Raw genomic sequence first — 114674 nt, forward strand, 5'->3', positions numbered from 1 at the left:
CCCGACCTCGGCGAGCGCTACCTCGAAACCATCTACCAGACCAACTGGGTACAACACCTCTACGGCAACCACACCCCCACCACCACACCAGCCACCACAGCAGCGTGACGGCACACCGCCACCGCACCTGACCGGTGATGTGACCGGCAGGGTGCACCGGCTCGCGACGCCCTGCACCGTACGGACACCTCCGGTGCGCGCCACGGCACACCGGGGGCTCCACAGCGGGGGCGTGCCTTTCCCGGTCTCATGTCCCGCCGACCCGGTTCTGCTCCGGGAGCGGGAGGCGGCACGGCGTCCGGCGAACGTCACTGCGTCGGGAACGCGGAAGTCGGTGGAACACCGTGGCGGTCGCGAGTGATGATCCGCTCATGGAGAGAGACATCGATCTTGACCGAGCGGCCGCAGAGGTTGCCGAGCGGGCGTTGAGCTGGCTGTCGGCCGGCCTCGGCGTGGGTCAGGTGACCTGGCGGGACGAAGCCGCGCCCTGGCCCCAGCGGCTTGAGACCGACAGATCGGCGGTGCGTGATCCCGACTCGATCGGCGTGCTCATCTCGGGCCCTGCGGAGGCCGTGTTGTCCGTGGTGTTGTTCCGGGGCGGCTGGGCCGACGTGGACTTCATCGCGAACGTTGACGACGCGGGATCGCTCCCGGCATCCGGGATCGGTTCCGCAGCGGACTTCGGTACCAGGCTCGATCAGTGGGTACTGCGTGTCTTCGGGGGCCTCGGCGAGAAGTAGAACGGGAACGACGGGTCTTCCGACTCCCCGACGACCGGCAACTGCCATGCGGCGCGTGCGCTCCACAAAATGCGGCCGGCCCCGATACCGGGGCCCGAGCCCGTCGACGGAGCCACGTGCGGCGTTCCCTGCACGGGCGTTCCCCCAGCGCTCGTCCCCCACCACTGGTTTCCCGTCGGCCGGATCCGCACCTCTACGCCATGACCGGCGTGCGTCATACGCCGGTCCCACACGCCAATTGCTCGGGGAAACACAGGCATTGACCGTGGCGTGTCGATCTGTTGACCATGCGAGCAGGAACAGCCGGCAACCGGAGGGTCACGGGGACGCGGAGGTCCGTCAGGGCAGCGGGCGCTCGTAGACGAGGAATCCCTCGTGACGGGCCAGCCGATCGTAGAGCGCTCGCGCCGTGGCATTGTCTGCGTGCGTCTGCCAATAGAGTTTCTCCGCGCCGGCTTCCCGGGCTGCCGCGGCGGTCGCTTCGATGAGCGCCCCGCCCACTCCCCTGCCACGGGCGGCGGGCGCCGTGTACAGGTCCTCCAGGTAGCAGTAACTACCCGCAGCCCACGTCGAACGGTGCAGAACGTAGTGACAGATGCCGACCAGCGTGCCGTCGGCCCATGCCCCCAGCGCGCCGACCGGCTCCGCCGGGTCACCGAAGCGAGCCCACGTCAGATCGGTGACACCTGCCGGGAGGGCATGGTCGTAAAACTCCAGGTACGCCTGCCACAACGGGTCCCAGGCGGCCCTGTCACCGGATGCCAGGGGGCGGATGTCCAGGCCGGCGTTCGGGGACACTGATTCCTCACAGTTCGTCGACAGCGGCTGATCACAGGATGCCACGGTCCTCGTTCGCGTGCCGCGCCGGTCTTCGCCGTCCGGCACCGGTACCGGCCTCTCGCCGCGGCATACGCCTCCGCGTCGCGCCGGCCCGCCGATGGCCGGGGCGTACTGGCGGCGATCTCGCCTGCGGCCTTTCCGTGCCCGTACCCGGCGTGAGCACCGCCGGTCCGCGGCGTGGGCACGGCTCAACGGCTCTCGCCTAGTGCGCCGCCGTTGCGCGCAGCCCGCCACGCACTGCCACGCACTGCCGGGCACCGCCGCGAAGGTCCTCGAACGGTTGCCGGCACCGGATGGCACGCGGCGCCTCACCGATGGCAACGAGAGGGCCGGCAGTGTCGGGGGCCCCGTCCAACCGGCGCATCCCGGCTGCCCACGCATCAGTGATCAGGCATCAGTGATCAGGCAAAGCGGAACGGCGGCTCGTCGAGGACCCCGCCTGCCGCTCGCCCCCTCGGCATGGAGGCAGCCGCCGGACGGGCCGGCCGGTCGGCGGCGACGGAGCCGCGCCGTCACCGGTCGCCGATCGCCGGCGACAGAGGCCTCTAGACTCGACGGATGGCGAAGTATTTCGACGTACACCCCGTGAATCCTCAGCGACGCACCATCAGCACAGTGGCCGACAGCATCCGGTCCGGCGCGCTCGTCGCGTACCCGACGGACTCCTGCTACGCCTTGGGCTGTCAGCTGGGCAGCCGCGAAGGCATCGCCCGGATCCGGTCCATCCGGAACCTCGACGATCGTCACCACTTCACCCTCGTATGCCAGAACTTCGCCCAGCTGGGTCAGTTCGTGTACGTCGACAACGATGTGTTCCGCGCCGTCAAGGCAGCGACGCCGGGCAGTTACACCTTCATTCTCCCGGCGACCAAAGAGGTGCCTCGGCAGTTGCTGCACCCGAAGAAGAAGACCGTCGGAGTCAGGATCCCTGACCATGTCGTTGCGCAGGCCCTGCTCGCCGAACTCGGTGAGCCGCTTCTCTCCAGCACCCTGCTGCTGCCCGATGAGGACGAGCCGATGACACAGGGCTGGGAGATCAAGGAGCGACTCGATCACGTGGTGGACGCGGTGGTGGACTCGGGCGACTGCGGCACCGAGCCGACCACGGTCATCGATTTCTCGGGCGGCGAGCCCGAGATCGTGCGCCGAGGGGCGGGCGATGCCACCCGCTTCGAGTAATCTCCGGCATGACCGCGTGTCCTGCTGGGACCCGGCCATGGGTGTCGGCGATCGGCATGACGAGGCAACCGGCACGGGGTGGCGCAGGGGTGCCGAGCCGGAGCCGTCCACGCCCGACTGTTCGGCCTGCGGAGCGGAAGCCCGCGACCATGCCCGGCTGCGGTGGCGATGGTGCGGTGCCCGGTGTGCACCTGCCCTCCCTCGGACGAACAGCACTGCGCACGGGCGGAAGGCAGGTCCGGAATATGGAGGTGATCTTCAGGAACCCGGGCCCTTACTCTCCCGACATGAGATCACCCGCATATCCGCCCAAGCCCTCGCCCGGTGACCGCATCGCGGTCATCTCGCCCTCCTCCGGCCTGCCGGGGATCCTGCCGCTTCCGTACGAGCTCGGACTGAGGCGATTGCGCGACGAGTTCGGTCTGGAACCGGTGGAATACCCGGCCACGCGGAAAATGGGCTCCACTCCCAAGGAGCGAGCCGACGACATCCACGCGGCCTTCGCCGATCCGACCATCAAGGCGGTGGTGGCAAGCATAGGCGGCGACGACCAGATCACCGTACTTCCCTTGCTGGACCGGGAGTTGATCCGCAACAACCCCAAGCCGTTCTTCGGGACGAGCGACAACACCAACCTTCTGGTCTTCCTGCGCAACCTGGGCATCGTGGGATACCACGGCGCATGCGTGATGACCGAGATCGGACGCCCGCACACACTCCACCCGCTGACCGCCGAATCGATTCGTGCGGCCCTTTTCACCTCGGGACCTTACGAACTCCGCTCCGCCGAGCGCTACCGCGACACCGACCGGGACTGGGCCGACCCGGCCACCTTCGATGTGGAACCGGACTCGCAGCCCGCCGAAGGCTGGATCTGGCACCGACCGGAGCAGGTCGTCGAGGGCCGGGCCTGGGGCGGCAACCTGGAGATTCTCTCCTGGCTGCTGATGGCCGACCGCGAGATCGAGCACGACTCCGCCGCGTACGAGGGCGGCGTCCTGTTCCTGGAAACGTCCGAGGAGCTCCCGAGCAGCGAGGACGTCTTCCGGATCCTGCGGAACATGGGCGAGCGCGGCCTGCTGGCCCGCTTCCCCGCCCTGATGATGGGCCGCGCCAAGGCCTGGTCCTTCGAACGGCCGAACAACGCGGAAGGCAAGCGGCGTTACGTCACGGAGCAACGGGAGGCAGTGCTGCGCGTGCTTGCAGCGTATGCCCCTCGGACCATGGCGGTGTTCGACGTGGACTTCGGGCACACGGATCCCCAACTGGTGATCCCCTTCGGCGGCTTGGTGAGGGTGGACGGCCCTGCACGGCGGATCATCGTCACCTACTGAGCCCGGGTCATCACCACGGCGTCGGCCAGGCCCGCGTCGTATGCTCCGGCGTTTCCCGAGCAGCGCGCCTCCGAGGTGCTGTCGGGCCGTGTGTGGCCGCCCCCGCGCCAAGGCGAAAAGCCGTGTGCCAGCAGGCGGCACCCAGATGAGCCGACGACGTTGACAGCGCCGAGCCGGAGTCAGCCCGGTGACGGGAGCGGGCGGCGTGGAGGCACGGGCGGTGCTGAGGGTGGTTCCCCGCAGTCGTCCGAGGCGGGGGCGCCCACATACGGCCCATGGGCTCCGCCGGGACCACGCCTGGTGCGCTCGGCCGACGGCGCGGGACCGGCACTCGCCGGTGTGCCGCGACCGCAGGACACGTTCCCGATCAGCGGCCGCGCGGATCACGGGAAGATCCCGGGGCTGGGCGTAGGGTGGGGCTGTCAGCTGCTTGGGGCTCTCGTATTCGCCCACAGCACGGCTCGGGAACGGGTCCGACCCACGAACAGGGGTGTCCCGTATCCCCCGGTGATCGGCCCATCATCATGACGTCTCTCGCCCAGTCGGGCCGCATGCTGAGTGAACTCCTCCAGGCCAGCCATTCGGCGACGTTCGAGGAGTTGCCGGCCCTGTTGAGCGAACACGCCGGGCGGGCCGGGCTGAAGGACCCGCGCATGTTCGTGGCGGACCTGCAGCAGAAAGTACTCCGCGAGGTGACCGGCCAGGGGATCGATGCCGGTGGTGGCGGGCTGGAGCTTCGGGTGGATGCCACAGTGGCCGGACGCAGCTTCATGTACACACAGATGATGTCGTCACCGGTCACCGGCGGCCATCAGCACTGGCTGCCTCTGCTGGACGGAACTGAACGACTCGGACTCCTTCGCGTGGGTACCGAGGACAACAGCGACGAGGACGTATCGGCCGTGCGGGGCCTTGCATCACTCCTGGGCATCATGCTCGTCTCCAAGCGGACCAACAGCGACTCTTTCGCGCGCCTCACCAGGACCAGTCCCATGTCGGTGTCCGCAGAGATGCAGTGGACCCTGATGCCGCCTCGGTCCTTTTCCAACGACCGAGTCACGATCGCCTGTGCCATGGAGCCGGCGTACGCCACGGCCGGGGACGCCTTCGACTACGCGCTCGCGGGCGAGGTCGCCCATATGGCCATCTTCGACGCCATGGGACATGACACCGCTGCCGGACTGACTGCCAACCTCGCGGTCGCCACCTGCCGCAACCAACGCCGCCAGGGGGCGGGCCCGGCCGAAGCGTGCCGTGCGATCGAGGACGTGCTGCTCGAACAGTTCCATCGGGACTGCTATGTCACCGGCATCATGGCGGACCTCGATATGCGCACCGGCATCGTCACCTGGGTCAACAGCGGCCACATGGCTCCCATTCTCATCAGAGGCGGGCGCTGGGCCGCGACCCTCGAATGTCCCCCCACCCACCCGATGGGGACCGACCTGGGCCTCCCGGTGACGGTGTGCCGGCATCACCTGGAACCCGGCGACCGGCTGGTGATGTACACCGACGGAGTCACCGAGGCCCGCAATGCGGTCGGCGAGGAATTCGGCCGTCGGCACTTCGTGGATTTCATCATCCGCCACCAGTCCGACGGCCTCCCCGTTCCCGAGACTCTGCGGAGACTCATCCACGCCGTTCTGGAGTACCACCGAAGCAGCCTCAACGACGATGCGACCGTGCTGGTCTGCGAATGGCACGGCCCCGCTGCGGCACACTGATGCCGTCTCGGCGGCAGCGACCGTCCGGCGATCCGGCCGCTCACGAACTCACGACGCTGGAGGAGAGCGGGGAACGCCTCCCGCTACGGCCGGTCCGCGGGCCTTCCCCGCACCGACGGATCCTGCGTCCGCGACATGCCCGTGCCGGAACGGAACGGGCCTTCGGGTGACACGCCGCGTACGGCGCAAGATGACCGCACGGGCCGGGCGTTCACGTCAGGCTGTCCGCCGTGGACCGGGGACGTGAGTCGAGGCGGGGCAAGGGCGAGGGATCCCCTTCCGTGTCGCAGGACAGTCGGCACCGGGCTGCCCCGTACCCCGGCCTCCCGCACGCTCCGGCGGCCGGTCGGCGGAAACGCCGCCTGGCCGGGGTGGACTGGCGGCCGCAAGCACCGGCCGACTGGCCGGCGGGGGTCGCGGCCGGGATCGCACTCACCACTCCCCTGCTGGTCGGCACGGCGACCGGCCATCCGCAGTGGGGCGCGGCAGTGACCGTACCGGCACTGCTGGTGGTCATGCCCCTGCCTGCGCAGGCGGACATGGGCGAACGTGCACGTCAACTCGCGGCACGGACGGTCGCGATCACCCTGGCGGGCCTCTACACCTTTCTGGTGGATGCTCGGACCTGGGCCTTGGTACCCGCGATCGCCCTCGCTGCGGCAGCGGGAGCGCTGCTGCCCAGGGTCGGGAACACGGCCGGCCTGGCCGTGCTGCTCGTCGGCATCTCCGGCCCGACGGAGGCCTTCGGTGTCCCAGGCCTGCCCCAGCTCATCGGGAGTCTGTGGGGTGCCGCGCTCCTTCTGCCGCGGTGGAACCGCGGCGCAGAGGCCGGCACCCCGTACCGGGTCGCCCCGCGCACGCGACAGGACCGGCAGTACGCCGCAACGCTCGCGCTCCTGCTCGCAGCAGCTTCGGCAGCCATGGCCGGGATGCACCGGCTGGCGGGCGAGGGCCACTGGCTGGTCACCGGAATCCTGCTCTCCCTGCGCCCCACTCCCGAGGCGACCCGGACCAAGGCACGGCTGCGCATCGTGGGCAATGCCACCGGTGGCATCGCGGCGGCTGTCGTCCTCCTCGCCCGACCCGGGCCTTGGACGGTCACGGCCGCCGTCGCCGTCGTGAGTACTCTCTCCTACGCTCTCAGGCCCGCGAACTACCTCTACTGGTGTCTGGGCATCCCTCTCCTTCTGCTGCTGCTCACCGACTTCGACCGCCCCACACCCTGGTACGCAGCCGCGGTCCGTGCATGTCTGGTGCTGGCCGGAGCAGTCATCTCCGTACTCGCATCGCGCTTGCCGTGGCTCCAGGACCCGGCTCCCGCCTCTCACGACGGGCGATGAACCCGCAGGGGGAGCAGCCGAACCCGTCCGCATGCAGATGTGCGGGCCGTGCGTACGGGCGGGTCCCGACGGCGCGGGTCGTTGCATACGTACGGGTCGCAGGATGCGTGCGGGTCCAGGCGCACACCTCGCCCCGGCCGCGCCGCAGGCGGCCGGTCCCCCACCGGCCTCAGTACGCGTGGCGACGGCGCATCCGCATGGGTCTGCCGTCCGGATCGACGAGGAGGCGGTACAGCGGGGTGGCGAGCGCCTTCGCCGCAGGCGACAGATCGGGTGGACGATAGGTGCGCAGGCGCCCGGGCGGTCTCGGGCCGCGCCGCCCGGCATCGTGCCAGGAGTCCAGCGCGGCGGCCGTCGCAGCAAAGGCGTCGAAGGCGCGTATCGGATCGCAGAGGATGTCCGGCTCGTGCGGGGCGAGTTGTTCCCTGTCCAGGTGCTCGCGTGAGAGCTCCAGTCTCAGGTCCCTCGCACAACGACGCGCCCCGTCGCCCAGACCGCCGGGGTCGCTCGGCTCACGGAGGTCCGTGGTCCCGTCCAGGACGGCACAGTTCAGCTCGGAGTCATGGGTCCACGAGCGAAGGTTGATGTTGTCGGATCCGACCGAGACCCAGACGTCGTCGATCACACACACCTTGGCGTGCACGTACACCGGTGTCCCGGCCCGGTTCTCCAGACCGTAGACACCGACGCGACCGGCACCCGCGCGGCGCAGCGTGTCCAGGGCGGCGATCCGGCCGACGAGATTCATCGGCAGCGTCAGCCGACCGCTCTGCTCGGGGAGGGAGGGGATGACCGCGATCAGGCGCAGATCGGGGTTGGCGGCCAGTGCCTCGGCGAAGCATGCCACGACGTGCGCGGACCACAGGTACTGGTCCTCCAGGTAGATGAGTGCGCGGGCTCGTCGCACTGCCTTGAGGTAGGAGCGGGCGATGCTGCGTTCGCCGTCGGGGGCGAAGCCGTAACCGCGCAACAGGCGGTTGGGGTACGTGCGCAGTACCTGGACGGTCTGCGTGCCACAGGGCCGGGGGTCGGGTTGCTGGGGTGGCAAAGGGTCCGCGTAGGTGTCTTCCCGGTGTACGAGTTCTCGCAGACGGTTGAATGGGCTGCGGGTCAGTGGGGCAGGGTCCTCCCATCGTTCGCGGAAGGTCGCCTCGATGTCGCCGACAGCCGGCCCGCGTACGGCGAGCTGGATGTCGTGCCACGGGGGGTGCGGGCCGTACGGGGCGGCGATGGGTTGTGACTGCGAGTCCCCGTGATGGCCGGCGTTGTCATGGCGGTTGTGGCACAGGTCGGTGCCACCGATGAATGCGATGTCGCGCTCGGGGCGGTCGTGATGCCGCAGCACCACGAACTTCTGGTGGTGCGAGCCGCCGGGGCGCACTCTCATGTCCAGCAGGCACTCGCCGCCCGATTCTTCGATCTCCTCACCGAGGTGGCGGTTCTCCGATTCGCTGAACTGAAGACTGTCCAGGTGGGAGCGCCAGACGAGCCCTTTGACGATCACCCCTCGCCGGGCCGCCTCACACAGGACGGTGCCGACTTCGCTGCCTCGTCCTGCGAGCCGCTCGTCGGGATCTCCGCGCCAGTCCGTGAAAAGGAGCAGGTCTCCGGACGTCTGCGCGCGGATCGCGGCCAGGAGCTCCCGGAAGTAGGTCGCGCCGTGGACCAGGGGCCGTACGTCGTTCCCCTCCGACCAGGCCACTCGGCTCGGGTGGCGATGGTCCAGGCGGGTCGCGGTATTGCCACGTTCACCGGATGTCAGCAGCCAGTCACTGAGTTCCACGGCATGTCTCCTCCGCTTTCTTGTCTACCCGGATCGGGCCGGATCATCGGAGCGGAGTATGGCCGCCCGAGTCGGCATGGCCCCGGGCGGCCACTTCCTGTGTGCTGTCACAGGCCTGTGACGTGCACGGATGACCAGTGGGCGGTGAAGTGGGCCGGTGCCTGCGTCGATGGCCCCATTACGGACGGTGACCAACGGCCCGTGCGACGACGCTCCCGTAGGGGGTTCTACGCAGCACCGGTGCCTCCCTGCGGTGCTTCAGTTTCGTTCCTGGACAGGGGCAGGCCCACGGGCACGACGTGAAGGTGCTACCAGTGCCAGGTCAGGCGTTCGCCCTCCGCCACAGCCGCCCAGCGGGCGGCAGCCGCGTCGAGGGCGGGACCGGTGAGCGCGAGTTCGGGACCGGCGAGCGGGGCACGGCCGATACCGCGGCCTTCCGTCGGGAGCCCGGACCAGACCCGATAGGCCCAGTTGACCGCCAGTTCGGCCATCATCACCGCATCGCCCTTGCGGCGCAGTACCTTCAAGCCGGAGCGGCGATGCCTCCCCTCGGCAACCAGCTGAAAGCCCTGGAAAGTCGCGCCCTGCTCGATCGCACCCCAGAACCCGTCGGTCAGGCCGAGAGCTTGCTCCACAGCAGCGTGAACCAGGTCATGCGGCATCGTCGGACCGGTCGGTTGGGCAGGCAGCCGGACATCCGGGCCGCGCCTGTCATGTACCAGGATCTCGTGCCGGCTCTCAGGAAGCTTCCGAAAAACAATGTCCATCACATCGGAGGATAGGCCCCCGCAGCTCGCTCATCGACCCAATTCATCGGCGCCGGGCAGCCGGGGCGACGGCGGTGAACCAGTTCTGTGCGTGTGAGCGTGCAAGGGGTGTGGTCGATGGGTGGGCGGTGTGCTCGGATGCGCCGTGGTCGCAGGTCGCCGTGAGGCTACCTGCCGCCCGGCTCACGATCGGAGGGCGTCAGAGGATCCGCTGGTAGAACGAGGCCACGGCCGGCTGCCCCGTGTAATTGGGGCCGGCCTGGGGGTCCGCGCCGAGGTAGCGGAAGGGCAGCGCGAGGCTGCGACGGCTGCGGAGTGTCAAACGGTGGTGACGTGAGCCATAGGTGAACCCCTCCCTGCGCAGGGCGGCCAGCACGGCCGGTCCGGCCGGCGTGCCGTCGTCCCAGCGGATCGGGTGGGGGTCGACGTGGGCGATCAGCAGGCCATCGGGGGTCAGCCACGAGGCTGCCCGAGTCAGCAGGCCCAGGAGATCGCCGACGTAGTGCAGCCCGTGGACACAGGTGATCAGGTCATAGGCCTGCGGGGCTGTCCAGTCGGCGACCGACGAGGTGACGAGATCAACGCCGGGCGTGGCCGGCGCGGGGAACATCGGGCCCACCAGATCGACACCTGTCAGCCGTGCGGAGGCCGGCAGCCGACCGGCTGCCTCGCGCAGGGCACGACCTTCACCGCTGCACAGGTCGAGCCAGGAAGGCGAATCGGAGCAGCCCGACAGGTGCGTGACCGGATCGAAGCCGAGTTCTCGGGCATAGCTGTTGACTCCAGTCAGGCCACGTTCGCGATTCATCGCGTTGTTGGCCACCACGGAGGAGCACGCCAACTCCTCATCGGAAACCAGCTGTACGGCGGTCATCGGATTCGTCTCCTGGGTCGTGACGGCGAGCGTCCGACCATTGTTCGCCAAGGCCACGCCCCCTGAGAACCCCTGACGGAACGCACTGCGCGGTCTCGAGGCCCAGGCCGGGGGGGGTGAACGAATGCGTTTGCTGAGGGCTGTCCCGCTTCTGTTGCACCTCCGCGTTGGCGCCCGGAGCCAACCCCGTCAGTGGCAGTTGGCAGCCCCCGGGACCGTGGGACACGGTGCTGAGGGGCGAGTGCGTGACGGGGTGAGGTCAGGCGGGGCAGACCTCGACGCCGGGGGCGGGGTCGGCGCCGACGTTGCCGCCCCAGGCCCACACGAAGTAGTACGAATGCCCGGGGAACTGGACATTGACCTGGTACCAGACGTCCGTGGTGTAACCGCCAGCCGTGACGCGCTCACCACGCCCGTAGCATTTCACCACTCCGGGGGCTCCCTCCGGCCCGCTGGTGTTGAGGATCCTGTACGACGTACCGGGTCCGGTCCTGATGTTGCTGTTCGGCTGCAGGATCGGGGAGGACAGGACGGTGCTGGGAGCCGGCTGGGAGGTGCTGGGGGCTGCCTGGGAGGCACCGGCCCCGCCGAACAGGGTAATAAAGGCGGTACCGACCGCGAGACCGGCGGCGGTGAGACGGGCACTGCGCTTGGACATGGTGGACTCCTCGTCGGGTCAGAACCGGGCTCGTCGCTCGCGGGCCGGTGGCATCCGTTTCCGCCTCACACACGGAACTCGGCGCCTCGGCGTATGGCCGCCCCGGCAGCAAATGTCGCTTCGCCCCGTCCTCATACGGCGCGGCGTGCGCGCCCGTCCACCCGGTGGTGCGGGCAACGCACCTCATCGACCACGAGCCCGAGACGGGAACGCGTCCGAACGGTCCGAAGGGGACGACATGTTGAACAAGTCAGCAAGGCGAGGCGCCCGACTGGGCGGCGCGGCGGCAGTGCTGTGCGCGCTCGCCATGACGGTGGGCGCTGCGCCCGCCCAGGCGACTGCCGAACAGCGGCCCGCGGGCCCGGTGTTCACCACCTGGGCGACGGATGTGAACATCCGCAAGGACTCGGCCCCGGGCTTCCGCTGCCCCGAGTTCCCCTCGCCCGGCAACTGCCCGAGGGTGATCGGCAAGGCACAGCCGGGCGACCAGCTCGAAGTGACGTGCCAGACGCGGGGTGAGACGGTCGGCGGCAACCCGTACTGGGTCTTCGTGGAGAACCGGACCCGGGGCTTCGACGGGTGGATGGCGAGCTACTACATCTCGCACCCGGACAACTGGCTGCCCGGCGTCCCGCAGTGCTACGGGCCGTAACACGTCGGTACGACGCGGGCCGGCTCCGCCGCTCGTGCGATGCTGCCCGTGAACTCGTAGAGGCTGTCCCGTAAGTGATCTTCGGTGCACGGGGCGCCCAGCCCGTTCCTCAGTCACCCAGCCAGGACGAGGTTGTGAAGGCGGGCGACACCGAGCATGGCGTGGTGGACGCCGTCGCCCCTTCAGGCGGCAGTCGCGAAGGATCTTCCACTCTTCATCCGCGCGAAGACGTGCTCGAGCGGGCGCGGACTATTCGGTGCGAGGTGTTGTGTTCCTCGTTCCGGGCCGGCAATTCGGCCTGGCCCCGCTCGCGGCGGTACGGGATGACCAGGCCGGTGCCCCGGTAGCCGCCGTCTGCGATGACCGTCGTCATGCCGACGGCGACCTTCGTGCCGGACGGCTCCCACGCCTTGCAGTCGTTGCGGTTGCCAGGCACCGGTCGGGCGACCGCAACGACCAGCCGGGTGTCGGCATCGATGACAACCTGGTGGTTCGTGGAGTACCGGTAGTTCTCATAGGCCATCGGTGGGCCCGAGCGCGTGAGCGCAAGGGTTCATCTCCTTGGCCGGCGTCGCCCTCGGCGGTTCGTTGTCCTACCTCGTCCAGCACAGGACTCACTTTCGGCGGATGGCGCTGAAGCGTCTCACCGCGTTGTCGGAGTGCCCGAATACGCCCAGGGCACCCCTCCGCCTTGCGATGCTTCCCCTCGGCCCTGACGGGCCCGGGGAGACCCCACGCATCCGACACCGCGCGCTGCGCCACCGGGGCTTACGGGACGGCCCTCAGTCGGGACGGGCCGACTCGAGGAACTCGATGCAGCGGCCGAGCAGTGCGATCAGCGACTCGCGCTCCTCCGGGCTGAACTCCGCGGCGAGTCCCCGCTCGACACGTACCGCGCGGGCATCCGCATCGGCCATGACGCCCCGCCCCTTCTCGGTCAGCCGTGTCTCCAGGATGTTCTTGTGCCACTCGTGCGGGGTGCGCTCGATCAGGCCGCGTTCATGAAGATTCTTCAGCAGCGTGTTCATCGTGGGCGGGGTGACACCGCACGACCTGGACAGCGCGGCCGCCGACATACCGGGGTTCTCCGACAGGTGCAGCAGCGCCGCGTACTGCGGCACCGTCAGCCCCGCCGGCTTGAGCACGGCGTGCTTGGTCGCGTTGAGCGCTTGTTCCGCTCGCTTGATGTGAGAGCCCAGGCGCTCGGGAGCGGGCATCGACGTCATCTGCGCATGGTAACTGCCTCGAAGCTTCGAACCTTGACGGTCATTAGAGTACTTATTATGGTTCGTATTCGACTCATCGATACGGCCCTATCGATGCACAGGGCCGCCGACAGAAGAGGCACCATGCGCCGCGTTCATCACCACCGTTCGATCGCCCTGGCAGTGACGGCCCTCACCGCCGTCCTCCCCCTGGCCCCCTCGGCACCGGCAATCGCTCCCACCGCCGTCCAGGCCTTAGAGGTGAACTCCGAAGCGCACGTACGGATCTCCACGGCATTCGAACTGCCCGGCGACCGGGTCTACCCCGAAGGCATCGCCGCCGACCCCCGTACGGGAGACATGTACTCCGGTTCGTACACCGACGGCACGGTCTTCAGGACGACACCGGGCCGACGCGTCGCGGAGATCTTCCTGCCTGCGGGCGCGGACGGGCGCCATACCGCCAATGGGCTGAAGGTCGACCGGTCGGGACGACTGTGGGTGATCGACTCCACCGCCGGGGTCTCCGTGTACGACGTGCACAGCCGTCGTCTGCTCGCCCGCTTCGACGTTCCCGGTGAGAGCGCGTCGTTCGTCAACGATCTCGCCCTCACCCCGGACGGCAGCGCCTATCTCACCGACAGCCGACGGGCGGTGGTCTACCGCATCACGCGGCAGCAGCTGGCCCGAGCCGAAGCACACGGCAAGCCCGCGGTGCTCACGCCGCACTTCGATCTGAACCGCGTCATGGAGCCGCACGGCCCGGACGCATACACCCTCAACGGGATCGTCGCCGATCCGCGGGGCCGCTATCTGCTCACCGCGGACATGACCGGGGGCGTCCTCTACCGACTCGACCCGGGCACGGGCCGAATCCGCGAAGTGGCCCTGCACGGAGGCGACATGATGCACGCCGACGGGCTGGAACTCCAGAACGGCAGGCTCTGGGTGGTGCACAACGTCACCAACACCATCAGCCGCTGGCGGATCAGCGGCGACGGTTTCGCCGCGCGCGCGGAACGCCGGGTGACCGACGAGGCGCTCCAAGTGCCCACGACCCTGGTACGCCGTCACGGGGTGGTCTACGTGGTCCGCTCCCAGTTCGACAAGGGAGGTCCGATGGGCCCCGGCACCCCGCAGGTTCCGTTCTCCATCGCGTCGGTGAAGGGCATCTAGTGCCGTGACCGGATGGGTTCACCGGCTCGCGACGCCTGCACGGCACTCCCCTGGCTTCGCCGGGAGGCGCCCCCACGCTGCGTTGTCGAATCACCCGAGTACCTCCAGTACGAGGGCGATACTCCGCCAGCCTCCGGCCGGTGGGGGTACCCCCGGGCGGAGCCAGGGGGAGCACCCCCACCGGCCTTGCGATGCGTCCCCTCGGCCCCAAGGGGCCGGGGGAGACCCCATGCACCGGACGCCGCGAGCATCCCGGCAAACCCCATCCGGTCACAGCACTAGGCGTGTATCGCATCAGTTGTCGAGCGGTAGTTCCAACAGTTCTTCCGGTGGCGGGAAACCGGAGCGCCGATGGAGAGGGCTGCTGCGATCCGACGGCCGGACGATCAGAGTGTCCAATCCGGCGCTGCGTGAGTGCAGTTCGAACGCCTCGAGGAGCGCCGAACCAGTTCCCTTGTTCCGTTGGGGTGGCGTGACGCAGGAGTTCGTCACGCAGTCGATCGGTCCCGCCGGGAGGCTTCCGGTCGCCGAGGTCCCACCACAGGCACTCCTCCCCCGTCGACACCGATCAGCTCGATCTCGCGGTCGGCATGGCATCCCGGCTCAAGGCGCTGCCCGGGTCGTCCCCTGGCCTCGCGGATCGCCATGGGTCGCCCCACTGGGGCGAGCCTGCGCGGACTCCTGTGCCGCCCGGCAGTGCGGACACACGACTGCGATGGTATGGCCGACTTCGTGTGCCGCGTCCCAGGCACCGGCGTCGGCGGCCCCCTCGCGGTAGCGGCGCCTGCAACCGGCGCACCTGATTGCTGTAGACATGACACATCCTCGAGACGTCAGCCCTGCTTCCGCTGCGGAGCCAGGCCCCGGGCGGACAGAGGTCCATGGGTCTTGCGTTCTGCCCCGCTCGCGGGGCAGAACGCCTCTCCAGTAGGCCCGGGCAGACGCTTCGGGTCACGTCACGGGAAAAAGGGACTTGACGAGCGTGGAAGTGGCGCTGCAGGCAAGAAGGCGGCGCGGCGCCGGCGACACAGCCCGGGCCCCAGCCACCGGACGGCGCCAGGGGCGCGGCTCCGAACGCACACGGCAGCGCATTCTCATCCAGGCCAGCCGGAAACTGCTGAGGGTCAGCTGCTGGGGCGGGTGCCGGTGCTCGGTGCCGACGCGGGCGGCACGGGCGGCGCGGCGGGCCGGTCCGCTGCCGCGGCCGGTGCATCCGTGGTGCAGGTGACCTCGTCGCGAGGTGTGTAGTGGGTCTTGAAGCCTTCTCGCTTGACCTCGCTGCCCTTCTCCATGAAGACACGGCCGACGGCGACGTCGAACCCTTCGAGCGGGGTCTGGACCTCGCACTCGGAGCCGCTGCCCGTGCGCTTGCCAGGCGGCGTGATGTCGGTGCGCGGCCCCCGGGTAGCACGTATCTCGTCGTACCTCTTGGTGCCGAGGAAGGTGATGGTCACCGATGTGTCCGTCGACTCGGCCTGGATGTAGAGGGCGTGTCCGGAGTCATTGGTCCAGCGCAGATCGAGGGTGCCCCACGCGACCGTGGCCTCGCGGCCTTCCGGATAGCGCTCGATGTAGAAGGAGTGGGCGCCGTACTCGAGGGGCTTGACGCCCGCGAAGAACATGGCGTTGAACATGGTGGTGGCAACGGCGGAGACACCGCCACCGGGAGACTTCACGTACTGGCCGTCATTGATCATGATGCCGTCGACGAAGCCGTTCTCCTCGGTGCGCTCGCCCACCGTCCCGTTGAAGCTCCACTCCTTGCCGGGGAGGACGAGGGAGCCGTTGATCAGTTCAACAGCACGGGCGATGTTCGTGATGCGGTAGGGAGCGGCCGGGAAGTTGACGGTGAAGGACGAGACCTTCTCCGTGATGCCGAGTTCCCGTGCCGATGCACTGGTGAGCCGGGGCTGGACCGCTCGGGTCGCGATCTCGCCCGTACGCGCAGCCCCCGAACGGGTCAGCAGGGGCAGAACGGCATCCCCGAGCGCCTGCTCGGTGACCGGCCGCCCTGTGACACCCTCTCGCGCCACCACGACGCGGTTGTCGGCGCCGACACGGAACTCGGCGTCCCGGGGACTCTGCGCGACGCTCTTCAGCGGACGGGAGACGTCGGCGTCGGCGAGCAGTCCGCGCGAGTCGAGCGCCGGTGTGAGTCGGTTGCGGTCGTCAGGCCGCAGGGTCAGATGCCTGCCGAGCGTTGCGGGGGCCAGGGAGAAACGCTTGTCGGCCACGGTGAGCGTCACGGGACCTGACATGGCGGGCCGGGCGAATTCCCTCATGGCACGCTCGGTCTCGATGCTGCCGATCCGCGGCTTGGTCTCCTTGACCGGCATGACGACCGGTCCGCCGTCCGCCGTCCGGAGATAGGCTTCCCGTACGGCGCTCAGCGCCCGGTCCGTGACCAAGGTGGTACCGGTGACCGGGGCGACGGCTCGCGCCTCGCCGTTCTCGAACGTGATCGCTCCGTCACGGACCTGCTGCTCGGTGCGCTCGCCGATACGGTCGATCGCGGCGCGGGCCTTCCGTTCGTCCATGCGTATCACCGGCTCGACGTCCCGGCCGTGGGACGTGAAGAGCCTGCCGATCACGGTGGCGGGATCGGCCCCTTCGCCTGCGGCCCGCTCGACCGTTGCCGTGGTGTCGAGAGACAGTCCGAGCGTGCTGGGTTCAGCCGTCTCGACGCGGTCACCGATCTTCATCGCGACCGGCTCGGCGAAGGCGGGCCCGAGGGTGCGGTCCAGAAGTCGCTGTGCTTCCGCTCGGCTCGTCCCACCGATGTCGACGCCGCGCACCCGAGTGCCTTCGGCGATGTCGTCAGCCGCCAGCCCGGCGACGTACAGACCACCGAGCCCGAACACGACAGCCCCTCCTGCGACGGGCAGAGCGATCCGCCAGTTGCCCGTCCTGCGGGGTGCCTGTCCCATGTCTCTCCCTGTGGCGCCGACCGACCCGGAAGGGCCCTCTGGGGCCCTAGGAACGGCCCGGTGTACTCAAACTCAGGGATCTATAATTCACCAAATCGGACGAAAAGCATTCATAATGTGATTGCTTTCACGAGGCGGGCACGGGCATGGCGGCCCAGGTGGCCTCGGCGGCCGTTGAGCCGGCCCTCGTACTGCACACCAGGCTGACCTGCGAGGACGTCACAGAGATCGGCGTGACAACGATGTCATGAGCTTTCCGACCGTCGCGTCGGGTCCGGCGCTTCGTCCCGGGTCGGCCCGTCGAGCGCGGCGCCATGTGCCCGAGGCCCCTCGACGGCGCAGAGGGTCCCGACGCATGTCAGGGCAACGTCCAGATCACTCTCGTCACGACATAGAAGACCGCGGCCCACAACACCATGACGGCTGCGACGATGCCGAGTCCGACCACGTTGGTCCTCGCCGCCGGCTGGTCCGGCGACGCCCGCAGCCACCGCTTGAGCAGCGGGTTCACGTAGAAGGGCATGGTGAAGAAGCTCATGATCAAGCTCGAGAGCAGATTGCCCACCAGCAGCCCCAGCCAGAGCGGCATCTTCAGCGGTGACAGGGCGAGCGTCAGAAGCACGACGGTCGGGTAGAGACCGACCCAGACGGCGATGGAGGTCTTGGTTTCCGAGGGCGGCGGGGCTTCCCTCCCGTTCTCCTCGAAGGCGAACCAACTGCCGAACGAGTTGTCGATCGTGCGTAGTCCGAAGTCGTTGAACTTCCTGCCCTCGGCGAGGAGTTCCCGTCGCTCGTCCGACGTCAGCCAGGTATCGAGGTGCTCGGCCGTGTCGAACCGGTACAGGGTGGTCCATTCGTCCTGAAGGCCTTCGATCGGGCGGAAGAGCTCGGTTCCGCGAAATCCTTCGAACTTGCTCTCCTCCTGGCTCATTCGGTGCTGCCAGGCGAGGAAGTCGTCGACGTGGTCCGGGTGGACGCGGTGGGTCACCACCACGGTCACCAGCGGGTCCACCGCCTGTGTGCCGCCTCTGACGACCTGCTGGGTTCCGGGCCCGTCGAAGTACTTCCTGCCGGAGTCGAGAAGGCTCTGCCTCGTCGCGCTGTTGATCCACGCCTGCAAATGGGCTATCGAGTCGAACCGGTAGATGACGACCCAGTCCGGTTGCAGGGACGTCGGCGGGGAGACCTCCGCGCCGAGGTACCCGCTGTAGTCGGCGGCAGCGGCGTTGACGGCCTTCTGCCACGCCTCGTAATCGGCCTCCACTCCGGGCAGGACCTTCTGGCCGATGATGGCCGTCGCCGCGGCCTCGCGCTGTTCGGTGCTCATCGCCTCAGGCCCGTCGGCAGCGACCGGGCTTCGCCCAGCCTGCTGTAGATCCGTTCCGGTGTCAGGGGCAGTGCGCGGTAGCGGATGCCCGTGGCATCGTGGAGCGCGTTCGCCAGCGCCGGGGCCACGGGGTTGATGCAGCACTCCGCCATCCCCTTCGCCCGCATCGGCCCGGAGGAATCGGCCGAGTCCACCAGGAGCACCTCGGTACGGGGGACGTCGGCGTAGGCGGGGATACGGTAATTGCGGAGGTTCGGGTTGGCCATCACGCCGTTCTCGTCGACCTGGTACTGCTCGGTCAGCGCGAAGCCGATTCCCTGGGCGACACCGCCTTCCACCTGCCCCCTGACCTGCGCGGGGTTGATGACCACGCCTGCGTCCGCCGCCTGGACGCTGTGGAGGATCCGGATCTCGCCCGTCACCCGGTGCACCGCGATCCGGAACCCCTGGGTGTTGCAGGTGACACTGCGGGGTGAGCCGTAGGCCTTGCGGGCGGCGGTGAAGCGGATCCCGCGCGCACGGGCCAGTGCGACGAGCTCGGCCAGCGACACACGCCGGTCGCCGCAGACGACGCCCTCGTCGTCCAGCGAGCACATCACGACGTGGACACCCGTGTGAGCGGCTGCGAACTCCAGGATGCGGTCGCGTACCGCGTTGGCCACACGGAGCACCGCGTTGCCCGACACGAAGAGGCCCGCGCTCGCGAAGGCACCGGTGTCGAATCCCGTGCGGTCGGTGTCGGACTGGACCAGGCGGATCCGCGACGGCGTCGTGCCCAACTGGTTGGCGGCGACCTGGACATGGGCGGTCGAGGTGCCCTCGCCGAACTCGACCGTACCGACGGCCAGCTCGTACACGAGGTCGTTGCCGAGCGTGACCCAGGCCTCCGAGATGTGTTCGGTCGGGGGCGCGGTCTCGTGCAGCGAGCTCGCGACTCCGGTCCCGACGGCCCACCCGGGGCCGGGAGGTGGCTGATCGGCCGTCCGGGCCAGCGCGTGCTCCACGCGATCGATGCACTGCACCAGCCGGTCCTCCGTGAACATCACGTCGTCGGGGCCGTCGTCCAGGGCAACCAGCGGTTCACCCGGCCGCACGATGTTGCGTCGCCGCAGTTCGAACGGATCGATGTGCAGGGCGCGCGCCAGTTCGTCCATCGCCGACTCCACGGCGAACGCCGGCTGCGTCATCCCGTAACCGCGCAGCGCGCCGCTCGGGATGGTGTTCGTGTAGACGGAGTAGGCGTCGTACTTCTTGTTGGGGCAGCGGTAGATCATCACGGCCGCACCGCCGGCATACAGCGTTTCGCCGCCGTGATTGCCGTAGGCGCCCGTGTTCGACACGTTGCGGACCTGGAACGCAGTGAGGGTGCCGTCCGCCTTCGCGCCGAGCTTGACCGTCAGGGTCATGGGATGCCGTGGCGAGGCGGTGGTGAACTCCTCCTCGCGCGTGTACTCGAAGCAGACGGGTCGTCCGGTGTCCAGGGTGGCGAGCGCGACCAGGTCCTCCGAGATCAGCTCCTGCTTGCCGCCGAATCCGCCGCCCACGCGTTTGCAGAACACCCGCAGCTGATCCGGGCGCAGTGCGAACAGATGGGCGAGCTTGACCTTTGCGATCGACGGTGACTGCGAACTGGTGCGGACGTTCAGACGGCCGTCCTCCATCCAGGCCAGCGAGCCGTGGGTCTCCAGATGCGCATGCTGCACCCGCGGTGAGGAGTACGTGCCTTCGTGGATCACGTCGGCTGTGGCGAATCCCGCGTCGACATCGCCGACGTGCGCATGGATCTCGAGCAGGATGTTGCGGACGGGATCGAGGACGAACGGGTCGTCCGCGCCGTGCAGTTGCGGTGCCCCCTCGGCCATGGCCTCCTCGGGATCGAACACCGCCGGCAGTACCTCGTACTCGACGGCCACCCTCCGGCAGCCCTCTTCCGCCGCCGCGACCGTGTCGGCCAGGACGGCGACCACGCGTTGGCCGGCGAAACGGACCGTGTCGTCGAGAATGTAGGTGTCGTCCGGATCGACGAGATGGTCGGTGTGGATCGCCGTGGTGAAGCGCCTGCGCGGCACGTCCTCCCAGGTGTAGACCCGGTGCACACCGGGGACCGCGAGCGCGGCGGACTTGTCGATTGAGACGATCCGGGCGTGCGCGTGCGGGGAGTGCAGCACCTTGAGGTGCAGCATGCCCTCGATGTGGGTGTCCATCGTGAACTCGGCGCGACCGGTGACCACGTCCTCGGCCGCCGGCGCACCGACGCTGGTCCCGACGGCCTTTCCCGGCGCGGCGTTCTCCACGCCGGCGACGCCCTTCACGGCGTCCTCGATCGCCCGGTAGCCGGTGCAGCGGCAGAGGTTGCCCTTCAACGCCTGCGGCAGGTTCTCCTTCTGCGCCTCGGAGAACGTCGCCGATGTCATGATCATCCCTGCGGTGCAGAACCCGCACTGGAAGCCGGGGGCGTCGCGGAACCGCCGCTGCACCGGATGCAGACCGCCGGGTGACCCCATGCCCTCGATCGTCGTCACCTCACGGCCGTCGGCGCGGAACGCCGGGGTGATGCAACTGTGAATCGGTTCGCCGTCCAGCCACACCGTGCACGCGCCGCAGTCGCCCGCGTCGCATCCCTTCTTGACGCCGAAGTGGCCGAGCGCGCGGAGGAAGGTGCGCAGGCACTGGCCGGGCTCCGGTTCCTCGTCGAAGCGCCTGCCGTTCACGCTGTAGGTCATGCCGGGCCCCCTGCTCCGATTTCGTGACGGATCTCTTCGGCGAAGTGCTGTGTCAGGTGGCGGCGGTGGTCGGGGGCCCCGTTGGGATCGGCGAACCAGAGCTCGGCGGGGATCGAGGCGATGTCCTGCTGCAGATCCCGGGCATCCGGCACGACGTCGAAGGCGAAGCGCACGGGCCGGGTCGTGCCGGCGGTGACGGTGAGCAGCAGGTCCTTCGTCCCCGGCGTCCGGGTACCGATGAGGAATACCGTCGAACGGCCCAGGTGGGTCAGTGAGAAGCGGCGCAGTGAGGCGTGTTTCCTCAGGGCACGGGCGGGAATCTCCACGCGCCGCAGGACTTCCCCTGGAGCGAGGACGTTCCGGTTGTTCCCGGTCACGAAGTCAAGGGCGTCGACGACGCGTGTCGACCCGTCAGCCGCCCACAGTTCGTACGTCGCCTCGAGTGCGACCGTCAGCGTGATCATCGGGCCGGCGGGCAGGGACATGCAGATGTTGCCGCCGACCGTCGCCGAGTTCCACACCTTGAACGAGGACAGGAACGCCTCGCAGCTCTCGGCGAAGAGGGGGCCGGCGGCCCAGTCGTCCGGCGGCACGAAGGCGTGCAGATCGCGGATGGTGCAGGTGGCTCCGATCTCCAGGCCCTTGGCGCTGGGGACGAGCGGGTCCCAGCGCAACGCCGTCAAGTCGATCAGGCGGCGCAGGTTCGGCTGTTCAGCGGAGAACAGCCACGTCCCCCCTGCGAGCCAGGCGTCGCCTTCACGCCAGTCCGCGCCCGGCCGGTCTGGGGCCGGTCGCCGGACGACTTCGGTGATGGTGTTGAGGTCCATGGGAACCGATCTCCCTCACGCTCCCCCAGCGACGGCAATCGCGCGGCCACGGCGGGGCGCCGGACCGCCGAAGCCGCACGACCGCCTGTGCCGTGCGCCACCGACCAGGGCCTGGGCGCGCCACCGAATCCGTGGTGACAGGCCGGACTCAGTGGAACCCTTGTCGATTGCGGGCATTCGCCTGGTACACGCGTCTGCCGACGCCGTATGTCGACGGATCGCGATACGCACGGTGAGTTGTGCAAGCTCGGGGGCGAAATCCCACGCCGACCCCCGCGGTCGACCGCTCGATGAGGACATCTGCGGGCGCAGAACTGCTCCTCAAGAATATCGCGGAACGGGCCGGCCGGCTCAGCGAGCGGACGGTGCACAGGTCCTGGACGACCGGAAACCGGACATGAGCGGTCTCCGGACGATGCACACATTCGTACGCGGCGTCCGCCCCATAATCGCTGCGGCCGCCTTCAGGGTCTCGTTGTGCACGCCAGGGGCGGGGGCGTTCTCCGGTGGCCTTCTGCCGTGCCGCCCGGTCCTCCTCGCGCCGGCGCTTCTCCCGTTCCCACTGCTCCGGCCAGATCTGCCGTTTCATGGCCTGACCCGGGCAGGGCGGATACCGTCCGGGAAAACGGGTGGCCTCGCTCCGGCCGGTCCGGCCCAAGCCGACCCGGCCGTTGGCACAAAGAGGCACACGACGGTGATCGGCTTCGTCACGGCGCCGGCCGATTCAATCGACCCCAGGGCTCCCTGAACGCTGTACGGCCCATGGGCCGTACTCATGGGCGAGGCAGGGATGTCCAGCTGCCGCCGCCGGCCCGGGAGGTCTGTCCGAGGATGCCCACTCATCGCACCGCCGCGGCCGTGGCTGCGCTCATCGGCAGTGCTTCGCTGTCTCTCGTCGCGGTCTCGGCCGGACCCGCCCGGGCACATGGTGCTCCGACGGATCCGGTCAGCCGTGCGTTCGCGTGCGGCCCCCAGGGAGGTCACACCAAGTCGGCTGCCTGCGCCGCGGCCGTCCGGGCGGGTGGCCGCGCGGCTCTCCAGGCATGGGACAACCTCCGCGTGGCGAATGTCGCCGGGCAGGACCGTCGGCAGATCCCCGACGGAAAGCTGTGCAGTGCGGGCATCGATGCGTACAAGGGCCTGGACATCGCCCGCGACGACTGGCCCGCCACCACGTTCGAGGCCGGCGCGCCGTTCACGCTCACCTACGCCTCCACAATCCCTCACCGGGGCACTTTCAGTGTCTATGTGACGAAGGACGGCTACGACCCCAACAAAGCCCTGTCCTGGGACGACTTGGAGAGTGAGCCGATACTGACGGCCACCGATCCGGTGCTCCGCAACGGCGCCTACCGTGTCGGGGGCACCATGCCCGCCGGGCGATCGGGTCGCCAACTGCTCTATACGATCTGGCGGAACACGGACACGCCCGACACGTACTACTCCTGCTCCGACATCGTGCTCACAGGTAGTCGTGCCAGTGGCGGCACGGCGGACACGAGCCCGGCCGCTTCCGACAACGGCGGTCCGCCGGAAGCGGCGAACGAGCAGGCGAAACCGGGCACTGCCACTCCCTCCGCCAAGCCCACGGCATCCCCGCCGCCCCGAACGCCCGCCTCCTCCGACTCCTCCGCCCAACCGGAAGCAGCGGTGCAGCCCGCTTCCGCCACAACGGAGGCCGGCAGCTTCCCCCTCGCCGTGACCGCAGCCGCGGCGGCCCTGGCCGTCGTCGGCGCGGTGGCCGGTGGGTACCTCCGTCACAAGCGACGCTCCCGATGAATCGGATGCCACTGCAGGTGACGAACCCGGACCCTGGTGGGACCCGGCTCGAGCAGTCGCGCGTTCCCGGCATACGAACGGACACGCTCGCCACGGGACAGCCCTCAGTTCCTGGTGTCGAATGGGCGCCTGGTACGTCCCTGCATGACGACAGCGCCTACTTCGCCGGTACTTGCGCGCCGGGGCGATCGTGGCCGTCGTGCCGGAACAGAGCAGTCCACAAGAAGGACTCGCCGAAGCAACGGGACTCGGGCGGTTCGTCGTGCATGCGGCGCAATTCCACCTCGGTCAGATCGGAGAAGATCCAGCGCAGCGACTCCGGTGTGTAGGCGAGTCCGCCATGAAGACCCGGGCCGCGGTAGTAGTCCGTGTCGGGGAGCTCGGATCCCATGGCTCCAGCGGCGAAGCAGGTCAGGGCGAGATGGCCGCCGGGGACGAGGGCCCGGTCGAGCAGGGCGAGGTAGCTGATGCGCCGGTGGGGCGGCAGATGGTGGAAGCAGCCCGAGTCGTATATCAGGTCGTAGGGGCCGGAGAGTTCGGTCGCAGCAAGGCGGAACGCGTCGCCGCAGTGGAACCGGATGTCCGCCCCGGCCTCTTCGGCGCGTTCCGCGGCCCAATCGATGGCAGTCGGCGAGAGGTCCACCGCGTCCACCTGGAATCCCAGGGACGCCAGGTGGAGGGCGTTGCGGCCGGGACCGCATCCCAGATCGAGAACCCGGCCCGGGGTGATCAGGCCGCGGTCGAGGAATGAGGCCAGACTCTCGTCCGGCTTGGCCACGAAGAACGGCACGGCCTTGGAGCGATCGGTGTAGAAGTCGTCCCACCAGCCGGCCGCTTCGCCCGTCCAGCGATCGGCCTCCGGTGCGAACAGGTCGTCCAAGAGCTTCAGCACATCGTCGACGGTGCGTATGTTCCGGTCCATCCGGCTCCCTTCCGCGTCTTATGGCGACGGTACGGCCGTGGGGCCCGAAAGCCCAGCTCAGAGCACGTTGCACGCGGGCGTGGACGGGCACCTGCGGGCTCCGGGTGAGGGTGAGGGCGTCCTCCCCCGCACATGGTCGTGCACTGTCGTCCAGCCCCTCGCCGACGGCCGCCACATCGGCCTCCGCAGTGCTGTTCGCGCAGGTTTCTGAAGTATTCCGACGGACGCTGCCCCGCGCGCCCGCTCACCTTGGTCGTGGAGGGACGATCCCGTCCGCCTGCCCGGTCGGCGTCTGCGACCGAAACTGTGGCGCCTACCCCGAAGAGCGGGCACTGCCCGTGCATTCTCGTCGAGTTGCCGGGGACCGCGGCACCGGAGCCCGGCTGCGACCGGTGAAGGATTTACGGATGCAAGTGGCCCGGCGGGGCAACTTTCCGTCCTGCGAGGACGGTCGGGGGGCCAACGGGGAAGATCTCCGCCGTTGAACAGTGCACTTTCCATGGGCCATTGTCCTGATCGTGACCATGTGACCCCAGGACCCCTCTCTCGAAGCCTTCGCCGCTGCCAGCATGTGGCGGCACGGGACGGTCGCGTCCCGCCGTACGGAGAAACGATCCTGCCCAGGGTCACCTGTGCCCTGCGGCGGACCGACGAGAGGAGCAGACCGTGCAACGTCTCACCCGCCGCGACATGGTGCGAGGCACCACGCTGGCACTGGCCGGCGCCGCCCTGGCCGGACCGACCGCCATGGCCGCGGCGACCGCGGGGCGGTCCGGCGAATCCCGCACCCGTCGTACGCCGCGGGCCGGATCCCCGCACGCCGCCGGGACGACCGAGGCGCCGGACGTGCCGGAAGCGTTCGACGAGACATACCTCGGCCGCCATATCGAGGGATGGCCCGCCACCGAGGACCACAGCGGCCATCACGGTCGTCACCGTCAGGGCGCTGCTCCCAGCGGCCACACAAATCGCCCTGAGGACGACGGCCACGGACCCGTGGAGTTCGTCGTCCGGGTGGACGACGACGATCTGCATGTGATGCAGAACGCCGACGGCACCTGGATCAGCGTCGTCAACCACTACGAGACGCACGCCACACCACGTGCCGCGGCCCGGGCCGCCGTACGCGAACTGCACGGCGCGGCACTCGTGCCCGTCGGCGTCTGACATCGCGTTCGAGACCCCCACCGAAAAGGACCCTCGTCATGGCAGACCGGAAGAACCAGGCAGAGCTGACCGCCACCGAGAAGCGGGACTTCGTCGACGCCGTCCTCGAGCTCAAACGCCTCGGCCGCTACGACGAATTCATCACCACCCACAACGCGTTCATCATGAGTGACACCGACAACGGCGAGCGGACCGGACACCGTTCACCGTCGTTCCTCCCCTGGCACCGCCGATTCCTGTTGCAGTTCGAGCAGGCCCTGCAGAGCATCAACTCCTCAGTCGCTCTTCCCTACTGGGACTGGACGGCCGACCGCTCGACGCGCAGCTCCCTGTGGGCGGACAACTTCCTGGGCGGCGACGGCCGCAGCGGGGACGGCCGGGTCACCTCGGGACCGTTCGCTTTCGGGAGCGGCAACTGGCCCATGAACATACGTGTCGACGGAAGGACGTACCTCCGGCGCGCGCTGGGCGTAGGGGTACGAGAGCTGCCCACACGCGCCGATGTCGACGCCGTGCTGGCCATTCCCACCTACGACGCGTCTCCGTGGAACAGCGGCTCCAGCGGCTTCCGCAACAACGTCGAGGGCTGGCGGGGCCCGAACCTCCACAATCGGGTGCACGTCTGGATCGGCGGCCAGATGACCACCGGCGCCTCGCCGAACGACCCGGTGTTCTGGCTCCATCACTGCTTCATCGACAAACTGTGGGCCGACTGGCAGGCGTTGCACCCATCGTCCGGATATGCGCCGGCCACCGCACCGCGCAACGTCATCGGCCTGCGCGACACGATGAAACCGTGGAACGACGTCACACCGGAGGACATGCTGGACCACACTCGGTACTACACCTACCGCTGAAACCCCTTGCCGGCCAACTCTCGTGCCGCCGCGTCAGGGAACGCGGCGGCACGGGGAAACCGGGGCCGCGACGTCACAATCCCCGGCCTGTTTCCCGAATGCCCGTCCGCACAGGTGACGGTCGTCGAAACAGAACGGACCGAGGAACGCAGGGCGATGTCGGCGGAAGCCTGCAGTGCGATCGAAATCTCGTCCGGCTTGTGACGGCCGGACTTGCGTTCGACCATGGTGATCGTGATGGGATGAGACGATGCGATCCCCCACACGCATGTCCACGCAACGGCACAATCCCTATGACGAACTCGCTCGACTGGCAGACCCCGAACCGGATTACGGCGCGGAGCCGCCCGACGACGGCAGCTTCTCCGGCTTCGAACGGCTCGGGATACGCTCGCACGACGACGAGGCCGATGACTGGTCGCCGCCCCGGCACCGTGGCAAGAGCCGTCTCGCGGCCCTGCCCGTCGCGCTGAAGCTCACCGTCGCCGCGGTCGTCACCGCGACGTTCTTCGTGAGCGGCGACCGTCTGGCCGTGGCGTACGCGGAGGAGAAGGCGGAGGACAAGATCCAGCAGTCGCTGGATCTGGCCGCCCGACCCCAGGTCGACATCCAGGGCTTCCCCTTTGTGACACAGGTGCTGAACCAGCGCATCGACAGGGCGGATGTCACCGTCCCGGACGTGGCCGCCGACAAGGTCTCCCTGGCCGAGGTACACGCCTCCGCAACCGATGTGCGGATCGTCGGCGATCTGCCCACCGCGATCCAGGGTGCGGTGATCAACCGCGTGGACGGTGACGTACTGCTCTCCTTCGACGACCTCGGTCGTGAACTGGGCGCCTCCCGAGTCGAGTTCACCAATGCCGGACGCGGCAGTATCCGGATCGCCGGATCGCTTCCCGTCGCCGGGCACACCGTGACCCTGCGAGCTCAGGCCCATCTTCGCCGCGAGGGCGACCGTGCGGTTTCCACGACCGTCGAGAACATGCGTCTGGACGTACCGGGCCTGCTCACCTATCGCCCGGGCAAGGACCCGGCCAACTCGGGCCTGCGGCTGCATCCGCAGGCCGCCCGCCGGATCAGCCAGGAAGCCGCCCACGCCAAGGCCCTCCTCGGTCTCCCCTCTCTGGTGCAACGGCTCGGAATACCCCGCTCCCAGATCGACCGCGCTCTGAGCAGCGAGAAACGTCTCAGTCGGCTCACCGGCTCGCCGCGCTTCATCGAACGGCTCATGAAGGTCAACCTGATCGACCTCGTCATCGACCACCCCTGGCTGCTGGAGAAGGCAGGAATTGACCCGAACGTGATCAGCGCCCTGCTCGGGCTGCGGCCACCGGAGCTCTCCGATCGCCTGTCCCTGTCGTTCGAGCTGCCGAAGACCAACGGAAACGTGCGGTTGCAGGACGTCAGGGTGGAGAGTTCCGGCATCCGTGCGGACCTCACCGGCACCGACCTGAGCTTCGGCGACGCGGCCGGGAAGTGAACTGATCCGTGCGCGTCCCGTCGGATGCATGCATGCGCCGGCGAGCAGTCGGTGCGGTGCCGGGGCATCCTGCCCGGTTCCGCACCGACTGCCCGTCCTCGGCCGACCGGGGCTCGGGACGAACGGCCCTGGGTCCTGTTCGGGCGATCCTTGAGGATCGGCCCGCGGCGTCGGATGCATGGCGTCTCCCCAGGGCCGAGGGGCAGCATCACAAGGCGATGGAACCGCTCCCCTTGGCTACGCCGGGGGTGCCCCCACCGGCCGGCCGGTGGGGGCACCCCTCCTACTGGGCTCGGGCGACTCCGTGAACGCCGTGTGGGGGTGCCTCCCAGCGGTGGCCGGTGGAGTGCCGTAGCCGTCGTCGCAGGCCCGAGAAGAACGCCGCGACAGAACCTAGTCCCAGGAGGGTTCGCCGGAGACGAGCTCCGGGCGCCGCCGTGAGGGCGTACTCGGCGAGGACGACGCGCCCGGGTTCGTGTTGACGGTAAACATCAAATGCCTCCAGTTCAGGAAAGGTCGGGGCGGGGCCGAAGCCCCGGAGGGCTCATGGGAGTCCTCGATGGCGGTGCGGCCGTGGCGAACACGACCAGCGGGGATGTGCGAGGCAGCTTGCGAAGGACAGTCAGGGGCTCGCAGTGCATGTGAGGTCAGGCCTTGAAGCCGACTCCTGCGTACTTGGAGTCCTCTACGTCCGTGATGTCGAACGAGTCCATCCTGCGGATGGAACCGTCGTCGAGTCTCGGAACGAAGACATCGGGTCTCCACCGGTGGCAGGACACCAGTCCGGGGGCGACGATTTCCAGACCGGCGAAGAATCGCTCGATCTCGGCGTGGGTGCGGAGTCTGAGCGGCCCGGTGCCGGCCGCTGTGTTGTAGGCGGCGACGACGTCGGTCATGTCCCGGAAGTCACCCGTGAGATGAGAGATCGTCACATAACTGCCCGGAGCCAGGGCATCGACCAGCTGGGCGACCGCGGCGTGCGGCCGCTGGGTGTCGTCGATGAAGCACAGTACGTTGTTGAGGCACAGACCGATCGGCCTGCGCAGATCGAGTGCCGTCCTGACTCCCGTTGCGTCAAGGATCGACGCGGGGTCGGTGAGGTCGGCGCGGACGAACACGGTGCGACCTCCGGGGTCTTTCAGCAGCGCCTCGGCATGTCGTTCCACGATCGGGTCGTTGTCGACGCAGACGACACGCGCACCGGACACCGCATGACGGACGATCTGCTGAAGATGCGGCTCGATCGGAACGCCGCAGCCGACATCCAGATACTGGTCGATACCTCTCTGAGCGAGGAAGTAGGCGCTGCGCTCCATGAAGTGCCGGGCGGCCCAGGCGGAACGGCGGGCGTTGGGATGGTGCCGCATGATCTCGGTGGCCGCCTCCTCGTCCACGAGGTAGTGGTCCTTGCCGCCGAGCAAGGCGTTGTACACCCGGCCCGGATGGGGCCTACCTGCGTCCACACGCCGAGGCCCGGCGTGAATCCCGCTCAACTCACCCTCCGTTCCTCTGGTCTCGTTGGTCCGCTTCACGGGCGAGCAGCCACGTCGGTGGTGACGGAGGAAGCGGCATGCGCACCCTTGGTAAGGCCATCGAGCCCGCTACAACGTGGGGAGAACGGGTCCGGCTCCCCGGCCCTCGGCACCGGAGGGACCCCCGGAACCGGCGCCTCGCAGAGTGGCGCAGCGATTCCCCGGGGCGAGTCCGATCCCGCATGCCGGCAACGAAGTTGGGGAACAGGCCTGTTCGAAGACCCGTTGTGATGCCACACTCATCCCTGCCTCCAGTAGGGGACAACAACCGGCTGTGGAGCGCAGGCAATGGAGCCTGTGCGGCTGAGCCGGCGCCTCGCACCGACAAGAGGGGACGCCGGGCGAGGCATGACAAGCCGAGTTCAGCAGTCGGTGGTTCATCCACCACCGAGGCTGCCGGATTGAAGTTATCTTCATCTGGACGCCTGATCAAGTGACTAGAGTGTATTCGCCAACCCACCCGCCCTGCGTAGAAGGTCTCCATGCCTGACCGCTTCTTCAATCGCGTACGCTTCCGCGAGGTGCGCAGAGCTCGAGATCTCACCCAGGACGAGGTCGCGCACGCCGTGGGCGTAGCCGGATCGTCGGTCTCCAACTGGGAGGCGGGGCGCTCCACTCCGGCCCCCGAGAAGCTCCCCGTGCTGGCAGCTCTCCTGGGGCAACGCCTCGAAGAACTCTTCCCCAGGGACCGCTTCCTCCCGGACCTTGCGGACCTCCGCGCCGACGCAGGCCTGTCCCAGCAGGAAACCGCCGCGATCACGCGTACGCGCTCCCCCAAGCCGGTGGCGAACGCCGAGGGGGGCAGGACACCTCTGGCCGAGAAGTACCTGCAGCCCCTCGCCCTGGCCTACGGGGTCAGCGTGGACGATCTCCTGGCGGCACAGCGGCGGTCCTTCGGTGACGAGGGCGACGCGACGGCTCCTGCCGCAACACCGCCGCAGGGCACCGTGGCATCACCTTCGGAGCTTCCGCGCACGATTGTCGACAAGATCGAGTATCTGCTGAGCCAGACCGACTCCCAGGGACTGCGCCGCCCCGATGACGCGGAGATAGCAAGCCGTGGCAACGCCGCGGCGGGTCGGCCGGTGCTGAGCGAGTCCCTGGTGCGTGAACTGCGCACCGGAGTCCGCACGTCCACCACTCAGGAGGTCCTCCGCGGACTGGCGGCCGCCCTGGACATCCCGCCGCTCTTCTTCGAGAGCGACGACCACGAAGTGCACCGGATCGTCAGCGGCGCGCGGCTGGTGAGCAAGGGACTGATCGGGATCGCCGCTCGCGGCGATGGCGGCGAAGTACCGGCCGAGCTGCTGGACTTCTTGGTCGGAGTCCTGGACGAGGTGCGCGGAACCAAGAACCAGTAGCGAGCCGCCGAGCACGTGCCGCGATCGGCGCAGCATTCGACGGGGCGGCAGGAGCTGCCTCCGGTCCGCGGTGCAGTGAGCGGGACGCACCGTGTACAGCACGTCCCGCTCGGCGACCGGTCAGTCCCAGTTCGGATCCGGCACCCGCGCCCCGTCCCCCTGGTCCGCGAAACCGGCATGCGCAGCGCTGGAGGCCGAGTCGGCCAGATCCCAGTTGGGGTCGCCGTGGACCCAGAAGCCCTGTGCCGACTGGCACACGGCCAGCGCCACGGCCGCTGCGGTCAGTGCCAATGCCACGGTCCTCCTACGCACTACCCTCATCCGATACCTACCTTCGTCGCGGATCCGGTGGCACGATCCCTCGGCCCCTGTCGCACGAAGGCCACCGCCGATGCATCGTGCGAATGGGCCGGGTGAAGTCTGCGGGATCTTGTCTGTATGCTCCACGTTCACGCCCAGTGAGATCAAGCTTCCACGGCTTCGTGCGTGCGAGCTTCCGATATACGCAGGTGTGTCAAATGACCCCGAAGCAGGAAGAGTTGAACGGCCAGAGCCACGGCATGTCGCTGGAACTGGCCGACGAGGCCTTGAAGTTGTACCACCACATGGCCCGGGGCAGCCTCACCTGGCCCGTCGGTACACCCGGTCTGGCGGAGCTCGTCGAAAAGGGCCTGGCGGTGCGCAATCCGTATGAGCCCGACCTCTACCTGTTGGCCGATCAGTACCACGTCTACCAGACCCATGTGAGCCGTGACGTGGCAGCCATCGCCGCCGCGGCCGCCCGTCTGCTGCGCATGCCCGACGCGATGAGCCAGCTCCCTCAGGTGCTCGCCCACGCGGACGGAGGCTGCGAGTACCTGGCCGACAAGGCCGCAGCGAACGCCGAGATCATCAAGGCACTGGCCGGCATGACATCGCACGTGTGGACCGCCCACCCCCTGGACCGTCCTGAGGGAACAATTCTGCAGTCCCTGCCCCGCGACATCGACAACCTCAGAAGAGGTCTCGGGCTGCGCACCATCTACGCGAACAGCGCCCGGAACCGCTCCCACATGTGCCACTGGGCCGAGAAGGTCACCGAACACGGCGCCGAGGTGCGTACCCTGCCCGGTGGTTTCATGCGGATGATCGTCGTGGACGATGTGTTCGTGCTGTTGTCCGACTATCGCCCGGGCTCGGACCTCAAGGGACCTGCGTGGAAGATCACCCACCCCGGGCTGGTCGCGGCGTGGATCGAGGTCTACCGGCAGCAGTGGCACCGCGCCGAGCCGTGGATGGGCGGCCATGTGCGTCCGATGGAGAAAACGCTGACGACGACCACCCAGCGGCGCGTGCTCCGCCTGATGAGTGCGGGCCACAAACAGCCGCAGATAGCTTCGGAGCTCGGTGTCACGTCGCGTACGGTCAGTGCCTACATGGCCCCTCTCTACGAAAAGCTCGGCATCGCGCCCGGCGATCAGTTCAGGCTCGGCGAGTTCTGGCGCGAGACGCAGGAGCGGTTCCTGGACTGAAGCCCAGATCCGGTTCCCCCGTCACAGAGCGCCCTGTGCCTCGGCCGCTACCCCACGGTGTCTCCTGACGATCGGGGAATGACGCATGGCCCGGGAGATGTCCTCGAACTCGCTGGTGACGACTCCCGGATCCGTCGGCACCCGCTCGCTCACGAGGCCCTGGCCGGCCAGAAACCTGATCCGTACAGCCGAAGCGACCATCGCGGCGTCACCTATGGCGCGGGCCTCGTCGTCACCGGCGCCGGCAGCCCCGGCTTCGGCAGCCGCCGCAGACTGCGTTGCCGAGTCCAGAGAGCCACGCAGGTTCAGCAGCCCATCGTGGATGTCGGAAACGCACTCGGTGAGCCGCATGTCCAGCGGAACCCACCAGAGCCACGCCGGTCCCCCGCCCGGCGAGGCGACCTCACGCATCTCCTGCCAGAGCGGCCGGAGATGACGCAGTTGCGTCCAGATACGCAGTCGGGAGGAGAGAAGCTCGCCGATCAGCGGGGTGAGGAAGCCGATACAGCACAGAAAGGCTCCGAGCGACGCACACTGCGGGGCGATGTCCGAACTGAGGGTGTCCCAGTCGCGACCGCACCAACGGGCTGCCACGGCCGTGAGCTTGGTGAGGGAGAAGGTGCCGTTGACGACATAGCCGAAGACTATTCCGATCAGGCCCGCGCGAAGCCAGCCACCGACCTTGCGCGACCACCGCCAGCACATGGTCATCATCGTGGCGGTCGTCACGGTGTGGGTCAGCAGATAGAGCAGGATCATCTCGCGTATGAACGGGGTCCCGGCATAGTGGGTGTCGAGGTCCCGGAGTCGTTCCACCGGCGCATCGCCCAGCGCGAACAGGATCGGAAGTGCACCGGCGATGGACACATAGGCGACGGCCCAACGTCGGCTGAGCTTGCGTACGTATGCCTCGGGACCACCCCGCCAGCTGATGACGAGCAGCATGCTGGCAAGACCGAAAAGGGTGACGAGGCTGTAGACGAGCGGAGCCGAGAAGTTGGGGACCCCGGTGACTCGGTTGACGGCCGCAATCGTCGGTGGTGCCGCACAGACGAAGGTCACACAGCCCAGAGCGAGCAGCACCCCCACCGATCTGACGAGTGGGTCGCGCCAGGAACGGAGCAGTGCGGGAAGGCGGAACCCGAGCGCGAGCGCCAGTGCGGCAGCCGGCAGGTAGTAGTCAGTACCTGCCACCGTCGGCCTTCGCAGTACCCAGGGACACCCTGATGCGGCCGGCTAACGGGTCGTCGGGATCACACGTCCGGTCACCGGGACCGACGAGGAACTTTCCGAAACCGGTGGCGAGCAGCAGACCGAAGAGCTCGGCGGCCTCTTCCGTCTTCGGGTCGTGCCCCCGGGCGTCGTCGTCACCGGCGTGCCGTGCCGCGACGGCGAGCAGAGATTCGACGGCCGAGTCGATGTCGCCGCTCCCGGCCAGCGCCCGCGCCGCGACCTGGTGCCCCAGCACATCGAGATGGCCGTCTCCCATGTGCGCATGCCATAGTTCGTGGCCTATCACGCGGATCTTCAGCAACGGTGCCGCGCGCTCCTCGACCAGGAGAATGTCACGGTCCTCCATACGGAAGCAGAACCCGCTGTACGCCGAGGGAAGGACCCGGGTGCGGTAGTGGCACGGCCGGCCCCTGCGTCGGCCGAAGACTTCACAGATCGCGGAACACAGTTCGTCGACTTCCGCAGGGACGGCCGTCCGGCCCACCTCTGCGAGCAGAGCGCTGCACAGTCGGCGCATCTGGAATCGCTCGAGCACCATTTCCCCCGTGTACGGCTTCAAGTCAACCGCGAGCCGAGAAAGCGGCGGTGCGCCCGCACCCTGGCGGCCGGGCAGCCCGCATGTCCATCCAACCCGTCACTCTCAGTACATTCCAACGTTACAGCCGTATGCGCAAGCAGAATGGTCTTCGCATAGCGGAAGTTCGGAGCCACGCAACCGTCATACGCTGAAATAACTGCCTGTACCGGACGCTCCCTGGTTGCGCAGTCCCTCTCGCCTGGGACGGGTCATCGGTCGTCCGCATGCCCGCAGCGGAATGTGCGCTGTCCTCGGCCGGCAGGCTGCTCTGCGCCCAGGAGTGGGCAACAACCGGACCCTTCCCGCGCGGCGTTGGCGGCAGGCGGATGCAAGGCTGTACGGTCAGGCGGTCGCTGGACGGGAGACGACATGAGCATGCTCGACAATGCGCGCGTGGCCACGAGGCTTCCTGCCCAGGACCTGGAGCGGGCACGGCGCTTCTACGACGAAAAGCTCGGCCTCGAGCCTGTCGACGAGCGGCCGGGCGGACTCCTCTATCGCTGTGGCGGATCGGACTTCGCCCTGTTCCTGTCCGCCGGGTCGTCGCCCGGCACCTTCACCCAGATGGCCTGGGAAGTGGACGACATCGCTGCCGTCACCGACGAACTCAAGCGACGTGGAGTGGTGTTCGAAGAGGTTGATCTGCCCGGGCTCACGACCGCGGGCGGCATCGCCGAGATCGAGGGGAACTATCCGAGCAAGGGCGCCTCGGGCGAGCGCGGTGCTTGGTTCCGCGACAGCGAGGACAATCTGCTGGGTATCGGACAACCCGTCCGCTGAGCCGGCCCCTGAAGGACCGAGCGGCTGGATGCCGTGGGACCGAAATGGTCATCCGCCGGGAGCGCCCATGAACGGTGGCGAGGGCGCCGCCCGCCCGCCGCTTGGTGGTCCGGGCCTGGAGCAGGCACCGGCACGGCGACCGGACGGCCCATCGTGCTCGCGGCACCCCCCGCACGGCGTTCCTCCCACAACCGCCGGGGAGTTGCCCCGACGCTGCGTTGCCGGAGTCACAAGGGTGCTTCCGCCCGGGAGGACCTCATCCGTACGAGGGCGCTGCGAACTTCCCGGCGCAACGTCCGGTCACCGCACGGGGCTCAGTCGCCGTAAAGGCTCGTCGGCAGCGCCGTCGGTCTGTTCGCCCTCACGGGAACGAGGGGCGCGGCGATGTTGTTGTGGCCCCCTGCGTCCGGGGTACGCCCGGCCTGGGGCCGTGCATCAACCACGAGGCCGCCGATGGAAGTCACCCGCCGATAACCGGCGAGCACGACCGCCTTCATCGCCCGCTTTCCTGGACCAGGGCGAACGCCTCCACCTCCAGCAGAAATTCGGGGCGGAAAAGTGCAGCCACCTGGACGGCACTGCTGGCCGGAGGCCGCTTGGTGTCTACGTGTTCATCGCGTATGTCCCGCACAACCGGAAGGTGGCTCACATCCGTGAGGTAGTAGGTGAGTTTGATGACGTCGTCGAATGTCGCACCCGCCGCTGCCAGGCAGCGGCGCAGGTTTTCGAATACCTGCCGCGCTTGCGCGGCGGGATCGTCAGCTCCAACGACCTCCCCGTTCGCGTCCAGCGCGACCTGGCCGGAGATCGCAACCAACCGTCCTGATCCCATGACGACGTTGGTGTACCCGGCGCCGGGGGCGACGCCGTCCGGAGCGGCGATGTGAGTGAGCTTCGTTTCGTTCATGCCAGCATCATCATCGCCGACCGAGCCATCGCACCAGCGCATATGACTCATGGCAGGCATGCGCATGACGCATGGCTTGGCTAAGCTGCCCGGCTGTGGAGACAACCGCACTGCAATCGCTCAGGGAGGTGTACCGCCAGGGGTCGATCAGCGCTGCCGCGCAAGCTCTCGGCTACACCCAGTCCGCGGTCTCCCGGCAGATCGCCGCGTTGGAGAAGCGCTTTGGCACCCCGTTGCTCGAACGTCATGCCCGTGGGGTCCGACTCACGTCAGCCGGTGAGGTTCTGCTCGACCATGCCTCCGTGATCCTCCGGCGCATCGAGCACGCGGAGCGGGACGTCAAGGCCTCGCGGGACCAGCCCGTCCCTCGCCTGCGGGTCGGTGCGGTTCCGAGCGCTGCGGCCGTGCTCATGCCGGAGGCGTTGAGCCTCTCCAGGGCCAAGTCGCCGCATGTTCGTGTCACATTCGCGGAGGACGTCACCCCCCATCTCCTGCCCCGGATCCTCGACAGGGAGCTGGACGTCGCCGTCGTCACCGACTACCCGCCGGGCATCCCTGCCCGGCCCGACCTCGTGATGACGCACCTGCTCGACGACCCCCTCGTATGTGTGTTGCCGACGACGCATCCACGGGCCCGGCAGGATTGCATCGATCTGGCCGATCTTTCCCAGGAGACCTGGGTGGAGGACTACGACGGCGCCGCCTCCGTACTCTCCCTGGCCTGCGCGCAGGCGGGGTTCACCCCTCGCATCGACATCGAGTGCGGCAGCTGGCTCGGCAAGCAGGCCTTCGTCGCGGGCGGCCACGGCGTCATGCTGGCACCCCGGTTGCTGGTACCGGCCCTCCGCAGGGACTTGGCCATTTCCACTCTCACGCGTCCGCCTCACCGCCGCGTGTACGCCGTGGTGCGCCACCAACCGAGTTCGTCATCAGCGGTCGCCGACGCTTTCGTGCAGGACCTGGCCCAGGCTGCGACAGCGTGGTGCGAAGAGTCGGGGCGTCAGGCCCTTCCTGGATGCACCGGATCTGACGCCGCGAGATGATCTCAGAGATCGCCCGGACACGACCCACGCCCTCAGAAGGAAGCAACGTGAGCACCCCCGATCCGAACAACCCCTACAGCGGGCAGCCCCAGCAGAGTTACCCCGCATACGGCCATGGCCACGGCCACCCCCAGCACTATCCACAGGTGCCGCCCCAGTACGGCCATCCGCAGGGTGGACCGCTTCCGTACGGCTATCCGCAGCAGTTCCCTCCCTACGGCGCCTACCCGCCGGTCGGCGTACCGGGGGGCCCTCGGCCGGCCCATTGGGGCCGCCGTGTCGCCGCCCACCTTCTCGACCTGCTGATCATCGCCGGGCCGGCAGTCATTCTGGTGTTCGTCGATCTCTCGATCAGTGAGGACCCGTCCAGCCCCGGGGCTCTGGGCAACACAGGCGCCCTGTACGCGATGTGCATGGGGCTCTTCCAGCTCTACCGGGAAGGCAGGACCGGCCAGACGTTCGGCAAGCAGGGCCTGGGGATCAGTCTCCACAGGGAGCGGGACGGCAGCACCCTCGGCTTCGGCATGTCCTTCGTCCGCAAGCTCGCACACGTCCTTGACGGAATGCCGTGCTACCTCGGCTGGCTGTGGCCGCTGTGGGACCCCAAGGGCCAGACGTTTGCCGACAAGGTGTGCGGCACCGTCGTCATCAGAGTGGAACGGCAGTCAACTTGACCTGGCGTACTGGTCGTGTCCCAACAGCGTTGCACGCAGCCGGTGATGGCGTGCCGGCCGGGATGCGACGGCGACAACGTCCGGCCGTACGAGTGGCATTGCGATGCCGCGCCTCATTCTGCTTCCCTCGTCGGGCGTCCCACAGGGCCAGGCTTGGGCCATAATTTGCCGGTGGGAGATGAGCAGGTGGTGCGCCTGGCCGCGAGGCATGCACGGGGTCCGCAGACGCCAGATCAGTCGGCGGACCTGCCGCGCTGGCCGCAGTGGCGCGCCGACTACCCCGCCACCGCGCCCGACGGACATCCCTATCTGCTCGTCACGCTGCGTATGACCGCCCCGAGCGGCCGCCACTGGCAGCAGCACCGCCTGGTCGAGAACCATCGACTGCGTGAACGACTCGCCACCGTTCTGGGCGCGTTGCCCATGAGCCATTCGCTTCTGCAGGAACCGCACGGCGGCCAGCACTGCCGCTTCAGCGACGGCACCCTCCAGCTCTGGCAGGAGACCGACCCCGACCGCTGGCCGAACACTCTGTACCGACGCCTCGCCGAGGAGGACGGACCACGCCGGGGTCTGGGCGAGGTGACCGTGACCGTGCGCCTGGAAACCAGGGAAGGGCACATCGGCGAGGCCTCACGGACCGTCAACGAGTGCAACATCCGGGCCGACGGCCGACTGCTGATCGCTCAGCTCCCCCAGGACCGGCTGCCCTCCGGACCATGAGCGGGCTGTGTCGCCTCCCATCCACCGCTTCCCTCACTCGTGGCCGGTGCCCCGAGGACGCCGGGCCGGTGAATTCCTCACCGGCCCCGCCCCCGTCGTCCGGACCGAACGCTCTGCGACCTACTGGGAACCCGCCGCGGAGGAGCCGTCGGGCGTCATCCCCGTCGTGTAGTCGGCCCAGATCCTGGCCGGGAAGAGGCTTCCCCGTGACGAGTCGTCGCCGCCCGTGCCGTCCATCGGGAGCAGCGGTTTGCCGGGCGTGGACCGGAACATCGTCACGGCTGTCGACAGTTCCTCCGTGTATCCCGCGAACCAGGCGGCCCGCTGGGTGTCGTTCTCACCGGTGGCGGCGCCCGCGAAGCGGCCCAGTGCCGCGGTCGCCGATGCGGCCGGGGTGTTGTCCGCCGTGTCCTTCAGAACCGAGGTGACATCGCGGGCCACCGCCGTGTCCATGACGCGCCGCGCCGGGGGCCGCTCGAGCCCGCCGACCGGCTCGTTGCCCCGGAGCACCCTGGACACCGAGTACGGCTCGTGCCGCTTTCCGCCGCTTGCGAAGGTGGCGTAAGAGCCGGCCACCCGTATCGCGCTCGGCGACGAGGTGCCGAGGGGGAACTCCCCGTCGCGGGGCGCCATGCTGCTCTTGAGCATGCCGGCTCCCACGGCCATGTGCTCGACCCGCTCCAGGCCGGTGTCCGAACCGAGTTTCCGGAACGGGGTGCCGGCGGAGACCATCATCGCCTCGCGCAGGGTCGGGGGGCGTGCGAAGATCGCCAGCGGGGAGACGGCCCCGCCCACTCCGGCCACCGGCAGCAGTGCCGTGGACAGCTTCCCGGTCTCGTCGTAGAAGCTCTCGGTGGACACGGGACGCACGGAACCGTCCTCGGCCACCACACCGTTCTGGAGCGCGGCGGCGAGTACGAACGGCTTGAACACGGATCCCGCCGGCACACCCGAGGTGTCCGCGTTGTTGGTGAAGTGCTTGGTGGCGTCGACGCCACCGTAGACCGCGACGATCGCCCCGTCGTCCGGCCTCACGGATGCCGCGCCGACCTCGACGTGCCGGTCCTGCTGCCGGGCCCCGGGGTCGATGTGCCGATCGAGGACGCCGGTGACGGAACGCTCGAGCTTCTGCACCGCGTCCTTGTCGAACGTGGTGTGGATCTGATAGCCGCCCCGGTCGAGGTCGGCGTCGGTGAGATCCGTCCGCTTCTTCACGTACCTCTTGGCGATGTCCACGAGGTATCCCGTCTGGCCGCTCAGACTGGTGGACATGGACTGCTCCCGGGGCTCCGGAAACGTCGTGTACTCACCGCGCTCGCGTGCGCTCATCATGCCCAGGGCCACCTCACGGTCCAGGATCCACGACCATCGTTCGACCACTCGCCTCCGGTTGTCGTCGCCGAGTGCAGGGTCGTACTCGCCGGCGCCCTTCAGCAGTGCGGCGAGAAAGGCTCCCTGACTGGGGTTCAGCTCATTCACGTCGCGGCCGTAGTAGACATTGGCGGCAGCCTGGACTCCGTAGGCGCCGCGGCCGAACCAGCTGGTGTTGAGGTAGCCCTGGAGGATCTCGTCCTTGGTTTTCCGGCTGTCCATCTTCAGGGCGATGCAGAACTCCTGCACCTTGCGGGAGATCGTCTGCTCCTGTGACAGATAGGTGTTCTTCACGTACTGCTGGGTGATGGTGGAGCCACCCTGGGTCTCCTGACCGAGGGCCATGTTGGCGACCGCGCGGGCCACCCCGCTCAACGAGACACCGGCATCGGTGTAGAAGCCGGCGTTCTCGGCCGCCAGGGCCGCGTTGCGCAGCGAGACGGGCACCGCGGACAGTTGCACGTTCTGCCGGTTCACGGCGCCCACACTGGCCATCCGCGAGCCGTCGGCCCAGTAGTAGACATTGGCCTGCTGACGCGCTGCGGCTTTCTCGCTCGGAATGTCGACATAGGCATAGACGATGCCGAACAGCCCGATCAGACCGCCGAGCAGGCCCAGGGTGGTGCCGAGCAGCAGCCGCCAGGAAGGGAGCCAGCGGCGGAGTCCGCCTCTCCCCCGCCGGGGATAGTCGATCCAACGCGCGCGATCGACGCCTCGCCTGCGGCGTGAGCGGGATGGACGTGTGTCTTCGCTCATGGTGCAGCTGCTCCTCGCTCGGGCCCCGCGCGCACCCGGGCCCGCGCGGATCTCTCCGAGCAATACGGCCGATCCCCCGACAACGTTGACCGTGTTCCGTGTGAAGGACAGCACGTCGCCCGCCGGAACCCGGTGACGGTTTTTCACCTCTCTCTTCACTGGGCGAGTTCGGTCTGCCGAGCCCTGGTACCGGCACGGGCGGCCGGGACGGGGCGCTGCCGGTGCCTGTGGCAGTCACAGCCTCTTCGGTTCACGGGCGAGCAGTAACGCCTGAGGCTCCGCTCGGTCTCGTCGGGCTCGCGCACCGGCCCGGCGAGCAGTACGCCGCCCCGGGCCCGGGGCGGCGGACGTTCGCTCGGCCCTGAGCGGCGGACCGCCCGTTCCGGGAGCCGAGCCGCAGTGCACCGCGACGCGCCGAGCCGGATCCACATGGGCCGGCGGCTGCCCGGAACACATGTCCGGCAGCTTTCCGTTGCCGGCCCGTCGCGTGTCGGCGCGGCTCTCAGTCGGTGCCGGCGAGCGCTTCGCGCGCCGCGCTGCGTGCCGTTTCACGATCGTGCGGCACCAGACCGATGCGGGTGCGGCGGTCGAGTACGTCGGATTCGTCGAGTGCGCCTTCATGGCGTACGGACCACAGGAGTTCGGCTGCGGTGACGGGATGTCCGGGGACGACGGGCCGGGCGAGGGCAGGGTCGGCCAGGCCGAGCGCGTGGACGGCGGGGGCTTCGGTGCCGTAGCGGCGGACGAGGCGCGGTGGTGCGTCAAGGGCGGCGAGCGTGCCCGGGCCGGCGGCACCGACGAGCGGCAGTGTCGCCGTGCCGCACGGGCCGGCGGCCAGGCCCCGCACGGCGACGGCCGCGTCGACGGCGTCCTGCGCCATCCGTCGGTAGGTGGTGAGCTTGCCACCGACCACCGTCACGATCCCCTCGGACGTGGTCAGCACCGCGTGCTTGCGGGAGATGTCGGCGGTGCGGCCGCTCTTGTCCGGCCCGGACGTGTCCAGAAGGGGGCGCAGTCCGGCGAAGGCTCCCACCACGTCGTCGCGCGTGATCGTGACGTCGAGTGCGGAGCCGAGGATGTCGAGGAGAAAGCCGATGTCGGTTTCGGGTACCTCGGGGACGTCCGGGATCCCCCCTTCGACCGGCTCGTCCGTGAGGCCCACGTACACCCTTCCGTCCCCCTGGGGCAGGACGAGGACGAACCGGTTCGACTCCCCGGGGATCGGGATGTGCATACCGGCCGAGAGATTTCCGAGATCTTCGGAGCGCAGGACTAGGTGGGTTCCGCGGGAGGGCCGCAGACGGATCTCGTCGACCAGGCCGCCTGCCCACACGCCGGTGGCGTTGATGACCGTACGGGCCTGGATGTCGAATTCCTGGCCGGTGAGCTCGTCACGCACCCGGGCGCCGGAGCCGCTCAGGGAGAGGGCGCGGACCCGGGTCAGGATCCGGGCGCCCTGCGCGGCCGCGGTACGGGCGATCGCGGTCACCAGGCGTGCGTCGTCGGTGAGCTGGCCGTCCCAGGACAGCAGTCCTCCGCGGAGCCCGGTCGGCCGGAGTGAGGGAGCCATGTGCCGGGTCTCCACCGCGCTGAGGGTTCGCGGCGCGGGCAGGGTGGCCCGGGAGGTGCGTGCCGAGGCGCGCAGCAGGTCGCCCGCGCGGAAGCCGGCCCAGGCCAGAGCGGCCTGGCTCCGGGAGACCAGTGGGGTCAGCGGCAGGACGAAGGGCTGGGGACGCACCAGATGGGGGGCAGTGCGCTCCATGAGGATGCCGCGTTCGACGGCGCTCTCGTGGGCGACGTCGAGCTGGCCCGTGGCGAGGTAGCGAAGTCCGCCGTGGATGAGCTTGGAGCTCCAACGGGAGGTGCCGAAGGCCAGGTCGTGTGCGTCGATGGCGGCGACGGTGAGGCCCCGGGTAGCGGCGTCGAGAGCTGCTCCCGCCCCGGTCGCGCCGAGGCCGATGACGAGGGTGTCGACCCGGATACCGTCGGCGAGCTCGGTGACCTCCCGGGCTCGGCGGGCCGCGTTGAGTGAGGAGTCGGGAGCGGTGCTGCTCGTGCGGCTGCTGCTCATGGCGTAAGGGTCCTCTCCAGAAGGGTCCGAAGCTCTTCGATGAAGGCGGCGTCGGTGAGGTGGGGGTCGGCCTCGTCGGTCATGGTGCGCAGCGAGAGCGTGAAGGACTGGACGACGAGGAGCAGCGTGCGGGCCTGGAGGACGAGGTTGGCCCGGCGCACGGATCCGTCGGCGTGCCCTTCGGCCAGGGCACCGGTGATGAGGCCGAGAAGGGCGTCCTGGCTGGCTCCGCGGCGGTCGAGGACGTAGGGCAGAAGCAGTTCGGGATCGACGTCGAGGATCTTGTGGAAGAGCGGGTGGGCCCGGAAGGCGGCGACTCCGGCGGCAAGCCCGTCGACGAGACGGGTACGGGTGGGGATGCCGGGATCGGACGCGGGCATGGCGGAAACCGCCAGGGCGATCCATTCCCTGGTCATCAGGTCACCCACGAGGGTGCGCACGTCCGGCCAGCGGCGGTAGAGCGTCATGCGGGACACGCCGGCCCGGCGGGCCACGTCGGTGAGGGTGGTGCGGCGCACACCGACGGCCAGGACGCAGTCGCGGGCTGCGTCGAGGACGGCATCTTGGTCCGACTGGTTGTGACGAATGGGCGTCATCTGTCACAGTGTAATGCCAGTGCGGGCCGCGTGGACGACGCCCGGCCAAACCGACGGTGAGGAACAGCCAAAGTGGACATGTTGTGGAGCGGCTGGGGAGACCCGGCCAAGGCGGCACCGCTGCCCGACTCGGTGACGGGACTCCTGCGCGACCTGCTCGGCGTCACGCCGCGTGAGGCCGGCCCGGCCACGCTCGACGCCATCGCCGTCCCCGAGTCCGCGCTGAGCGCCGATGCCCATCAGGCCCTCGCGGAGTGCGTCGGCGGCGGGACGCATGTGCGTACCGACGCCGAGAGCCGAATCCGCCACACCCGGGGCAAGTCCACCCCCGACCTGCTGCGCATCCGGGCCGGAGAGGTCGACGACGTCCCGGCGGCCGTCGTACTGCCGGGCAGCCATGACGAGGTGGTGGCCGTTCTGGCCGCCTGCGCCGCGCACGGCCTGGCCGCAGTGCCGTTCGGTGGCGGAACCTCCGTCGTCGGCGGTCTGGCACCGGAGGGCAAGCGCGACTTCATCGCGCTAGACCTGCGCCGACTGGACTCGCTGCTGGCGCTCGACGAGGTTTCCCGCACGGCCACACTGCAGGTGGGGCTGCGGGCGCCCGCAGCCGAGGCGCTGCTCAATGAGCAGGGCTTCACCCTGGGGCACTTCCCGCAGTCGTACGAGTGGGCGACGATCGGCGGTTTCGCCGCAGCCCGTTCCAGCGGCCAGGCGTCCGCGGGCTACGGCCGCTTCGACGAGATGGTGATGGGCCTGGTGGTCGCCACTCCCGAAGGCACGCTGGACACGGGGCGCGCGCCCCGCTCGGCCGCCGGTCCGGATCTGCGCCAGCTGGTGCTCGGCTCCGAGGGCGCACTCGGCGTCATCACCTCCGTGACCGTACGCATCCGACCGCTGCCCGAAACCCGTGTCTACGAGGGCTGGCGCTTCGCGTCCTTCGAGGCGGGGGCCGCGGCGCTGCGCAAGCTGGCCCAGGACGGCCCCCGGCCGACCGTGTTGCGGCTGTCGGACGAGACGGAGACGTTCATCGGGCTGGCCCAGCCCGACGAGATCGGCAGCGCAGAGGCTCCTCAGCAGGCCGGATGCATGGCGATCGCCGGGTACGAGGGCACGGCCGAGGAGACCGCCGAGCGGCGCGCCCGCGCCCGTGAGGTGCTCCTCGCCTGCGGCGGCGAGCTCGTCGGCGAGGAGCCGGGCGAGCGCTGGGCCCACGGCCGCTACAACGCCCCGTACCTGCGGGACGCGCTCCTGGACGCCGGCGCGTTCGCGGAGACCCTGGAGACCGCCGCGTTCTGGTCCGCCGTCCCGGCCCTCTACGACGCCGTACGCCAGGCGCTCACCCACACGCTGACCGACGCGGGAACGCCGCCGCTGGTGATGTGCCACATCTCGCATGTGTACGAGAACGGCGCATCCCTGTACTTCACCGTGGTCTCGGCACAGGGCGAGGACCCGGTCGCCCACTGGGCACCGGCCAAGAGCGCCGCGTGCGACGCGATCCTGGCGGCCGGCGGCACCATCAGCCATCATCACGGCGTGGGGACCGACCACCGTGACTGGTTCACCAAGGAGATCGGGCCGGTCGGCGTCCGCGTCCTGCAGGCTGTCAAGGCCGAAGTCGATCCGGCCGGGATCCTCAACCCCGGCGTGCTCATCCCCGTCCGCTGACCGGCTTTCCCGTTCCGCCCGGCCCGTCCCGCCCTGCCTCCGGAGGCGCACTCATGCGACAGTTCACCGCGGTCGTCAACCCCACCGCAGGGGGGTCCAGTGGCACCGCGTCCCTGCTGCTGCTGGCCCGTCTCCTCCGGGAGGCAGGGGCGCAGCTCGACACCCAGTACAGCCGCAGCCTGGAGCACGCCCGCGAGGTGGCGCGGGCGGCCGGCGAGCAGGGACGCGTCGTGCTCGCCGTCGGCGGTGACGGGATAGTGGGGTGTGTCGGCGGCGCGCTCAGCGGCACGGAGTCCGTCTTCGGCATCGTCCCGGCCGGGCGGGGCAATGACTTCGCCCGGGCTCTGGGGCTTCCCACCGACCCGACCGCCCTGGCCGAGCTGCTGCTGACCGGCTCGCCGCGGGCGGTCGACACCATCGAGGTCGAATCCGCCGTTCACCCCGGCGTGACGGTGCTGGGCAGTGTGTACGCCGGGGTCGACGCAGTCGCCAACCGGTACGCCAACACGTCCCGGCTGCTGCGTGGCGCTGCCTCGTACTACGCCGGGGGGTTGCGGGCCGTGGCCACCTGGCGGCCCGCCGAGTACCACATCACCGTGGACGGGGTGCCTCACGAGAGGCGTGGCTACACAGTGGTGGCGGCCAACTCGGGCTTCTACGGCTTCGGCCGCAACGTCGCCCCGGGCGCGCGGCTCGACGACGGTCTGCTGGATGTCGTGGTGATCAAGCACGCGCCGAAGCGCCTGTTCTTCACCATGATGAACGAGCTCAAGACGGGCGCGCACCTGGCCCGCCCCGAGGTCGAGATCCTGCGGGGCAAGGAGATCCGCATCGCTGCCGACCGGGCCATTCCTTACGGCGCGGACGGCGAGGTCGAGGCCACACTGCCCGTCACGGTGAGGGTCCGGCCCGGCGCACTCGACATCATCTGCTGACAGGTCCGGTGTACGCCCGGGACGGGTCCGGCGACCCGCCCGGGCGTACGCATGAGTAGGGTTGATCCATGCCAGAACTCCAGCGCCTTCGCGCTGACCACGCGAACGCCCTGCTTGCGTTCGAACGGGAGAACCGGGCCTACTTCGCGGCTTCGGTCCCGGACCGTGGCGATGACTACTTCACCGGGTTCGACGCGCGGCACAGCGCCCTGCTGGCCGAACAGGCCACCGGAGCGTGCATCTTCCATGTGCTCGTGGGTGACGCCGACGAGATCCTGGGAAGGGTCAATCTGATCGACCTGTCCGACGGGTGGGCCGAACTCGGCTACCGCATGGCGCAGAAGGCCGCGGGTCAGGGCCTGGCCACCACGGCCGTCCGGAAGGTGTGCGCCCTGGCAGCCGAGGAGTACGCCCTCACCGGGCTGCGGGCCGCCACGACGCTCGACAACACGGGTTCGCGAACCGTGCTGGTTCGGACGGGATTTGTGCCCACCGGCGACATCACGCTCGACGGCCGCCCGGCGACGAGTTACGCACTCGATCTGAGGGCCATGTCCTGGCCCAGGGAGCCGCAGCACCACAACTCGTCGAAAAGCTAGAAGACTTGCTCTCAGACGACGGGGACACGCAGCATCGGGGCATGAGGATCCACGACGACGAGCGGCTGGCGGGCGCGTACCACGGCGGCAACGAGATGCCCGAGCGCTCGCTGGCGGACTGGACTCACCTGATCGGTTCCTTCAACAGCCGTCCGGCACCGGCGATCGTGGAGATCGGAGCGGGCACCGGCATGTTCTGCTCGGCGATGGCACGCCGGCTGAACGCGTCGACGGTCCTGGGGGTCGACGCCTCCGTGCCGATGCTCACCCAGGCCCGCCGGTTCAGTCGCCATCCGTCCGTCCACTACGTCGCGGGCACTGCGGAGGCCGTGCCCTGCAGAAGCCGACTGTTCGACCTGGCCCTCCTGTCCCGCGTGATCTACCACCTGCCCGATCGGACCGCGGTGGCACACGAACTGGCCCGGATCCTGCGCCCCGGCGGCGTCGCCGTGATCCGGACGACGTTCCGGGAGCAGCTGGACGCCCTCGTCTACGACTACTGGCCGCGTCTGCGCGAACTGGATGAACGTCGCTTCCCGTCCCGGGACCAGATCCTCACCGACTTCGCCTCTGCCGGCTTCACCGTACGGACGGTCACCTCCTTCGCCAGGCCGGTGAGCGCCGGTGTGCGGGAGTACCACACGCGCATGACGACACGGCCGCAGTCCAAATTCACCCAGCTCACCGCCGAGGAATTCCGGGCCGGACTCGCCCGCCTGGAGGCCGATGCACGGGCCGAGCCGGTCGCACATCCGGTCGCCGTTGTCGAGCGCTACGACCTCGTCGTGCTGTCCGCGCCCTGACCGGGCCGGGGTCGCCGCGGATGTCGTCACCCTGCCGGCACGTCCCACCCGCCCGCACCAGCGTCATAGTGGTGTCCGACGGCAACGAACGCCTGCGGCCGTCTCGGCTCCGACCGCACGGAGTCCGGACAGTGGGCCGACCGGACAGTGGGCCGTCCGGACGGGATGCGCGGCCGCAGTGGTCCCTCAGCGCGCGACATCACCGTCCTGTGGCGGGTCGGCACCCACCCCGCGCCCCCTCGCCATCGGTCCGGACCTCGACGGGGAAAGCGGGGCGGGTTGCCGCCCTTGGGACCCGAAGTGATCATCGACGATCCATCAGATCCAAGTCAATCCTAGGATTTTGTTGGCCCGACCCGAGGTGTTGCTTGGGGTTAGCTTGGGTCCGTGACCCTTGATGATCTACGTGTCTTTGTTGCGGTGTGCCGGACGGGAAGCCTCAGCGCCGTCGCCCGGGAGCTCTCCTGCACACAGTCGGCGGTGAGCCAGCATGTGAGGCGTCTGGAACGGGAAACAGGAGTACGGCTCCTGGACCGGCAGCCGCGCGGCGTCGTCCCCACGCAGGCCGGACGCCTCCTGCAAGCCGCCGCGGCCGACGGCATCGCCGGCCTGGACCTCGCCTTGCGCCGGCTCGACGAACTCGCACGTGGTGAGGCGGGCTCCGTGCGGGTGGCGACGGGTGCGACGACCGTGCGGCACTTCATGGCGGACGCCGTCGTCGACTTCCGCAGCCGCCATCCCCGGGCGAGCCTGGAGTTCCAGACGGAAAGCTCCAGCCGGAACTGCTTCGCCGCACTCGCCTCCGACGACGTGGACCTGGCCTGGGTCACCATCGGGCCTCCGGTCCGCGGCATCGAACAACGCCCCGTCGTCGAGCTTTCCTGGGTGCTGGCCGTCCGGGCCGACGACCCGCTCGCCGGCCTCCCTCATGTCAAGGCCGCCGAACTCGTGGACGTCCCGCACATCCGACTGCCGGAGACCTCCACCTCGAGAGCTCATCTCGACACGGCCTTCGCAGAGCTGGGGATCCATGTGAACGCCGAACCCAGCGTCGCCGACTGGGACACCGCGATCCTGTTGACCGAACTCGGCCTGGGACACGCCGTCGTACCCGCCCTGCCCGTCCCCCGCCCTGACAGCGACGCCGGTCCGGTGCGCTTCCTGCCCATTCCCGACCTGCCGCAACTACCGGTGGGGTGGGCCGTACGCCGCTGGGAGAACCTCACGGCTCTCGCACACGCCTTCGCCGACACGGTCAGTCTCAGCTGTGCACAGAGGTTCCGAATGGCCCCCCGGACCTCGCACTGACCGCGAGGAGTCGTCGCCGCTCCGGACGTCACGGTCGGGCCCGGCAGTCCAGGACCGGGCCCGACCGGCACGCCCATGCCGCCCGGCCCGGCACCGGTGATCCTTCCCCGGCTTCCAGAGGGACATCCATTCAGATAAAAGAGGCAAATCGGGCACGACCTATTTGATGCACTTGTGGTGGCAATCACAAAAAAGACACTTGCCGCAGAAGCGCCCCACTCGGATCCTGGGAAACCCCGGCGGAAATTCCCATTCCCTGATGAACCGCCTTGCATGGGATCACCATCAGAAAATTCACATGAAAGGGCGACTCATGCGAGTTTCCATCCTCCCGAAGCAGGCGAAGTCGAAGATCTTCAGGCGGCTCGCCGGCGGCACCGCCACCGCGGCCGTCCTGCTCGGAGTGACGACGGCGGTCCTCCCCACCCCGGCCGCGGCGGCTCCGGCCAGCCCGCAGCGACTCGATGTCTGGATCAAGCATGCACTGCTGGTGATGAAGGCCGAGGGAATCCCCGGAAGCTACGACGGCATCCACCGGAACCTCATGCGCGAGTCGAGCGGTGATGTGTTCGCCATCAACCTGTGGGACTCGAACGCGAAGGCAGGCATTCCGTCGAAGGGCCTCATGCAGGTCATTGACCCCACATTTCGGACATACCACGTGGATGGCACTTCATGGGACATCTATGACCCAATTGCCAACATCACCGCAGCCTGCAATTACGCAGCCAAGCGCTACGGGTCCATTGACAACGTCAACGGGCCGTACTGAGAAAAAGCATTCATCGCCGATGAAATCCGACATATAAGGCGGATCGGCGAAGGTTCGGCCAACAGGGGTGCGACCATCCGCAGCAGCTCGTGCGCATGGACGGGCGCGCGGCAGCACGCTCCGGAACCGCGACATGTCAGGGTGGGAACCATGCCCTTCGCGTCTCCGCCCGCTACCGCCGCCTGGCGGCACCACACTGCCCGGTCGGGGTTCGAGGTCGCGTTCTTCCAGCCCCTGGGGGAGGGCTGGCTCATCGAGGGATACACGACCGCGGTCGAGAACGACGACGTCTCCGCCGTCGAGTACGCGATCCGCCTCGACGACGCCTGGGTGACCAGGAGCGCCCGGGTGCGGGGCCGGTCGCCCGGGGGAGCACACTCCGTCACGCTGGAGAGCAACGGACCGGGCCGCTGGCTGGTCGACGGCACCGTCGCGCCCCACCTCGACGGCTGCCGGGACGTGGACCTGGAGGCCTCGGTCGTGACCAATGCGCTGCCCGTGCGCCGGATGGAGCCCGCGGCCGGCGCCCGGACCCCGGCTCCGGCAGCGTACGTACGCACCTCCGGTCTCGCCGTCGAGCGGCTCGAACAGTTCTACACCCGCACGAGCGATGATGCCGGGCACCGGCGGTACGACTACAGCGCCCCGGTCTTCGACTTCGCGTGCCGCCTCGTCCACGACCGGTCGGGACTCCCGCTGGACTACCCGGGAATCGCCGTGCGGGTCCGCTGACGGCAGGCGGTCAGGCCCGGGCCGAGCCATGTCGCGAAGATCGAGAACCTGGCCCAAAGGTGGTCCGGACGGACGGGTAGTGGGACGCTGGGGGGTGGGGGTGCGGCCGAGGAGACTCGGGAGGGCAGATGGGACGGGATGTCCCGGCGCTGGTGTTCACTCGCGACGACCGCCGCCGATACCGGAACAAGATGCAGCTGTGCCTGGACGCCTTTGCGCAGATGCTGCGCGAGGAGCGGTTCGAGGCCGAGCGCCCCCAGGTGGGCCTCGAGATCGAGCTGAACCTGGTGGACGGAGCCGCCGAACCCACCATGCGGAACACCGACGTGCTCGAGGCGATAGCGGATCCGGCCTGGTCGAGCGAGCTGGGGCGGTTCAATCTCGAGATCAACATACCTCCGCGGCAGCTGATCGCCGGGGGGCCCGATGCCTGGGAGAAGGAGATCAGGGACGCCCTGAACCATGCCGAGGAACGGGCCGCGGCCGTGGGGGCCCATCTGGTCATGGTCGGGATTCTGCCGACGCTGCGCCAGCATGACGTGGGCGAGACGGCCCTGTCCGAGAATCCGCGCTACCGGCTCCTCAACGAGCAGGTGTTCGCCGCCCGGGGCGAGGATCTGAGGATCTCGGTGGACGGAGTGGAACGGCTGCGCACGTACGCGGACACCATCACGCCCGAAGCCGCGTGCACCAGCACACAGTTCCATCTGCAGGTGGCACCGGAGGAGTTCGCCGGCTACTGGAACGCAGCGCAGGCGATCGCGGGCGTACAGGTGGCGCTGGCGGCGAACTCGCCGTTCCTGTTCGGCAAGGAGCTGTGGTGCGAAACGCGTATCCCCCTGTTCGAGCAGGCCACCGACACCCGGCCCGAAGAGATCAAGGTGCAGGGGGTGCGGCCGAGAGTGTGGTTCGGTGAGCGGTGGATCAACAGCGTCTTCGACCTCTTCGAGGAGAACGTGCGCTACTTCCCCGCGCTCCTGCCACTGTGCGACGAGGAGGATCCGCTCGGGACCCTCGACGGTGGCGGCATCCCCGAGCTGGGCGAACTGACTCTTCACAACGGCACCATCTACCGGTGGAACCGCCCGGTGTACGCCGTCGCCAACAACCGTCCGCACCTGCGGGTGGAGAACCGCGTGCTGCCCGCCGGGCCGACGGTGGCGGATGTACTGGCCAACGGCGCCTTCTACTACGGGCTGACGCGCGCCCTGGTGGAGGAGGAGCGGCCCGTGTGGTCACGGATGTCGTTCTCGGTCGCGGAGGACAATCTGCACGCAGCGGCGCGGCACGGCATTGACGCGCGACTGTACTGGCCCGGGATGGGAGAGGTGCCCGTGGCCGAACTCGTACTGCGACGGCTGCTGCCGCTGGCGCACCGCGGCCTCGAGCTGTCCGGAATGGACGCGGCGTGGCGCGAACCCTTGCTGGGCATCATCGAGCAGCGGTGCGTGACCACCCGGAACGGCGCCGTGTGGCAGGCGGAGATGTTCCATCACATCGCCGACACCAGTCATGTCGACCAGCACGAGGCACTGCGGCTGATGACACAGCAGTACATCGACTACATGCATCTCAATGCTCCGGCCCACACCTGGCCGGTCGACTGAGCGGATCGACCGAACCGGCCGACCGACCGACCGGCCGACCCGGTCACCGAGCGCGTCCGAGGCAGGACCCGGGCGGGGGTGCGCAGACCCGGGCGGGGGGTGCGGCAGTCGAGGCAAGCAGCCGGGCCCTGGCACGGGGACGGCTACTCGCCGAACTCCCTGTCGTGCACACGCGCATCCGGCAGCCGGAGATCGAGGGACTCGCGGTATCGGACGCAGCCGCGTAGGAATTTCGGCCACGGCGGCACCGCCACATCGGGCTCGATGCGCTCCGGCAGCAGCCCCCAGAGCTGCGGATGGTGCCAGCACAGCTCGTGCCCGGAGCTGTCCCGGTGGGCGCGGATGCCCGCGCGCAGCCGCCTCACCTCTGCGATCAGCCCGTCCCTGTCCAGCCCGTCGAGATCACCATCCAGGTCCATGGGCTCACGATAGGCAGCTCCGGACGCTCCGGCCGGGCCGGCTCGATGCGTGCCGACGACGGTCACCCGGACGCCATCCGGGCAGGCCACGCGCGGTACGGCGTACCGGCGCCCCCGCTGCCCGGACCTCGCGGTCCATCGCGGTGGGCGCAGACAGCGGGTACCGGACACCCGACGGGTTGCCCCCGGGATCAGCCGGGGAACAGGGACATGCCGGCCCACACCACCGCGAGCCAGCCACCACCGATGACCAGGGCTGCGAGGAGTACGGCGACGAGGGCTCCGGGCGGCAGTGACTCGGGTGCCGCAGGGGCCGGGGGCTCCACCGGGCAGCACTTGGAGCAATGTGGGTCACTCATGCGCCAGAGAATCCCGGGACGCAGGGGGTGCCGGGAACGCAGGAACCGGACAACCTGGGTAGAGCCGCGACGTCGCGCGTCCGGTGTCCTACGATCATGGGTCGGCGGTCTGCCAACGCACCGCCGCCCAGCGTCCTTGGAGGTCGATCATGTCCAGGTCTGCCGGCGGCCATCGTGCCCAGCGTGTCCGTGCCCTTGCATCGGCCGGCGCAGCCGCGGCCGGGTTGCTGCTCGCCACAGGCTGTTCGTCCGGTGACGGGGGGCCGGGGGAGGCCGCGGGCGGTGTGCCCGTGGTGGAGAAGGGGAAGCTGACCACCTGCACCCATCTTCCTTATCCGCCTTTCCAGTTCGAGCGGGACGGCAAGGTGGTCGGGTTCGATGTCGCGCTCGTCGATCTGGTCGCGAAGGACCTCAAGGTCGAGCAGAAGATCCTGGACACACCGTTCGAGAACTTCAAGACCGGAGCCTTTCTGAACTCCGGCGAGTGCGATCTCGCCGCGGCGGGTATGACGATCACCGACGAACGCAAGAAGAACGTGGACTTCTCGGTCCCGTACTTCGACGCCACACAGGCATTGCTGGCGACCAGGGAGAGCGGCGTGAAGTCGCTCGCCGACGTCAGGGCCGAGAAGGCGAAGCTCGGCGCGCAGGCGGAGACGACGGGCGAGAGCTACGCCAAGTCGCAGGGCTTCGATCCGGTGGCGTTCGAGAGTTCGGATGCCGTGCTGAACGGACTGCGCACCGGTCAGGTCGAGGCCGTGGTGATCGACTACCCCGTCGTCCAGGGCTGGCTGAAGGACAAGGCCAACGCCGACGCGTTCGTCCTCGGCCAGAGCATCGAGACTGGGGAGCAGTACGGCTTCTCCGTCAAGAAGGGGAACTCGAAGCTGCTGGCAGCGATCAACAAGGCTATCGCGGACGCCAAGTCGGACGGTACGTACAACAAGCTGTACGAGCAGTGGATCGGGCCGCTGCCCCAGGGGCAGTCGTGACCTCTCGGCTGACCAGACGGCAGCGACGTCGCGTCTCGCAGGGCATTCAGTACGCCGTCTTCGTCGCCGCGGTGGTCACGGTGGCCGTGCTGGCGGACTGGGGGCGGCTGCAGAACCAGTTCGCGCAGAAGGATCTCGCGAGCGAGCTGTTCCCGGACATCATCACCATCGCCCTGCGCAACACCGTGGTCTACACGCTGTCAGGGTTCCTCTTCGGGCTGGTGCTCGGGCTGGTCGTCGCGCTGATGAGGCTGTCCTCGGTGGCACCGTACCGATGGGTGGCAAGTGTCTACATCGAGCTCTTCCGCGGTCTTCCCGCCCTGCTGATCTTCATTTTCGTCGGTGTGGCGGTGCCGCTGGCTTTTCCCGGGACCGAGATTCCCGGCGGGGTGTACGGCAAGGTCGCACTGGGACTCGGGCTGGTCGCCGCCGCGTACATGGCGGAGACCATCAGGGCGGGGATCCAGGCCGTACCGAAGGGACAGATGGAGGCAGCGCGCTCACTGGGCTTCTCACATGCGCGCGCCATGGTGTCGGTGATCATCCCGCAGGCGTTCCGGATCGTCATCCCCCCGCTCACGAACGAGCTGGTGCTGCTCTTCAAGGACTCCTCGCTGGTGCTGTTCCTGGGCGTGACACTGAACGAGCGGGAACTGACGAAGTTCGGCCGCGACCTGGCCAGTCAGACCGCGAACTCCACACCGATCCTGGTCGCGGGACTGTGCTATCTGCTGGTGACGATTCCTTTGAGCTTTGTCGTACGCCGGCTGGAAGCCCGCACGGAGAAGGCGAGATGACGACGGGATGAGTGAGAAGACGGCGACGACGGGAGACCGGGGCGGCGCGGGTGGGCCGGAGGTCGAGGTCCGGGGGCTGCACAAGTCGTTCGGTGACAACCACGTGCTGCGGGGCATCGATCTGGACGTCGACCGCGGCGAGGTGGTGTGTGTCATCGGGCCGTCGGGCTCGGGCAAATCGACGCTGCTGCGGTGTGTGAACCTGCTGGAGGAGCCCTCCCGGGGGAAGGTCTTCGTGGGCGGCACGGAGGTCACCGACCCCGATGTCGACATCGATGCCGTACGCCGACGGATCGGCATGGTCTTCCAGCAGTTCAATCTCTTCCCCCATGTGACGGTGACCGAGAACCTCACGCTGCCGCAGCGACGGGTCCTGAAACGGGACAAGGCGCGGGCGGCTGCCGTGGCGCGGGAGAATCTGGAACGGGTGGGGCTGGCCGACAAGGCCGATGCGTTCCCTGCACAGTTGTCGGGTGGACAGCAGCAGCGCGTCGCCATCGCACGGGCGCTGGTGATGGGGCCGGAGGTGATGCTCTTCGACGAGCCGACCTCGGCACTCGACCCGGAGCTGGTGGGCGACGTGCTCGCCGTGATGCGGGTGTTGGCCGCCGAGGGCATGACGATGATGGTCGTCACCCATGAGATGAGCTTCGCCCGGGAGGTGGCCGACCGGGTGGTGTTCATGGACGGCGGTGTGATCGTCGAGCAGGGCCCCGCGGAGCAGGTGGTGGGGAATCCCCGGCACGAGCGCACCCGCAACTTCCTGATGCGGATTCTCGACCCGGCGGCCGCGGAAGAACCCGGCGACGCTGCTCGTGGGGACGCGGGCGAGGACTCCGGAAGGTCCTGACTCCGCACCGACGCTGCGCCACCGGGCCTCTCACTCGCGCTCCGCACCGACGCTGCGCCACCGGGCCTCTCGCTCGTGCTCCGCACCGGTGGATGCAGTCCAGGGCGCGCGGTTCGGCCCGCACCGCCGTCGCGGAATCCGTCCTCCTTGCGGCGCCTTCCTCACAGGGGCTGTTCGCGGAGCCCACCCCGCAGCCGAAACCGTGACGCCTGCGACGTCCGGCGCCGCGACGGCCCGCCCGGCGGGAAGCGGATGTCGTACGTGCGCACATGGCGCCGCAGGCCGGGAAATCCGACTATTTTGCCCGGGCGCGGCAACCGTACGGATATCTCCGGTGTCTTCCCAGGTGACACCACTGTCCCCATATCAGAAGGAATGGGGGGACGCCACGCCATGTACTACCGTCCACGCCTCGCGGCTGTCGCCGCGGGCGTACTTCTCACCGCCGGGATCGGTGCGACGATTCCGGCCTCGGCGGCTGCGCCTCGGTCGCACGTCCCGCAGTCCACTCCCCCGCCGATCGCGCTCGTCACGAACGCCCGGTGGGGTGGGCACGGGTGCTACGACCGGATCGTCATCGATGTGCGCGGCAAGCTGCCGCCGGTCACCGTGAAGCCGGTGAAGGTGCTGCGGTACGACGGCTCGGGGAAGAAGGTCCCGCTGTCCGGGAAATACTTCCTGGAGATCAAACTCTCCCCCGCCGCCGCCCACAACGACGCCGGAAAGTCCGTCTACAAGGGGCCCCGGCTGCTCAAGGTCTGGCTGCCCACCCTCAAGGGGCTCGCTCTGACGGGCGACTTCGAGGGAGTGGTCACCTTCGGGGCCGCGTTCGACGCCAAGCCCGCATACAAGGCACTCAAGCTGCACTCGCCGGAGCGGTTCGTGCTCGATGTCCGGCGTGCGTCGACGGTGTGCCGAGCCTGACGTCCTGCCCACGAAGCCCGGGCGACGGTACTCGGTGACGACCGGCGCCCATCGCATCCCCTGGCCGATCGATGCCCCGCACGGCGATGGCCCCCCGTGCGGGGCGGGGTCGTCCTCCGACGGCCGCCGCCCCGCATCGCGGTCACTGGGCGAACAGCTCGCCGAGCCGGGAACGCCAGGCATTCCCGGTCTTCGCGGCGTCGGCGCCGGGGGCAAAGTCGTGGACGCCGACGCCGACCGGGGCCCCGAAGTGGTTGCGCCCGAAGAAGCGGTACATCGCGTCGGCCGTGCGCAGCCCGATGAAGTACCGGTTGCGGTAGTCGACGACCGCATCCACCGGTCCGGTGCCGGGCAGTTCGATCCGCACCGTCGCGCCCTCCGCAGTGTCGTCCGCCAGGCCGAGACCGCGGCTCAGCGCGTCCATGGCACCGGGCGTGATGGAGGTCGCGGGCGCGTCGGCCGACGCGTACACAGCGGCGCGACCGGTGAAATGGGTCAGATACTGGCGCAGGGTGTGCAGATAGAAGTCGGTGTGCCTGCTTGCGCCGTCGTACTGGTTGTCCCAGTCGTCGACGAAGATTCCGCTGTGAACGTAGCGGACCCGGCAGCCGCCGCCCTCAAGGGGTTCGATCACATGATCGACCTGATTGAACCTGACCTCGGGGCAGTCGGCCGGACTCTCCGCACGCCCGGTGAGGCGGTGCGGTGGGTCCCAGGCCGCGACGGTGCCGCCGAAGGGAGCCGCGCCCCCCTCCTTCGGCTCGTACTCCATGGGCCACAGCCAGCCGGCGGTACCGGTCGTGATCGCGTCCCAGACCTGTTCGGGGCTTGCGTCGACCTCGAACTCGCGGATGATCTCGAATTCCTTGGACATGGCGGCTCCTCATACGTTCTCGGGCGCGCTGTCGGCAGGCCCGGGGGTGGCAGGGGTTTCGGGGACGGTCCGAGTCTGCGGGCCGGGTCTGACCGCGGGGTGCAGCGCGACCACGATGCGGTGCTCGCGTCCGCCGTCGGAGTCCTCGTCGTGGTACTTGGCCACGAGCGCACCGACTCCGCGCGTCAGTTCCTCCACGAACGCGGCGCGGTCTGCGGCGGAGGCGAACCGCACCTCGGCGTCGAGGGCATACGTCGCCAGGCGCTTGCGGGCCTTCGCCGCGCCGGTGAGCAGCGTCCCGACGTCACGGACCAGGCGGGCGGCGACGGCCAGCAGCCAACGCGCCGACAGCTGGTCTCGGAATCGCGCCGGGTCCGGCTGCAGAGCGGCGAGGGCGAGTGGCGAGATGACGTACGACGCGGCGGTGGCCCGCATGAGCCGCTCGGTGACGTTGCCCTTGCGGCGCTCACCCGCCAGCTCGACCAGTCCGTGCCGCTCCAGGGCCTTCAGGTGGTAGTTCACCTTCTGGCGGGGCAGCCCGACACGGCCGGCCAGCATCGTCGCCGACGCGGGTCCGGCTGCCAGCTCGGCAAGCAGCCTGGCACGCATCGGGTCCAGGGACACCGCTGCCGCCGACGCGTCCTCGATCACGGTCACATCCAGCATGTCCCCACCCTCCCACCGACAACTTTTTTTGTCCAGACTCATTTCACTGTCGGCTGGACGGGGTGGGAGTGCGTGCGACGAAGTCGTGTCGTGTGGTGCACAGGTCATGCAGAGTGGTCGTGTACATGCCGTGGGTAGGGCGACAGGCCGCCGGCAGACCGGTGGCCCACACTTCGGGGAGGCATGGGATGAGCGCAGGAGCCACTGTTCCGGGACGGGACGCGGCGGGGCGGGGAAGCGGCACCGTCGTCCCAGGGCCGCGACGGCTGCCGGGGCTCGGCAACCTGCCCGCGTTCGCACGCGATCCACTCGGGTTCTTGGTGAGGCTGCGGGGATGCGGGGACCTGGTGGAGTGGCGGCTCGGACCGCAGCGCGCGCTGTTCGTCTCACGTCCCGAGCACATCGGCGAACTGCTGACCGGTATCGAGACCGAGTTCCGCCATCCCGAGCTGGGGTGGGCGTTCAAGCTGGTACTGGGTGACGGAGTGGTGACGTCGGAAGGCCCGGCGTGGCGGCGGAAACGGGCGCTCGTCCAGCCGGCCGTGCGGCCCCGGCAGGTGAGATCGTACGCGCGGACCATGGCCGAGTGCGCAGCCGAGGTGGCAGATGCCTGGCAGCCGGGGCAGGTCATCGATGTACGGCGGGAAATGCTGGCGCTGACTCAGCGGATCGCCGTACGGACCTTGTTCGGAACCGACACGGCCGGCCGGGAGGAGGCGATCGGCTCGGCCATGGATGTGGCGCAGCGGGCGATCGGCAACGAGTTCCGCGGAATCACGCTGTTTCTGCCACCGTGGGTGCCCACGCCCGGCCGGCGCAGGCTGCGCAGGGCCGTCGAGGTGATCGACGCAGAGGTGGGGCGGGTGACCGCACAGCGGCGGCACGGTGGCGGGGAGCGGGACGATCTGCTGAGCCGGCTGCTGGGTGCCCGAGACGAGGAGGGACTGCCGTTGTCCGAGAAGGAGGTCCGGGACGAGGCGGTGACCCTCTACATCGGCGGGCACGAGACCACGGGCACGACGCTCACCTGGGCCTGGTACCTGCTGTCCCGCAACCCCGGCGTCCGTGCACGGCTCGGAGAGGAACTGGAGTCCGTCCTCGGCGGCCGCGCACCGGAGTTCGACGATCTGCGGCGCCTTCACTACACCGAGCACGTGGTGAAGGAGACGCTGCGCATGTTCCCCCCGGTGTGGCTGATGACGGGGATCGCGAAGGAGGGGTCGGCCCTCGGCGGTCTGCAGGTTCCGGAAGGCACGGTGGTGTGGTCCAGCCAGTGGAGCGCGCACCGGGATGCACGGTGGTTCCCGGAGCCGGAGGAATTCCGGCCGGAACGCTGGGCCGTGGATGCCGAGCCGGCCGCTCCTGACCATGCCTGGTTCCCCTTCGGCGGCGGCGCGCGGGCCTGCCTCGGGGCGCGGTTCGCGATGGTGGAGGCCGTCCTGGTGCTGGCCACGCTCGGACAGCGCTTCCATGTCGACGCGGCCCGGGGCGAGGTTCGGCCGAGGCCGGGCCTGACCCTGCAGCCGGGCAGCCCGGTGCGCGCGGTGCTACGACCCGCCGCTGCACAGGGAGTTACGGTGACACCATGACCGAACACGATGCGGAACACGCTGCCGGCGCGGGCCCGGATGCGGTGGACGTCAGTCCCACGGGGTGGGTCGCCAAGCAGGCTCAACTGTACGAGGAGTCGGGCGGCACCAGGGGAACGACCATACAGGGCGCTCCTTGTCTGCTCCTCGACTACAGAGGACGGCGGTCGGGCATCTGGCGGCGCACCGTCCTGATCTACGGCCGTGACGGCGACGACCATCTGATCGTGGCCTCCAACGGCGGTTCTCCCCGGCACCCGCTGTGGTACCTGAATCTCCAGGATGAGCCGGACGTGTGGCTGCGTGTCGGCGAGGACCGGTTCGCGGCACGCGCGGAGACGCTGTCACCGGGGGAAAAGGCACGGGTGTGGTCGCATCTGGTCGAGGTGTTCGCACCGTACGCCGGCTATCAGCAGGGCACCGACCGGGACATTCCGGTGGTACGGCTCAGGCGAACCGGGATGTGAGGCATACCAGCCCGGACTTGACCGGACGGCCCGGCCGGTTCCCTTCCGAGCGACCGTCCGGGGGCCTCTTCGAGCGGGGCTACTCTGGTGACGAGTGACGACCGGACACCGGTGGCCCCCGCCCTTCGGCGTGCCGCCGGTCCGGGTCGTCCACTAGGAGCCTTTGGCATATGTCAGAAGCACCACCGTATCGAGTGTTGCCAAATCCCTTACGCGTCCTTGCTCGCTGTGCAACAGTCGTAACCGGTCCTTATCTCAGACCTGGCCGTGACGCGCCTGTATCGGAGTACGACATGCCGTCCCATCTGTTCGCGGACCGTCCCGCCCCGCAGCCGCCCAGGCGCGGCACGGTGGACGAGTTGATTTCGCAGACCCGCAGACTGCGCGGTGATGTGGACGCGGTCAGGCGCGACGCGGTGATCGACGACGACGATCCGCACAGGCGTTGGCAGCGGGCGCTGTGCGATCTGGCGGTCCATCATCTCGACGACCTCGGCTCCCATTTGGGTCAGCTCAAGGAAGGCCCGCCCGATTTCTCGGACACGCATCCGGCGTCCTGTCCGGACGTGTACGAGGAACCGGGCGCCTTAGAGCCACAGACCTTCGGGGACGAAGCGATCGCTCCGCACGACGCGTCATCGGGTGCCGGTTCCCTGCTCAGCCGCGTCGGCAGTGCCGAGTGGAATCTGCTGACGGACGAGGTCAGTTGGTCGGACGAGCTCTTCCAGATCTTCGGCCGGCCGGCGGACAGCGGCCCGATGTCGCTGGACGAGCTGCCCGCCATGGTGTTCGCCGAGGACCAGAGCCTGCTCACTGCGATGGTGACGGACTGCCTCATCGACGGGAAGCCCATCGACGGCGAGTTCCGGATCGTACGGACCGATGGTTGTGTCCGTACGATCCATATGATGGGTGAGCCGGTGCTGGACTCCGACGGCTGCACCGCCTCGATGTGGGCGGTCTTACGGGACGTCAGCGAACTGCGCAGGACACAGCGCGCCGTACGGGAATCACGTGACACGTTGGCCCGTCGGCAGCACACCGACCAGGCGGAGCGCAGGATGGCGCAGGAACTCCAGGAGTCGGTCCTGCCGCCATGGCGTGGCTCGCACACGCTCCCCCAGGACGGGCCCGCGGCTCTGGATCTGGCCGGTCGCCGCCTTCCCTCCGCGATCGGCACACTGATCGGAGGGAATTGGTTCGACGCCCATGAACTTTCTCTCAACGGCGTGCTGTTGAGCGCGGGAGATCTCACGGGCCATGGAGTGAGCGCCACTTCGACAATGGCGATGGTGCTGGGCGCGCTGCGCGGGATGGCCGTGGCGGGTATCCGGCCCGGCCCACTGATGGGGCACCTCAACCAGCTTCTGGAGACCGCGGCACAACCCGCGCTGGGCAGCGCGATGTGCTGCCACTACGACACATCGACACGGACGCTCACCTGGGCGCAGGCGGGGCACCCCGCCCCGGTGCTGTTCCGCGATGGGACGGGGCGCCCGCTGACGCCGCCGGCAGGAGTGCTTCTCGGCTCGACCCCGGGCGCCGTGTACGAGCAGGCCGAAGAACGGCTCCTGCCAGGGGACTTGCTGGTGCTGCACACCGACGGGCTGGTCCGGGGCGACGACGTCCGTGGCGGGTCCGGTGTGGACCGCCTGCTGGCTCTCGCCCCCCGCCTCACCGTGTCGCGTTCCGCGCATGAGTGTGCGCGGGCGATCGTCGAGGAGTTCGGCGAGTACGAGCGTGAGGACGACGCCTGTGTGATGGTCGCCAGGATCGGCTAGCGCATCACATCCGGCCCTTCGGCCCGGCACCGTCCGCCGGGCAGGGCACCGGCGTACGTTCGGTCGGATCGCTCACCGGGTGACAGTCCGGCGGTGCACCGGTTTCGTGTCCGGCGATGACGGGATGTGCCGGGTACGGCATCGGATGATCGGGATGTACGGGGTGCAGGGTCGGTCGACGGACATGGCCGGTCCCGGCCGGCATCGCAGCGGAGTCACCGGTCCGCTGCGTTCAGATCTCCGCGCTCCTGTGCCGCTTGGACGGACTGTTGGGCAGGGCCAGTTGGATCTCCGCACGAAGATCCTCGATCTTTGCGTATCCGGCGTAGTGTCCGGTGAGCCGGTACATCTCGCGCAGCCGGTCCCAGGTGCGGTGGGAAGAGGTCTCCCCCATGGACACCAGCGCCAACCGCGCGTAGCGGTCGGCCTGCTCCGGGTCGTCGGCGATGAAGCAGGCAGAGGCTAGCGAGATGTAGTCGAAGATCTTGGATCGTTGGCGGCCGCCCTCCCGCAGTTCCAGCGCATGCTTGGCATGGCGCTGTGCGGTGTTCGCGGCGGCGGGCTCATGCTCGGCGAGCGTCCGGTAGGCCAGGGCCTGCATGCCGTGCAGGTCCGCCTCGTCGAACATCTGCATCCAACTGGGCGGCGGCACATCGCCCTTGTCCGACACGAACAGTTCTTCGGCCTCCCCGAGAGTCCGGCGCATGGCCTGGCCCCGGCCCATGGAAGCGTGTGCCCAGGCCTCGATGGTGCGCAACATCGCATGCGTCCGCGGGAGGGTCTCCTCGCCCGATCCGGACTTGGCGAGCTTCATCAGGTCGAGGGCGTCGTCCGGGCGGCCGAGATGCACCATCTGACGGGCGGCCCTCGAGAGCGCTTCGCCGGCACGGGGGCGGTCGCCGCCCTCCCTGGCCGCATGTGCGGCGATGACGAAGTACTTCTGAGCGGTGGGTTCGAGGCCGATGTCATGGGACATCCAGCCGGCGAGTACGGCGAGATTGGCGGCGACGCCCCACAGGCGCCGCTGGAGATGGTCGGGGTGCCGGTAGGCGAGCATGCCGCCCACTTCGTTGAGCTGGCCCACAACGGCCTTGCGCTGGAGCCCGCCGCCACGCGCCGCGTCCCAGGCGCGGAACACCTCGACGGAGCGTTCCAGTGCCTCGATCTCCTGCGACCCGATGGGGGCGGCCTCATAACGGTCGAACCCAGCGGGGTCGGCGTGCAGGGGATCATTGAAGACGGGAGCGCCCGAGCGGGAGCCGCTTCCGGCGATTGCGGGGTCGGCGTGCAGCCAGTCGTACATGGCGTTGCTGAGTGCGGAGCCTGCGGCGAGCGCGGCACCCGCGCCCACCAAGCCGCGTCGGTTGAGCATGAGGTCCATTCCCGTGAATTCGGTGAGGACCGCCGCCGTACGTTCGGGCGCCCATGGCAGGCCGTCAGGGTTCTGCGTGTCTCTGACGTCCCGCCGTTTTCCCGCGCGCCTTTGCCGTACGAAACCGAGGTCCTCGATGGTCACGACACGGCCGAGTCGCTCGGTGAACAGAGCTGCCAGCACTTTGGGCACCGGATCGCGAGGGATCTCCCCCATGTCGATCCAACGCCGTACCCGCGAGGTGTCGGTCGCCAGCTGCGGATGGCCCATGGCCGCCGCCTGCCGGTTCACGAGCCGCGCAAGTTCGCCCTTGGACCAGCCGGCGAGGCCGAACAGGTCGGAAAGGCGGGTGTTGGGTTCTCCGGTCACGTCAAGCCCCCAGATTCTCGGCTGAGTTGACAGTAACCCCGTGTCAGATGCGTGGCGACTATTCGCCAGGGTTCGCCAGGGTGCGCCAGATGGTGTGCCACCCGCGGCCGGGTGTCAGGTAGGAACGCGCCACCCCGCCCCGGCAGCCTGACCGCATTCCCCAGGTGTCGAAGGCTTCCGGGGCAGGGCCGCGCACGCGACTTGTCGGCACACGAAGGGATCTGTCTCGCCCATGTACACAGCATCGTCCTCCGTGTCCGCCCCGCCCCGGCCCCAGCGATCCGTACCTGTCGGCGGCAGGCCGTTTCTCGACCCCGCCAATGCCGGACGGGCCCGCCGGTGGCCGACGACCACCGGCCAACCGCTCAGCGGGAGAATCGACTTGTCCGGCCCTCAGGGCGCCCAGCTGCGCATGGCGATCGCGTCGGTGCACCGGATCTGCCCGGAGTTCAATCCGGTGCAGGTCCTGCGGAGGAGCGGGCGCTCGGTCCTCCTCGTCGGCAGCACAGGGCGCGCGACCGCGGTCGCCAAGTGTTTACTGGACCAGTCCCCGGTGTGGGCGGAACGGTTCCGGCACGAGATAACTGCTTATCGTGCGTTCGTCCGGCACCGGCCACCGGTGCGGGTGCCGCGGCTCATCGCCGCGGATCCGGACAACTGCACACTGGTGATCGAGCGCATGGCCGGCCGCCCCGCCGCGCTCGTACGGCATCCGACCGAAGCACCGCCACGAGCGGATGTGCGGGCGGTGCTCGGGGCGATCGCCCGGCTCAACTCTTGGCGGCCGCCGGCCGGAATGTTCGACGCTCCACTGGACTACGCCTCGCGGATCTCCCGCTATCACGAGCTGGGGCTGTTCACCGACCGCGATCTGGGCGATCTGCAGAAACTGCTGCACGGTCTGGCGCATGCCAGCGGGCGGCACGGCGTCGGACAGTTCTGTCACGGCGACGCGCTGCTGTCGAACATACTGCTCGCGCCGACCGGTCCGGTGCTGGTCGACTGGGAGCACGCAGGCTGGTATCTGCCGGGCTACGACCTCGCCACGCTCTGGGCCGTCATGGGTGACGCACCCCTTGCACGGCGGCAGATCAGCCAACTCGCCCAGCAGTCGGGGCCCGCCGCACGGGACGCGTTCCTGGTGAACCTGATGCTGGTGCTGACCCGGGAGATCCGGACCTACGAGACGGCGGTGCAGCGAACGATGCGGGAGGCTGCTCCGGCAGGAACCGCAGTGCTGCCCCCTGGTGGAATGTCGTCCGGGGAGGAGCAGCGACTGCTGTTGCGGCGCCTGCACGACGACTGCGCGCTCGCACGGCGAGCCGTGCGCGCTGCGGTCGGCACTCGCTGACCGTCGACGAGGGGGAGGAGCGCTGCGTGCCCAGTGCCGACACACTGGACGCGCAGCGCTCTGCTGTCTGCCGACTGACGGACCGGGGGCCGGCTTCAGGCACCGGCCGGGGTCCTACAGCTGAATGAGGATGTCCACGACGGGTCCGTCCCCTCCGGCCGACAGACCGTGGGCCTCTGCCGACGGCACGTCCAGGTTCTCCAGGACATGCAGCATCGGCGTGTTCTCGGCGGCCACCGATGCGGTCAGCATGTGGTGTCCGTCCCGGCGCGCCACATCGGCCGCGTGAGCCGCGAGCGCCGTGCCCAGACCCTTGAACTGCCATGCGTCCTCGATCAGCACGGCGAGTTCCCCCACACCGTGCTCATCCGTGCGCATGACGTTGGTCATCGCGATGATGCGGTCCGTGCGCTGGGCGGTGGTGGTGACCAGGGTGGTGCCGCGCGCCGGATCGGACAGCAGCCGCCATCCGGCAGGGGACAGCTGGGGCTTGCCCGCGTGGTAACGCAGCGCCCGGCTTCCCGGTGAACATCGGTGGTGCAGTGCCTGGATCGGTCCCAGGTCGGCGGGTGTCGCCTTCCGGGTCCGGGTGGTGGTGCCGTCGGTCAGTGTGATCGGGTGCTCGGCGCCCCGATGACCGGCATCGGGCATGCGACGGTCTCCTCACATCTTTGCGAATGTGGATGATGTGCCGCGGGGTCCCGGTACGGGCGCCGCCCCGCCTTGGCACAGGAGCAGTCTTTTGCCACTTCGCGGCCGGCTCAAGGCCGGATCACGCCAAATCGATTACGCTTCGCGCACTGAGCGTCACTCATTGAAACCGGCAACTGTTCGATCCGGACGCTGACGCCTCCTCATGGTCGGCGGCGAGAAGGGACATTGGTTCATTCCGGTGACACGTCACAGGCCATCGCGCCACCGGTGCCGACCCGTTGACGTGCCCTTCGGTAGCCGCTACCCCTGTAGCGAGTCCGGCACCGCACGTTCCTTTGCACATCACCCGTCTCCGGAGGCTGCATTGCGAGGACGAGGATCCGCTTCCCCGCCGCCCAGAGGTCCAAGCACCCGCGGCGTGGCGGCTGTCGCCCTGCTGCTGTCCCTGATCCCGGCCGGCCCGCCCGCCGCCGCACAGCAATCCGCCGGAGGTCTGCAGCGGGACTTCGCAACTGCGGCGGCCGAGTCCGGCGTACCCGAGCCGGTGCTGCTCGCCGTCTCCTACCTTCAGTCCCGTTGGGACGGGCACGGGGGCGCGCCGAGCGTGACCGGCGGATACGGGCCCATGCATCTGACGGACGCCCCAACGGCCCTGGCCGAAGCGCCGCACCATGCGGACGTCCGGGAGGACGCACGGGGTGACATCTCCCGTCCGCGGCGGACCAGCAGGGTCAGGGCCATGGCTCCGGAACCTTCGGCTCTGCCACCCCGGTTGCGGACGCTCGAGCGGGCCTCGGAGCTCACCGGAATCCCCTCGGCACGGCTGCGCACCAGTCCGGCCGCGAACATCCGTGGCGGGGCGGCTCTCCTCGCCGAGGCACAGCGACAGCTCGGCCAGGAGCCGAGCAGGGATCCGGCGGACTGGTACGGGGCGGTGGCGCGCTTCTCCGGCGCGGATGACACGGCGACCGCGACGACGTACGCCGACGAGGTGTTCGCTGTCCTGCAGTCCGGTCAGCACCACACCACCGACAGCGGCGAGCGGGTCGTCCTGCCCGGCGATCCCACCCTGCGTCCGGACAGGGCGACGGCCCGGGAGCTCGGACTGCGCACGGTCGACCAGGACCTGACGGAGTGTCCGCGCACGGTGGCCTGCGAGTGGATCCCGGCGCCGTACCAGGATCTCGGCGAAGGCGACTACGGCAATCACGACAAGGCGAACCGGCCGGTGTCCCAGTCGGTCGACTACATCGTCATCCATGACACCGAGGCGAGCTGGGACACCACACTGAGGCTCGTTCAGGACCCCGCCTATGTGTCCTGGCAGTACTCTCTGCGCTCGTCGGACGGGCACATCGCCCAGCATCTGCGGCTCAAGGACGTCGGCTGGCATGCCGGGAACTGGTTCGTCAACGCCAAGTCGGTCGGCCTCGAGCACGAGGGCTTCCTGGTCAGCCCTGACGCCTGGTACACGGAGGCGATGTACCGCACATCGGCGCGCCTGGTGCGGTACCTCGCCCAGCAGTACGGCATCCCACTGGACCGTCAGCACATCATCGGCCACGACAATGTGCCGGGCACGGTGCCTTCGACCATTCCGGGCATGCACACGGACCCGGGCCCCTACTGGGACTGGGCCCACTACTTCGCCCTGCTCGGGCGGCCGTTCATGCCGTCCGCCGGTCCGGGAGCGGCCGTGGTGACGATCCGTCCGGACTATGCGGCGCACCGGCCTCCCTACACCGGCTGTGCGAAGCCCGGTGATTCCTGTGCCGCGCACGGATCCGGTGCGGTGCGGCTCCACACGGCACCGGACGCCTTCGCCCCTCTGGTGAGCGACATCGGTCTGCGCCCGGGGGGTGAGGCCTCGACGACCGGTGTGAACGACACGGGGGCCCGGGCGTCGACGGGACAGCAGTTCGCGGTCGCCGGGCGACGCGGGGACTGGACGGCGATCTGGTACCTGGGGCAGATGGCCTGGTTCCACAATCCGCCCACCCGGCCGACCGCGGTGGGTGCGCGTGCCACCGTGCTCACTCCGCGGGAGGGTCTCGCGGAAGTGCCGGTGTACGGGAGGGCCTATCCGGAGCCGTCCGCGTACCCGGCGGGAGTTCCGGTGCAGGCCGTGACACCGCTTCCGTACAGACTGCTCGCGGGCCAGCAGTACGTGTCCGGTGGACGGACTCGGGGCGAGTACTACTACGCGCCGGCGTACGACACGACGGGGCACACGCTCGTGCGCGGCCAGGAGACGTACTACGAGATCCAGTTCGGGCACCGGGTCGCATTCGTGAAGGCCGCGGACGTGCGCGTTTCGAAGCGCCGGGGGCCGGAGCTGCGGGTTCATCCGGACGGGTGATCACCGCGGTCGCGTGGGCGGACAGGGCGACGGGTAGGGCTGGCCCGTACGCGACCGGTCCGCGCGGCTCGCGCGCGGACGCTCACCGAAAGGCCGGGCACGCATGGCACAGCCCTTCGCACTGCCGGATTTCTACGTACCGTATCCGGCACGCCTCAACCCCCATGTCGATGTGGCGCGTCAGCACACCAGGGAGTGGGCACGCCGCATGGGCATGCTGGAGGGGTCGGGGATCTGGGAGCAGGAGGATCTGGACGCCCACGACTACGCCCTGCTCTGTGCATATACGCACCCGGACTGCTCGGCCGAGGCGCTTTCGCTGGTCACGGACTGGTACGTGTGGGTGTTCTTCTTCGACGACCACTTCCTGGAGGTCTTCAAGCGCACCGGGGACCGGGAGGCGGGCAAGGCGTATCTGGACCGGCTGCCGGCGTTCATGCCGTTGGACCCCGGTCAGGGCACTCCCGATCCCGTGAACCAGGTCGAGGCGGGTCTCGCCGATCTGTGGGCGCGGACCGTCCCGGCCATGTCGCCGGACTGGCGGACCCGTTTCGCGACGGCGACCGAGCATCTGCTGAACGAGTCGATGTGGGAGCTCGACAACATCAACGCGGGACGGGTCTCCAACCCGGTGGAGTACATCGAGATGCGTCGCAGGGTCGGCGGCGCACCCTGGTCGGCGGGACTCATCGAGTACGCGGCGGGCGCCGAGGTGCCCGCGCAGGTGGCCGGCTCGCGTCCGCTGCGTGTGCTCACGGAGACCTTCGCCGACGCCGTGCATCTGCGGAACGACCTGTTCTCCTACCAGCGTGAGGTGGAGGACGAGGGCGAACTCAGCAACGGTGTCCTCGTCCTGGAGACCTTTCTGGACTGTACGACACAGGAGGCGGCCGAAGCCGTCAACGATCTGCTGACCTCGCGACTGCAGCAGTTCGAGAACACCGCCCTGACCGAAGTACCGGCGCTCTGTGCGGAGAAGGGCCTGAACCCGGCGGAGTGCGTCGCGATCGCGGCCTATGTGAAGGGACTCCAGGACTGGCAGTCCGGCGGTCATGAATGGCACATGCGCTCGAGCCGCTATATGAACCAGGACGTGGAGCGCGGTCCCTCGCTGTCAGGCGGAGTGCTCGGCACCTCTGCCCTGGACATCCGGACGCTCTTCGGGCGGCCGGCCACGGCGCGTCTTCGGAGCCTCACCCATGTGCCGCACAGGCGCACCGGTCCGTCCTTGCTGCCCGACTTCGACGTCCCGTTCCCTCTGACGCTCAGTCCGCATCTGGACGACGCGCGGAACAGATCCGTCGCCTGGGCGGGCCGCATGGGCCTACTGGACGACATCTGGGACGAACCGATGCTCGCCGGCTTCGACTTCGCGTTGTGCTCGGCCGGGCTCGATCCGGACGCCACCCCGGAGGAACTGGAGCTCAGCGCCGAGTGGCTGACGTGGGGGACGTACGGGGACGACTACTACCCGCTGGTGTTCGGGAGAGCGCGCAGGCTCCTCGAGGCGAAGGTCTGCAACGACAGGCTGATGGCCTGCATGCCCCTGGACGATCCGGACGCGGGCGTGGCGCTGGCGGCGAGTCCGATGGAGCGGGGGCTGGCGGACCTCTGGGCGCGGACCGCGGGACCGATGGGTGCGGAGGCACGGGCGGCACTGCGCCGGGCGGTCGATGTGATGCTGGAAAGCTGGCTGTGGGAGCTGCACAACCAGGCCCAGCACCGGGTCCCCGACCCCGTCGACTACATCGAGATGCGGCGCCTGACGTTCGGCTCCGAACTCACGATGCTGCTGTGCCGGCTGCGGCACGAGGGGGAACTGCCTCCGGAGGTCTACCGCAGCGGAACGGTGCGCGGCCTGGAGAGCTCCGCATCGGACTACGCCATGCTCATCAACGATCTGTTCTCGTACCAGAAGGAGATCGAGGTAGAGGGTGAGGTGCACAACTGCGTCCTGGTGGTGCAGTCGTTCTTCGGCTGCGACTACCGGGCGGCCGTGAACATCGTGGACGACCTGATGAGATCCCGGCTACGCCAGTTCCTGCATCTGAAGGAGTACGAACTCCCGCTGCTGTGTGAGGAGTTCGGGCTGGATGACCGGGGCAGGGACGCACTCGGCGCCTATGTGCGCGAGCTGGAGGACTGGCTCGCCGGAATCCTGAACTGGCACCGGTGCGCACGACGGTACGAGGAAAAGAATCTGCCGCACGGCGCAGGTTCACCGCTGCGCACCGGCGGACCCACCGCGCTCGGCATGTCGGCCGCCAGGATCACCACGCTGCTGCGGCAGACACCGTCCGGTGGGCCTGACGCCTCGGCGGGAGTGGTCCGGGTCTGAGGCCTGTCCCGGCGAGGTCCAACGGCTCGCGATGTCCGGCGCTCGGGGTCTGCCCGGACCCGCCGGGGCCGAGGGGAAGGATCACACGGCTGTGGCGGACCCCGGCGAGTCGGGGGGAGTGCCCCCACTCGGCCCGAGGGCGGGGGAGCTCGCCCTGCCGGTGACCCTTCCGTCACGGCAACCGGCCCGCACCGTCCCTGTGGCCTTCGGGGCGCGAACGGGGCCCCGGCCGCCGCCCCGGGGTGCGCGACGGTGGCCCGTCATGACCTGGTCATGACGGGCCACCCTGCGGCCACGGAGGTCAGCCCTGCTGGAAGAGTTCCGCAGGCAGCGGCTTGAGCAGCGCGTACAGATCGTCGGTGATCGGCCGGTCCCAGCTGGCGATGGTGACGAGGACATGGTCACTGCGGTCGAACTGGACGCAGGAGATACGGCTCTCGGAGAGCTTGATCCGGCGCACGATCAGCAGGTTGTCGCCCTGCATCACCGGGACGTCCTCGGTACCGGTGACCGTGACCTCCTCGTCGTTCTCCAGCGCCGCGAGGAGCTGGGCGACCTCGAAGGGGATCTGCCCGTCGGCAAGCTCCCGGGCGGGCGAGCCCTCGGGCAGATTGCCGATGATCATCGCCGGTCCGCGGCCGCCGAACAAGTCGTAGCGGAGGAACACGCCCTGGCAGCTGCCGTCGGGCGCGGGCAGCAGCCCTGCGCCGAGATTGCCGGGCCAGTCCCCCGGGTCCATGGCCAGGACGTCGAAGTCCGGGCCGGCGGGATTGGCGGCGCTGCGGCGGCGGAGGAAGGACATGCCGCCATGGTACGTGCCCGGGGGCTTCCCACGCCGACCTGGGTGCGCCCGGCGCCGGGCCTGTGCGACCGGTGACGGGCAGGTCCTCCGGACGGGTCAGCCGACGATCGCGTCGAGCTCCACCTCGACCAGCCAGGTGGGGTCGATGAAGCGGGAGACCTCGACGAACGTGCACGCGGGGCGCACGGCGGACAACCGCTCGCCGTGCGCCCGCGCGGCTTCCTTCCAGCGCTCGATGTCGGTGAGCATGATGCGGGTCCTCACGACGTCCTCGATCGAGGCGCCCGCCTCGGTCAGTGCACGTTCGGCGATGTCCAGGCAGCGGAGCGTCTGGGCATGGACGTCACCGGGTCCCACAGTGGTGCCGTCGTCGCCGATGGGAGCGGTGCCCGCGACAAGAACATGAGCCCCCTTGCGTACCGCCCGTGAGAAGCCGATCTCCGGCTCCAGCGGCGACCCCGAGCTCACGTTGCGCCGTGACCGGTGCGGTTCGGGTTCCATGCCGTCAGGATCGCAGGTCCGGTCGTCGCCGGCTGACGGCAGGGCGTCCCTGAGTGCATCGATGTGCTGTCAGGAGCCTCTCCATGCCGGAAGTGGGGGCGCCATGCGCCGGCAGGGAGGCTTCAGGTGAGGTCGAACTCCCCTCCGCGAGCGTTCAGGACGAAGGCACGCCATTCGGCCGGAGTGAAGATCAGCGAGGGGCCCTCGGGCCTGCCTCCGTTGCGCATCGCGATGAAGCCCTCGACGAAGGCGATCTGGACGTCCCCCGTGCCCTGACTGCCCGACTGCCATTCGGCCTGGCTGAGGTCGAGGTCCGGCTTGTCCCAGCCCGCAAGGGGCTGCTGCGTGGTGATGCTGTCGGCCACGTCCCTACTCCTCCCGGTTCGTCGTCCGGGCTCAGACTAGCGATCGTCGTCGGTCACGGACAGGCCGCCGGAGGAGGCGGAACGTCATGCCCCGCCCGTTCCCACAGCCTTCTCCCCAAGTCGTTCCGCACGTCAGTTCGCCGGGGGTTCGGCCCCGACCAGCCACATGGAGAAGAACTGCGACCCGCCGCCATAGGCGTGGCCGAGCGCCTTGCGGGCGCCCTCGACCTGGTGTTCCCCTGCCTGGCCGCGGACCTGGAGCGCGGCTTCCGCGAACCGGATCATTCCCGACGCGCCGATGGGATTGGTGGAGAGCACACCGCCCGACGGGTTCACGGGGAGATCACCGTCCAGCTCGGTCACCCCCGACTCGGTGAGCTTCCAGCCCTCCCCCTCCGCGGCGAAGCCCAGGTTCTCCAGCCACATGGGTTCGTACCAGGAGAACGGCACGTACATCTCGACGGCGTCGATCTCCCGGCGCGGATCGGCAATCCCGGCCTGCCGGTAGACATCTGCCGCGCAGTCCTTGCCCGCCTGCGGGGACACGAAGTCCTTGCCGGCGAAGAGAGTGGGCTCGCTGCGCATCGCACCACCGTGCACCCAGGCCGGCGGGTGCGGTGAACGGGCCGCACCCCTGCGGTCGGTGAGGATCATGGCGCAGGCGCCGTCGGACGACGGGCAGGTCTCCGAGTAGCGGATCGGGTCCCACAGCATCGGTGAGGACTGGACCTTCTCGAGGGTGATGCCGTGCTCGTGCAGATGGGCGTACGGGTTCTTGAGCGCGTTGCGCCGGTCCTTGAACGCGACAAGGGAGCCGACGGTGTCGGGCGCGCCGCTGCGGCGCATATAGGCCCTGACATGCGGGGCGAAGAAGCCGCCTGCGCCCGCGAGCAGCGGCTGCTGGAACGGGATGGGCAGCGAAAGGCCCCACATGGCGTTCGACTCGGACTGCTTCTCGAACGCGAGGGTGAGGACGGTGCGGTGGACCCGGGCCGCGACGAGGTTCGATGCGACAAGGGCGGTGGAGCCGCCGACCGAGCCCGCGGTGTGGACGCGGAGCATCGGTTTGCCGACGGCCCCGAGGGCGTCGGCGAGATACAGCTCCGGCATCATCACGCCCTCGAAGAAGTCGGGGGCCTTGCCGATGACGACTGTGTCGATGTCCGCCCAGCTCAGCTGCGCGTCGTCCAGCGCGCGGCGGGCGGCCTCGCGGACGAGTCCGGCGATGGAGACGTCGTGGCGCGCAGCGACGTGTTTGGTCTGACCGATACCGACGACGGCCACGGGCTCCTTAGCGGACATCTGCCTCTCCTTCGAGGACGGCGACCAGGTTCTGCTGCAGGCAGGGGCCGGAGGTGGCGTGGGCAAGGGCCCGGTCGGACGCTCCGCGGTGGATCGCGGCGGCGGCCTCGCCGATCCGGATGAGGCCGGCGGCCATGACCGGATTCGCGGCGAGAGCTCCGCCGGACGGGTTGACCCTCACCCTGTCGTCGAGGTCGAGGGCCTTGCGGAGCACGACCTCCTGGGCGGTGAAGGGGGCATGCAGTTCGGCGGTGTCGACGGGCCTTTCGAACGCTCCGGCCCGTTCGGCCGCGAGGCGGGTGGACGGCGAGTCGGTGAGGTCGCGTACGCCGAGGCTGTGCGCTTCGATGCGGTGGTCCATGCCGCGGATCCAGGCAGGGCGCTCGCACAGCTCGCGAGCTCTGTCGCCGGCCGCGAGGATCACGGCCGCCGCTCCGTCTCCGATGGGCGGGCAGTCTCCGGTGCGCAGCGGCTGGACGAGGTATTCGCCCTGCGCGCGCGGGCCGCGGAGCTGGGCGTGCGGGTTGGATGCGCCGGCGGTGCGGCTGCGGGCGGCGACAGCGGCGAGCTCCGGTTCATTCGTATCGCCCCGGTCGATGAGCGCCTGGGCCTGGAGCGCGGCGAGTGCCACGGAGTCCGGCCAGAGCGGGGCGACGTAGTAGGGGTCGAGCTGCCGGGTGAGCACATCGCGGACCGAGCCGGGTGAGGACTTTCCGTAGGAGTAGACCAGCGCGGTGTCGGCCTCTCCGGTGAGGAGCTTCACCCATGCCTCGTACAGGGCCCAGGCTCCGTCCATCTCCACATGGGATTCGGAGATCGGCGGCCAGGCACCGACCCCGTCGAGTGCCATGGTGAACGAGAAGGCCCGTCCGGCGAGGTAGTCGGACGAGCCTGAGCAGGTGAAGTCGATGTCGCCGGCGCGCAGGCCGGTCTTCTCGAGAACGTCGTGCAGTACCGGCATCAGCATCTCGACCTCGGAGAGCTCCTCGCTGCTGCGCCGGTGGTCGGTCTGTGAGAAAGCGACGATCGCGACGTCTCGCATGGCTACAGCAGCTCCTTGTAGGTGTCGTAGTCCGCGTCGGGTTCGCCGGTGGGCCGGTAGTGGTCGGGGTGGCGGCCTCCTTCGGTCCACACCGGTTCGACACGCAGGCCCATGCGCACCTGGTCGTAGGCGATGCCGCCGATGCGGCCGTGCAGGGCGAGATCGGCGCCGTCGAGGGCGATGTGTGCGTAGACGTACGGCACCTCGATGTCCACGCTCGCCGGATGACGGGACTTGATGTTGACGATGCAGAACGTGGTGACTGTGCCCCGCGGGCCGACCTCGACCTGCTCCGTCGTGGCCACGCCGCATGTGGGGCACGCGCCCCGGGGCGGGACGTACACCTTGCGGCAGGAGGGGCAGCGTTCACCGGTGGTCAGCCGGTCCGCGAGGGCGTTGATGTGGCGGGACTGGGCGCGGCCGGGGCTGTAGGTGTAGTCGAGCCGGGCCGGGGCGACGATGCCGAGGACGGGGTTCTCGAACTCTCCGCTGTGGTCCTGCGCCCCGGCGGGCTCCCCGCCGCCCTCGTACGGCTCGAAGCAGGCGATGTCGGTGATGGCTCCGGACCGTTCGGCGGACCAGCGGACACGGACGCGCATTCCGGTGCTCACCCGGTCCGGGCCTGGGGCGTCGAGGGCATGGAGGAGCGCGGTGTCGGCGCCGTCGAGCTTCACCAGTACCCAGGCGAACGGCGTGCCGAGGGGCTGGCCACGGCGCGGCCGTGGGTTCCAGGCCCAGGTGGTGACCGTGCCCGTGGCGCCGACCTCGACGAGGTCGCGAAGCTCCGCCGCGGTGTCCGGGTCGTACTCGACGGGCGGGACGAGGATCCGGCCGGCGGATGTCTTCACGCCCAGGACGGTGCGCTCGCGCAGGCCGGTGAGGAAGGCGGACTGGACGGGGCCGAGGGACCGGGTGAACGGGAACTCGACGACCAGGGGTGCACGCAGCACGTCGGGGGCGGGGGCAGCTGGCATGGGCGGGGCTCCGTTTCTGGACAGCCGGCGGGAGGACGGTGGTCAGGCACGGCGGAAGAGCGGCGGACGCTTCTCGGCGAAGGCCCTCGATCCCTCCTTGGCGTCGGCGGTGTCGAAGACCGGCCAGCCCCGCTTCAGTTCGGCGGCCAGGCCCTCGGTCTCCGCCATCCCGGCGGTCTCGTAGACGGACGCCTTCACGGCTTCGACGGCGAGCGGACCGCATTCATTGATCTGCCCGGCGATGGCGAGGGCCCTCTCGAGTGCGGTTCCGTCCGGGACGACATGGCCGATGAGCCCGATGCGTCCGGCTTCCTCGGCGGTGTACGGGCGGCCCGTCAGCAACATCTCGAGGGCGTGTGTGCGCGGGATCTGGTGCTGAAGGCGGACCGTGGAGCCGCCGATCGGGAAGAGGCCCCGCCTGACCTCGAACAGTCCGAAGGTGGCGCTCTCGCCCGCGACCCTGATGTCGGTGCCCTGGAGAATCTCGGTGCCGCCGGCCACACAGTGGCCCTCGACGGCCGCGATGACGGGCTTGCGGGGGCGGTGGTGGCGCAGCATCGCCTTCCAGTGGAGGTCGGGGTCGGCCTTCAGCCGGTCCCGGTACTGCTGTCCTTCCATCCCCTTTCCGGCGAGGGCCTTGAGGTCCATCCCCGCACAGAAGGAACCGCCTGCACCGGTGAGGACGATGGAACGGACGTCGTCGTCCTCGTCGGCCTCGATCCAGCCGTCGTGGAGGCCGACGAGCATCGAGAGCGACAGTGCGTTCTTCGCCTCGGGCCTGTTGAGCATGAGCACCAGCGTGGCGCCTTCGCGCTGCACGGTGAGGTGTTCCGTACCAGCCATGACCGTCTCCCGTCTCAGGACCTAGAACAGGTTGCAGGAGCCCGTGGCCCAGTTCAATAGTTTTCTGACAGACAGTCAGATTTCTTGTGCGCCAGACCTTCCCAGTTGTCCGCGACGGCGCTCTAATGATCGCTCCGAGACAGTTGCGCGCCCGGGCACAGGAGGAATGGTGGAGTACAACCTTGCCGACCTGTTCGAATCGGTCGTGGACGTGGTCCCGGACCGTGAGGCGCTTGTGTACCTCGACCATCCCGGGACGGGCGAGGAGCGACGGTTCACCTATGCGCAACTCGACGCCGCGGCGAACCGGATCGCCCACCACCTCGCCGACGCGGGCCTGAAGCCCGGCGAACACCTGGGGCTCCACCTGTACAACGGCGTCGAGTATCTGCAGACCCTCCTCGCCTGCCTCAAGGCCCGCATCGTTCCCGTCAACGTCAACTACCGCTACGTGGAGGAAGAGCTGGTCTACCTCTACCGCGACGCCGATCTCGCCGCACTCGTCTTCGACGCCGAGTTCACGGAGCGGGTGGCGTCGGCCGTGCCGCGGACGGACAGGCTGCGGCATCTGGTGCGGGTGGGGACCCCGTCCACGGACGCGCCCGCGCTCCGCTGCACGGCTTTCACGGACGCCGAAGCGGGCGGTTCGCCGGAGCGCGGCTTCGGGCCGCGCTCGGCCGACGACCAGTTCATCATCTACACCGGTGGCACCACGGGGATGCCCAAGGGCGTGATGTGGCGACAGGAGGACCTCTTCTTCGCCGGACTCGGCGGCGGTGCACCGACCGGGGAGCCGGTGAACCGGCCGGAGGAGCTCGCCGAACGGGTGGCCGCGGCGGGTGACGGCATCACGTTCTTCCCCACTCCCCCGCTGATGCACGGCACGTCGACACTCACCGCCTTCATCGCGTTCGACTTCGGGCAGCGGGTCGTGCTGCACCGCAAGTACGTGCCCGAGGAGGTGCTGCGCACGATCGAACAGGAACGAGTCACGAGTGTCTCCCTGGTCGGCGACGCGATGCTGCGGCCGCTGATCGACGCGCTGAACGGACCACTGAAGGGGACGGACCTGTCCGCACTGTTCAGCGTCTCGTCCTCCGGCGCGATCATGTCCGAGACGGTGAGTGAGCAGTTCCGGGCGCTCGCGCCGAACGTCCTCCTGCTGAACAACTTCGGCTCGTCCGAGTCGGGGTTCAATGGCACGGCCACGGAGGACTCGGGTTACGACAAGGGGTTCCGGCTGCGTGTCAACGCCCGTACGCAGGTGGTCGACCCGGTCACCCATGAGCCGGTCGGCATAGGGGAGCCCGGCCGGATCGCGCAGCGCGGCCATGTACCCCTCGGCTACTACAACGACCCGGCGAAGACCGCGGAGACGTTCTTCCACCTGGGTGACGAGCGGTGGGTACTCCTCGGCGACATGGCGACCGTCGACGGCGAGGGCGTCGTGACCGTCCTCGGGCGCGGCTCGCAGTGCATCAACACGGGCGGCGAGAAGGTCTATCCGGAGGAGGTCGAGCAGGCGCTCAAGGCTCATCCCGATGTGTACGACGCTCTGGTGGCGGGGGTGCCCGACGAGAAGTGGGGCAACCATGTGGCGGCGGTGGTGCAGCTGCGCGAAGGTGCCGCCCCACTCGACCTCGACTCCGTTCAGGAGCACTGCCGCAGCAGGCTGGCGGGCTACAAGATCCCCCGCCAGCTGGTGATCACCCCGGCGATTCAGCGGTCACCGAGCGGCAAGGCGGACTACCGATGGGCACGGGCCGTGGCCACGGCGGACGGCGAGGGGTAGGCGCCGGTACCGGCCCGGCGACGCGGGTGGCGCCGCCGGGCCGGGGCAGAGCTGTGGTCAGCCGCAGCGGCGGCCGGTGTTGATGCAGGTCACGGCTTGCCTCATCAATGAGGTCGGCATGGCGTTGATGAAATCGCCGTGGTCGGTGACGGGCTTGTGGAGCGACTCCGGGAAGCTGTCGATGGCGAAGGCGGTGGTCCCGGCGAGTCCGTCGTAGGTGACGCGCTGGACGAGTTGCGGGATCGCCCGGAATCCGGAGGGGCACGTGCCCCGGGCGTCGGCGAAGGCCACATGGGCGCGGTGATTGGCGCTGTCGGTGTTGCTGCCGTCCCAGCAACTCTGGAACTTGGCCACACGGACCAGCCTGCTGCCCTGCGGGCAGATCGGGTACTTGTCCTTCAACTCGACACGGTTCTCGAAACCCGTGCAGGTGAAGCGGGCATTGGCGTTGGCTCCGCCGTTGGCATTGGCCTTGGCGTCTCCGGTGATGATGCGCAGAAACCGCGGCATGGCCGTCACCTTGGACTGCGGGTTGCCGATGAACTGCAACGAGACGGACGCGGGTGTGAGGATCTTCCCGACGTTGCCCTCCGCTCCCCCGCCCTGCTTGTCCGCGTCCGACTCCTGGACGCCGTTGCGGTCGCGCAGCACGGGCCAGTAGTAGGTCGACCGGTCACCGTTGGTGCAGGTCGTTCTGCTTGCGGCCAGCGACTGGTCACTGGTGAAGCCGTTCACGCCGATCGCGCCCACGTAGTCGTGGGTGTGGTGGGCGCCATTGACGACTCCGGGGGCCACGATGACGTTGTCGGAGTTGAACTGCCCCTGCGCGTTGACGCCGCATCGCGACCGGAAGATCCCCGTGGACGCTCCACGGCCGTTGCGCGCCTTCTGCACATTCGGCCGTACCTTGGTGATGTCGACGAAGTCCTCGGGCGACGGGCCGCTCTCGGGCGCCTGCTGCCCGGCCCCCGAGCCGGCTGCGGCCTTGGCCTCGACCGCTCCCGGGGCGCCGGTGGCGCAGGTCGCCAGGCTCTGCAGGTTCCACGGCCGTTCGGCCCCGGCGCGTTCGACCGCGATCTCGATCCGCTCCAGAGCGGCCGACCGTTTGGACCACAAGGGGTCGAGCACGGTGCGGGGCGACACGCCCTTCTCCGCGGACAGCCGTGTACCGGCCCCCTTGACGTCCTGCTCCATCAGGCCGAGCTCCCTGCGTACCTCGGCACGGGCCCTCCGGGGAATGTCCGGAAGCCGCTTCTCGACCGACGGGCAGACGACGGTGCCGGCGCGCTGTTCCCCGGAACCACTGGCGCTGGCAACGGCGTTGACCGCCACCAGTCCACCGCCGCCCAGTACCAGCCCGGCCACTGCGAGCAGTGCCTTTCGCCGGGTGCGGTTCATCTTGTGCCGCTGATTCATGAAGTGCACTCGCTTTCTCCTGGGTTCGACCGGCGCCTTGGCGGACTCCCGGACGACGGACCCCCGTTGGCGGCCCACTCTGACGATCGGTGTCCACATCCGCCCCATGAGTCCCAGCGGCGTCACAGACTCGTAAGCTCTGCCCCGGTTGAGCAAGGTCGCGCAGACGTACGTACTCCCCGGCAGGCAGCCACCCCCGGAGGACCCCCATGGCCGAAGCCGGCAGCAATGTGACCGAGCTCTTCCGCGTATCCACCGCACACAGTCCCTCGTACTTCACGCTGAGCAGGGCGGGGGCCGCGGGGCCGGGTGGCGCGGCGGGCGCCGGAATGCCGATCGTCGACTTCTGCATCCCGTGCAATCCGTACTTTCCGACGCCCGAGATGTTCGATGCCCTGGGCGACCGGCTTCGGGAGATCCTCACGTACTACCCGAGCAGTGCGGACACCATCACCGCAGAGCTCTGCTCGGTGCTCGGCCTCAATCCGCAGACCGTCGCCATGGGCAACGGCTCCACCGAGTTGATCACCTGGATCGACCATCTGCTGGTGCGTGACTCACTCGCGGTGCCCGTCCCGACCTTCGGGCGGTGGACGGACCAGCCGATGGAGACCGGCAAGCGGGTCGACATGTTCCCGCTGCCGGAGGCCAATGGATTTGCCCTCGATCCGGCTTCGTTCGTGGAATTCGTGCGCGCCCGCGGGTCTCGTACGGCGGTCATCTGCAACCCGAACAACCCCGATGGCGGTCTGCTGCCCCGCCATGGTGTCCTCGCCCTGCTCGACCAGCTTCAGGATCTGGATCTGGTCGTCGTCGACGAGTCGTTCCTGGAGTTCGCCGACGCCGAGTCGGACTCGAGCGTCGTATCGGATGCCGTGCTGCGCCCCAACACGATCGTGCTGCGCAGCCTCGGGAAGAACTTCGGTCTGCACGGCGTGCGCTTCGGCTATCTCGTGGCCAATCCGGGGCTGGCGGGGCGCGTGCGGGCGGCGCTGCCCAAATGGAACCTGAACTCCTTCGCGGAGACAGTGGTGTTCATGCTCAAGGAGCACCGGATGGAGTACTCCCAGAGCCTGCGCCTGGTCCAGCGGGACCGCCAGGAGATGATCTGGCATCTGAGTCGGCTGCCCGGCCTGACCGTGTACCCCTCGCAGGGAAACTTCGTCTACGTGCGGCTGCCGGAGGGCTTCGACGGGGCGGCGCTGCGCGACCGGCTGCTGGAGGAGCACGGAGTCCTGATCCGGGAATGCGGCAACAAGATCGGCAGTTCCAGCCGCTATCTGCGGCTCGTGGTGCGGCCGCAGGCGGATGTGCAGCGGCTGGTGGCGGGACTGGAACGGACGATGTACGCGATGCAGCAGGTGCCGATGCAGGCGCCGGCACAGTTCCAGGGACCCGTTGCGGTGCCGATGCCCGGACAGGGGCCCGTACCCGTGCCGGCGGCCGGTCCGGGGCCCGGGCCGATGCCCGCGCTCGCGCTGCCCTACGGATCCGGTACCGCGGCTGTGGACAGAGTGGTGAGGGGGGCCTGACCCCTGGCGGGACGGCGGCCGACGTCGAAATTCCGTTGCCGCGCACGGCGGCCGCTGCTGAAGTGACCGGATGGATCACGATGCGGTGTCGGCGCTGTACGACCACCAGATGCGGGAGCACGCCCCGGCCGACGGGCCGGGGGTCCGGATCGAGCGCACGGCACACGTCGTGCGGCAGACCGGCGGGGAGCACGACTGGAACGGGGTCCTGTGGTCGGATCTGGACCCGGCCTCGGCCGACGGGGCCATCGATGATCAGATACGGCACTTCTCCTCTCTCGGGCTCGAGTTCGAGTGGAAGCTGTACGGACACGACCGTCCGGCCGACCTCGCGGATCGGCTGATGGCCGCCGGGTTCGTGCCGGAGCCCGAGGAGACCGTGCTGGTCGCCGGGACGGGTCGCCCGCCTGCCGTTGCCCCGCTGCCGGAGGGGGTCGAGCTGCGGGAGGTCACCGGAGCGGCGGGCGCCGATCTCGTGGCACGGGTCCATGAGCAGGCGTTCGGCAGCGACGCCACCCGACTGCGGGAGCGGCTGCTCGCCCAGTTGTCCGCCCCGGCGCCCACGGTGGTCGCGGTCGTCGCCATGGCCGGTGACATACCGGTCGGCTCGTCCCGGCTGGAGATGCCGCCGCACAGCGACTTCGCGGGCCTGTGGGGCGGCGGGACCGTGCCCGGGTGGCGCGGCCGCGGGATCTACCGGGCCTCCGTCGCCTTCCGTACCCGCCTCGCGGCCGCCCGTGGCTACCGCTTCGTCCAGGTGGACGCGATGCCCACGAGCCGGCCGGTGCTGCAGCGCCTGGGCTTCACCGAACTGACCACGACGACGCCGTATGTGTACCGGCCGCGGCCGGTCGCCTGACGCGTGACGCCCGATGCCTGACACCGGACTGGACGAGTGGCCCTGCGGGCACCGGATCCGGGGAGTGCGTGTCGGGCTTCGGCAGGGCATCGGTACGGCGTCTCCGTCAGCCGCCGTTGACGGGAAGCCGCCCGGGGAAGGGCCGGTGTCAGCCGGTGGAGAGTCCAGCCGCCGAGCGCACCAGGGCGTCCAGCACCGGGCTGAGGAGCGGATGGCTCTCGGCGCCGCGACGGACCGCCGCGAAGACACGGCGAGTGGCGGCCGGGCCGGCGACGGGGAGGACGACAGTGTCCTTCAGTTCCATGCCGCGCAGCGCCGAGCGCGGGACGAGGGCTACCCCGGCGCCTGCGCCCGCCAGGGCAACGACGGCGCGGAAGTCGTCCGACGAGTGCACGAGCCGTGGCTCGAACCCTGCGAGCTCGCAGGCGAGGAGCATCACGTCATGGCAAGGGTTGCCGGGGTACGGACCGATCCATTCGCTGTCGCCCAGCTGGGCGAGTTCCACCCTGTCCCCTCCCGCCAGCGGGTGGCCTGAGTGCAGGACCGCGTCGAAGGGCTCGGCGTAGAGCGGAACACGGGCCAGTCGGCGGTCGTCCTCGCGGGGCGCCCCGCGGTATTCCACCGCGAGGGCCAGATCGGCCTCCCCGTCGAGAACCATGGGCAGGCTCTCGTCGCCCTCGGCGTCCCTGACCCGGACCCGGATACCGGGCTGCTCGTCGGCCAGCCGTCCTACCGCGGGGGCGAGGACCTCGGCGATACCGGTCGCGAAGGCCGCGACGGTGACCTCTCCGGCCGCGCCGCCCGCGTAGGCGGCCAGCTCGGCCTCGGCGCGCTCCAGCTGCGAGAGCACCGCGTGGGCGTGGGTGAGCAGGATCTCGCCCGCCGCGGTCAGACGCACGCCGCGCCCACTGCGGATCAGCAGCGTGTGGCCGGTCTCCTGTTCCAGGGCGGCAAGCTGCTGGGAGACGGCCGAGGGGGTCAGATACAGCGCTGCGGCCGCGGCGGTCACCGTACGGTGGTCCGCCACGGCACGCAGTATGCGAAGCCTGCGCGGGTCGATCACCCAGCCATTGTCGCCCGCGCGTCGACGAATGCCGCCACCGCCCGCTCCACATCCTCGGTGGAGTGGGCCGCGGAGAGCTGGACGCGGATACGGGCCTGCCCCATCGGGACCACGGGGTACGAGAAACCGATCACATACACCCCGCGCTCGAGGAGCAGCTCGGCCATGCGGCCCGCCTCGGCGGCGTCGCCGATCATCACCGGGGCGATGGCGTGGTCGCCGGGCAGGATCTCGAAGCCGGCCTCCGTCATCCTCGTGCGGAAGAGCGCGGTGTTCGCCGCGAGCTTGTCGCGCAGGTCACCGGCGGACTCGAGCAGGTCGAGGACCTTGAGGGAGGCCGCCGCGATGACCGGGGCGAGGGAGTTCGAGAACAGATACGGGCGGGAGCGCTGGCGCAGCAGCTCCACGATCTCCGCCCGGGCCGCGACATAGCCGCCGGACGCGCCGCCCAGGGCCTTGCCGAGGGTGCCGGTGATGATGTCGACACGGTCCATGACTCCGTGCAGCTCCGGGGTGCCGCGGCCGCCGGGGCCCACGAAGCCGACGGCGTGCGAGTCGTCGACCATGACCATGGCGTCGTAGCGGTCGGCGAGGTCGCAGATCTCGCGCAGCGGGGCCACGTAGCCGTCCATGGAGAAGACACCGTCGGTGACGATCAGGCGGCGGCGGGCGCCGCCCTCGACGGCCTCCTTCAGCTGCTGCTCGAGATCGGCGAGGTCGCGGTTTGCGTAGCGGTAGCGGCGGGCCTTGGAGAGGCGGATGCCGTCGATGATGCTCGCGTGGTTGAGGGCGTCGGAGATGACGGCGTCCTCGGGGCCGAGGAGGGTCTCGAAGACGCCTCCGTTGGCGTCGAAGCAGGAGGAATAGAGGATCGTGTCCTCCTGGCCCAGGAAGGCGGAGAGTCGGCTCTCCAGCTCCTTGTGGACCTCCTGGGTGCCGCAGATGAAGCGGACGGAGGCCATGCCGTAGCCCCAGCGGTCCAGGGCCTCCTTGCCGGCGGCGACGACCTCGGGGTGGTCGGCGAGACCGAGGTAGTTGTTGGCGCAGAAGTTCAGCACATCGCCGGGGGCGCCGCCCGCGGTGACGGCGACCGAGGCGGACTGGGGGGTGCCGATGACGCGCTCGGGCTTGTGGAGACCGGCGGCGCGGATCTCGTCGAGGGTGGCACGGAGGTCGTCGCGTACGGACGCGTACATGAAGGGTTCTCCCTTGAGGGGTGGCTGCGAGCCGAGGCGGAGGGTCAGACGGTCCAGTCGAGGATGATCTTGCCGCTGCGGGCGGTGGCGGCCTCGTCGAAGGCTGCGGCGAAGTCCTGGTAGCCGTAGCTGCCGGTGATGACGGGGCTGAGGTCGAGCCCGCCCTCCAGCAGCACCGTCATCGCGTACCAGGTCTCGAACATCTCGCGGCCGTAGATGCCCTTGATGGTGATCATCGACGTGACGATCTTCGACCAGTCCACGGCGAATTCCTGCGCGGGCAGACCGAGCATCGCGATCCTGCCGCCGTGCGTCATGTTGTCGATCATGTCGCGGACCGCTTCGGGACGGCCGGACATCTCCAGGCCGATGTCGAAGCCCTCCTTGAGGCCGAGTGTGCGCTGTGCATCGGCGATGCCGGTCTCGGCGACATTGACGGCGAGGGTGGCACCGACCTTGCGGGCGAGCTCGAGGCGCGGTTCGCTCACATCGGTGATCACGACGTTGCGGGCACCTGCGTGCCGGGCGACCGCGGCGGCCATGACACCGATCGGGCCCGCGCCGGTGATCAGCACGTCCTCGCCGACCAGCGGGAACGACAGCGCGGTGTGCACCGCGTTGCCGAACGGGTCGAAGATCGCGGCCACGTCCAGATCGACATGAGTGCGGTGCACCCACACATTGGACGCGGGCAGGGCGACGTACTCGGCGAACGCGCCGTCGCGCCCGACGCCGAGACCGATCGTGCTGCGGCACAGATGGCGGCGGCCCGCCAGACAGTTGCGGCACTTTCCGCAGACGAGGTGTCCTTCGCCGCTGACCAGGTCACCGACGGCGATGTCCTGGACGTCCGCGCCGATCGCCGCGACCTCGCCGACGAACTCGTGGCCGATGACGAGGGGGGTGTCGATCGTCTGCTGCGCCCAGCCGTCCCAGGAGCGGATGTGGAGGTCGGTACCGCAGATGCCGGTGCGGAGCACCTTGATCAGCACATCCCCGGGGCCGTATTCCGGCTCGGGTACGTCCATGAGCCACAGCCCGGGCTCGGCGTGCTGCTTGACAAGTGCCTTCATCGTGCGGCTCCAGGCATTGCGGGGTGGTGCTGACCAGGTGCGAAGCTTGATCAGTGGACGCGCACCAATCTGCCGAGATCGGGCCGTTCAGTCCATCGAGGATTTCTTAAGCGGGCCGACAGCAGAGCTTCACGCCCCCTGCCGCGCTGCCGTACCACCGCCGGGCTCCCCGCTCAGATGCCGAACTCCCCGACGGCCGCGAGGAACTCGTCGGGCCGTGTCTCGTGGATGAGATGGCCGGCGTCGACGGTGACGAGCCGGGCATCGGGAATCCGTTCGGCGAGCCGGATCAGATGCTCCTGGTTGACGTGGCTGCGCTCCCCACCCGCGATGACGAGGACCGGTGCGGTGATGGCCTCGAGACGGTCGAGCCAGGCCGGATCCGGGGCGTTCAGCTCGGCATCCGTCGCGGTGACGACGGGCCAGTCGAAGGCGAGCGTTCCTTCGGGCCGTTCCGCCACGGGCCGCGGCGGGTCGAGCGGGATGAACGGCGGGCAGTCCTCGAGCACGAGCCGGCCGATGAGCGAGGGCTCGTCCTCGGCCAGCAGACAGGCCGCCATACCGCCCATCGAGTGGCCGATGACCGAGGTGCCCTGCAACCCCAGCGTGGTGATGAAGGCACGGAGGTCGTCGCGGAAAAGGGTGAAGGAGTAGCGGCCGGGCCAGTCGCTGAGACCGTGGCCGCGCAGGTCGAGCGCGTACACCCGGTGAGTGGCGGCGAGCTGTTCCGCGATGCCCGTCCATTCGCGGGTGCTGCCGCCCCGGCCGTGGACCAGGACGACGGGCGGGGCGTCCGGCTCGCCCCAGGTCCGGTGGGCGAGGCGCACCCCGTCGGGCGTCGTGATGCTGCCGACGCCGGGTTCGAGGAACGCGGCGACGGTACGGCGGAAGGCGCCGGGGTCGTCCAGCCACGGATAGTGCGCGGCGCCCGCCTGCACCGCCACCTCCGCGTCGGGGAACAGGGCGGCGAACTCGGCCGCCCGCGCGGGGGTGGGGCCGCCGTCGTACTCGCCGGCGAGCACCAGGACCGGGGCGTCCAGGGCGGCGAGGGCCTTCACGGTGGCCGGCGGGTCGAACGCGCCCTCCCCGTGGTAGAGACCCCTGGCCTGGTGGTTGGACTGGTGGGCGTCGTCCGCGGCGTGCGTCCTCGCGGCGGCGTCCCAGCGGCCGTACATGAACGGGACCATGTCGGACCAGAGGTCGTCGAGTTCACCGCCGGCCAGGAACGACTCCCAGGCGGCCCGGCCCGCCTCGAACCACGGCTCGCCCTCGCGCAGGGCGACGGCGTCCCGCCAGTCCTGTTCGCTCGCGACCATGCCGACGGCGCGGGTGCCGGGGGTGACGAGGGTGAGCGAGCGCACGCGCGCGGGGTGCACGGCTGCGTACAGGACGGCGAGATTCCCGGAGGCCGAGTGCGCCAGGATGTCGGCGCGGTCGAGTCCGAGATGGTCACGGAGGGCCTCGACATCGCCGACGAGCCAGTCACAGCGGTACGTCGCCGGGTCGTCGGGCATGGCGGAGTCACCGGTACCGCGCAGGTCGAGCCGTACGAGCCTGCGATGGGCGGTGAGCCCTCCGAGGTCACCGAAGTAGGCGGAGGCACGCATCGGGCCGCCGGGCAGACAGATCAGCGGCTCCCCTTCTCCCTCGACGTGATAGGCGAGTGACGTCCCGTCGTGTGCGCTGAAGGTCGGCATACCGTGATCCTCTCCGGGCGTCCGTGATCACGCCAACGGATTCGTCACGAGGCGGCCCGGTTACGCCGAAAGCGCAGACCGGGACCGTGGGACGGGGGTCTTGACGCCCGGCGCGGCGGCTGGATTACTGATCCCGAACGGCTCGACCGAATGATCGGTCGCCCGACTCGGGAGCTGAACACGGGAGACCTCCGTATGACGGATCCGAAGGAACCGACGGACCTGGCCGGCCTGCTGGACGCCGGCGAGAGACTGAGCCGCGAGGACCTCCGCGCGCTTCAGCTCGAGCGACTGCGCGCGACCCTCGCTCATGCGTACGAGAACGTCGGCTTCTACCGTGAGTCGTTCGACAAGGCCGGACTGCGTCCGGAGGACTGCCGCTCGCTCGACGATCTGGCGCGCTTCCCGTTCACCGCGAAGACCGATCTCCGCGACAACTATCCGTTCGGGATGTTCGCCGTGGAGCAGTCACGGGTCCGGCGCATCCACGCCTCCAGCGGAACGACGGGGCGACCCACGGTCGTCGGCTACACCGACCGTGATCTCGACACCTGGGCGGACGTCGTGGCCAGGTCGATCCGGGCGGCGGGCGGGCGGCCCGGGCACAAGGTCCATGTGGCGTACGGATACGGCCTGTTCACGGGCGGCCTCGGCGCCCACTACGGGGCCGAGCGGCTTGGCTGCACGGTCATCCCCGCCTCGGGCGGGATGACGGCCCGGCAGGTGCAGCTGATCCAGGACTTCCGGCCCGAGATCATCATGGTGACGCCGTCCTACATGCTGACGCTGCTGGACGAGTTCGAGCGCCAGGGCGTCGACCCCCGGTCGACCTCGCTCGAGGTCGGGATCTTCGGGGCGGAGCCATGGACCGAGGAGATGCGGCGGGAGATCGAGGAGCGCTTCGCGATCGACGCCGTCGACATCTACGGGCTGTCCGAGGTGATCGGCCCGGGTGTGGCTCAGGAGTGTGTGGAGACCAAGGACGGGCTGCACATCTGGGAGGACCACTTCTACCCGGAGGTCGTGGACCCGTTCACCGGCGAGGTGCTGCCGGACGGGGAGGAGGGCGAGCTGGTGTTCACCTCGCTCACCAAGGAGGCCATGCCGGTGATCCGGTACCGGACCCGGGACCTGACAAGGCTGCTGCCGGGGACGGCGCGGGTGTTCCGGAGGATGGAGAAGGTCACCGGGCGCAGCGACGACATGATCATCCTCCGCGGTGTGAATCTGTTCCCCACACAGATCGAGGAGATCGTGCTCCGTACGCCGGGGGTCGCTCCGCACTTCCAGCTCCGGCTGACCCGCGAGGGCCGGATGGACGCGCTGACGGTACGGGCCGAGGCCCGCAGCGGCGCGTCGGCGGAGCAGCGGGCGGCGGCCGCTCGGCTGATCGCGGCGGCCGTGAAGGACGGCATCGGAGTGTCCGTGGAGGTGGAGGTGCTCGACCCGGAGACGCTGGAACGCTCGGTCGGCAAGATCAAGCGAATCGCGGACCTCCGGTAGGGCCACTCGCTCACGGCACCCTTGGGCGAGGCTCTCCCGTCAATCAGCGTTCCGGCCGGTCGGAGCCGTCGCCGGTTCGCAGGTGGCCGATGGCACGTCAGGGGCGGTACCACCGGATCACCCTCCGGCGAGCTGAGTCGTCGTCGGCAGGGCGGGGCCGGCGCCGGCCGGCAGCGAACCCGTGCCCGCATCGCTCCCGGGCCCGGAACCGCCGCCCGAGCCCGGGAGCGACCCGCCGCGGCTCACACGCCGGGCCTCGGAGCCCGTCGACCGGTCGTGCATGGGCGTGACCGGCCACATCGGGGTTCCAGCACCGCACAGCAGGGCGTCCGGGAGGAGCGCCTCCCCCGGACGGGCGCCCGCGGTTGCCGAGCGTCATCGGGCGACGGAGCATCGCACCGACGGCATCTGCTGCCCACGGGCCGGTCCCCGGCCGATTCTTCCTCCGGAGTGATGCAACATGGACACGTCCTCGCTGGCCGGGATCGAGTCGGTCGTCAGCGGCGGGAGGGCCGTGATGACGGCCGATGACAGCATCGTCGTCGACGCGGTGAAGGAGACCGTGAAGAGCGGCAGGACCGCGACCTTCTATCTGACCCCTGCTCAGTTCTCGGCCGTCAACGCGTGGTACTGGACCCCTCAGCGAATGAAGCACATGGGGCTGGAGCAGGTGCCGGACGAGGAGCTGGGCCGGATCAGGTCCGAACTGCGAACCGAGGAGACCGGCTTCGCCTACTCCAACCGGATCAAGTGCCAGTGCGGGGATGTGTACGGCGCATTCGAGTTTGTGAAGCAGGGAATCGCCGAGCACGGGCTTGCCGCCACGCAAGCTGTCTTCAGCATGAAAGACATGGCTGTCATCCGTGCCAATCCACACCAACAGGTGACATGTTCCAACTGCAGACGTCTGCTGGCGACGCCGCACTACTACGTCTACTGGCGCTACGGATGCTGCGTGGACCTGGACGACACGTCCACGGCGGCGTTCGCGGCCCGTCACCGCTGACGGCCAGGGCCTGTTCACCCCCGTCCGGCGAGCACTCCGACGGTTTGGCTGCCGTATCCGATGCCCGCATCGGCGTCCGGCGACCCGGACCGACCGCACGACCGGATCGCCATCGGCGTCCGCTCAGGGACGGAGCGCGGTGAAGCGGTCGCGCAGTTCCCGTTTGAGGATCTTCCCGCTGGCGTTGCGCGGCAGTTCGTCCACGAAGAGGATCCGTTTCGGCGCCTTGAAGCCGGCCAGCCGATCGCGCGCATGGGCGAGGAGCTCCGCCTCGGTCACCTCGCCGCGGGGTACGACGACGGCGGTGACGGCCTCGATCCAGCGTTCGTCGGGAAGGCCGACGACCGCCGCCTCGGCAACGGACGGATGGGTGTAGAGGGCGTCCTCGACCTGGCGGGAGGCGACCAGCACACCGCCGGAGTTGATGACGTCCTTCACCCTGTCGACGACCGTGAAGTACCCCTCGGCGTCACGGACCACCAGATCGCCGGAGTGGAACCAGCCGTCGCGGAAGGCCTCCTTGGTCTCCTCCGGCTTGTCCCAGTAGCCCTCGCAGAGTTGCGGCGATCGGTAGACGACCTCGCCCGCCGTACCGTCCGGCACCTCGTTTCCCGTCTCGTCGACGACCCTGGCCTCGACATGGCGTACCGTCCGGCCGCAGGAATCCATCCGGCCCTCGTGCTCGTGCGGTCCGAGTACGGTCGCGAGCGGGCCGATCTCGCTCTGCCCGAAGCAGTTGTAGAAGGCCAGTCCCGGCAGCCGGGAGCGCAGCCGTTCCAGCACGGGCACGGGCATGATGGACGCGCCGTAATAGGCCTTGCGCAGCGCGCCGAGGTCGCGGGTCTCGAACTGCGGGTGGTTGGCGAGGCCGATCCATACGGTCGGCGGAGCGAAGAGGCTGTCGGCCCGGCCCGATTCGACGAGGTCGAAGACCGTCCCGGCGTCGGGCCCGTCGAGAATGGTGTTCTCCGCGCCGACGGCCAGATACGGCAGCAGGAACACGTGCATCTGTGCCGAGTGGTAGAGCGGCAGTGAGTGGACGGGCCGGTCACCGGGCCGGAGATCGAGTGCCTCGATCGCGCTCGCGTACTCGTGCACCAGTGCCCGGTGCGTCATCATCGCGCCCTTGGGCAGTGCAGTGGTCCCCGAGGTGTACAGCAGCTGTACGAGTTCACCGGGATCCCGTCCGGTGTCGTGCCCACACGGCTCCGCGAGTGCGTTGAGCAGGGAATCGTCGGTGTCACGCAGGGCGTGTACGGCAGTCCCCGCGGGGACGCGGCCGGCAAGGTCCGGATCGGCGAGCACCAGCGAACTGCCGGACTGACGCAGGATGTAGTCCAGGTCGTCGCCGGTCAGATGGTGGTTGACGGGCACATGGACCAGTCCGGCCCGGGCGCAGGCCAGGAAGGCGATCAGATAGGCGTCGGAGTTGTGTCCGTAGGTGGCCACGCGATCGTGGGGGCGCAGGCCGCGTGCGCCGAGAAAGGCGGCGGCGGTGGTGACGGCCCGGTCGAGTTCGGCGTAGGTCCAGGACCGTTCGCCGTAGCGGACGGCGGTGCGGTCGGGGTCGCGCCGGGCGCTGAGGCGCACCACGCCGTCGACCGTACTGCTGAGGAGTTCCTCCAGAGCTGCCATGGCTGGATCCTGGGCGGCCGCCGCCCGGCGGTCAAGCGGGCGTCGCGCCGTTCAGGGGCTGAAGGAGAGGAAGACGAAGGCGGCGAACAGCACCAGGTGGACGCCGCCCTGGAGGAGTGTGGCGCGGCCGGGCACCACTGTGAGGGCGCTGACCACGGCGGTCAGCGTGAGGAGAACCGTGTGGGTGGCGTCCTCGCCGAGGATCAGCGTCCCGGGGAGCCAGATGGAGGCGAGCGCGATCGCCGGGATCGTGAGACCGATGCTCGCGATGGCGGAGCCGTAGGCGAGGTTGAGGCTGGTCTGCATGCGGTCCCTGCGTGCGGCGCGTACGGCGGCGAGGGTCTCGGGCATCAGGACCATCAGGGCGATGACGACACCGACGACGGACTGGTGCAGCCCCGCGGACTGCACGCCGTCCTCGATGGTGGGCGAGACGAGTTTCGCGTCGCCGACGACGGCGACGAGCGCCACGAACAGGAGCGCGACGCTCCACCACGTCTGCCGGACCGAGGGCGGCGGGGCATGCTCTTCGGTGTCCGCCTCCTCGCCGTCGCGGTGGACAGGCAGGAAGTAGTCGCGGTGCCGGACGGTCTGCACGGCGACGAAGAGGGCGTAGAGGCAGAGCGAGGCGACGGCGGCGAAGGCGAGCTGGGGCGCGGTGAACTGCGGCCCGGGGTGGCTTGTCGTGAACGTGGGCAGCACCAGGGTCATGGTGGCGAGGGTGCACACGGTCGCCAGCGCGCCGCCCGACCCCTCGGCGTGGAAGACGGCGACGCGTCTGCGCAACGCTGCGACCAGCACGGACAGTCCCACGATCCCGTTGCAGGTGATCATGACCGCGGCGAAGACCGTGTCCCTCGCGTACGTGGAGGGTTTGTCTCCGGCGCCCGCCATCAGGGTGACGATCAGGCCGACCTCGATGACGGTCACAGCGACGGCAAGCAGCAGGGAACCGAACGGCTCGCCGACGCGATGCGCGACCACTTCGGCGTGGTGCACGGCTGCGAGGACCGCGCCGACCAGACAGAGTCCTACGACGGTGACGGCGGATCCGGGCAGGACACGGCCCCAGCCGAGCACGAGGGCGACCGCTGCGACGACCGGCACCCAGGTGGTCCAATGCGGCCTCAGTGCCATCGTGCCGATCCTCATACGGGCCACGCTGCCAGGAGGCGGGGCGGCGCGCGCGGAGTGCTGAGCCGATGAGGTGCCGGGCCGAGGGGGCCGTCGGCCCGGCACACGCCCGTGGTGTCCGGGTGCCGGTGACCGGCGACGCTCACAACGAGCGGTCGTGGCCCTCCCAGTAAGGGTCGCGAAGTCGCCGCTTGTAGAGCTTTCCATTGGGATCGCGCGGCATGGCATCGATGAAGTCGACGCTCTTGGGGCGTTTGTAGCCCGCCAGCCCGGTCGCGCAGTGCTCGAGGATTTCCTGGGCCAGAGCCGGGCCCGGGATCAGGCCCTCCGCCGGTTCGACGACGGCCTTGACCTCCTCGCCCCAGTCGGCGTGCGGGATGCCGAAGACGGCCGCGTCGGCCACCGCCGCGTGGGCGAGGAGCGCGGCCTCGATCTCCGCGGGGTAGATGTTGACGCCGCCCGAGATGATCATGTCGATCTTGCGGTCGCGGAGGAAGAGATAGCCGTCCTCGTCGAGGACCCCCAGGTCGCCGACGGTGAAGTAGTCCCCGACCCGGTTCTTGCGAGTCTTGGCCTCGTCCTTGTGATAGGTGAAGCCTCCGGTCGACATCTTCATGTAGACGGTGCCGAGTTCACCGGGCGGCAGCCGGTGGCCGTGGTCGTCGAAGATCGCCAGTTCGCTGATGGGCCATGCCCTGCCGACCGTGCCCGGCTTCTTCAGCCAGTCCTCGGCGGTGGCGAAGGCGCCGCCTCCCTCGCTGGCCGCGTAGTACTCCTCGACGCATGTCCCCCACCAGTCGATCATCGCCCGCTTCACATGGTCGGGGCAGGGCGCGGCTCCGTGGATGGCGTGCCGCATCGACGTGACGTCGTAGCGGCTGCGCACGTCCTCCGGCAGCGACAGCAGCCGGTGGAACTGGGTCGGGACCATATGGGTGTGAGTGCAGGCGTGTGCGTCGATGAGGCGCAGCATCTCTTCGGGGGTCCATTTGTCCATCAGCACCAGCCGGTGGCCTATGTGGAGCGAAGCGCCGGCGAACTGCAGTACGGCGGTGTGGTAGAGCGGTGAGCAGACCAGATGGACGTTGTCGTCGAAAGGCCTGATGCCGAAGATGCCGAGGAACCCGCCGAGGTGGGTCTCCTCGGGGCGTTTTCCGGGCAGTGGGCGGCGGATACCGCGCGGCCGGCCGGTGGTGCCCGAGGTGTAGTTCATGACCCATCCGATGGTGCGGTCCTCGGGCGCCGACCCGGGCCGTCCGTCCAGGAGTTCGGCGTAGGGGCGGAAGCCTGCGACGGTGCCGACGGCGTAGCGGTGGCTCCCGGGCAGGTTCGCCTCGTCGGCCGCGGCGGTGGCCGCGGCCGCGAAGCGTTTGTGCGCGATGAGCACCTTGGCGCCCGAGTCCGCGACGATCCAGGCGATCTCGGGGCCGACGAGGTGGTGGTTGACGGGGACGAGATAGAACCCGGCCTGGGTGGCGGCGAGATAGGCGGTGAAGAACTCCACTCCGTTGGGCAGCACGACGGCGAAGGCGTCGCCCTTCTCCAGTCCCGCCGCGCGCAGACCGTGGACGAGGCGGTTGACGTCGGCGTGGAGGCGCCCCGCGGTCCATTCCTCGCCGTCGGGCGCGATGAGTACGGTGCGCCCGGGGTCGGCTGCCGCCTGGGCCCAGAAGCCTCCCCCGGACTCCGTCCGGGGGGAACCCCCTGACTGCATGCTCATGTTCCGCTCCTTCCGGCGATGCGGCTGATCCGGTCCACCGCGTGCTCGAACCCGCGGGTGAGCTCGTCGAAGACCTGCTGGACGCTGCGTTCGGAGTTCATCCGGCCGACGATCTGGCCGACGGGTGTGCCGAGCAGGGGTTCGATCTCGTATCTCTGGATACGGGAGACGGCTTCGGCGACGAGCAGGCCCTGGAGCGGCATGGGCAGGGTGCCCGGGCCGCTCGGATCGTCCCAGGCCTCGGTCCACTCGGTGCGCAGCTGGCGGGCGGGTTTGCCGGTCAGGGCGCGGGAGCGGATGGTGTCGCCGGAACCTGCGGCGAGCAGCTTGCGGGTGAGGGCTCGGGAGTGGAGGTCGGCCTCGGTGGTGGTGAGCCAGATCGAGCCGAGCCAGACGCCCTGGGCGCCGAGTGCGAGCCCGGCGGCGATCTGCTCGCCGCTGCCGATGCCCCCCGCCGCAAGCACGGGGAGCGGCGCCACGGCGTCGACGACCTCGGGGGTGAGCACCATGGAGGCGATCTCGCCGGTGTGGCCGCCGGCCTCGTAGCCCTGGGCGACCACGATGTCGATGCCCGCTTCGGCGTGGCGGCGTGCGTGCCGGGCGCTGCCGGCGAGGGCGGCGACCAGGACACCGTGGTCGTGGGCGCGGTCGACGACGTCTGCCGGCGGAGAGCCGAGAGCGTTGGCGAGGAGCTTGATCGGGTAGTCGAAGGCGACGTCGAGCTGGCTGCGGGCGACCTGTTCCATCCAGCCGGTGATCCGCCAGCCGGACGCCTCGCCCTCGGGCAGCGCCGGTACGCCGTGTTTGGCGAGGGTCTCCTCGACGAAGCGGCGGTGGCCTTCCGGGATCATCGCCTCGACCTCGGCCTCGGTGACACCCTCGACCTTTCTCGCGGGCATGACGACGTCGAGGCCATACGGCTTTCCTCCGGAGTGTTCCTGGAGCCAGTCGAGGTCGCGGGCGAGGTCGTCCGGGGCGGTGTAGCGGACCGCTCCGAGGACACCGAAGCCGCCCGCCCGGGTGATGGCGGCGGCGACCGCGGGGAACGGCGTGAAGCCGAAGATGGCGTGTTCGACTCCCAGTTTCTTGCTCAGCTCCGTCTCCATGGGCGGCAGGATGCCGTAGCGGCACTGCCGAGGGAAGAGATTTTCTGATGCCGTGTCAGATTCGTGGAGCTTGACGCCCACCGCAGTAAGAAAGTTTCACGTGTTGCACGGCAGCCCGAAGGATTCTTTCGGAGAGGGTGCGGTATGACGGAGGCCTCGGCGGGCCGAGGGATCAGCCGCCGCCGGCTGGGCAGGGGGTTGCTGGCGCTGGGAGGTGTGCTGGTGATCGGAGCGTTTCCGGGCGGCGGCGCAGCTGCGGAAACGGGTGGCGACGACGCATCCGGCACGCCCGGACCGGCCCCCGGTGCGACGCGCGTCCCGCGTCACGGCCGCACGACCCTGCGGCACGGCTCCCCCGAGCAGGCCGGGCTCATCGCCGCCCACCTCGAGCGGCTGGTCTCCGACGCCGAGAAGTACCTCGGCCCTTCCCCGAGCCACCCCTGGTACGCGGGGGCGGTACTGATCGCCGGCCGTGGAGGAACGGTGGCCCTGCACCGGCCGATCGGAAAGGCGGTGCGCTACCGGGCCTACGACGAGAAGACCGACACGGGCGTGGAGTTGCCGGCAGACGAGCAGATCCCGATGGCGGAGGACACCGTCTTCGATCTCGCCTCCGTGTCCAAGCTGTTCACCTCGGTCCTGGCCGTCCAGCTGCTCGAGCGGGGAGCACTGGACCTGGAGGAGCGGGTCGCCGCGCACCTTCCCGAGTTCGGTGCCGCGGGCAAGCAGGACATCACCGTACGGCAGCTGCTGACGCACACGTCCGGATTCCGGGCATGGATCCCGCTGTTCAAGGAACCGACGCGCGAGGGGCAGCTGCGGCTGCTGTGGAACGAGGTGCCCGCGAGTCCGCCGGGCACGAAGTATCTGTACTCCGACCTCAATCTGATCTCGCTTCAACTGGTCCTCGAGAAGATCACCGGCCGGGGTCTGGAGGTGCTGCTCCACGACGAGATCACCGCTCCGCTCGGGATGCACCGCACCCGATTCAACCCCCCGCCCTCCTGGAAGCCGGGCATTGCGGCGACCGAGGACGCCCGGCTGCCGTGGTCCGGGCTGGACCGGGGACTGGTATGGGGCGAGGTGCACGACGAGAACGCATACGCGTTCGGTGGCGTCGCGGGCCATGCCGGAGTGTTCTCCTGTGCCTGGGACCTGGCCGTACTCGCCCGGACACTGCTCAACGGCGGGGCCTACGGGCGGGCCAGGATCCTCTCCGAGGAGTCGGTGGAGCTGATGTTCACCGACTTCAACGCGACATTCCCCGGTGACGCCCATGGCCTCGGTTTCGAGCTCCACCAGTACCGGTACATGGGCGCGATGGCGACACCGGTGACCGCCGGGCACACCGGATTCACCGGAACGAGCCTGGTCCTCGACCCGTCGACGGACTCGTTCCTGGTGGTGCTCGGCAACTCCGTCCACCCGGTGCGCAGCTGGCGCTCCGGCAGCGCCCCCCGCGTCACGGCCGCCAACCATCTTGCCCGCGCCGTCGCCGTACGACCGGACCGTGGCCGCACCGCATGGTTCTCCGGAATGTCCGACGCGACGACCGCGACCCTGACCCTGCCCGAGCTCACCCCTTCGTCAGACCGGGCCCGGCTGCGCTGTTCCCTGTGGTGGGACACGGAGCCGGGCTCCGACAAGGCGTTCCTGGAGGTCTCCGCCGACACGGGCGACGACTGGCGGCCGGTGCCTTTCACGACCGCACGCCGGGGGCAGCCGCCGCTCCCCCGCCCCGAGGGGTGGGTGACGGGCTGGTCGGGCCGGGTCTGGCACGACGTGGACTGCGATCTGTCCGCCTGGCGCGGCCGCCCGCTACGGCTGCGCTGGCGTTACACGACGGACCTGCAGTACGTCGGGCGCGGGGTGTACGTGGACGGCCTCCGGGTCGAGGACGGCGGCCGGACCCTCTTCGACGAGGCCAGGCCGAAGGATGCGGCGCGCATCGAGGCGTCCGGCTGGACGGCCTCGGCGGACTGAGCCCGTTCCTCGGCCGCGGCCCGGCCCCCGAACGGTTCGCCGCTCCGGCCCGGGGTCACGGGACCACGGCGAAGGCCGCGAGGCTCATGACCCGCCGGGAACCCGCACGGCCGGGGCGCGTGCCCCGGCCGTGCACGGACCTCACTCAGCTGTCCAGGACCGTGAGCACGATCTTGCCCCGGGTGCGGCCGGTCTCGCCGATCCGATGGGCTTCGGCGGCGCGTTCCAGCGGCAGGACGGTCTCGACGACCGGTCGCAGCTTCCCCTCCTGGGCGAGTGCGGCGATGGCCCGCATCCCGGTGGAGTCGGGTTCGACGAGCGTGAAGCCGGTGCGGACGCCCCGACGGCCGCTCTCCTCGGCGGAGGGCACCTCGTCGGGCGAGGGCAGTGTGACGAGCGTGCCGCCCTCGCGCAGCACACTCAGGGACCTGGTCCCGTAGTCCCCGCCGATCGAGTCGAGCACAACGTCCACGTCACGGCCGGCGAGCGCCTCCGCGAAGTCCTGCCGGGAGTAGTCGATCAGTTCATCGGCACCCAGCGCCTTGAGCATGGCGTGCTTGTCCTCCCGGGCGGTGCCGATGACATACGCACCGCGCGCGGCCGCGATCTGTACGGCGAGGTGGCCGACGCCGCCCGCCGCCGCATGGATCAGGACACGCTGCCCGGCGCTGAGGCCCGCCGTCTCCACGAGGGCCTGCCAGGCGGTGAGTCCGGCCAGCGGAAGCGCCGCCGCCTCCTCATGGGTGAGGCCCTCGGGCTTGGGCACGAAGTGCCGGGCCGGGCCGGTGACGTACTCGGCGTAGCCGCCGGCCTGGCGCGGAAACTCCGGCATGCCGAACACTTCGTCCCCGGGCTGGTACAACGTGACGCCCAGGCCGACGGCCTCGACGACGCCCGACACGTCGTAGCCCAGCACCGGGGGCTCACCGTGCATCCCGAAGCCGCCCGTGGCCCGGGTCTTCCAGTCGATCGGGTTGACGCCGGCCGCGTGCACCCTGACCAGGATCTCCGTCGGCCCCGGTACGGGCCGGTCGATGGTCACACCCTCGAGCACCTCGGGTCCGCCCCAGGAGGCCGGGCTGATCGCGCGCATCGTGGTGTCGTTCATGAGAAATCCTCTCCGTTCCTTCGGTACGGCACCACGATCCGCGCTCATCCACTCCCACAGAACTGGCCGGATGGCCATGATGTGACAGAATCTGGCCATGAGTGCTGTGCAGCAACGTGACGCGAGTGGTGAGTGGGATGCCCAGAGCGGCTGTGTCGTGCCGCCCGGGGAGGATCCGCACCGGGTCGCGGTCCTCGCCCTCGACGGTGTCATGACCTTCGAGCTCGGCATCCCGGCACGGATCTTCGGGAGTGCCCGCTCCCCTGAAGGGACCGGACTGTACGAGGTGACCGTCTGCACTCCGGACGGAAGGCCGGTCCGCACCGACGGAGGCTTCTCGATCGACGTGGAACACGGCCCCGAGGCGCTGGAGCAGGCGGACACCGTGATCATCGCGCCGACCCACCGGCTGGGCGTCGTAGGAGAGCACGGTGTGCTGCCCGAGCAGCTTGCGGCTGCCCTCGGGCGCATCCGGCCGGGCACCCGTACGGTGTCGATATGCACCGGGGCGTTCGTTCTCGCGGCGGCCGGGCTGCTCGACGGGCGCCCCGCCACCACGCACTGGGCGGAGGCCGCGCACTTCCGGCGGCTGTTCCCGCGCGTGCAGTTCGACGAGGACGTCCTGTTCGTCGATGACGGCGATCTGCTGACCTCGGCCGGGGTCGCAGCCGGCGTCGACGTGTGCCTGCATCTGGTGCGCCGCGACCACGGCAGTGCACTCGCCAATCAGGTGGCCCGGCGCTGCATCGTCCCGCCGTGGCGGGACGGCGGGCAGGCGCAGTACATCGAGCGTCCTGTGCCCGCCCCCACGACGGCCACGACTGCGTCCACCCGCGCCTGGGCACTGGAGCGACTGAACCGGCCGCTGGCGCTGGGCGAACTGGCCGCGCACGCGCGGATGAGCGTACGGACCTTCACCCGGCGGTTCCGTGACGAGGTGGGCGTCACTCCCGGGCAATGGCTGACCGCCCAGCGCGTCGAGGTCGCCAAGCAGCTGCTGGAAGCCAGCGACCTGTCCATCGACCTGGTCGCGGACCGCGCGGGGTTCGGCAGCGCCAACTCCCTGCGTCAGCACATGCGCGAACTCGTCGGTGTCTCGCCCGCCGCGTACCGGCGGACCTTCCACTCCGACACCGTGACCGCCGCGGGCCGCGCACACCAGGTGAGGCCGGCGGACTGAGGTCAGCGACCCAGCGCCGCCATGGCCGCGTTGTGGCCCGGGATGCCGCTCACCCCGCCTCCGCGGACCGCGCCCGCGCCGCACAGCAGAACATTCGGGTGAGCGGTCTCGACGCCCCAGCGGCCGGTCGCATCATCGCCGTAGGGGAACGACAGATCGCGGTGGAAGATGTGGCCGCCGGGCAGCCGCAGATCGCGCTCCAGATCCAGTGGGGTCTTCGCCTCGATGCACGGCAGACCGGCCTCGTCGAGGGCCAGGCAGTCGGCGATCGGCTCGTCGAGGTGGGCGTCGAGTTCGGCGAGGGTGGCCTTGAGCAGCGCGTCCCGGGTGGCGTCGGGGGCGTCGGCGAACAGCCGGGCGGGGGTGTGGAGGCCGAAGAGGGTCAGCGTCTGGTAGCCCTGGGCGGCGAGTTCCGGGCCGAGGATGGACGGGTCGGTCAGCGAGTGGCAGTAGATCTCGGACGGCGGCGCCTCGGGCAGCTGCCCGGCCGCCGCCTGGGCGTACGCAGCCGCCAACTGGCCGTATCCCTCGGCGATGTGGAAGGTGCCCGCGAACGCCTCGCGCGGATCGACGGCACGGTCGCGCAGCCGGGGCAGACGGCGCAGCAGCATATTGACCTTGAGCTGGGCACCCTCGGCCGAAGCCGGCGGCTCCGTGCCGAGGAGCGCGGCCAGGGCCTGCGGCGAGGCATTGACCAGGACCTTGTGAGCGGCGACGGTGCCTTCACCGTCGTCCGTGCGGAAGACGACGTCGGCGGACGCTCCGTCGGTGTCGATCCGGATCGCCTCATGGCCGGTGGCGATCTCGGCTCCGGCAGCGCGAGCCGCGTCGGCGAGCGCGTCGGTCAGGGCTCCCATGCCGCCGACCGGCACGTCCCAGTCGCCGGTGCCGCCGCCGATGACGTGGTACAGGAAGCAGCGGTTCTGGACCAGCGACGGGTCGTGGGCATCGGCGAAGGTGCCGATCAGGGCGTCCGTGAGAACGACGCCGCGGACCAGGTCGTCGCTGAAGTTCTGCTCGATGGCGACGCCGATCGGCTCCTCGAACAGCGTCCTCCAGGTCTCGTCGTCGTCGACCCTGACCCGCAGCTCGTCCCGGGTCGGCAGCGGCTCGGTGAGGGTGGGGAAGATCCGTTCGGCCGCACGGCGCGTCCCCTCGTAGAACCGGAGCCACGACTCGTACTCGCCTTCGGAGCCCGTGAGCTGCCCGAACGAGGTGCGGGTGCGGTCCGTCCCGCCGCCCACCAGCAGCCCGGTCGCCCGGCCGTGGCGCACGGCCGGGGTGTACGAGGACACGGTCCGTTTGCGGACGGCGAAGTGCAGCCCCAGATCGCTGACGATCTTGTCGGGCAGCAGGGACACCAGATAGGAATACCGGGAGAGACGGGCGTCGACCCCGGCGAACGGGCGGGTGGAGATCGCCGCGCCGCCGGTGTTCCCCAGTCGCTCCAGGACGAGGACGGAACGCCCCGCCCGGGCGAGATAGGCAGCGGCGACCAGTCCGTTGTGGCCGCCGCCCACGATGACGGCGTCGTACACGGCTCGGGAGAACGCTTCGGTTGCTGGCATGCCTCTTCGTAGCACGTGATGATCGTCACGGACCAGGGTGCCGTGGAAACCGCTCGTCACAAGCCGAGCACGGCAGTGACGGTACCCGCGGAGATCGCCTCCAGAAGGGCCGAGTGGTCGGCGGCGGTGCGTTCCGCGTACGTCATCGCGAAGTCGGCCATGGCCCGGTCGAACGTGTCCGAATTCCCGAGGTACGCGGCGATGGCGATCCGTTCCCCGGTCCTGGCGTGGGCGCGGGCCAGCACCCTTCCGCACAGCCCGGCGTACTCGCCGAGCAGGGCCGGGGACATGGTGGTGACGTCCGCCGAGCCCTTCATGTCGCGCAGCTGCCGCCAGTAGAAGTGCCGCCCGCCGGGGCCGCTCACCCAGCCGAGGAAGATGTCGCTCGCCGCCTGGAGGAGCCGTTGCCCGGCGACGACCCGCTGGCCCTGGTGCTTGTACGCCGAGGACGCAAGATGGGGTTCGAGCACGGACCGCTGAGCCTCCTTGATCTGCAGGAAGAGCGGGTCCCCGTCGTCGCGGCCGGTCATGAGCGCCACGTAGCAGCGCGTGCCGACACTGCCCACTCCCACGACCTTGCGAGCCGCCTCCACGAACCGGAACCGGTCCAGCAGCACCCTGCGGTCCTCGGGCAGGGTGCTGCGGTAGTCACTGAGGATCTTCCGTACGGCCGCGGCATCGGGAAGTTCGAGTACGTCGAGCAGCGGCGGGTCGTGGACGATTCGCCGGTGGCCCTCGATCACGGCGGTGAGCTTCTCCAGTGCCTGCAGGCTGGTGCGACTGCGGGCCTTGGCGATCCGGGCCTCGACGCGCTCGCGGTCCATCTTGCGTACGAGCTTGAGGAGGTCCGCGCTGTCGAGCCGCTCGTACCAGACATCGAGTTCGCCGAGGCTGGCGAGCCGGCGCATGGTGGTCCGGTACGACTCCGCGCCGGCCAGAGCCGCCAGCCGGGCCCGCGCCTTCGCATGCCCATTGTCCAGCGCGGCGACGGCGACACTGGCGACCAGCCGCTTCACATCCCATTCGAAGGGCCCGGGAAGGGTCTCGTCGAAGTCATTGAGATCGAACAGGAGCGCGCGTTCAGGGGAGGCGAAGGCACCGAAGTTGAGGAGATGCGCGTCTCCGCACAGCTGCACGGTGAGTCCGCTGTGCGGCTGAGCGGCGAGGTCCGCGGCCATGACGGCGGGAGCCCCGCGCAGATACGTGAAGGGGGACACGGCCATCCGGCCGTAGCGGATCGGTACCAGATCCGGCTCCCGGCTCCTGGCCTGCTCCTCGAGGATGCCGATCGGATCGGGCCGGTCCGCAGCGGGGATCCACCGCCCGTGCGACGAGCGGGATGCCCGCTTGCGGGCGTCGCGGCCACGCCTCGCCTCTTCGGCAGGGTCCGTCATACCGCCAGTGTGCAGCGGAGGCCGGGGTCCATGACGGCGGAACCCGGCCGATCGGGTGAAGCGTGCCGGACTGCCCGCGGCTCAGTAGGCCCGGTTGCCGCGCTGCTGGCGCAGCGCCGCCACGCGTCGGTACAGCTCGACCGCCTCTCCGCTCCTGCCGAGCTGCTCCAGACAGTGCGCCTCGTCGTTGCGGCTGGCCAGGGCATCGGGATGGTCGGCGCCGAGCACGCGTTCGCGGGCCTCGGCAACCTGCCGGTAGACGCCGAGCGCCTCCGACCAGCGGCCCAGCCAGCCGAGACCGACGGCCACCTCACGGCGGCTGACGAGAGTGTCGGGGTGGTCGGGGCCCAGCACCCGCTCCCGGATCGTGCAGACGTCGCGAGCCTCGGCGAGTGCCTCCTCCCAGCGGGCGAGCCGTCCGAGGTTGACGCCTAGGCCGTGGCGGGCGCGCAGGGTCTCGGGATCGGCGGGTCCGTGCACTCTGGCCCGGTCGTCGACGAGCGCGCGGTACAGCTCCAGCGCCTCCGCGCTGCGGCCGAGCCGGCCCAGGCTGATGCCGACCTCGTACCGGGCGGAGAGCGTGTCGGGGTGATCGGTTCCGAGCACGTGCGCGCGGGCGGCCGCGACCTCCCGGTATGTCTGCAGAGCTTCTGTCCAGCGGCCGAGCTGTCCCAGGGCATAGGCGACTTCGTACCGGGTGACCAGGGTGTCCGGATGCGCCGCACCGAGCACCCTCGCCCGTCCCTGGGCGACTTCGTACGCCATCCGGTACGAGTCCTCCAGGCGTCCGAGCCGGCTCAGGTTGAAGGCGAGGTTGTGGCGGCAGCGGAGGGTGTCGGGATGGTCGGGGCCCACGGTGCGTTCACGGGAGGCCAACACCGCCGAATACACCTGGTGCGCATCGAAGTGGCGGCCGAGTTGGCCGAGTACGTAGGCGGTCTCCTGGCGGGCGGCCAGGGTCTCCGGGTGGTCGGCTCCCATGGTCCGCTCACGGCCTTCGGCGACGCGGCCGAACTCACGCAGCGCGTCCACGGTGCGCCCGGTCCTGCTGAGGGTGAAGCCGACCTCGTAGCGGCTGGCGAGGGTGTCCGGGTGGTCCGGGCCCAGCGCATGCTCCCGCTCGGCCGCCACCGCGCGGTGCACCTCGCCCGCTTCCTCCCAGCGTCCGAGCCGGCCCAGGCTCAGCCCCGCGTTGTGGCGGCTGGTGAGGACGGCGAGCAGCTCGGGGGACGGGGTGGGGCGCTCGGGCCGGGGCAGCTGGACCGGTACCGGTGCACGCAGGTCGACACCGCTGGTCCACTCGCCGGTGAGGCCCGCGGTGTAGTCGGGGAGGGAGGGGCGGAGCGTGGATGTACCCGCCGCCTTGAGGCCGGTGGTCATGCCCCGGGTCCAGGACGGCAGTCGGCGCGCGCGGGCGGAGGGCGAGGAGTCCGGATCGGGCTTCGGCACCGCATGAGGTGCGGGGGCGGTCAGGGAACGTGCGCCCGTGATCCGGCGGCGCAGCTCCTTGGCGTCGGCGGGCCGGCCCTCGGGTGTCTTGGCGAGCAGGTCCAGGACGATCCGGTCGATAAATCCGGGCAGCTCCGCCCGGTGGTTCCGGAGCGGCTCGGGTGGTGTGTCACGGTGTCCTACGAGGATGGACCACGCATCACCGAGATCGAACGGCGGGACGCCGGTGGCGATCTCGTACAGGACGCATCCCAGCGAGTAGAGGTCGCTGCGGTGGTCAACCTGGCTGCCGCTGATCTGCTCGGGCGACATGTAGTGCGGGGTGCCCATCGCAATGCCCGTACCGGTGAGCCGTGAGGTGAAGCCGATGTCGTGACCGAGCCGGGCGATACCGAAGTCGCAGATCTTCACAGTGCCGTCGGTGAGACGCATGATGTTGGCGGGCTTCAGGTCCCGGTGGACGATGCCCTGGTCATGGGTGTACGCAAGGGCGTCGGCGACCTGTTCGGCGATGTCGACGACCTCGGCCACGGACAGCGGGTGCTGCTTGTTGTCGTCGAGCAGCTGGCTGAGGTTGCGCCCGTCCAGCAGCTCCATCACCAGATAGAGGACGCCTTCGTGTTCGCCGAAGTCATGGACGACGGTCACTCCGCGATGCTGCAGAGCGGCGGCGACCCTGGCCTCTCTGCGGAAGCGTTCGCGCAGCACATCGGTGAATTTCTGGTCGTGCTGCTGTCCGAGCGGTTTGAGGCATTTGACCGCGACACGCCGGCCCAGGGACTCGTCACGTGCCTGCCACACCTCGCCCATGCCCCCGCGCCCGATCTGATCGAGCAGCCGGTACCGGCCGTGGATCAGCCTGGTGTCCGCCATCGCGTGCTGTCGCCCCCGTCGCTCTGCTGCGCCCTCCCCGGCCCGTCCAGTATGGCCGTCTGCCTACGTAGTTTGTACGGTGCGGGTCTGCTGCCGGGCCCGAGTCGCGCCATCGCCTTCAAGATGTGACCCGGCGGAAGCTGCCAGCGCACCCGGGAGGGGATGCAGCGCAGGGCGTTCCCGGTGACGACGAGCCGGCGGGTGACCCGCTCCGGCGGCGGTGAGGACCGGCCGTAGAGCTCGTGGGCGTACGGGGGCAGGGCGTCGTAGGCGAGCGCCGCAGCACGCTGCCAGAGGAGTTCGCGCGCCGGGACGAGGAGGGTGTGGACGGGTGGCCTGCGCAGGAAGCGATCGACCGTACGGGCGTCCGGTCCGGCTTCGAGTTGCGGACGTACGGCCCTGAAGTACTCGCCCAATGCGTCGGCGGTGGCGGGTACACGGGCCGGGTCGAGGCCGACGAGCCGGGCGCTCTCGCGGTGTTCGTCGATGTAGCGGTCCGCCTGGGCGTCGCTGAGCGGGAAGCCGGAGCGGCGCAGGACATGGAGGTACGAGTCCACCTCGGCGCAGTGCACCCACAGCAGCAGATCCGGCTCGTCCACGCCCAGCAGCCGGTGGATTCTGCGCACCCGGGCGCCCGCCTGCTCGGCAGCCCCGGATGTGCCGTAGGTGATGGTGCCGACGAAGTTCGCCGTGCGCATCAGACGGCCCCAGGCGTCGCGCATGAAGTCACTGTTGATCATGACCCCGCGGACGGCCCGGGGATGCAGTGCCTGGAGATAGAGCGCACGCACCCCCGCGACCCACATCATCGGGTCGCCGTGCATCTGCCAGGTGACCGATTCGGGGCCGAAGAGGCCGGGATCGCGGTCCTCCGGGTCCACACGCATATGTCGCCGTGTCACAAAGCCTCCTCGACGGCCCTGACGAATGCCCTCGACCTGCGGTGCCGGCCAGAAGCAGCGGGCTTCACCTCGCCGACACCCCAGCTTGGCACTCTGGCACAGCTCGCCGACAACCGGACCGTCGTTGAGCGCGGCGGCAGCGCCCCTGAGAGCGATGATCTCGGCCGCTGACGGGCTCGGTGGGCGCCTGGTGCGTATTCCTTCCGGCCTGCGCCGGGCCGGAAGGGTTCCGGTGACCGGTCCAACTCCGAGGTGCTGTCGGCATTTCCGTGCAGTCGACGGCTCGTGCCGGCACCGCGCGCCTTCATCGACCAGCCGCCGGCCGCCCTGCGCCGCGGCGCAGGGCGGCCCGTATGCGCTCGTACAGCGCGGTCAGCAGGGACGAGCCGGACGGCGCACTGCCGGTCGTCCTCGGATCCGGCGCACGGAACCCGGGGCGTTCAAGGCGAACAACCGGACTGCAGGCCCCTCGGCCGGCCCCGACCGCCTCAACCAATGGTGCTATCGTCATTAGCACCATGCTGCTGAGACTGAACACCGCGGACACGCGTCCCCTGCACGAGCAGGTGGCGGGTGCGCTCCGACGCGCCATCGCCGAGGGGGAATGCGGGCCGGGCGACCGACTGCCCTCGGCGCGCGACCTTTCCCAGGCGCTGGGAGTCAACGCCAACACCGTGCTGCGCGGCCTTCGGACCCTGCGGGACGAGGGGCTCCTGGAGTTCCGGCGAGGGCGGGGGGTGACCGTGACCGACGGGGCGGACCGCCGCTCCGCACTCCTGGACCGCGTCCGTCACCTGGTCGGCGACGCAGCCCACCTGGGATACAGCAGGACGGATCTCATAGAGATGATCAGGGGGATTCGGTGAACGACCGCACGAGGCGGACGAATGGATCAATGTGGGCCACCGTCGCCGGGACCGCCGGGACCCTGGCTCTGCTTGTCGCACTGCCGTTGACCGCGAGCGAGCGGTTGCCCGAGCGGCTGGCGACCCACTGGGACGGCGGATCCGGTGAGCCCGACGGTTCCATGCCCCTGTGGGCCGCAGCGCTCTTTCCAGCGCTGATCTGGGCAGCACTGGCGTTGAGTGCCGCGTTGGTCGCCCGGCGAGCGACGGGTGGATCCACGGGCGCGGCCCGGGGATGGGCCGGTGTCGCACTCCTGTCCGGCGGTGTCTTCCTGACCGGGGCGCAGGCATCCGTCGTACGAGCCAACCTGGACCGTACGGACTGGCGGGACGCCGCCCCGGTGACGCTCTGGATCGTGGGCACCGGCCTGGCTTCCGCAGCGGCAGGTCTGGCCGGCTGGCTGGCATGCCGTCGGACCGGCACCACGGCAGAGACGTCCGCGCCGGCCGGCCCGACCATGAACATCCCCGAGGGTGAACGGCTCGTATGGCTCTCCCGCACGTCGAATCCGTGGCTCCGTGCGACCTCGGCTCTGACGGGATTCACAACGGTCACCGTCGTTCTGGCAACGGTGGGAGGGCTGATGGACCCCCAGTGGGCGCTGGTCGCGCCTTTCGCCCTGGCCTCCCTCGCACTCCTGGGGTGTGCGTCCGTGCAGGCGCGGGTCAGCGACAAGGGGCTGGAGGTGGCCTTCGGCCCGCTGGGCTTCCCGGCACGTCGTTGGGCGGCCGAGGACATCGAGTCGGCCCGCGCCGAGAACCGCACACCCGCCCAGGTCGGCGGCTGGGGCTACCGGCTGAGCGGGCTCGGGACGACCGTGATGCTGCGCAGCGGCGAATGTCTCGTCATACGCAGCAAGAGCAAGGACTTCGCCGTGAGTGTGGACGACGCCGAACGCGGCGCAGCGCTCCTCAACTCCCTGAGCCGGTGAGGATCTCCGATCCGAGTGCGGCGGCCGCCGCACCGTACGGCGAGCCCTCGGGAGCAGGCACCGCATTTCGCGGGATCCTCCCGCTGAGGAATCAGCACAACACAACGGGCCGGCCCGGCTGTTCTCCACAGCCGGGCCGGCCCGTTGCCGGGGTTAGCGCCAAGCAAGGACCCTCGGCGCAGCGCGCTACCTCCGCACCCGGGGCATCCCGAGCCCGATCCAGGAGATGATCTCGCGCTGGATCTCGTTGTTGCCGCCGCCGAAGGTGAAGATCACCGCGGAGCGGTATCCGCGCTCGAGCTCGCCGTGGAGCACTGCGCCCGCCGAGCCCTCCTTGAGCGGGCCTGCGGCACCGACGACCTCCATCAGCCACGCATAGGCGTCGCGGCGCGCCTCGGAGCCGTAGACCTTGACGGCGGATGCGTCGTGCGGGGTGAGGCTGCCGTCCTGGACGGCGCCCACCATCTGCCAGTTGAGCAGCTTCATCGCGTCGAGCCTGGTGTGGGTGCGGGCGAGCCGGGCACGGACCCAGCCGAGGTCGATGACACGGCGCCCGTCGACGAGCTTGGTCTCACGGGCCCAGCGCTGGACGTCGCGAAGGGCGCGGATGGCCATGGTGCCGTGCGCGGCGAGGGTGACGCGCTCGTGGTTGAGCTGGTTGGTGATCAGCCGCCACCCCTTGTTCTCCTCACCGACGCGCCGGGAGACCGGAACGCGGATGTTCTCGTAGTAGCTGGCGGTGGTGTCGTGCGAGGCGAGGGTGTTGATGACGGTGCAGGAGTAGCCCGGGTCGGTGGTCGGGACGAGGAGCATCGTGATGCCCCTGTGCGGCGGGACCCCCTCTTCGAGTGGGGTGGTGCGCACGGCGAGCCACACCCAGTCGGCGGTGTCGCCGTTGGTGGTCCAGATCTTCTGGCCGTTGACGACGTAGGTGTCGCCCTCCCGGACGGCCCGGGTCCTGAGCGCCGCCAGATCGGTGCCGGCTTCGGGCTCGCTGTAGCCGATCGCGAAGTCGATCTCGCCGGAGAGGATCCTCGGCAGGAAGTATGCCTTCTGTTCGTCCGTGCCGTACTGCATGATCGTCGGTCCGACGGTGTTGAGCGCCATCAGCGGCAGCGGCACGCCTGCCTGGGCGGCCTCGTCGAAGAAGATGAACTGCTCCATCGGGGTCAGCCCGCGGCCGCCGTACTCCTTCGGCCAGCCGACTCCGAGCCATCCGCCGGCGCCGAGCCGACGGATCGTCTCCCGGTAGAAGCGCTTCTGGGCGGCCGGGTCGCCGTAGCGGGCGTAGGCGTGGTCCGGTACGAGCCCGTCGAAGTACGCACGCAGTTCGGCGCGCAACTGCTGCTGCTCGGGCGTGTATTCGAGGTGCACGGCCCCTCCAGGCGTCTCGCGGACATACGGCGTCGCGGTCCCGCGTTTGCTTGCGCCGTCCTGCGGCGCGCACACAGTAGAACGTGTTGCAGTAATCCGGAAGTGCCGTGCAGTGCCGGTCAGGGCGTGGCCGCACGTTGCGCCCTGCCGACTCCGGCAAGGGCGAGCCGCCACGGACGGGCGGCCGGCCCGTGTGCGGACCCGCGAATCAGCCGCTTCCCGCTTTGACATCACCCCGAGAGGAGAGGAAGGTGTAAATGTTCTATAAGTTCGCATTTGAGCTATATGTGCGGAGGTGCATGAAAATGCGCCGTAGGATCGCCGCCGCAGTCTCGGCAGGGGCCCTGGGCCTCGCCCTCGGCCTGACACCTGCCACCGGGGCGTTCGCCTCGAGCGACACCAGGGACAACTACCGCTGCTCCGACTGGAGAGACTGGAGGGACGGTCGAGACCACTGCGACCACCACGACGACTTCGGCGACAGGTTCCACGACGTACTGGTCATCGTTGTCGCCTTGTCGTAATACCGGCCGTTGAGACCGGTGTCGGATGCCGTCGCCCGGCCGTGATGCCGACTGTGGAGACCACCACCACGCAGCAACGGGCTCGGATGTCTTCCGGGCCCGTTTTCCTGCGCTGCGCCGCGCGCGGCACTCCTCGGGGACCCCGCGTCGGGCGTGGGCGGGCGACCGTCGGGGCCCCGCCGATCGGTCGTCACTCGCGCAGGAATCTCACATCGGTCGTCACGTCCACGCCGTGAGCCCGGCATTCGGGTCCCGCCTTCGGGCGGCCCGGTTTTCACAGCCGGCCTTCATGTCCCCACCTCCATGTCCGGATTCCGCCGGTCGACGCGGCCCGTCCACCGCACGCTGGGACGTGAACCGACGACGAAGCAGACGACGGAAGCAGCACAGAGGACGGGCGGACGATGACGGCATCCAGCACCACGATCCGACAGCGTGTGGACGGAGCCGACTGGGCGGCAGTCGCCACGGAGCTCGACGAACTCGGCTGCGCCCTGACACCTGCGCTCCTCACCCCCGCCGAGTGCCGTCGCATCGCCGGGCTGTACGACGAGCCGGAGCGGTTCCGCACCACCGTCGACATGGCGCGGCACCGCTTCGGCTCCGGTGAGTACCGTTACTTCACTCATGAACTGCCAGAAATGGTACGAGAGTTGAGAGAAGCGCTGTATCCCCGACTGCTGCCCGTGGCCCGCGACTGGGCGCAGCGGCTCGGCCGTCCGGCGCCATGGCCGGACAGCCTGGCGAGCTGGCTGTCGCAATGCCATGACGCCGGGCAGGACCGCTCGGCCCAGATCCTGCTGCGATACGGGAGGGGCGACTGGAACGCGCTGCACCGCGATGTGTTCGGCGACTTGCTCTTCCCGCTGCAGGTGGTCATCGGCCTGGACGGCTACGGAACCGACTACACCGGTGGTGAGTTCCTGCTGGTCGAGCAGCGTCCCCGGGCACAGTCGCGGGGGTCGTCCACGCCGCTGCGCCAGGGTCACGGGCTTGTGTTCACCACCCGGGACCGGCCGGTGCGATCCGCCCGCGGCTGGTCGGCGGGCGCGATGCGGCACGGTGTGAGCGTCGTGCGCTCGGGGCGACGGCATGCGCTCGGGCTGGTCTTCCATGACGCGGCCTGAGCACGGTCGGACGGAGACTGCGGGGGCGGGCCTACGGCGACGATCGGGTCGCACCGGCACCGCGGCGCCTGGCAGTGGCTGCGGACGGCAGTGGCGGAGTTGTCCATGGCTCCGCCTGCGCAGGCCGCAGCCCGGACCGGGTTCGCGGATCGGCCCCATCTCGCCCGGGCGGCCGGCCGGTTGACGGGCCCCACCACCCACGACGCTGCGTCGCTGTCACGCTCACAGGTCCCGCAGGGCCCCGCTCCGGTCGCCGCGGTCCGACCCCGCCCACCTGCCGGGGTCGGCCTCACGGGGCGATGTTGTGGTTCAGTCGGAACAGATTGCCGGGGTCGTAGCGCCGCTTGATGTCGGTCAGCCGGTCGTAGTTCTGCCGGTAGTTCGACCGGACACGGCCCTCGGCCTGGTCGTCGTGGTCCATGAAATTGACGTAACCGCCCTCCAGGGAATGCGGTCGCAGTGCGGCGGCGAAGGCCCGGGCCCAGTCGACGGACGCCTCGCATTCGGCCCGGGTGGGCAGGGTGGGGCTCAGCGCGGTCGAGAAGTCGGCGTCGCGGTAGGCGAACGCGGTGGCATCGGGGGGAACCCGGTGGCAGGCGCCGTCCAGGGGGAAGACGACCGTCGAGCTCTGGATGCTGGGGGTCGTGACGCCGTACTCGAGGTACGCGTCGATCGCCCCGTCCGGCAGGCCCTTGCTGAACGTGCCCTTCCAGTAGTGGAAGAGGCCCGCCGGGAGGAGGTCGTCGAACAGGGTGTTGATCACCGGGTACGGGATGCGCTCGACGTGCCGCCCGATGACTGGGCCCAGGGCGGTGAGCCTGGCACGGATCTCGTCGTCCCGGGACTCGGGGCCGGTCCAGCAGACGACCACTCCGCACAGCGGTCGGCCGTGCCAGCGCTCGGGGAGGAACGGCAGGGGTGGGCCGAGGGCGACGACGAGCAGGGCACCGAGCATCTCGTCGGCTTCGGCGACGAGTTCGCGGTAGCGGTGCAGTACGTCGCCGTCGAGGGGATAGAAGACCGGGCCGCCGAGGACATCGGCCACCGGGTGCAGCCGGTACTCGAAGGAGGTGACGACTCCGAAGTTCCCACCTCCGCCGCGGATCGCCCAGAACAGATCGGTGTTGCGCTCCTGCGTGCAGGTCAGGAACGAACCGTCCGCCGTGATGACGTCCGCCGAGATCAGGTTGTCGCAGACCAGGCCGCAGCGCCGGGCGAGGTGGCCCATGCCACCGCCGGTGGTGAGGCCGCCGATGCCGGTGGTCGAGACGACCCCGCCCGTGGTGGCGAGGCCGAAGGCGTGGGTCGCATGGTTGACGTCCGCCCAGGTGCAGCCCCCTTCTGCCCGGACCGTGCGGGTCCCCGGGTCCACCCGGATGCCGCGCATCCGGCCAAGGTCGATGACGAGGCCCCCGTCGCAGGTGCCGTGACCGGTGACGCTGTGGCCGCCGCCGCGCACGGCGAGCAGCAGGTCCCGCTCCCGGGCAAGGTCGACGGCGGCGACGACATCGCCCACGTCCACGGCCCTGACGACGGCCGCGGGCCTTTTGTCGTGCATTGCGTTGTAGACCCTGCGGGCCTCGTCGTAGTCGTCATCGCCGGGCTCGACGACCTCGCCGTGGACGGCGTCGCTCAGCCGTTCCTTGAGCGTGCTGTCGAGGGCGGGTGCACAGGAGTTCATGACGGCGACCGCCTTCCGGGTGGCCTCGGAACGTGCCTGGGCATCCTTTGTAGGCCTCGTACCGGACCCGGCGCATCGCCGGAACGGCCCATCCCGGCGCTCCGGGCATGGGCGGAACAGCCCATCAGGGGGGCCGGGCCAGACCATGGGTGTACACGTACGCGGTTGCGCCGGCCCGCGAGGACACATCGAGCTTGGCGAAGATGTTGTTGAGATGGCGGGCCACGGTGTGTTCGCTGATCGTCAGTTCTGCCGCGATGGACCGGTTGGTCCTGCCCGCCGCGACGAGGCGGAGCACCTCCGCCTCGCGCTCGGTGAGCTCGCCGGGGAGCCTGAGCAGGGCCGCGGCGCGACGGGCGTCGGGCACGGCCCCCAGCGCCTCGAACGCGGCGCGTGCCGCGCCGAGTTCCAGGCGCGCACTCTCGTCGTCACCGGCGGCACGGGCCGCGGCAGCGAGCACCATCCGGACCTGCGCGGCCTCGAACGGAACCCCCAGCTCCAGCCAGAGCGCCAGTGACCGGCGCAGGAGGCGTACGGCACGCTCCGGGTCGCCTTCGCCGAATGCCACCGCACCTCCCGCCGCAGTGGCCATCGCGTGCAGCACGGTGGTCGCGGATTCACGCAGTTGCTCCCACTCGCATGCGATGCGCTCCAGCTCGTCGGCCGCCTCGCGGGCCTCGTCGATCCTGCCGAGGGCGAGCGAGATCTCGACCTGGGCCGCGAGCAGTCGGCAGCGGCCGAGCCGCCCCGGCCCGCTCCCCTCGCCGCCGCCCGCGAGGGCGAGCCTCAGCGCGGCGGCGGAGGACGCGGCGTGGCCCTGAGCGAGCCGCAGCAACGCGAGACCGGGCTGCGGGTCGCGGCCGAGTTCATGGGCACGGCCGTACGAGGCCTCGGCGGCAGCCGTCTCACCGCGCCTGCGCTGGATCTCACCGGTCAGATAGACCGCCTCGGCGGCCGTCGTCGCCTCGTAAGGCAGCAGTTCCTCACAGGTCAGGGAGGCCTCAGCGGTGGCCTGCGGCCAGGAGCCGCGCAGCTCGAGCACCTGGACACGGTGGACCCGGCACAGTCCGCGGAAGTTGTTCTCCTCCGGCATTGCGGCACACCAGTCCATGGCCGCGTCGGTCCATTCCCCGGCCCGCCCGAGGTCGGCGGAGGCCATGCAGTGCTGGAGACCCAGGCAGTAGATCCAGCCGGTGAAGAACGAGCTGAGCTCACCCGCCATGGCCGCGCACATGGCGTCGTCCAGCAGCGCGAGTCCGTCGGCGACCCGGCCCCGGGCCAGCAGGACGGCCGCCTGCGCCTGTGTGCTCATGGCGAGCAGATCGGGGCTGCCGCACCGTCGCGCGATGCCGGCCATGCGGACCGCGCAGGCCATGGCCTCGTCGAAGGCGCCGCGCCGCTGAGCCTCCTCCGCGTCGACCCAGACGAGGTAGCACTGCTCCACGCATTCGGGCACATCGCACAGCTCCTGCCTGGCCCGGCGCAGCCAGCCCGCCGCAGCTGCCTCCCGGCCCGCGAGCCGGCATTCGTAGAAGAGCATCCACGCGCTGTAGCCGGACCCCCGGGCATCGCCGACGGCGGTGTACCCGGCGTAGGCCTTCAAACGTGCCGCGACCGACTCCTCGACCCGGCTGGTCCACCAGGCGGCGTCGGCGAGGGCCGCGAGATCGTCCGGGGCGAGCGCACCGGGGTCCAGTCCGTGGAGTGCCTCGTACGCCTCGGCCCATGCCTCCCGGGCGACCGCAGCCCTCGCACGCTGGAGCATCGGACCGTTCTCGTGGCCGGCCGCCTCCCTGGGGACGATCTCCCGTTCGGCCACACGCGGCTCCTTCCCGCTTCCTCACCAGGATAGGAGCGGCGGGGGTGGCAGGAGCCCGTTCGTCAGGGCCGGGGTGGTGCCTCGCCCGTGAAGGGTGCGCGCCCGACGGCGCACAGACCCCAGATGACGAAGACGCAGAAGGCGATGGCCACGATCGACCACACGGGGAGGTACGGCATGGACAGGAAATTGGTGATGATCAGCAGCGATGCCACGACGATGCCGAGGACACGGGCCCACGGCGCGGCCTTGAAGAGACCCAGGCTCGCCCCGACGGCGAGCAGGCCGAGGATCAGATGGATCCAGCCCCAGCCGGTCAGGTCGAACCGGAAGACATAGTCGGGGGTGGCGATGAAGACCGCGTCCTTCGCGATCGCCATGATGCCCCGGCAGATGTCGAAGATGCCCGCGATCAGGAGCATCACGGCGGTGAAGAGCACCAGGCCTTCGGCCACCTCTCCGGACATGCCGGAGCGGGAATGAGGTGTGGACGTCGTCATGTCGGTGCCTCGTTTCGTCACAGGGCTACGGCGGGGCAGCCACGGCAGGCCGGCGCAGGCCCGGCCGCTCCGCCGAAGGGCCGTCTCATGCCTGGTCACAGGCGTGCGGCCCGGGACTCCTCGAGCAGACTCCCTCCCTTGGCCCGTGTGCCTCGCCCGTGGCGGGTGATCCGGTTCCGAAGGTCCGGTCAGGGGCAACGGACGGGTGCCGGGCGTTGCCGCGCATGGTGCGCGAGGGCGCCCCGCCTTTGCGGGCACCTTGTCCTGCGCACGGGGTCGCGCCCGCCTTTGGGGTGCGCGTGTTTCGGGCCCGCGGTTCCCGCATCATTCAGGGCGGGGCCGCTCCGGACCTGGCCTGACCGGCTCTGTCACGGGTCGCGGCGCGGAGGGCGAACGCTCCGGCCAGTTCGACCACACCGAGCAGCACGAGCCACAGCCCGAGCAGCCGGGCGAGCGCGACCGCGGAATCCACCGGAAGGGCGAGGACTACGATCCCTGCGACGACACCGAGCGCGCCCATGGCGAAGGCAAGACCCCGGTGCGGTAGTTCACGGTCGGCCAGGGCCACGAACGCGGTCAGCAGACCCGACAACAGCCAGAAGGCCCCGACGATCAGCGACAGAGCGGCGATGGTCTGCAGTGGATGCCGCAGGCAGAGCACGCCCGCCAGCACGGCCACCACCGCGATGAGCACCCGTGACAGACGGCTGCCCTCCTGCGCACGGCTGCTGGAGAACGCGGTCACGAAGCGGAACAGTCCGGTGATGAGCAGTTGCAGACCGATGAGGATCGC

General features: G+C 69.6%; 99 protein-coding genes and 1 pseudogene (1 of these 100 running past the window's edge). 46 read left to right on the forward strand and 54 right to left on the reverse strand.

The features are described from left to right. Positions 1-371: 371 nt before the first annotated feature. Positions 372-740: a hypothetical protein gene (locus AC068D_RS31300; RefSeq protein WP_478826492.1), complete on the forward strand. Its 369-nt coding sequence runs from the start codon at positions 372-374 to the stop codon at positions 738-740. 339 nt (positions 741-1079) lie between these two features. Here AC068D_RS31300 and AC068D_RS31305 read toward each other — a convergent pair whose 3' ends face one another. After that, the gene (locus tag AC068D_RS31305; RefSeq protein ID WP_478826493.1) at positions 1080-1538 is read right to left on the reverse strand and encodes an N-acetyltransferase family protein; all 459 of its coding nucleotides are present in this window, start codon (positions 1536-1538) and stop codon (positions 1080-1082) included. 600 nt (positions 1539-2138) lie between these two features. Here AC068D_RS31305 and AC068D_RS31310 point away from each other — a divergent pair. The 4 genes from AC068D_RS31310 to AC068D_RS31325 all read left to right on the forward strand — a co-directional run bounded on the left by AC068D_RS31310 (position 2139) and on the right by AC068D_RS31325 (position 7157). Further along, positions 2139-2759: an L-threonylcarbamoyladenylate synthase gene (locus AC068D_RS31310; protein ID WP_478826494.1), complete on the forward strand. Its 621-nt coding sequence runs from the start codon at positions 2139-2141 to the stop codon at positions 2757-2759. Between the two features lie 287 nt (positions 2760-3046). Next, positions 3047-4093, forward strand: a complete 1047-nt coding sequence (locus tag AC068D_RS31315) for a S66 family peptidase (protein WP_478826495.1) — start codon at positions 3047-3049, stop codon at positions 4091-4093. 524 nt (positions 4094-4617) lie between these two features. Beyond that, the gene (locus AC068D_RS31320; RefSeq protein WP_478826496.1) at positions 4618-5817 is read left to right on the forward strand and encodes a PP2C family protein-serine/threonine phosphatase; all 1200 of its coding nucleotides are present in this window, start codon (positions 4618-4620) and stop codon (positions 5815-5817) included. 281 nt (positions 5818-6098) lie between these two features. Further along, complete coding sequence (locus AC068D_RS31325; RefSeq protein WP_478826497.1) at positions 6099-7157, forward strand: FUSC family protein; 1059 nt, start codon at positions 6099-6101, stop codon at positions 7155-7157. Between the two features lie 169 nt (positions 7158-7326). Here AC068D_RS31325 and AC068D_RS31330 read toward each other — a convergent pair whose 3' ends face one another. The 4 genes from AC068D_RS31330 to AC068D_RS31345 form a co-directional block, all read right to left on the reverse strand. Next, positions 7327-8940 (reverse strand): phospholipase D family protein, encoded by a 1614-nt coding sequence (locus AC068D_RS31330; RefSeq protein ID WP_478826498.1) that lies wholly within the window; start codon positions 8938-8940, stop codon positions 7327-7329. A 308-nt stretch (positions 8941-9248) separates the two neighbouring features. Then, entirely contained in the window at positions 9249-9575 is a 327-nt protein-coding gene (locus AC068D_RS31335; protein WP_478826499.1) for a hypothetical protein, read from the reverse strand. Between the two features lie 331 nt (positions 9576-9906). Next, positions 9907-10581 carry a class I SAM-dependent methyltransferase gene (locus AC068D_RS31340; RefSeq protein ID WP_478826500.1) on the reverse strand — a complete coding sequence of 225 codons (675 nt, stop codon included), beginning with the start codon at positions 10579-10581 and terminating at the stop codon, positions 9907-9909. 259 nt (positions 10582-10840) lie between these two features. Then, positions 10841-11239, reverse strand: a complete 399-nt coding sequence (locus tag AC068D_RS31345) for an SH3 domain-containing protein (RefSeq protein ID WP_478826501.1) — start codon at positions 11237-11239, stop codon at positions 10841-10843. A 238-nt stretch (positions 11240-11477) separates the two neighbouring features. On the opposite strand from AC068D_RS31345, the gene AC068D_RS31350 reads away from it, so the two are divergent. Continuing rightward, a complete protein-coding gene (locus tag AC068D_RS31350) occupies positions 11478-11891 on the forward strand; it encodes an SH3 domain-containing protein (protein WP_478826502.1) in 414 nt (137 codons plus the stop codon). Between the two features lie 113 nt (positions 11892-12004). On the opposite strand, the pseudogene AC068D_RS31355 reads toward AC068D_RS31350, so the two are convergent. Together AC068D_RS31355 and AC068D_RS31360 are read right to left on the reverse strand one after the other, a co-directional pair. Then, a pseudogene (locus tag AC068D_RS31355) lies at positions 12005-12405 on the reverse strand (transposase); the annotation flags it as partial. A 268-nt stretch (positions 12406-12673) separates the two neighbouring features. Beyond that, complete coding sequence (locus AC068D_RS31360; RefSeq protein WP_478826503.1) at positions 12674-13117, reverse strand: MarR family winged helix-turn-helix transcriptional regulator; 444 nt, start codon at positions 13115-13117, stop codon at positions 12674-12676. Between the two features lie 123 nt (positions 13118-13240). On the opposite strand from AC068D_RS31360, the gene AC068D_RS31365 reads away from it, so the two are divergent. Beyond that, positions 13241-14272, forward strand: coding sequence for an SMP-30/gluconolactonase/LRE family protein (locus tag AC068D_RS31365; protein ID WP_478826504.1), 1032 nt, complete (start codon positions 13241-13243; stop codon positions 14270-14272). Positions 14273-15396: 1124 nt separating this feature from the next. Here the strand turns inward: AC068D_RS31365 and AC068D_RS31370 are convergent. From AC068D_RS31370 to AC068D_RS31385, 4 genes are all read right to left on the reverse strand, one after another. After that, the gene (locus tag AC068D_RS31370) at positions 15397-17199 is read right to left on the reverse strand and encodes a VanW family protein (RefSeq protein ID WP_478826505.1); all 1803 of its coding nucleotides are present in this window, start codon (positions 17197-17199) and stop codon (positions 15397-15399) included. A gap of 358 nt (positions 17200-17557) precedes the next feature. After that, on the reverse strand, positions 17558-18526 hold the full coding sequence (locus AC068D_RS31375) for an antibiotic biosynthesis monooxygenase (protein WP_478826506.1): 969 nt from the start codon (positions 18524-18526) through the stop codon (positions 17558-17560). Beyond that, positions 18523-21249, reverse strand: coding sequence for a molybdopterin-dependent oxidoreductase (locus AC068D_RS31380; protein ID WP_478826507.1), 2727 nt, complete (start codon positions 21247-21249; stop codon positions 18523-18525). Before AC068D_RS31380 ends, AC068D_RS31375 begins: the two co-directional genes overlap by 4 nt. Then, complete coding sequence (locus AC068D_RS31385) at positions 21246-22076, reverse strand: FAD binding domain-containing protein (protein WP_478826508.1); 831 nt, start codon at positions 22074-22076, stop codon at positions 21246-21248. Before AC068D_RS31385 ends, AC068D_RS31380 begins: the two co-directional genes overlap by 4 nt. Before the next feature lie 831 nt (positions 22077-22907). Between AC068D_RS31385 and AC068D_RS31390 the strand changes: the two genes are divergently transcribed. After that, positions 22908-23855, forward strand: coding sequence for a lytic polysaccharide monooxygenase auxiliary activity family 9 protein (locus AC068D_RS31390; protein ID WP_478826509.1), 948 nt, complete (start codon positions 22908-22910; stop codon positions 23853-23855). Between the two features lie 157 nt (positions 23856-24012). Here the strand turns inward: AC068D_RS31390 and AC068D_RS31395 are convergent, their stop codons facing one another. Then, the gene (locus tag AC068D_RS31395) at positions 24013-24777 is read right to left on the reverse strand and encodes a class I SAM-dependent methyltransferase (RefSeq protein WP_478826510.1); all 765 of its coding nucleotides are present in this window, start codon (positions 24775-24777) and stop codon (positions 24013-24015) included. 666 nt (positions 24778-25443) lie between these two features. Here AC068D_RS31395 and AC068D_RS31400 point away from each other — a divergent pair. Together AC068D_RS31400 and melC2 are read left to right on the forward strand one after the other, a co-directional pair. Then, positions 25444-25944 carry a tyrosinase family oxidase copper chaperone gene (locus tag AC068D_RS31400; protein ID WP_478826511.1) on the forward strand — a complete coding sequence of 167 codons (501 nt, stop codon included), beginning with the start codon at positions 25444-25446 and terminating at the stop codon, positions 25942-25944. A gap of 38 nt (positions 25945-25982) precedes the next feature. Further along, positions 25983-26801 carry a tyrosinase MelC2 gene (gene melC2 / locus AC068D_RS31405; RefSeq protein ID WP_478826512.1) on the forward strand — a complete coding sequence of 273 codons (819 nt, stop codon included), beginning with the start codon at positions 25983-25985 and terminating at the stop codon, positions 26799-26801. Here melC2 and AC068D_RS31410 read toward each other — a convergent pair. Further along, entirely contained in the window at positions 26792-27028 is a 237-nt protein-coding gene (locus tag AC068D_RS31410; RefSeq protein ID WP_478826513.1) for a hypothetical protein, read from the reverse strand. The genes melC2 and AC068D_RS31410 overlap by 10 nt on opposite strands. A 41-nt stretch (positions 27029-27069) precedes the next feature. Between AC068D_RS31410 and AC068D_RS31415 the strand changes: the two genes are divergently transcribed. Beyond that, positions 27070-28281 carry an LmeA family phospholipid-binding protein gene (locus tag AC068D_RS31415; protein WP_478826514.1) on the forward strand — a complete coding sequence of 404 codons (1212 nt, stop codon included), beginning with the start codon at positions 27070-27072 and terminating at the stop codon, positions 28279-28281. Positions 28282-28928: 647 nt separating this feature from the next. On the opposite strand, the gene AC068D_RS31420 is transcribed toward AC068D_RS31415, so the two are convergent. After that, on the reverse strand, positions 28929-29744 hold the full coding sequence (locus tag AC068D_RS31420) for an SAM-dependent methyltransferase (protein ID WP_478826515.1): 816 nt from the start codon (positions 29742-29744) through the stop codon (positions 28929-28931). Between the two features lie 551 nt (positions 29745-30295). Here AC068D_RS31420 and AC068D_RS31425 point away from each other — a divergent pair. Next, the gene (locus AC068D_RS31425; protein WP_478826516.1) at positions 30296-31174 is read left to right on the forward strand and encodes a helix-turn-helix domain-containing protein; all 879 of its coding nucleotides are present in this window, start codon (positions 30296-30298) and stop codon (positions 31172-31174) included. Between the two features lie 120 nt (positions 31175-31294). Here AC068D_RS31425 and AC068D_RS31430 read toward each other — a convergent pair whose 3' ends face one another. Further along, positions 31295-31471, reverse strand: a complete 177-nt coding sequence (locus AC068D_RS31430) for a hypothetical protein (RefSeq protein ID WP_478826517.1) — start codon at positions 31469-31471, stop codon at positions 31295-31297. Positions 31472-31692: 221 nt separating this feature from the next. Between AC068D_RS31430 and AC068D_RS31435 the strand changes: the two genes are divergently transcribed. Further along, complete coding sequence (locus AC068D_RS31435; RefSeq protein ID WP_478826518.1) at positions 31693-32685, forward strand: helix-turn-helix transcriptional regulator; 993 nt, start codon at positions 31693-31695, stop codon at positions 32683-32685. A 21-nt stretch (positions 32686-32706) separates the two neighbouring features. On the opposite strand, the gene AC068D_RS31440 is transcribed toward AC068D_RS31435, so the two are convergent. Further along, positions 32707-33879 carry an MAB_1171c family putative transporter gene (locus tag AC068D_RS31440; RefSeq protein WP_478826519.1) on the reverse strand — a complete coding sequence of 391 codons (1173 nt, stop codon included), beginning with the start codon at positions 33877-33879 and terminating at the stop codon, positions 32707-32709. Beyond that, positions 33866-34456: a toxin-antitoxin system, toxin component gene (locus tag AC068D_RS31445; protein WP_478826520.1), complete on the reverse strand. Its 591-nt coding sequence runs from the start codon at positions 34454-34456 to the stop codon at positions 33866-33868. The genes AC068D_RS31440 and AC068D_RS31445 overlap by 14 nt, the downstream gene beginning before the upstream one ends. A gap of 408 nt (positions 34457-34864) precedes the next feature. Between AC068D_RS31445 and AC068D_RS31450 the strand changes: the two genes are divergently transcribed. Beyond that, entirely contained in the window at positions 34865-35275 is a 411-nt protein-coding gene (locus AC068D_RS31450; RefSeq protein ID WP_478826521.1) for a VOC family protein, read from the forward strand. 314 nt (positions 35276-35589) lie between these two features. Here the strand turns inward: AC068D_RS31450 and AC068D_RS31455 are convergent, their stop codons facing one another. Continuing rightward, positions 35590-35772, reverse strand: coding sequence for a hypothetical protein (locus AC068D_RS31455; RefSeq protein WP_478826522.1), 183 nt, complete (start codon positions 35770-35772; stop codon positions 35590-35592). After that, a complete protein-coding gene (locus AC068D_RS31460) occupies positions 35769-36182 on the reverse strand; it encodes a RidA family protein (RefSeq protein WP_478826523.1) in 414 nt (137 codons plus the stop codon). The genes AC068D_RS31455 and AC068D_RS31460 overlap by 4 nt, the downstream gene beginning before the upstream one ends. A 95-nt stretch (positions 36183-36277) precedes the next feature. Here AC068D_RS31460 and AC068D_RS31465 point away from each other — a divergent pair, with 95 nt between their 5' ends. From AC068D_RS31465 to AC068D_RS31475, 3 genes are all read left to right on the forward strand, one after another. Continuing rightward, entirely contained in the window at positions 36278-37225 is a 948-nt protein-coding gene (locus AC068D_RS31465; RefSeq protein WP_478826524.1) for a LysR family transcriptional regulator, read from the forward strand. 47 nt (positions 37226-37272) lie between these two features. Beyond that, positions 37273-37899, forward strand: a complete 627-nt coding sequence (locus tag AC068D_RS31470) for an RDD family protein (RefSeq protein WP_478826525.1) — start codon at positions 37273-37275, stop codon at positions 37897-37899. A 171-nt stretch (positions 37900-38070) separates the two neighbouring features. Continuing rightward, positions 38071-38622 (forward strand): hypothetical protein, encoded by a 552-nt coding sequence (locus AC068D_RS31475; protein ID WP_478826526.1) that lies wholly within the window; start codon positions 38071-38073, stop codon positions 38620-38622. Positions 38623-38742: 120 nt separating this feature from the next. Here AC068D_RS31475 and AC068D_RS31480 read toward each other — a convergent pair whose 3' ends face one another. The 3 genes from AC068D_RS31480 to AC068D_RS31490 form a co-directional block, all read right to left on the reverse strand. Next, a complete protein-coding gene (locus AC068D_RS31480) occupies positions 38743-40749 on the reverse strand; it encodes a transglycosylase domain-containing protein (RefSeq protein ID WP_478826527.1) in 2007 nt (668 codons plus the stop codon). Between the two features lie 502 nt (positions 40750-41251). Next, complete coding sequence (locus AC068D_RS31485) at positions 41252-42820, reverse strand: glycerol-3-phosphate dehydrogenase/oxidase (protein ID WP_478826528.1); 1569 nt, start codon at positions 42818-42820, stop codon at positions 41252-41254. After that, positions 42817-43416, reverse strand: a complete 600-nt coding sequence (locus tag AC068D_RS31490; protein WP_478826529.1) for a TetR/AcrR family transcriptional regulator — start codon at positions 43414-43416, stop codon at positions 42817-42819. The genes AC068D_RS31485 and AC068D_RS31490 overlap by 4 nt, the downstream gene beginning before the upstream one ends. Before the next feature lie 72 nt (positions 43417-43488). On the opposite strand from AC068D_RS31490, the gene AC068D_RS31495 reads away from it, so the two are divergent. The 8 genes from AC068D_RS31495 (at position 43489) to AC068D_RS31530 (ending at position 51840) form a co-directional block, all read left to right on the forward strand. Further along, complete coding sequence (locus tag AC068D_RS31495; protein ID WP_478826530.1) at positions 43489-45084, forward strand: FAD-binding oxidoreductase; 1596 nt, start codon at positions 43489-43491, stop codon at positions 45082-45084. A 53-nt stretch (positions 45085-45137) separates the two neighbouring features. Further along, complete coding sequence (locus tag AC068D_RS31500) at positions 45138-46019, forward strand: diacylglycerol/lipid kinase family protein (protein WP_478826531.1); 882 nt, start codon at positions 45138-45140, stop codon at positions 46017-46019. A gap of 68 nt (positions 46020-46087) precedes the next feature. Then, a complete protein-coding gene (locus tag AC068D_RS31505) occupies positions 46088-46618 on the forward strand; it encodes a GNAT family N-acetyltransferase (RefSeq protein WP_478826532.1) in 531 nt (176 codons plus the stop codon). A gap of 41 nt (positions 46619-46659) precedes the next feature. Further along, on the forward strand, positions 46660-47421 hold the full coding sequence (locus tag AC068D_RS31510) for a class I SAM-dependent methyltransferase (protein WP_478826533.1): 762 nt from the start codon (positions 46660-46662) through the stop codon (positions 47419-47421). A gap of 387 nt (positions 47422-47808) precedes the next feature. Beyond that, positions 47809-48729, forward strand: coding sequence for a LysR family transcriptional regulator (locus AC068D_RS31515; RefSeq protein WP_478826534.1), 921 nt, complete (start codon positions 47809-47811; stop codon positions 48727-48729). A gap of 313 nt (positions 48730-49042) precedes the next feature. Then, positions 49043-49501, forward strand: coding sequence for a transglycosylase SLT domain-containing protein (locus AC068D_RS31520; RefSeq protein WP_478826647.1), 459 nt, complete (start codon positions 49043-49045; stop codon positions 49499-49501). Between the two features lie 150 nt (positions 49502-49651). After that, positions 49652-50233, forward strand: a complete 582-nt coding sequence (locus tag AC068D_RS31525) for a putative glycolipid-binding domain-containing protein (RefSeq protein ID WP_478826535.1) — start codon at positions 49652-49654, stop codon at positions 50231-50233. 128 nt (positions 50234-50361) lie between these two features. Continuing rightward, entirely contained in the window at positions 50362-51840 is a 1479-nt protein-coding gene (locus tag AC068D_RS31530) for a glutamate-cysteine ligase family protein (protein WP_478826536.1), read from the forward strand. A 143-nt stretch (positions 51841-51983) separates the two neighbouring features. Here the strand turns inward: AC068D_RS31530 and AC068D_RS31535 are convergent, their stop codons facing one another. Both AC068D_RS31535 and AC068D_RS31540 read right to left on the reverse strand, forming a co-directional pair. Next, positions 51984-52259 (reverse strand): hypothetical protein, encoded by a 276-nt coding sequence (locus tag AC068D_RS31535; protein WP_478826537.1) that lies wholly within the window; start codon positions 52257-52259, stop codon positions 51984-51986. A gap of 191 nt (positions 52260-52450) precedes the next feature. Beyond that, positions 52451-52618, reverse strand: coding sequence for a hypothetical protein (locus AC068D_RS31540; protein ID WP_478826538.1), 168 nt, complete (start codon positions 52616-52618; stop codon positions 52451-52453). 149 nt (positions 52619-52767) lie between these two features. On the opposite strand from AC068D_RS31540, the gene AC068D_RS31545 reads away from it, so the two are divergent. The 4 genes from AC068D_RS31545 (at position 52768) to AC068D_RS31560 (ending at position 56181) form a co-directional block, all read left to right on the forward strand. Further along, positions 52768-53610 carry an ABC transporter substrate-binding protein gene (locus tag AC068D_RS31545; RefSeq protein ID WP_478826539.1) on the forward strand — a complete coding sequence of 281 codons (843 nt, stop codon included), beginning with the start codon at positions 52768-52770 and terminating at the stop codon, positions 53608-53610. Then, positions 53607-54407 carry an amino acid ABC transporter permease gene (locus AC068D_RS31550; RefSeq protein ID WP_478826540.1) on the forward strand — a complete coding sequence of 267 codons (801 nt, stop codon included), beginning with the start codon at positions 53607-53609 and terminating at the stop codon, positions 54405-54407. The genes AC068D_RS31545 and AC068D_RS31550 overlap by 4 nt, the downstream gene beginning before the upstream one ends. Positions 54408-54414: 7 nt before the next feature. Further along, positions 54415-55257 carry an amino acid ABC transporter ATP-binding protein gene (locus tag AC068D_RS31555; RefSeq protein ID WP_478826541.1) on the forward strand — a complete coding sequence of 281 codons (843 nt, stop codon included), beginning with the start codon at positions 54415-54417 and terminating at the stop codon, positions 55255-55257. Positions 55258-55650: 393 nt separating this feature from the next. After that, entirely contained in the window at positions 55651-56181 is a 531-nt protein-coding gene (locus AC068D_RS31560) for an AMIN-like domain-containing (lipo)protein (RefSeq protein WP_478826542.1), read from the forward strand. Positions 56182-56323: 142 nt separating this feature from the next. Here AC068D_RS31560 and AC068D_RS31565 read toward each other — a convergent pair whose 3' ends face one another. Together AC068D_RS31565 and AC068D_RS31570 are read right to left on the reverse strand one after the other, a co-directional pair. After that, positions 56324-57055 carry an SRPBCC family protein gene (locus tag AC068D_RS31565; RefSeq protein WP_478826543.1) on the reverse strand — a complete coding sequence of 244 codons (732 nt, stop codon included), beginning with the start codon at positions 57053-57055 and terminating at the stop codon, positions 56324-56326. 9 nt (positions 57056-57064) lie between these two features. After that, positions 57065-57721, reverse strand: coding sequence for an ArsR/SmtB family transcription factor (locus AC068D_RS31570; RefSeq protein WP_478826544.1), 657 nt, complete (start codon positions 57719-57721; stop codon positions 57065-57067). 188 nt (positions 57722-57909) lie between these two features. On the opposite strand from AC068D_RS31570, the gene AC068D_RS31575 reads away from it, so the two are divergent. The 3 genes from AC068D_RS31575 to AC068D_RS31585 all read left to right on the forward strand — a co-directional run bounded on the left by AC068D_RS31575 (position 57910) and on the right by AC068D_RS31585 (position 61558). Further along, a complete protein-coding gene (locus AC068D_RS31575) occupies positions 57910-59310 on the forward strand; it encodes a cytochrome P450 (protein WP_478826545.1) in 1401 nt (466 codons plus the stop codon). Then, complete coding sequence (locus AC068D_RS31580; protein ID WP_478826546.1) at positions 59307-59777, forward strand: nitroreductase family deazaflavin-dependent oxidoreductase; 471 nt, start codon at positions 59307-59309, stop codon at positions 59775-59777. Before AC068D_RS31575 ends, AC068D_RS31580 begins: the two co-directional genes overlap by 4 nt. A 293-nt stretch (positions 59778-60070) precedes the next feature. Further along, positions 60071-61558 carry a PP2C family protein-serine/threonine phosphatase gene (locus AC068D_RS31585; protein ID WP_478826547.1) on the forward strand — a complete coding sequence of 496 codons (1488 nt, stop codon included), beginning with the start codon at positions 60071-60073 and terminating at the stop codon, positions 61556-61558. A gap of 232 nt (positions 61559-61790) precedes the next feature. On the opposite strand, the gene AC068D_RS31590 is transcribed toward AC068D_RS31585, so the two are convergent. Next, positions 61791-63299: a DNA-binding protein NsdB gene (locus AC068D_RS31590; protein ID WP_478826548.1), complete on the reverse strand. Its 1509-nt coding sequence runs from the start codon at positions 63297-63299 to the stop codon at positions 61791-61793. A gap of 232 nt (positions 63300-63531) precedes the next feature. Between AC068D_RS31590 and AC068D_RS31595 the strand changes: the two genes are divergently transcribed. Further along, complete coding sequence (locus tag AC068D_RS31595; protein WP_478826549.1) at positions 63532-64650, forward strand: aminoglycoside phosphotransferase family protein; 1119 nt, start codon at positions 63532-63534, stop codon at positions 64648-64650. A gap of 114 nt (positions 64651-64764) precedes the next feature. Here the strand turns inward: AC068D_RS31595 and AC068D_RS31600 are convergent, their stop codons facing one another. Then, positions 64765-65301 carry an N-acetyltransferase family protein gene (locus AC068D_RS31600; protein ID WP_478826550.1) on the reverse strand — a complete coding sequence of 179 codons (537 nt, stop codon included), beginning with the start codon at positions 65299-65301 and terminating at the stop codon, positions 64765-64767. A gap of 421 nt (positions 65302-65722) precedes the next feature. Between AC068D_RS31600 and AC068D_RS31605 the strand changes: the two genes are divergently transcribed. Together AC068D_RS31605 and AC068D_RS31610 are read left to right on the forward strand one after the other, a co-directional pair. Then, on the forward strand, positions 65723-67663 hold the full coding sequence (locus AC068D_RS31605) for an N-acetylmuramoyl-L-alanine amidase (protein ID WP_478826551.1): 1941 nt from the start codon (positions 65723-65725) through the stop codon (positions 67661-67663). A 103-nt stretch (positions 67664-67766) separates the two neighbouring features. Beyond that, positions 67767-70001: a terpene synthase family protein gene (locus AC068D_RS31610; RefSeq protein ID WP_478826552.1), complete on the forward strand. Its 2235-nt coding sequence runs from the start codon at positions 67767-67769 to the stop codon at positions 69999-70001. A 301-nt stretch (positions 70002-70302) separates the two neighbouring features. On the opposite strand, the gene AC068D_RS31615 is transcribed toward AC068D_RS31610, so the two are convergent. The 7 genes from AC068D_RS31615 to AC068D_RS31645 all read right to left on the reverse strand — a co-directional run bounded on the left by AC068D_RS31615 (position 70303) and on the right by AC068D_RS31645 (position 75830). Next, positions 70303-70803 (reverse strand): hypothetical protein, encoded by a 501-nt coding sequence (locus AC068D_RS31615; RefSeq protein ID WP_478826553.1) that lies wholly within the window; start codon positions 70801-70803, stop codon positions 70303-70305. 96 nt (positions 70804-70899) lie between these two features. After that, entirely contained in the window at positions 70900-71304 is a 405-nt protein-coding gene (locus AC068D_RS31620; protein WP_478826554.1) for a RidA family protein, read from the reverse strand. Between the two features lie 122 nt (positions 71305-71426). Next, on the reverse strand, positions 71427-71669 hold the full coding sequence (locus tag AC068D_RS31625) for a DUF397 domain-containing protein (RefSeq protein ID WP_478826555.1): 243 nt from the start codon (positions 71667-71669) through the stop codon (positions 71427-71429). 132 nt (positions 71670-71801) lie between these two features. After that, positions 71802-72971 carry a thiolase domain-containing protein gene (locus AC068D_RS31630; protein WP_478826556.1) on the reverse strand — a complete coding sequence of 390 codons (1170 nt, stop codon included), beginning with the start codon at positions 72969-72971 and terminating at the stop codon, positions 71802-71804. Then, complete coding sequence (locus AC068D_RS31635) at positions 72961-74013, reverse strand: thiolase domain-containing protein (protein WP_478826557.1); 1053 nt, start codon at positions 74011-74013, stop codon at positions 72961-72963. The genes AC068D_RS31630 and AC068D_RS31635 overlap by 11 nt, the downstream gene beginning before the upstream one ends. Before the next feature lie 2 nt (positions 74014-74015). Continuing rightward, entirely contained in the window at positions 74016-74987 is a 972-nt protein-coding gene (locus AC068D_RS31640) for a Zn-ribbon domain-containing OB-fold protein (protein ID WP_478826558.1), read from the reverse strand. 42 nt (positions 74988-75029) lie between these two features. Next, complete coding sequence (locus AC068D_RS31645; RefSeq protein WP_478826559.1) at positions 75030-75830, reverse strand: crotonase/enoyl-CoA hydratase family protein; 801 nt, start codon at positions 75828-75830, stop codon at positions 75030-75032. Between the two features lie 169 nt (positions 75831-75999). Between AC068D_RS31645 and AC068D_RS31650 the strand changes: the two genes are divergently transcribed. Beyond that, positions 76000-77622 (forward strand): acyl-CoA synthetase, encoded by a 1623-nt coding sequence (locus AC068D_RS31650; RefSeq protein WP_478826648.1) that lies wholly within the window; start codon positions 76000-76002, stop codon positions 77620-77622. A gap of 57 nt (positions 77623-77679) precedes the next feature. On the opposite strand, the gene AC068D_RS31655 is transcribed toward AC068D_RS31650, so the two are convergent. Beyond that, positions 77680-79038, reverse strand: coding sequence for a DUF1996 domain-containing protein (locus AC068D_RS31655; protein WP_478826649.1), 1359 nt, complete (start codon positions 79036-79038; stop codon positions 77680-77682). A gap of 209 nt (positions 79039-79247) precedes the next feature. Here AC068D_RS31655 and AC068D_RS31660 point away from each other — a divergent pair, with 209 nt between their 5' ends. Together AC068D_RS31660 and AC068D_RS31665 are read left to right on the forward strand one after the other, a co-directional pair. Continuing rightward, positions 79248-80570: a pyridoxal phosphate-dependent aminotransferase gene (locus AC068D_RS31660; RefSeq protein ID WP_478826560.1), complete on the forward strand. Its 1323-nt coding sequence runs from the start codon at positions 79248-79250 to the stop codon at positions 80568-80570. A gap of 70 nt (positions 80571-80640) precedes the next feature. Further along, the gene (locus AC068D_RS31665) at positions 80641-81429 is read left to right on the forward strand and encodes a GNAT family N-acetyltransferase (protein WP_478826561.1); all 789 of its coding nucleotides are present in this window, start codon (positions 80641-80643) and stop codon (positions 81427-81429) included. A 148-nt stretch (positions 81430-81577) separates the two neighbouring features. On the opposite strand, the gene AC068D_RS31670 is transcribed toward AC068D_RS31665, so the two are convergent. The 4 genes from AC068D_RS31670 to AC068D_RS31685 all read right to left on the reverse strand — a co-directional run bounded on the left by AC068D_RS31670 (position 81578) and on the right by AC068D_RS31685 (position 86458). Next, positions 81578-82492 carry a LysR family transcriptional regulator gene (locus AC068D_RS31670; RefSeq protein WP_478826562.1) on the reverse strand — a complete coding sequence of 305 codons (915 nt, stop codon included), beginning with the start codon at positions 82490-82492 and terminating at the stop codon, positions 81578-81580. Further along, a complete protein-coding gene (locus AC068D_RS31675) occupies positions 82489-83688 on the reverse strand; it encodes a glycine C-acetyltransferase (protein ID WP_478826563.1) in 1200 nt (399 codons plus the stop codon). Before AC068D_RS31675 ends, AC068D_RS31670 begins: the two co-directional genes overlap by 4 nt. A 44-nt stretch (positions 83689-83732) precedes the next feature. After that, on the reverse strand, positions 83733-84761 hold the full coding sequence (tdh, locus tag AC068D_RS31680; RefSeq protein ID WP_478826564.1) for an L-threonine 3-dehydrogenase: 1029 nt from the start codon (positions 84759-84761) through the stop codon (positions 83733-83735). 173 nt (positions 84762-84934) lie between these two features. After that, entirely contained in the window at positions 84935-86458 is a 1524-nt protein-coding gene (locus AC068D_RS31685; protein ID WP_478826565.1) for an alpha/beta fold hydrolase, read from the reverse strand. 195 nt (positions 86459-86653) lie between these two features. On the opposite strand from AC068D_RS31685, the gene paaK reads away from it, so the two are divergent. Together paaK and AC068D_RS31695 are read left to right on the forward strand one after the other, a co-directional pair. Then, positions 86654-87961: a phenylacetate--CoA ligase PaaK gene (paaK, locus tag AC068D_RS31690; protein ID WP_478826566.1), complete on the forward strand. Its 1308-nt coding sequence runs from the start codon at positions 86654-86656 to the stop codon at positions 87959-87961. A 460-nt stretch (positions 87962-88421) separates the two neighbouring features. Beyond that, positions 88422-88967 (forward strand): hypothetical protein, encoded by a 546-nt coding sequence (locus tag AC068D_RS31695; protein WP_478826567.1) that lies wholly within the window; start codon positions 88422-88424, stop codon positions 88965-88967. A gap of 123 nt (positions 88968-89090) precedes the next feature. Here AC068D_RS31695 and AC068D_RS31700 read toward each other — a convergent pair whose 3' ends face one another. From AC068D_RS31700 to AC068D_RS31715, 4 genes are all read right to left on the reverse strand, one after another. Further along, the gene (locus AC068D_RS31700; RefSeq protein WP_478826568.1) at positions 89091-90602 is read right to left on the reverse strand and encodes an acyl-CoA synthetase; all 1512 of its coding nucleotides are present in this window, start codon (positions 90600-90602) and stop codon (positions 89091-89093) included. A 51-nt stretch (positions 90603-90653) separates the two neighbouring features. Further along, on the reverse strand, positions 90654-91754 hold the full coding sequence (locus AC068D_RS31705; RefSeq protein ID WP_478826569.1) for a calcium:cation antiporter: 1101 nt from the start codon (positions 91752-91754) through the stop codon (positions 90654-90656). A gap of 124 nt (positions 91755-91878) precedes the next feature. Next, positions 91879-93456, reverse strand: a complete 1578-nt coding sequence (locus AC068D_RS31710; RefSeq protein WP_478826570.1) for an acyl-CoA synthetase — start codon at positions 93454-93456, stop codon at positions 91879-91881. Then, a complete protein-coding gene (locus AC068D_RS31715) occupies positions 93453-94562 on the reverse strand; it encodes a nitronate monooxygenase (protein ID WP_478826571.1) in 1110 nt (369 codons plus the stop codon). The genes AC068D_RS31710 and AC068D_RS31715 overlap by 4 nt, the downstream gene beginning before the upstream one ends. A gap of 144 nt (positions 94563-94706) precedes the next feature. Here AC068D_RS31715 and AC068D_RS31720 point away from each other — a divergent pair, with 144 nt between their 5' ends. Then, the gene (locus AC068D_RS31720; protein ID WP_478826572.1) at positions 94707-96545 is read left to right on the forward strand and encodes a serine hydrolase domain-containing protein; all 1839 of its coding nucleotides are present in this window, start codon (positions 94707-94709) and stop codon (positions 96543-96545) included. Positions 96546-96690: 145 nt separating this feature from the next. Here AC068D_RS31720 and AC068D_RS31725 read toward each other — a convergent pair whose 3' ends face one another. After that, positions 96691-97653: an NADP-dependent oxidoreductase gene (locus AC068D_RS31725; protein ID WP_478826573.1), complete on the reverse strand. Its 963-nt coding sequence runs from the start codon at positions 97651-97653 to the stop codon at positions 96691-96693. Positions 97654-97750: 97 nt separating this feature from the next. Here AC068D_RS31725 and AC068D_RS31730 point away from each other — a divergent pair, with 97 nt between their 5' ends. Continuing rightward, positions 97751-98833, forward strand: a complete 1083-nt coding sequence (locus AC068D_RS31730; protein WP_478826574.1) for a GlxA family transcriptional regulator — start codon at positions 97751-97753, stop codon at positions 98831-98833. Positions 98834-98835: 2 nt separating this feature from the next. Here the strand turns inward: AC068D_RS31730 and AC068D_RS31735 are convergent, their stop codons facing one another. The 4 genes from AC068D_RS31735 to AC068D_RS31750 all read right to left on the reverse strand — a co-directional run bounded on the left by AC068D_RS31735 (position 98836) and on the right by AC068D_RS31750 (position 105004). Next, positions 98836-100401, reverse strand: a complete 1566-nt coding sequence (locus tag AC068D_RS31735) for a phytoene desaturase family protein (RefSeq protein WP_478826575.1) — start codon at positions 100399-100401, stop codon at positions 98836-98838. A gap of 56 nt (positions 100402-100457) precedes the next feature. Then, positions 100458-101795 carry a DUF2252 domain-containing protein gene (locus AC068D_RS31740; protein ID WP_478826576.1) on the reverse strand — a complete coding sequence of 446 codons (1338 nt, stop codon included), beginning with the start codon at positions 101793-101795 and terminating at the stop codon, positions 100458-100460. An 81-nt stretch (positions 101796-101876) separates the two neighbouring features. Further along, positions 101877-104117, reverse strand: a complete 2241-nt coding sequence (locus AC068D_RS31745) for a serine/threonine-protein kinase (protein ID WP_478826577.1) — start codon at positions 104115-104117, stop codon at positions 101877-101879. Beyond that, positions 104099-105004 carry an oxygenase MpaB family protein gene (locus AC068D_RS31750; RefSeq protein ID WP_478826650.1) on the reverse strand — a complete coding sequence of 302 codons (906 nt, stop codon included), beginning with the start codon at positions 105002-105004 and terminating at the stop codon, positions 104099-104101. The genes AC068D_RS31745 and AC068D_RS31750 overlap by 19 nt, the downstream gene beginning before the upstream one ends. 533 nt (positions 105005-105537) lie before the next feature. Here AC068D_RS31750 and AC068D_RS31755 point away from each other — a divergent pair. Together AC068D_RS31755 and AC068D_RS31760 are read left to right on the forward strand one after the other, a co-directional pair. Then, positions 105538-105885 (forward strand): GntR family transcriptional regulator, encoded by a 348-nt coding sequence (locus AC068D_RS31755; RefSeq protein ID WP_478826578.1) that lies wholly within the window; start codon positions 105538-105540, stop codon positions 105883-105885. Continuing rightward, positions 105882-106856, forward strand: a complete 975-nt coding sequence (locus tag AC068D_RS31760; protein ID WP_478826579.1) for a DUF1648 domain-containing protein — start codon at positions 105882-105884, stop codon at positions 106854-106856. Before AC068D_RS31755 ends, AC068D_RS31760 begins: the two co-directional genes overlap by 4 nt. Positions 106857-107042: 186 nt before the next feature. Here the strand turns inward: AC068D_RS31760 and AC068D_RS31765 are convergent, their stop codons facing one another. Further along, positions 107043-108230, reverse strand: a complete 1188-nt coding sequence (locus AC068D_RS31765) for an acyl-CoA dehydrogenase family protein (protein WP_478826580.1) — start codon at positions 108228-108230, stop codon at positions 107043-107045. 305 nt (positions 108231-108535) lie between these two features. Here AC068D_RS31765 and AC068D_RS31770 point away from each other — a divergent pair, with 305 nt between their 5' ends. Both AC068D_RS31770 and AC068D_RS31775 read left to right on the forward strand, forming a co-directional pair. Next, the gene (locus AC068D_RS31770; RefSeq protein WP_478826581.1) at positions 108536-108754 is read left to right on the forward strand and encodes a hypothetical protein; all 219 of its coding nucleotides are present in this window, start codon (positions 108536-108538) and stop codon (positions 108752-108754) included. A gap of 404 nt (positions 108755-109158) precedes the next feature. Further along, positions 109159-109881 (forward strand): 2OG-Fe(II) oxygenase, encoded by a 723-nt coding sequence (locus AC068D_RS31775; RefSeq protein ID WP_478826582.1) that lies wholly within the window; start codon positions 109159-109161, stop codon positions 109879-109881. 289 nt (positions 109882-110170) lie between these two features. Here the strand turns inward: AC068D_RS31775 and AC068D_RS31780 are convergent, their stop codons facing one another. The 4 genes from AC068D_RS31780 to AC068D_RS31795 all read right to left on the reverse strand — a co-directional run. After that, positions 110171-111562 carry an FAD-binding oxidoreductase gene (locus AC068D_RS31780; protein ID WP_478826583.1) on the reverse strand — a complete coding sequence of 464 codons (1392 nt, stop codon included), beginning with the start codon at positions 111560-111562 and terminating at the stop codon, positions 110171-110173. A 124-nt stretch (positions 111563-111686) separates the two neighbouring features. Beyond that, the gene (locus tag AC068D_RS31785) at positions 111687-113381 is read right to left on the reverse strand and encodes a LuxR C-terminal-related transcriptional regulator (protein WP_478826584.1); all 1695 of its coding nucleotides are present in this window, start codon (positions 113379-113381) and stop codon (positions 111687-111689) included. Positions 113382-113443: 62 nt separating this feature from the next. Continuing rightward, a complete protein-coding gene (locus tag AC068D_RS31790; RefSeq protein ID WP_478826585.1) occupies positions 113444-113881 on the reverse strand; it encodes a DUF7144 family membrane protein in 438 nt (145 codons plus the stop codon). Between the two features lie 328 nt (positions 113882-114209). Further along, positions 114210-114674, reverse strand: the 3' portion of a protein-coding gene (locus tag AC068D_RS31795; protein WP_478826586.1) for an HdeD family acid-resistance protein. 165 nt of this gene lie beyond the right edge of the window; 465 of the gene's 630 nt are visible here — the last part of the coding sequence; its start codon lies beyond the right edge, outside the window — the gene reads right to left on this strand; the stop codon is at positions 114210-114212.

This window comes from Streptomyces sp. NPDC043861, assembly GCF_056435905.1.

Coding starts and splice junctions, on each gene's coding strand:
- AC068D_RS31340 (WP_478826500.1), bottom strand. CDS start 10,581: ATGACCGCCGTACAGCTGGTTTCCGATGAGGAGTTGGCGTGCTCCTCC.
- AC068D_RS31780 (WP_478826583.1), bottom strand. CDS start 111,562: ATGAACTCCTGTGCACCCGCCCTCGACAGCACGCTCAAGGAACGGCTG.
- AC068D_RS31720 (WP_478826572.1), top strand. CDS start 94,707: ATGACGGAGGCCTCGGCGGGCCGAGGGATCAGCCGCCGCCGGCTGGGC.
- AC068D_RS31490 (WP_478826529.1), bottom strand. CDS start 43,416: ATGACGCCCATTCGTCACAACCAGTCGGACCAAGATGCCGTCCTCGAC.
- AC068D_RS31500 (WP_478826531.1), top strand. CDS start 45,138: ATGCGACAGTTCACCGCGGTCGTCAACCCCACCGCAGGGGGGTCCAGT.
- AC068D_RS31455 (WP_478826522.1), bottom strand. CDS start 35,772: ATGAAGGCGGTCGTGCTCGCCGGTTATCGGCGGGTGACTTCCATCGGC.
- AC068D_RS31665 (WP_478826561.1), top strand. CDS start 80,641: ATGGATCACGATGCGGTGTCGGCGCTGTACGACCACCAGATGCGGGAG.
- AC068D_RS31370 (WP_478826505.1), bottom strand. CDS start 17,199: ATGGGACAGGCACCCCGCAGGACGGGCAACTGGCGGATCGCTCTGCCC.
- AC068D_RS31790 (WP_478826585.1), bottom strand. CDS start 113,881: ATGACGACGTCCACACCTCATTCCCGCTCCGGCATGTCCGGAGAGGTG.
- AC068D_RS31740 (WP_478826576.1), bottom strand. CDS start 101,795: ATGACGGACCCTGCCGAAGAGGCGAGGCGTGGCCGCGACGCCCGCAAG.
- AC068D_RS31750 (WP_478826650.1), bottom strand. CDS start 105,004: ATGCGTGTGGACCCGGAGGACCGCGATCCCGGCCTCTTCGGCCCCGAA.
- AC068D_RS31560 (WP_478826542.1), top strand. CDS start 55,651: ATGTACTACCGTCCACGCCTCGCGGCTGTCGCCGCGGGCGTACTTCTC.
- AC068D_RS31315 (WP_478826495.1), top strand. CDS start 3,047: ATGAGATCACCCGCATATCCGCCCAAGCCCTCGCCCGGTGACCGCATC.
- AC068D_RS31775 (WP_478826582.1), top strand. CDS start 109,159: ATGACGGCATCCAGCACCACGATCCGACAGCGTGTGGACGGAGCCGAC.
- AC068D_RS31640 (WP_478826558.1), bottom strand. CDS start 74,987: ATGCCAGCTGCCCCCGCCCCCGACGTGCTGCGTGCACCCCTGGTCGTC.
- AC068D_RS31580 (WP_478826546.1), top strand. CDS start 59,307: ATGACCGAACACGATGCGGAACACGCTGCCGGCGCGGGCCCGGATGCG.
- AC068D_RS31610 (WP_478826552.1), top strand. CDS start 67,767: ATGGCACAGCCCTTCGCACTGCCGGATTTCTACGTACCGTATCCGGCA.
- AC068D_RS31300 (WP_478826492.1), top strand. CDS start 372: ATGGAGAGAGACATCGATCTTGACCGAGCGGCCGCAGAGGTTGCCGAG.
- AC068D_RS31615 (WP_478826553.1), bottom strand. CDS start 70,803: ATGTCCTTCCTCCGCCGCCGCAGCGCCGCCAATCCCGCCGGCCCGGAC.
- AC068D_RS31565 (WP_478826543.1), bottom strand. CDS start 57,055: ATGTCCAAGGAATTCGAGATCATCCGCGAGTTCGAGGTCGACGCAAGC.
- AC068D_RS31575 (WP_478826545.1), top strand. CDS start 57,910: ATGAGCGCAGGAGCCACTGTTCCGGGACGGGACGCGGCGGGGCGGGGA.
- AC068D_RS31535 (WP_478826537.1), bottom strand. CDS start 52,259: ATGGACCTGGATGGTGATCTCGACGGGCTGGACAGGGACGGGCTGATC.
- AC068D_RS31710 (WP_478826570.1), bottom strand. CDS start 93,456: ATGAGCATGCAGTCAGGGGGTTCCCCCCGGACGGAGTCCGGGGGAGGC.
- AC068D_RS31450 (WP_478826521.1), top strand. CDS start 34,865: ATGAGCATGCTCGACAATGCGCGCGTGGCCACGAGGCTTCCTGCCCAG.
- AC068D_RS31365 (WP_478826504.1), top strand. CDS start 13,241: ATGCGCCGCGTTCATCACCACCGTTCGATCGCCCTGGCAGTGACGGCC.
- AC068D_RS31630 (WP_478826556.1), bottom strand. CDS start 72,971: ATGTCCGCTAAGGAGCCCGTGGCCGTCGTCGGTATCGGTCAGACCAAA.
- AC068D_RS31705 (WP_478826569.1), bottom strand. CDS start 91,754: ATGAGGATCGGCACGATGGCACTGAGGCCGCATTGGACCACCTGGGTG.
- AC068D_RS31510 (WP_478826533.1), top strand. CDS start 46,660: ATGAGGATCCACGACGACGAGCGGCTGGCGGGCGCGTACCACGGCGGC.
- AC068D_RS31445 (WP_478826520.1), bottom strand. CDS start 34,456: ATGGTGCTCGAGCGATTCCAGATGCGCCGACTGTGCAGCGCTCTGCTC.
- AC068D_RS31755 (WP_478826578.1), top strand. CDS start 105,538: ATGCTGCTGAGACTGAACACCGCGGACACGCGTCCCCTGCACGAGCAG.
- AC068D_RS31695 (WP_478826567.1), top strand. CDS start 88,422: ATGGACACGTCCTCGCTGGCCGGGATCGAGTCGGTCGTCAGCGGCGGG.
- AC068D_RS31700 (WP_478826568.1), bottom strand. CDS start 90,602: ATGGCAGCTCTGGAGGAACTCCTCAGCAGTACGGTCGACGGCGTGGTG.
- AC068D_RS31520 (WP_478826647.1), top strand. CDS start 49,043: ATGCGAGTTTCCATCCTCCCGAAGCAGGCGAAGTCGAAGATCTTCAGG.
- AC068D_RS31540 (WP_478826538.1), bottom strand. CDS start 52,618: ATGAGTGACCCACATTGCTCCAAGTGCTGCCCGGTGGAGCCCCCGGCC.
- AC068D_RS31435 (WP_478826518.1), top strand. CDS start 31,693: ATGACCCCGAAGCAGGAAGAGTTGAACGGCCAGAGCCACGGCATGTCG.
- AC068D_RS31350 (WP_478826502.1), top strand. CDS start 11,478: ATGTTGAACAAGTCAGCAAGGCGAGGCGCCCGACTGGGCGGCGCGGCG.
- AC068D_RS31660 (WP_478826560.1), top strand. CDS start 79,248: ATGGCCGAAGCCGGCAGCAATGTGACCGAGCTCTTCCGCGTATCCACC.
- AC068D_RS31770 (WP_478826581.1), top strand. CDS start 108,536: ATGCGCCGTAGGATCGCCGCCGCAGTCTCGGCAGGGGCCCTGGGCCTC.
- AC068D_RS31425 (WP_478826516.1), top strand. CDS start 30,296: ATGCCTGACCGCTTCTTCAATCGCGTACGCTTCCGCGAGGTGCGCAGA.
- AC068D_RS31585 (WP_478826547.1), top strand. CDS start 60,071: ATGCCGTCCCATCTGTTCGCGGACCGTCCCGCCCCGCAGCCGCCCAGG.
- AC068D_RS31390 (WP_478826509.1), top strand. CDS start 22,908: ATGCCCACTCATCGCACCGCCGCGGCCGTGGCTGCGCTCATCGGCAGT.
- AC068D_RS31460 (WP_478826523.1), bottom strand. CDS start 36,182: ATGAACGAAACGAAGCTCACTCACATCGCCGCTCCGGACGGCGTCGCC.
- AC068D_RS31375 (WP_478826506.1), bottom strand. CDS start 18,526: ATGAGCACCGAACAGCGCGAGGCCGCGGCGACGGCCATCATCGGCCAG.
- AC068D_RS31385 (WP_478826508.1), bottom strand. CDS start 22,076: ATGGACCTCAACACCATCACCGAAGTCGTCCGGCGACCGGCCCCAGAC.
- AC068D_RS31570 (WP_478826544.1), bottom strand. CDS start 57,721: ATGCTGGATGTGACCGTGATCGAGGACGCGTCGGCGGCAGCGGTGTCC.
- AC068D_RS31320 (WP_478826496.1), top strand. CDS start 4,618: ATGACGTCTCTCGCCCAGTCGGGCCGCATGCTGAGTGAACTCCTCCAG.
- AC068D_RS31530 (WP_478826536.1), top strand. CDS start 50,362: ATGGGACGGGATGTCCCGGCGCTGGTGTTCACTCGCGACGACCGCCGC.
- tdh (WP_478826564.1), bottom strand. CDS start 84,761: ATGAAGGCACTTGTCAAGCAGCACGCCGAGCCCGGGCTGTGGCTCATG.
- melC2 (WP_478826512.1), top strand. CDS start 25,983: ATGGCAGACCGGAAGAACCAGGCAGAGCTGACCGCCACCGAGAAGCGG.
- AC068D_RS31480 (WP_478826527.1), bottom strand. CDS start 40,749: ATGAGCGAAGACACACGTCCATCCCGCTCACGCCGCAGGCGAGGCGTC.
- AC068D_RS31380 (WP_478826507.1), bottom strand. CDS start 21,249: ATGACCTACAGCGTGAACGGCAGGCGCTTCGACGAGGAACCGGAGCCC.
- AC068D_RS31645 (WP_478826559.1), bottom strand. CDS start 75,830: ATGGCTGGTACGGAACACCTCACCGTGCAGCGCGAAGGCGCCACGCTG.
- AC068D_RS31745 (WP_478826577.1), bottom strand. CDS start 104,117: ATGGCGGACACCAGGCTGATCCACGGCCGGTACCGGCTGCTCGATCAG.
- AC068D_RS31730 (WP_478826574.1), top strand. CDS start 97,751: ATGAGTGCTGTGCAGCAACGTGACGCGAGTGGTGAGTGGGATGCCCAG.
- AC068D_RS31555 (WP_478826541.1), top strand. CDS start 54,415: ATGAGTGAGAAGACGGCGACGACGGGAGACCGGGGCGGCGCGGGTGGG.
- AC068D_RS31675 (WP_478826563.1), bottom strand. CDS start 83,688: ATGTACGCGTCCGTACGCGACGACCTCCGTGCCACCCTCGACGAGATC.
- AC068D_RS31415 (WP_478826514.1), top strand. CDS start 27,070: ATGTCCACGCAACGGCACAATCCCTATGACGAACTCGCTCGACTGGCA.
- AC068D_RS31655 (WP_478826649.1), bottom strand. CDS start 79,038: ATGAATCAGCGGCACAAGATGAACCGCACCCGGCGAAAGGCACTGCTC.
- AC068D_RS31395 (WP_478826510.1), bottom strand. CDS start 24,777: ATGGACCGGAACATACGCACCGTCGACGATGTGCTGAAGCTCTTGGAC.
- AC068D_RS31545 (WP_478826539.1), top strand. CDS start 52,768: ATGTCCAGGTCTGCCGGCGGCCATCGTGCCCAGCGTGTCCGTGCCCTT.
- AC068D_RS31600 (WP_478826550.1), bottom strand. CDS start 65,301: ATGCCCGATGCCGGTCATCGGGGCGCCGAGCACCCGATCACACTGACC.
- AC068D_RS31725 (WP_478826573.1), bottom strand. CDS start 97,653: ATGAACGACACCACGATGCGCGCGATCAGCCCGGCCTCCTGGGGCGGA.
- AC068D_RS31485 (WP_478826528.1), bottom strand. CDS start 42,820: ATGAGCAGCAGCCGCACGAGCAGCACCGCTCCCGACTCCTCACTCAAC.
- AC068D_RS31620 (WP_478826554.1), bottom strand. CDS start 71,304: ATGGAACCCGAACCGCACCGGTCACGGCGCAACGTGAGCTCGGGGTCG.
- AC068D_RS31635 (WP_478826557.1), bottom strand. CDS start 74,013: ATGCGAGACGTCGCGATCGTCGCTTTCTCACAGACCGACCACCGGCGC.
- AC068D_RS31410 (WP_478826513.1), bottom strand. CDS start 27,028: ATGGTCGAACGCAAGTCCGGCCGTCACAAGCCGGACGAGATTTCGATC.
- AC068D_RS31735 (WP_478826575.1), bottom strand. CDS start 100,401: ATGCCAGCAACCGAAGCGTTCTCCCGAGCCGTGTACGACGCCGTCATC.
- AC068D_RS31505 (WP_478826532.1), top strand. CDS start 46,088: ATGCCAGAACTCCAGCGCCTTCGCGCTGACCACGCGAACGCCCTGCTT.
- AC068D_RS31360 (WP_478826503.1), bottom strand. CDS start 13,117: ATGACGTCGATGCCCGCTCCCGAGCGCCTGGGCTCTCACATCAAGCGA.
- AC068D_RS31685 (WP_478826565.1), bottom strand. CDS start 86,458: ATGCCGACCTTCAGCGCACACGACGGGACGTCACTCGCCTATCACGTC.
- AC068D_RS31525 (WP_478826535.1), top strand. CDS start 49,652: ATGCCCTTCGCGTCTCCGCCCGCTACCGCCGCCTGGCGGCACCACACT.
- paaK (WP_478826566.1), top strand. CDS start 86,654: ATGACGGATCCGAAGGAACCGACGGACCTGGCCGGCCTGCTGGACGCC.
- AC068D_RS31310 (WP_478826494.1), top strand. CDS start 2,139: ATGGCGAAGTATTTCGACGTACACCCCGTGAATCCTCAGCGACGCACC.
- AC068D_RS31715 (WP_478826571.1), bottom strand. CDS start 94,562: ATGGAGACGGAGCTGAGCAAGAAACTGGGAGTCGAACACGCCATCTTC.
- AC068D_RS31595 (WP_478826549.1), top strand. CDS start 63,532: ATGTACACAGCATCGTCCTCCGTGTCCGCCCCGCCCCGGCCCCAGCGA.
- AC068D_RS31345 (WP_478826501.1), bottom strand. CDS start 11,239: ATGTCCAAGCGCAGTGCCCGTCTCACCGCCGCCGGTCTCGCGGTCGGT.